Below are 114680 nucleotides of genomic sequence, written 5' to 3' on the forward strand. Positions count from 1 at the left end.
AGCTCAATGCCGAGGAACAGCGCAGCCAGGTGGTTCGCGTTCGCCAGCAGAATGCCGCCCAGTGCGGCAATCAGAACCAGCAGGTAAAACTCTTCTTTGTTGTCGTTGTAGCCTTCAAGCCACGGGTACGCAAAGGTACAGGTTGCCAGGCTCGCCAGCAGAACCAGACCGGTATACAGCATGGCGTAACCGTCAACGCGCATCAGCGGGGTGACGTCCATCGCCCCACCCTGGCCAACAAACCAGAGAGAGACTAACGCGGCGTTCAAGCCAATGACCGACAGCGTGGCATTCAGGAAGTGATTGCGTCGCCACGCAATGGAGAGCATCACAACCACCACCGTCAATCCGACGATCAGCAGCGGTAGCAGCGCGATCAGTTGTTGTGGAGTTATTGTCATGGCGAATTACGGCCTTGTAGTAGAAGCAGAATTAACAAACCACTGCTGGATGTTACCCATCGCGCTATGCGAGGTATCCAGAATCGGCTGCGGGAAGAAGCCCAGCAGCACCAGCAGTACGACCAGCAGCAGGATGATGAACAGCTCACGCAGCGACATCCCCGGCAGTTCTTGTGCAGCAATTTCGCTCTTCGCTTTTCCGAAGTAAGCGCGGTGCAGCATCGCCAGCGAGTACACGGAAGCGAACACCAGACCAAAGGTGGAGATCACGGTAATCACCGGTACCACTTTGAAGCTGCCGAACAGAATCATAAATTCGCCGACGAAGTTACCGGTGCCTGGCATCCCCAGGGTGGCCACTGCGAAGAACATGGACAGCGCTGGCAGCCATTTAATTTTGCTCCACAGGCCGCCCATCATACGCATGTCGCGGGTGTGCAGACGTTCGTACAGCTGGCCACACAGGATGAAGAGACCGGCTGCGGACAGGCCGTGCGCAATCATCTGGATCACCGCGCCCTGGTACGCCAGCTGGCTGCCGGTGTAGATAGCAATCAGCACGAAGCCCATGTGGGAGACGGAGGTGTAGGCAATCAGACGTTTGATGTCGTACTGCGTAAACGCCATCCAGGCACCGTAGAAGATACCGATCACACCCAGCCACATGGCAATCGGTGCGAACTCAGCGGAGGCGTTCGGGAACAGCGGCAGTGCGAAACGCAGCAGGCCGTAGGCCGCGGTTTTCAGCAAGATGCCCGCCAGGTCAACGGAACCCGCCGTTGGTGCCTGAGAGTGCGCGTCTGGCAGCCAGCCGTGCAGAGGAACCACCGGCATTTTCACCGCGAAGGCGATGAAGAAGCCCAGCATCAGCAGGTATTCCACGCCGTGCGACATCGGAGTCTTCAGCAGCTCTTCGTAGTTGAAGGTCCAGACACCGGTCGCATTGTGGTGCACAAACACCAGCGCCAGAATGGCAATCAGCATCACCAGACCACTCGCCTGGGTATAGATGAAGAACTTGGTGGCCGCCGTGATACGCGTTTTACCGTCGGACGCCTTATGGCCCCACAGCGCGATCAGGAAGTACATCGGCACCAGCATCATCTCCCAGAAGAAGAAGAACAGGAACATGTCGATGGCCAGGAACACGCCGATAACGCCGCCCAGAATCCACATCAGGTTCAGGTGGAAGAAGCCCTGGTATTTTTCGATTTCACGCCAGGAGCAGAGTACCGCCAGAACGCCGAGCAGACCGGTCAGCACCACCATCAGCAGCGACAGACCGTCAATCGCCAGGTGGATCGTAATGCCGAAACGTGGGATCCACGGCAGGATAAACTCAGACTGCCACTGCGGAATGCCCGCAGACTGGGTCAGAGAGTAGCCACCCTGCAACCAGAGTTGCAGACCAAGCGCGAGCGTCAATCCCATGGTGATCAGCGCGATCCAGCGCGGCATCTTCACGCCAAAGCGTTCAGTCTGCCAGCACAGGAAGCCGCCGATGAAGGGAATTAATATTAGCCAGGGTAGTAACATGGCGATTTACATTCCTTTTTAAGGCCCCCAGCAGGGGCCTGATTTTCAACGAATTCGAATAAAATTCACTTAACGATCAACGCAACACCATCAGCAGCGCCAGCACGACAACCGCACCGATGCTCATGGACGCCACATACCAGCGCAGGTAACCGTTCTCGCTGTACAGCAGGCCTTTACCTGCAAAGCGGGAGAGGATCGCCGGGATATTCATCAGGCTGTTCAGTGGGTCGCGCTTCAGCAGCCACGCAATGCCCAGGAACGGCTTCACGAAGATCATGTCGTACAGCCAGTCGAAGCCCCACGCGTTGTACCACCAGGTGCCCAGCAGACGGCCCGGCGCACTATTGGCAACGGCAGTCACCAGCGTACGTTTACCCAGCCACAGCCATGCAGCGATCAGGATGCCCGCGATAGCGACCACACCGGAGGTGATTTCAAGCGTCAGAACGCGACCATGCTCAAGCTCGGTGGTGTCTGGCAGTACGCCCTGCAGTGGCGGAACAATCATCGCGCCAACGAAGGTGGACAGGACCAGCAGCACAATCAGCGGCAGGTGATGGGTAATCCCCTTCCCTGCGTGAGCGTGAATTTGTTCTTTACCGTGGAATACGATGAAAATCATACGGAAGGTATACAGGGAAGTCATGAACGCACCGACCAGACCCGCAACCATCAGATTGATATGACCATTCGCCATGGCACCCGCAAGGATTTCGTCCTTACTGAAGAAGCCCGCGGTGATCAGCGGCAGTGCCGCCAGCGCCGCGCCGCCCACCAGGAAGCAGACATAAACCAGCGGGATGGACTTACGCAGTCCGCCCATCTTGAAGATGTTCTGCTCGTGATGGCAGGCCAGAATGACGGAACCGGATGAGAGGAACAGCAGCGCTTTAAAGAACGCGTGCGTCATCAGGTGGAAAATCGCCGCGTCCCACGCCTGAACGCCCAGCGCCAGGAACATGTAACCAATCTGGCTCATGGTGGAATAAGCAAGAACGCGTTTGATGTCGGTCTGCACCAGCGCGGCAAAGCCTGCCAGCACCAGCGTGACCGCACCGACGATACCCACCAGATGCAGAATTTCCGGAGTCATCAGGAACAGGCCATGGGTACGTGCAATCAGGTAGACACCGGCGGTGACCATGGTCGCAGCGTGGATCAGCGCGGAGACAGGGGTTGGACCCGCCATCGCGTCGGCCAGCCATGTCTGCAACGGCAGCTGTGCGGATTTACCCACAGCACCACCCAGCAGCATCAGCGTTGCCCACCACAGCATGTTGTTGCCTGCAGCGAAGTGCGCCGGCGCCAGTTCCACCATCTCGCGGAAGTTCAGCGTGCCCAGTTCGTTATAGAGAATGAACAGCGCGAACGCGAGGAAGACGTCACCCACACGGGTCACGACGAACGCTTTCATGGCCGCTGCGCCATTCTTCGGATCGGTGTAGTAGAAACCGATCAGCAGGTATGAGCACAGACCCACGCCTTCCCAGCCCAGATACATCAGCAGCAGGTTATCGGCCAGCACCAGAACCACCATGCTGGCGATAAACAGGTTGGTGTAGGCGAAGAAGCGGGAGTACCCCTCTTCACCGCGCATATACCAGGAGGCGAACATGTGGATCAGGAAGCCGACGCCGGTGACCACGGAGAGCATGGTCAGCGAGAGACCATCCAGCACCAGGTTGAAACCGATGTTGAAATCACCGACCGACATCCAGGTCCACAGCGGCACGCTGAAGGGCTGACGCCCGTTGTTAAAGAAGTCGATACCCGCATACGCTGTCACCAGCGCGGCCAGACCAACAGAGCCCATGCCGACGGTCGCAGACAGATTCTCAGACCAGCGGCCGCGAGAAAACGCCAGCAGCATGAAGCCAATCAGCGGAAAAATAATGGTTAAGGCAAGCATGTTCATCCACGCAACTCACTTACTGAATCGATGTTCAGATTCTGGCGGCGACGATGGAGCTGCAGTAACAGCGCCAGGCCAATACTCGCTTCAGCAGCCGCAAGGCTGATGGCGAGAATGTACATCACCTGACCATCGGTCTGGCCCCAGTAGCTTCCGGCGACCACGAAGGCCAGCGCAGAGGCGTTAATCATGATTTCCAGACCGATCAGCATAAACAGCAGATTGCGGCGGATAACCAGACCCGTCAGACCCAGAACGAATAAAATCGCAGCGAGGATCAGTCCATGTGTTAAGGGGATCATGCGCGCTCCTCCGTTTTTCTTTTCGCGCGGTCGTCAGTGCGGTTGCTCAGCACCTCGCCAGCACGCTCTTCGCGGCCAACGTGGAAGGCAACAACCAGACCTGCCAGCAGCAGCATGGAGGCCAGTTCAACCGCCAGAACGTATGGGCCAAAGAGCGTAATACCTACCTCTTTAGCGCCGATCGGCGTACCGTCGATGCCCTGATCGTTGACGCCGAGAATGGCGTAAACAATCACCACCAGCATGATGGCCGACAGAATTGCCGGGCCAATCCATACCTGCGGTTTTAACCACTGACGTTCCTGCTCGATTTCAGAGCCGCCCAGGTTCAGCATCATCACGACGAACACGAACAGCACCATGATGGCCCCGGCGTAGACGATGATTTCCAGCGCACCGGCGAAGTGCGCGCCCAACGCAAAGAACACCCCGGAAATGGCCAGCAGCGAAATGATTAAGTACAGCAGCGCATGCACCGGATTGGTGTGCGTAATCACTCGCAGCGTAGCCAGGATGGCGATAAGGCCACAGATATAAAAAGCGAATTCCATTGCCCTCTCCTTACGGTAACAGGCTCTTGACGTCGATAGGCTTAGCTTCGTTCTCTGCTTCGCCCTTATCTTTGCCGTCGATTGCCATACCCGCCATCCGGTAGAAGTTATATTCCGGGTATTTACCCGGACCGGAAATCAGCAGATCCTCTTTCTCGTACACCAGGTCCTGACGCTTATACTCACCCAGTTCAAAGTCTGGAGTCAGCTGAATCGCCGTGGTTGGGCACGCTTCTTCACACAGACCGCAGAAGATGCAGCGTGAGAAGTTGATGCGGAAGAACTCAGGGTACCAGCGGCCATCTACCGTCTCTGCTTTCTGCAGAGAGATACAGCCTACCGGACACGCTACCGCACACAGGTTACAGGCAACGCAGCGCTCGGAACCGTCCGGGTCGCGCGTCAGCACGATACGGCCACGGTAGCGCGGCGGCAGATATACCGGCTCTTCCGGGTACATCCGGGTTTCGCGTTTGGCAAACGCGTGCAGGCCGATCATCCAGATACTGCGTACCTGAGTGCCGAAGCCTACCAGTAATTCTTTTAAGGTCATGGTCTATAGCCCCTTATGGCTGCTGCCAGAGAATGACAGCCGCCGTTACCAACAAGTTGACGAGCGTCAGCGGCAGGCACACTTTCCAGCCGAAGGACATTACCTGGTCATAACGCGGACGCGGTAACGCTGCGCGAATCAAAATGAACATCATCATGAAGAACGCGGTTTTCAGCGCGAACCAGATGAACGGCGGTAAGAACGGGCCATGCCAGCCACCAAAGAACAGCGTTACCATCAACGCGGAAATGGTGACGATACCGATGTATTCGCCCACGAAGAACAGACCGAATTTCATACCGGAATATTCAATGTGGTAACCGTCGGCCAGTTCCTGTTCGGCTTCTGGCTGGTCAAACGGGTGACGGTGACACACCGCCACGCCCGCGATAGCAAAGGTAATAAACCCAAAGAACTGCGGGATAACGTTCCAGATGTCGGCCTGGTTGTTGACGATGTCGGTCATGTTGAATGAACCGGCCTGCGCCACCACGCCCATCAGGGAGAGACCCAGGAACACTTCGTAGCTCAGCGTCTGCGCAGACGCACGCATCGCACCCAGCAGCGAGTATTTGTTGTTACTGGACCAGCCTGCGAACAGCACCGCGTAAACCGCGAGGCCTGCCATCATCAGGAAGAACAGAATACCGATGTTCAGGTCAGCCACCACCCAGGTCGGGCTGACCGGAACGATAGCAAACGCCAGCAGCAGCGAGGTGAAGGCGATCATCGGTGCCAGAGTAAAGATCACGCGGTCCGAGAAGCGCGGGATCCAGTCCTCTTTAAAGAACATCTTGATCATGTCCGCGACCAGCTGGAGTGAACCACCCCAGCCCACGCGGTTTGGTCCATAACGGTTCTGGAACAGACCGAGCAGACGACGTTCACCAAAGCTCATGAACGCGCCGCAGGTGACCACCACCAGCAGGATAACAATCGCTTTCAGAATGCTCAGCAGGATGTCGATAAGATCCGGCGTTAACCAACTCATGCTTTTGCCTCCTGCAGATTATCAAGACGCGCACCCGCCAGAACCGGCGCGATGCCAGGCATACCCATCGGCAGACCCACCTGCCCTGCTGTCAGACTTTCAGAGATAATCAGCGGCAGGCTGATGGTCTGGCCGTCGTAGCTAAAGGCAATGTTCGCACCCGCGTTGACGCCAAGCTTCGCGGCGTCCGCCGGGTTGAGCTTGATGTACGGCTGCGGCATACGGGTCTGGAAGACCGGTGAACGCTGGGACAGCTCGTCACTACCAAACAGATGGTAGTAAGGCGCGATACGCCAGCTACCGTCCTGCGCCTGGAAGCTCGCCGGCACGGTGGTGAAGTAGTCCAGACCGGTTTCAGAGGCTTCAATCAGACGCACGCCCGGGTCACCGTGGCGCAGCGAACCGCCCACTTCAGCCTGGAACTTGTTCCATGCCTGCGGGGAGTTCCAGCCCGGCGCCCATGCGAATGGGATCTGTGAACGCGGCGCAGACGGCTGGTTGTTCCCTTCCATTGAGAAGGCGAACATGGTGTCTTTATCCTGCGGCTGACGCGGTTCGTGTACGCTGATATTGGCACGCATTGCGGTACGACCGCTGTAACGGTGCGGTTCACGCGCCAGTTTCTGACCGCGAATACGGAAGCTTGCTTCAGGTGCAGCATCCTTAATGCCTGCCAGCTGAGGCAGTTTTTCCACCACCGCGTCGATAACGTGGTCAAGCTGCGTCCAGTCCACTTCACGGCTCTGCACGGTGCTGTGCAGCGAGTGCAGCCAGCGCCAGCTTTCCAGCATCACGGTGTTGCTGTCGTAATATGCCGGGTCGTAAACCTGGAAGAAACGCTGCGCGCGGCCTTCGTTGTTGATAACGGTACCGTCGCTTTCTGCGAAGCTTGCCGCAGAGAGCACCAGGTGCGCTTTATCCATAATCGCGGTGCGCTGATGGTCGATAACCATCACCAGTGGCGCTTTGGAGAGCGCGGCGTCTACGCGTGCGGCAGAAGCGTGGCGATGCAGATCGTTTTCCAGCACCACAACGGCGTCAGCGGCACCGGATTCCAGTTCGCTTAACGCTTCTTCCAGCGAGCCGCCGCCAATCATACCCAGACCGATGCTGTTTACCGCACGGGCAATCATGGTTACGCCAACGTCGGCACCGCGGCCTTTCAGGGCTTTGGCAACGTTCGCTGCAGCCTGAATAATCTCGGCGCTTCCGGCGTTAGTCCCGGAAATAATCAGAGGTTTCTTCGCACCCGCCAGCGCCTGAACAATCACGTCGACCTTGTTTTGCAGGTCACGATCCAGTTCAACGGCTGGGGAGTTGCTGTCCAGCGCGTGGGCAATGGCAAAGCCAAGACGCGCCTGATCTTCAACCGGTGCGCAGTAGGTCCACGCCGCGATATCGTCCAGACGGGTATTGTCAACGTTCGTCACAAACAGAGGATGCTTCGCGCGCTGGCCGATGTTGAGAATTGCCGCAATCTGCCAGTCAGCCACTTTCTGTGCCGCTGCCATTTCACGCGCTTTACCTTTCACCGCCTGACGAACCGCCAGAGCCGCACGAGCGCCGGTCTGCGTCAGATCTTCACCCAGCACCAGGACCGCATCATAGGATTCGATTTCACGCAGCGCAGGGGTATGAATACCGCCTTCACGCAGCACTTTCAGTACCAGCTGCAGACGTTCCTGCTCGCCCTGGGCGATACCGGTATAGAAGTTTTCCGCACCCACCAGCTCGCGCAGCGCGAAGTTGCTTTCGATGCTGGCGCGCGGGGAGCCGATACCGATCACTTTCTTCGACTGGCGCAGAATGTCTGCCGCGCCCTGCATTGCCTGTTCAGCGTTCAGGGTAATGAAGTCATCGCCACGGCGCTGAACCGGCTGACGCGGACGGTCTTTCAGGTTCACATAGCCATAGCCGAAACGACCGCGGTCGCACAGGAAGTAGTGGTTAACGGTACCGTTGTAACGGTTTTCGATACGACGCAGCTCGCCGTAGCGCTCACCCGGGCTGGTGTTACAGCCCAAAGAACACTGCTGGCAGATGCTTGGCGCAAACTGCATGTCCCATTTACGGTTGTAACGCTCGGAGTGGGTTTTGTCGGTGAACACGCCGGTCGGGCAGATTTCCACCAGGTTACCGGAGAATTCGCTCTCAAGCACCCCGTCCTCCGGACGACCGAAGTAAACGTTGTCATGCGCACCATAGACGCCCAGATCCTGACCGTCTGCGTAGTCTTTGTAGTAACGCACGCAGCGGTAGCAGGCGATGCAGCGGTTCATTTCGTGAGAGATGAACGGCCCCAGATCCTGGTTACGGTGGGTACGCTTGGTAAAGCGATAGCGACGGAAGCTGTGACCGGTCATTACGGTCATATCCTGAAGGTGGCAGTTACCGCCCTCTTCACAGACCGGACAGTCGTGCGGGTGGTTGGTCATCAACCATTCCACAACGCTTTCGCGGAACTGTTTGGCTTCTTCGTCATCAATCGAAATAAAGGTGCCTTCGGTGGCTGGCGTCATACAGGACATCACCAGGCGACCACGCGTGTCTTCCGCGTTTTGATATTGCTTCACCGCACACTGGCGGCAAGCACCGACGCTGCCCAGCGCCGGATGCCAGCAAAAATACGGAATATCAAGGCCGAGCGACAGACAAGCTTCCAGCAGGTTGTCCGCCCCGTTGACCTCATATTCTTTGCCGTCTACATGAATCGTAGCCATTAGCATGCTTCCAGTTGGCTCAGTCGAAACCGAGCGTTAATCAAAATTCTTGTCGTTACCAGCGCGCTTTCAGCAGGTTCGGCTGAATCCCATTAATCGCATGGGTATTGCTGAACGGCTGCTTGATGCCTGCTTCGAATTCGTCGCGGAAATATTTAATCGCGCTCTGCAGCGGTTCGACAGCACCTGGTGCGTGGGCACAGAAGGTTTTACCCGGACCTAAGAATCGACACAGTTGCTCAAGTGTCTCGATATCGCCAGGCTGGCCTTCGCCACGTTCGATTGCACGCAGGATCTTCACGCTCCACGGCAGACCGTCACGGCAAGGTGTACACCAGCCGCAGGACTCACGGGCGAAGAACTCTTCCAGGTTGCGCACCAGCGATACCATGCCGATCTCGTGGTCGACGGCCATCGCCAGCGCCGTACCCAGACGGCTGCCTGCTTTACCAATGCTTTCGAATTCCATCGGCAGGTCAAGGTGAGCTTCGGTCAGGAAGTCTGTCCCTGCCCCACCCGGCTGCCAGGCTTTGAATTTCAGTCCATCGCGCATACCGCCGGCGTAGTCTTCAAGAATTTCACGTGCGGTGGTACCGAACGGCAGCTCCCAGACGCCAGGATTTTTCACGCGACCGGAGAAGCCCATCAGCTTGGTACCAGCATCTTTGCTTGAGGAGATGCCCTGATACCACTCCACGCCGTTGGCGAGGATTGCCGGAACGTTACACAGGGTTTCGACGTTGTTTACGCAGGTCGGCTTACCCCACACGCCGGAGCTTGCCGGGAATGGCGGCTTGGAACGCGGGTTCGCACGGCGGCCTTCCAGGGAGTTAATCAGCGCGGTCTCTTCACCGCAGATATAACGCCCGGCACCGGTGTGCACGAACAGCTCGAAGTCAAAACCAGTGCCCAGAATGTTTTTGCCAAGCAGGCCCGCTTCAGTGGCTTCCGCAATCGCGCGACGCAGGTTTTCTGCTGCTTCGATGTACTCACCGCGCAGGAAGATGTAACCACGGTACGCTTTCAGCGCAAACGCCGAGATCAGCATGCCTTCCACCAGCAGGTGCGGCAGCTGCTCCATCAGCAGGCGGTCTTTATAGGTGCCCGGCTCCATTTCATCGGCGTTACACAGCAGGTAACGGATGTTCATGGATTCGTCTTTCGGCATCAGGCTCCACTTCAGCCCGGTGGAGAAGCCCGCGCCGCCGCGGCCTTTCAGACCCGACTCTTTCACCGCGTTAACGATGTCGTCCGGCGCCATGCCGCCGAGGGCTTTACGCGCACCGGCATAGCCGTTTTTGCTCTGGTATTCGTCGAGCCATACCGGCTGTTTGTCATCGCGCAGACGCCAGGTCAGCGGATGGGTTTCAGCAGTACGAATTACAGTTTTCATTTGTACTGCTCCAGCAGGTCAGGAATCGCTTCCGGCGTCAGATGGCTGTGAGTGTCCTCATCAATCATCATGGTCGGCCCCTTGTCGCAGTTACCCAGGCAGCAGGTTGGCAGCAGAGTAAAGCGACCATCAAAGGTGGTCTGGCCCGGCTTGATATTGAGTTTCTTCTCAATGGCAGCCTGAATGCCCTGATAACCGGTAATGTGACAGACAACGCTGTCGCAGTAGCGGATCACATGGCGGCCTACCGGCTGACGGAAGATCTGGCTGTAGAACGTGGCTACGCCTTCTACGTCACTTGCCGGAATACCCAGCACTTCTGCGATCGCATAGATCGCCCCATCCGGCACCCAACCACGCTGTTTCTGTACGATTTTCAGCGCTTCAATGGACGCCGCACGCGGGTCTTCGTAGTGGTGCATCTCGTGCTCGATGGCGGCACGCTCTGCTTCACTCAGCTCAAAAGCCTCGGTTTGTGGTTGTTGATTCTCGTGCATAATTAGCGGTCCACATCTGACATAACAAAATCGATACTACCCAGATACACAATCAGGTCGGAGACCAGACTGCCGCGAATGGCGGACGGGATCTGCTGCAGGTGCGCGAAGCTTGGTGTACGCACACGGGTACGGTAGCTCATGGTGCTGCCGTCGCTGGTCAGGTAGTAACTGTTAATACCCTTGGTCGCTTCAATCATCTGGAAGGATTCTTGCGCCGGCATGACCGGACCCCAGGAAACCTGCAGGAAGTGGGTGATCAGGGTTTCGATATGTTGCAGCGTGCGCTCTTTCGGTGGCGGCGTGGTCAGCGGGTGATCCGCTTTGAACGGGCCTTCCGGCATGTTGTTGAGGCACTGCTCAAGGATGCGCAGACTCTGACGCAGCTCTTCCACTTTCAGCATCACGCGGGTGTAGCAGTCGGAAACACCGCCGCCCACCGGGACTTCAAAGTCGAAGTTCTCGTAGCCAGAGTAAGGACGCGCTTTACGCACGTCGAAATTAATACCGGTCGCACGCAGACCTGCACCCGTTGTCCCCCACTCCAGCGCTTCTTTCGCGCCGTAGGCCGCAACGCCCTGGGAACGCCCTTTCAGGATGGTGTTACGCAGCGCGGCTTTCTCATAGGAGGCCAGACGTTTTGGCATCCAGTCGAGGAACTCACGCAGCAGTCGATCCCAACCACGCGGCAGATCGTGTGCCACACCGCCGATACGGAACCAGGCAGGGTGCATACGGAAACCGGTAATCGCTTCCACCAGATCGTAGATTTTCTGACGGTCGGTAAAGGCGAAGAAGACCGGGGTCATCGCGCCGACGTCCTGAATGAAGGTGGAGATATACAGCAGGTGGCTGTTAATGCGGAACAGTTCTGACAGCATCACGCGGATGACGTTAACGCGATCCGGAACAGTAATACCTGCCAGTTTCTCAACGGCCAGCACGTATGGCATCTCGTTTACGCAGCCGCCGAGGTACTCGATACGGTCGGTATACGGAATGTAGCTGTGCCAGGATTGACGCTCGCCCATCTTCTCAGCACCACGGTGGTGGTAGCCAATGTCAGGAACACAGTCGACAATCTCTTCGCCATCAAGCTGAAGAATGATACGGAAGGCACCGTGCGCAGACGGGTGGTTCGGACCGAGGTTGAGGAACATGAAGTCCTCGTTGTCGGTACCGCGCTTCATGCCCCAGTCTTCTGGCTTGAAGGTCAGGGCTTCCATCTCCAGATCCTGCTTGGCTTTGGTCAGCTCAAACGGGTCGAATTCAGTAGCACGTGCCGGGTAGTCTTTACGCAGCGGGTGGCCGGTCCAGGTCTGCGGCATCATGATGCGCGTCAGATGCGGGTGGCCGTCAAAGGTCATGCCGAACATTTCCCAGGTTTCACGCTCATACCAGTTGGCGTTCGGGAAAAGTTTGGTGAGCGTCGGCAGATGCATGTCGTTTTCAGACAATGCCACCTTGAGCATGATATCCGTATTACGGTCTATTGAGATCAGGTGGTAGAAAACGGAAAAATCCGCAGCAGGGAGACCCTGGCGGTGGGTACGCAGACGTTCATCCATGCCGTGTAAGTCAAACAGCATGACGTACGGTTTTGGCAATTTCTTGAGGAAATCGACAACTTCCAGCAATTGCTCACGCTTCACCCAAACAACGGGTACCCCGGTGCGGGTAGCCTGAACAGTAAAGGCATCCGGCCCAAAACGGTTGCGCAGTTCGCCAATGACTGGGTCATCCAGATGATCCCGTGTCTGCCAGGCGGCTTCTTGCGCGGTTAAGTCGGTCATATTGTTCACCATTGCAAATGGTCCGTGGTGACTGTTGAGCCTGGCTTCGCGCTATTTGAGTAGTGATATGCGAAGGTGTTCTCCAGGCCTACAGGCGCAAATTAAATTTCGTCAGGCGTACGCAGATTGGTGACGGCAATACGTTCACCACGTTTACGCTCGCGCTCAGACTGCATGTTCGCGCGATACACACCCTGATCGCCAACAACCCACGACAGTGGGCGACGTTCTTTACCGATAGACTCCTGCAGCAGCATCAGCGCCTGCATGTAAGCTTCCGGACGTGGCGGACAACCCGGGATGTAGACATCCACTGGGATAAACTTATCTACGCCCTGCACGACGGAATAGATGTCGTACATACCGCCAGAGTTTGCACATGCGCCCATGGAGATAACCCATTTTGGCTCCAGCATCTGGTCATAAAGACGCTGAATAACAGGTGCCATCTTGGTAAAGCAGGTACCGGCGACCACCATCAGGTCAGCCTGACGTGGGGAAGCACGCAGTACCTCTGCCCCAAAACGCGCAACGTCATGCACCGCAGTGAATGACGTCACCATTTCAACGTAGCAGCAAGAAAGGCCAAAGTTGTAAGGCCAGATGGAGTTCTTACGACCCCAGTTGACCATATCGTGCATGGCATGCTCGAGTTTGCCCATGTACACGCTTTTATTGACTTCTTGCTCCAGGGGGTCGGTTACGATCTCCTGTTTTTGCAGGGGGTAACGGTCATTCTCACCGTTAGGATCTATGCGGGTGAGCGTATAATCCATCTTATTGCCTCGCTGTTACTGCTGACGATTAGAGATACTGTTTTCCGGGTTGATATGTTCACGACGTGAACGCGCAGGCGTCCAGTCAAGCGCGCCAATACGCACCAGATAAACCAGACCGGCCAGTAGCACTAAAATGAAAATTGCGGCCTCGACAAAGCCCACCCAACCACTTTCGCGGATGGAGGTTGACCATGCGAAAAGGTAAAGCGCTTCCACGTCGAAGATGACGAAGAACATGGCTACCAGATAGAACTTGGCAGACAGGCGTAAGCGAGCGGAACCGACCGAATCAATACCTGATTCGAAAGGTGTGTTTTTGTGCCTTGCGCGGGCGCGACCGCCCAGGAACCAGCCGCCGACTAACATCAGGCAGCACAGGCCAATGGCTACAATAAGAAAGATTGCGAATGCCCAGTGATGAGCGATGACTTCTGTGGATGTTGACATACTCATTGCTTACTCATCAAAAGTGATACCAACGACACTGCTCTTGCTGGCAGATGGGTATCACATCGATTCATGGGGAGGAACAAATAACCTTACACTAACTGTCAGAAATGAGACGTAGACAGCAAAATGATGGGGTTTTTTACTCCTTTCTATAACCTATTGTCAACTTTAACAAAGGTTTCTTCACATTAAATTACATCGAGCGATTCTCATTAACATTTGGTGCCCTTTAACCCTGGTGGGTACATGACTTTCCGTCAAATGTATGTTGTTGAATCGTGTCCGTTTCGGAAGTAAAAAAAATAACCCTCCTATTTTGACAGGATTTGCCAACGATTCCTCCCCCCAAATAGGAGTATTTTCTTGATCTGAGACACGCTTTTGTTAATTCAACCTGGAAAACGGCAACATCTTTCCTGTTTTATTAACATAGGTGACATAAGGATGAAGTGAGAACAGAAAATGGATAAGTTTTGAGCAAAATGATTTATATTATTGATATGTAATATGAATTTTTAAAACCCGCGCTTCCGAAGCGGGTATTATTGCGAAAAAAAAGCCACTGCATGCAAAATTCACACGAGTGGCTTTTTTTTACACTTACATTTTGTTACCAGAATTTTGAGCCAGCGATCACTCAAAGTCCCCTTCAACAATCAGAGAATCATCCCCTCCTTCGGAGGTAATGCGCTCGAACTGCCATGGGTTATGGTAGTTTTCCATCGCCTCGAACACCACGCTTGCCAGTTCATTATGACTGGACGCGTTGTGGCAGAGCAGATACTCCGTATCAGGCAGCACGGGAAGTCCATCAGATTTACCCAGCACGCGCAGATCCGGGCTCATCATCTCCACCGGGCGCGCCGTTACGCCAAGCCCGGCTTTCACTGCAGCACGAACCGCGGGTAACGTGGATGCCACATATGCCAGGCGCCACGGGATGTTGGCTTCATTCAGCGCTGTCAGCACCATATCGCGGAACGGGCTCGGGTCATCCAGGAGCACCAGTGGCACCGGCTCCCCTTTTTGCAGCACGTATTCGGCTGCGCAATACCAGTGCGTTGGGGATGTACGCAACGTCAGGCAATCAAACTGCCCGGGACGGTGCGTCGTCACCACCAGGTCGACTTTATTTTCCTTTAACATCTCAACCATAAAGGCATTACGTTTCACGCTGACATCCAGCGCAAGCTTCGGATAAACCGAACTAATGCGATTGAGAAGAAACGGCAATATGGTGTCCGCTGACTCATCAGATGCGCCTAACGTTAGCACGCCTTGAAGGTTGCTAAACATTAATGACATACATGCTTCATCATTAAAGCGAAGAATTTTCCTGGCATAACCCAGTAGCTGAATACCGTGTTCCGTTAAGAGCTTATTGCGCCCATGACGGGCAAAAAGCTCTTTACCAACCAGTTGCTCCAGCCGCTGCATTTGCTGACTCACGGCAGACTGGGTTCGGCAAACGGCGGCAGCAGCAGCTGCAAAAGTGTTGAGATCGGCGACCGCAACAAACGTTCTCAGCAGATCGAGGTCGAGATTCATTATCGGACGATTTGCATTTATCATATCTATTCACTTTCAGGTTGCTCGTGCGGAGCTGCCCGGGTTGAAGCTGTGTGTGTAACAGTTAAGCAATTCCCTCTGAAGGTTTTCCCTCGCATCCCGGCCCGGCAGACTGCCTGACAGATAGTTATTGTGCTGCTTAATATCAACAGTCAGAAAGCACGTTTCATGACGTTATTTTTATTCTCTTAAACGTTCAGGATATTTAGATGTTCGCAGGATTATGTAAATTACATTAAAGGTGTAACACCTTTTCTGCCATCTTTATCGCAGCGCTGTCAACGTAGCAGGAGATCTTTAAACCCTTCCCGCCAGAGATAACTCCAACAATAACAATCAATTAAACAGGAATAACAGTTCCAGACAGACAAAAAACATGTCTCTGGCATCTGCTTTCCTGAAAGACATCTTAACCCAAATCCATTTTATTTATAAGTCTTATTGCAATATTGAGGATTAAAGAAGACTGTTAAGCATCTAAACAAATTTTATTAAAATTAACTAAAGTTGCATTTTATAGGTTAATAATAAATAAATTTTAATTTTGATTAAGAGCATCCATTAATGCCACTTAACATTAATTTCACATGAGTAACTTTTAACCATACTGCGCTATTAAAGCAAGACGACGCTAACATTCAGATTTTACGAAAAGTCACGCAGGGTGATTGCCCCCTCATCTGGCTCACCACATATTTTTCACCAGCACAATATACAGTAATTCAGCAAATGAATAGCAGAATAAACCTAATCTTTTGCCATGCATGCAACTTTACGGCAGCAAAAGGGGCACCTGCAGCGTAAAAGATTTACCAATAATTTGCTGTCGGTACAAAATCTTCTCCTGCACACCCTTCAAAACGAAGCGAGGGGGGAGTACATTATTCCGTGCTGACTTCCACGGCAGGGAGCGGCAATAATAGCGAAAAGGTTAAAGGTTCATGTCCCCTATCGAAAAATCCAGCAAGCTAGATAACGTCTGTTATGACATCCGCGGCCCGGTTCTGAAAGAGGCGAAACGCCTTGAAGAAGAAGGCAATAAGGTTCTGAAACTCAACATTGGTAACCCTGCGCCATTTGGTTTTGAAGCGCCGGATGAAATTCTGGTTGATGTGATCCGCAACCTTCCTACTGCTCAAGGCTATTGTGATTCAAAAGGACTGTACTCCGCACGTAAAGCCATCATGCAGCACTACCAGGCACGCGGTATGCGTGATGTTACCGTTGAAGATATCTATATCGGCAACGGCGTCTCCGAACTGATTGTGCAGGCGATGCAGGCGCTGCTGAACAGCGGTGACGAAATGCTGGTTCCCGCCCCGGACTACCCGCTGTGGACGGCGGCCGTGTCACTCTCCAGCGGCAAAGCGGTACACTATCTGTGTGATGAATCTTCTGACTGGTTCCCGGATCTCGACGATATTCGCGCGAAGATCACCCCACGTACGCGCGGCATCGTGATCATTAACCCGAACAACCCAACGGGCGCGGTTTATTCAAAAGAACTGCTGATGGAGATCGTGGAGATCGCTCGTCAGCACAACCTGATCATCTTCGCGGACGAGATTTACGACAAGATCCTCTACGATGCAGCGCAGCACCACTCCATCGCCGCGCTGGCTCCGGATCTGCTGACCGTGACCTTTAACGGCCTGTCTAAAACCTACCGTGTGGCCGGTTTCCGTCAGGGCTGGATGGTATTAAACGGTCCGAAAAAACACGCCAAAGGCTATATTGAAGGGCTGGAGATGCTGGCTTCCATGCGTTTATGTGCCAACGTTCCGGCCCAACACGCAATCCAGACGGCGCTCGGCGGCTATCAGAGCATTAGCGAATTTATCGTTCCCGGTGGTCGTCTTTACGAACAGCGTAACCGCGCGTGGGAGCTGATCAACGATATTCCGGGCGTCTCCTGCGTGAAGCCAAATGGGGCGCTGTATATGTTCCCGAAAATCGACGCGAAGCGCTTCAACATTCACGACGATCAGAAAATGGTGCTCGACTTCCTGCTTCAGGAAAAAGTGCTGCTGGTTCAGGGCACGGCATTTAACTGGCCATGGCCGGACCACGTACGTATCGTCACGCTGCCGCGCGAAGATGACCTTGAAATGGCCATTAGCCGCTTCGGGCGTTTCCTCTCCGGTTATCATCAGTAGCACTCTCTTTCTGCCGGGTGGCGCAGCGCTTACCCGGCCTGCAAATTTGCATCTTCCCTCCCCACCCCGCACAATGAAGTCCTGTCGCAGTGAAGACAAAAGGTAACCTATGAGTCAGAGTCATTTCTTTGCCCATCTCTCCCGCCTGAAACTCATCAACCGCTGGCCGCTGATGCGCAATGTCCGCACTGAGAATGTGTCAGAGCACAGCCTTCAGGTGGCGATGGTCGCTCACGCGCTGGCCGCCATTAAAAACCGCAAATTCAACGGTCAGGTTAATGCTGAGCGCATTGCCCTGCTGGCGATGTATCACGATGCGTCAGAGGTGTTAACCGGAGATCTGCCGACGCCGGTGAAATATTTCAACTCGCAGATTGCGCAGGAATATAAGGCCATCGAGAAAATTGCCCAGCAGAAGCTGATTGACATGGTGCCGGACGAGTTACGCGATATCTTTGAGCCGCTTATTGATGAACAGCAGTACACAGAGGAAGAGAAGTCGCTGGTAAAACAGGCCGACGCGCTATGTGCCTATCTGAAGTGTCTCGAAGAGTTATCCGCAGGGAATAACGAATTTTTACTGGCAAAAACGCGTCTGGAAAAAACGCTTGAATCCCGCCGCAGCGAAGAGATGGATTACTTTATGCAGGTGTTTGTACCGAGCTTCCATTTATCGTTGGACGAGATTAGCCAGGATTCTCCGTTGTAATTTTTCGCCGGGTGGCGGCTTCGCCTTACCCGGCCTACGTTTCTGCGCTCATGCTAAAACGGGAATAAAACCGGTATCAACACCACGCATACCAGCATCACCAGCACGGTGAACGGCACGCCCAGCTTCACAAAATCGCTGAACCGGTAGTTCCCCGGCCCCAGAACCAGCGTGTTCACCGGTGACGACACCGGCGTCATAAATGCCGCGGAAGCGGCCATCGCCACCATCATCGCAAACGGATACGGTGACACGCCCATGGATTTCGCCATCGCCAGCGCGATGGGCGCCATCAGCACCGCCGTAGCGGTATTGGAGATAAACAGTCCGATCGTGGCGCACATGATAAACAGGCATACCAGCATCATGTACGGCCCGTATCCGCCGCCAACGTCCATCAGACCTTTGACGACTAAATCCACACCGCCGGTTTTTTGCAGAGCAAGGGCGAACGGCATCATCCCCACAATCAGAATGATGCTTGGCCAGTGAATCGCCTTATAGGCGCTCTCGGCATCAATACAGCGAAACTTGCCCATTAACAGACAGGCAATAATGGCCGCGACCGGATTGGGGATCTCGTCGGTCAGCATCAACGCCACCATCAATACCAGGCAAAAAATCGCATGTGGCGCCTGGCTGTGCGCCGGTGAGGCATCGCTCTCTTCAACAGGCATGTTGAGCACCACAAAATCGCGGCCCTTTTGCCCGAGCTGACTTATCAGCTTCCAGTTACCGACGACGAGAAAGATATCACCCAGCAGGATCGGCTCATCCACCACCGCCCCTTCCATCGCCACGCCATCACGCTTCAGCCCCACGACATTCAGACCATAACGGGTACGGAACCCCATTTCCCGCACGGTTTTACCCAACAGTTCCGATTCCGGGATCAGCGACACTTCGGCCATGCCAACATCCAGCGCCTGGTCTGAGAAATACTCCCCGCGTAGCACCATCGGTTCCAGCAGCTGTTCACTACAAAACTCACGCAGATCCACCTCCGCAGTGGACATATCAATCAGCAGGACATCCCGCGCGCGGAATTCCGACACCCCGTTGACGTTGACGATGACCCGGCGAAAACGACGCCAGCGCTCAACACCAATCACATTCGCGCCGTAGCGCTCACGCAGTTTCAGATCGTCAAGCCGCTGGCCCACCATTGGCGAACCGGGGCGAATGGCCAGGCGGCGCGCCCGCCCGGTGAGGCGGTATTCTTTAATCAGATCGCGGAAGGTGCGTCGTTTCCACCCTTCTTTGCTTTTGTCCTGTTTTTCGCCTTTCAGGGCAAAACGGGTCAGCAGCATGTAGACCACGCCCATCACCAGAACGACCAGTCCAAGCGGAGTCACGCTGAAAAAACTGAAGCCCTGAAAGCCTTCCCGGATCAGCTCACTGTTGACGACCAGGTTCGGCGGCGTGGCCACCAGCGTCATCATGCCGCTGATCAAACCGGCAAAACTCAGGGGCATCATCAGGCGCGACGGCGAGCTCTGCATCCGCATGGAGACGCTCAGCACCACCGGGATAAAGATAGCGACCACCCCCGTTGAACTCATAAACGCCCCCAGCCCGGCGACCGTCAGCATCAGATAGACCAGCATTTTCGTTTCGCTGTTGCCAGCCACCTTCACCAGCCACGCGCCCATAATCGTTGCCACGCCGGTGCGCACGAGGCCATCACCGATAATAAACAGGGCGGCAATCAGAATAACGTTGGGATCGCTGAACCCGGAGAAGGCTTCCGGCAGCGTGAGCGTTCCGCTCAGCACAAAGGCGACGATGACAAACAAGGCGACGGCATCCATGCGTACCTTGCCCGTGGCAAAAAGGATAATGGCGATTAAAAGCAGGCTCAGGACCCAGATCAGTTCACCGTTCACAACATGTCCTTGTCAGTGGGAGATGAGAAATTTTGCCATAAAAAAGCCCCATCAGCGTGGGGCTATATCATGGGGTTACATTTTTAGCGAGACGGTTACAACACCGTCAGGTGCTTTTGACACAGCCAGTGCAGTGAGAGAATCCAGCACCAGGTCAGCCTCCTCCAGGCGGGGGGACCCCGCAGGAACGTTCACCGCAATAACGTGGCTTCCGGCGTTCAGCCCGGCCAGTACGCCAGCCGCCGCATCTTCTACCACCACACACTCTGCGGGAGCGAGGCCAAGCAGTTCAGCCCCCAGCAAAAAGGCGTCGGGTTCGGGTTTACCGCGCTTGACGCGCTCCGCAGTGATAAACACCTCCGGCTTCGGTAAACCTGCCGCCTTATGACGGGCGTGGGCGACGGGAATGGAGCCGGAGGTGACGATAGCCCACGGGATCTGCGCTTCGTTCAGATGCTCAAGCAGTTCGCGCGCGCCCGGTAAAGCGGTGATACCGTCCGTGTCCGTGGCTTCAATGTGTTCCAGGTATTTGAACTCCGCCTGAATATCGTCCTCAGAGCGTCCGGCCAGAAAGTGCCGTAACGAGGTAATGGCCTGTTTGCCATGGATAAAATTCAGCACCTCCTGATGGTCGATGCCATGTCTGTCAGCCCAATGGCACCATGAACGCTCCACAACCGGCAGCGAATCCACCAGCGTACCGTCCAGATCAAACAGAAAACCTCTACACTGCACACGCACCTCCGTCAGGCATTAATAATTTGTTGAATTTCGTTGCTGCTTAAATGGTACTGACGCGGGCAGGCGTGCCACGCGCTCAGCATACGCTGGTATTTATCCCACATTGGGGTCTGCGCGTTGAAACCGTGGGTGCCCGCGTCAAAGTGGGTATAACGCCCTTCGGTATTCACCATAAAGCGCACATAGCTCAGATAACGCGCTTCCGTTGCCGCATCAAAGCCTAAGAAGGTCACGCGGCGCTCGTCAATGGACTGCTGATCTTTGAGATTCGTCCAGGAGACGTGCAGGGCGTGATACATCTCCATAATGTCGATCACGATGCGACAGGTTTCTTCTTTCAGCTCGCCAAATTCGCGGTCGAGTTCACGCATCTGCAAACCAAAGCCGCGTTCGACAATGGTCTGCAGGCGGCTGTAGCGCGCAGCGTTATCGGGATCAAGCATAGTCATCATCTTGTACTGGTTAGACAAAATCAGACGTTGAGCATGGGTCATTTCCATCTTTCGACTCCTGTAGCGCATTGCACTTAAAAAAAAGACACGGTAACGGATTGTTACTGTGCCTTCTTTTCATCGTCGTTTCGATGATCAATCACAAGTCATCGAGGAATGTTTTATCCAACTGCTTAAAAGCGCGCTTTAACGTGTCCGCCAGCGCCTGGTAATCCGGCTTGCCTTCCACCGGGGCGAGCGCCTGCCCGGCCTCCTCCAGTTTTCCGCGGACTTCATAAAACCAGTGTAAAATAGAAGGTGGCAGTGGGGTGACAGAACGTTTTCCTAACCACCACAGGCCCTGCATTGGCAGGCTTAGCGCGAAGAGCGCCGTTGCGACAGCAGGACCAAGCTGTCCACCCAGCGCAATCTGCCAGCACAGCGTAAAAACAGCGACGGGTGGCATAAAGCGAATCGCATGGCGCGTGGCGCGGATGGTGCGATTCTCAATGAACATGGGCGCAAGGCGCTTTTCCATTGGCCACGTCTTTGCGTAATGCTGTCCCCGACGAAACAGACTGAAGAAATTTACGGACGGGTTCTCTGGTGTCGACATGGCTGTACCTCAACTTCACATATAAAAATTAAAATTTTCGTGCAAAACCACAACAAGCTATGACAACGTTCAAAATATTTTGTCATCTCTACCCCGTATCGGGTATCCTGTGCCAGCCTGATAGGGCCATAGACGAGAATCATTAACTCGTCAAATTATTGCACATTATGCCATTGGCTGAAAATTGTGCAAAATGGCATAAAATCATAGTTATTTCTTCCATCATGCCACAATGTTCGTTTGGCATGATGTTAATCATAAATGTCTGAGTCATCATGCGTTACGCTGTTAGACTCACTGACGTTTTTTTAGCCACGTATCAATAATAGGTACTTCCATGTCGAGTAAGTTAGTACTGGTTCTGAACTGCGGTAGCTCCTCACTGAAATTCGCCATCATCGATGCGCTCAACGGTGACGAATACCTCTCTGGTTTGGCCGAATGTTTCCATCTGCCTGAAGCACGTATCAAGTGGAAGATGGACGGCAGCAAACAAGAAGCGGCTTTAGGTGCAGGCGCCGCTCACAGTGAAGCGCTGAACTTTATCGTTAACACTATTCTGGCACAAAAACCAGAACTGTCTGCTCAGCTGACTGCGATTGGTCACCGTATCGTCCACGGCGGCGAAAAATACACCAGCTCCGTCGTGATCGACGAATCTGTTATTCAGGGCATCAAAGACTCTGCCTCTTTTGCACCGCTGCACAACCCGGCGCACCTGATCGGTATCGCTGAAGCGCTGAAATCCTTCCCGAATCTGAAAGACAAAAACGTGGCCGTCTTCGACACTGCGTTCCATCAGACCATGCCGGAAGAGTCTTACCTCTATGCCCTGCCTTACAGCCTGTACAAAGAACACGGCGTACGTCGTTATGGCGCACACGGCACCAGCCACTTCTATGTGACTCAGGAAGCCGCAAAAGTACTGAACAAGCCGGTTGAAGAACTGAACATCATCACCTGCCACCTGGGCAACGGTGGTTCTGTTTCTGCTATCCGCAACGGTAAATGTGTAGATACCTCCATGGGTCTGACCCCGCTGGAAGGTCTGGTGATGGGTACCCGTTCCGGTGACATCGACCCGGCGATCATCTTCCACCTGCACGACACCCTGGGCATGAGCGTTGATCAGATCAACAAAATGCTGACTAAAGAGTCTGGCCTGCTGGGTCTGACCGAAGTCACCAGCGACTGCCGTTACGTTGAAGACAACTACGCAGAGAAAGAAGACGCTAAACGTGCAATGGACGTTTACTGCCACCGTCTGGCGAAATACATCGGCTCTTACACTGCGCTGATGGACGGTCGTCTGGACGCGGTAGTCTTCACCGGTGGTATCGGTGAGAACGCGGCAATGGTGCGTGAACTGTCCCTGGGCAAACTGGGCGTTCTGGGCTTCGACGTTGATCACGAGCGTAACCTGGCTGCCCGCTTCGGCAAGTCTGGCTTCATCAACAAAGAAGGCACCCGCCCTGCTCTCGTTATCCCAACTAACGAAGAACTGGTCATCGCGCAAGACGCGCACCGCCTGACTGCCTGATTCCACACCGCCAGCAATGCTGGCGGTGCTGTTTTGTAACCCGCCACATTCAGGCGGTAACGAAAGAGGATAAACCGTGTCCCGTACTATTATGCTGATCCCTACCGGAACCAGCGTCGGCCTGACCAGCGTCAGCCTTGGCGTGATCCGTGCTATGGAACGCAAAGGCGTTCGTCTGAGCGTCTTTAAGCCAATCGCCCAGCCACGTGCCGGTGGCGATGCGCCAGACCAGACCACCACCATTGTTCGCAAGAACTCCAATCTGCCAGCGGCTGAACCGCTGAAGATGAACCACGTTGAATCTCTGCTGTCCAGCAACCAGAAAGACGTGCTGATGGAAGAGATCATCGCCAACTACCACGCCAATACAAAAGACGCGGAAGTGGTGCTGGTTGAAGGCCTGGTTCCAACCCGCAAACACCAGTTTGCTCAGTCTCTGAACTTCGAAATCGCGAAAACCCTGAACGCAGAGATCGTCTTCGTGATGTCTCAGGGCACAGATACCCCAGAGCAGCTGAACGAGCGTATCGAACTGACGCGCAGCAGCTTCGGCGGTGCGAAAAATACCAACATCACCGGCGTGATCGTCAACAAACTGAACGCGCCAGTGGATGAGCAGGGCCGTACGCGTCCTGACCTGTCTGAGATCTTTGACGACTCTTCCAAAGCGAAAGTCATCAAAGTTGACCCGGCGAAACTGCAGGAATCCAGCCCGCTGCCAGTACTGGGCGCGGTGCCATGGAGCTTCGATCTGATTGCCACCCGTGCAATCGATATGGCGCGTCACCTGAACGCCACCATCGTTAACGAAGGCGACATCAACACCCGCCGCGTGAAGTCCGTGACCTTCTGTGCGCGCAGCATTCCGCACATGCTGGAACACTTCCGCGCAGGCTCCCTGCTGGTGACCTCTGCAGACCGTCCTGACGTGCTGGTTGCAGCGTGTCTGGCCGCGATGAACGGCGTGGAAATCGGTGCTATTCTGCTGACCGGCGCTTACGAGATGGACCCACGCGTCAGCAAACTGTGCGAGCGCGCGTTCGCGACCGGCCTGCCGGTCTTCATGGTGAACACCAACACCTGGCAGACCTCCCTGAGCCTGCAGAGCTTCAACCTGGAAGTGCCGGTTGATGACCATGAGCGTATTGAGAAAGTTCAGGAATACGTTGCGGGCTACATCAACGCAGACTGGATCGAATCCCTGACTGCGACCTCCGAGCGCAGCCGCCGTCTGTCTCCTCCTGCATTCCGTTACCAGCTGACCGAGCTGGCGCGTAAAGCGGGCAAACGCGTTGTGCTGCCAGAAGGCGACGAACCGCGTACTGTTAAAGCGGCAGCTATCTGTGCAGAGCGCGGCATCGCGACCTGTGTGCTGCTGGGTAACCCGGATGAGATCAACCGCGTTGCGGCGTCTCAGGGCGTTGAGCTGGGCGCTGGCATCGAAATCGTTGACCCGGAAGTGGTTCGTGAAAGCTACGTTGCCCGTCTGGTTGAGCTGCGTAAGAGCAAGGGTATGACCGAAGCCGTTGCGCGCGAACAGCTGGAAGACAACGTGGTGCTGGGTACGCTGATGCTGGAGCAGGATGAAGTTGACGGTCTGGTTTCCGGTGCGGTTCACACCACCGCAAACACCATTCGTCCACCGCTGCAGCTGATCAAAACGGCACCGGGCAGCTCTCTGGTCTCTTCCGTGTTCTTCATGCTGCTGCCGGAACAGGTTTACGTTTACGGCGACTGCGCGATCAACCCGGATCCGACGGCAGAGCAGCTGGCAGAAATCGCAATCCAGTCTGCGGACTCCGCGATTGCCTTCGGTATCGAACCTCGCGTGGCGATGCTCTCTTACTCCACCGGTACCTCTGGTGCAGGTAGCGACGTAGAGAAAGTGCGTGAAGCGACCCGTCTGGCGCAGGAAAAACGTCCTGACCTGATGATCGACGGCCCGCTGCAGTACGATGCCGCCGTTATGGCTGACGTTGCGAAATCCAAAGCGCCGAACTCTCCGGTTGCAGGTCGCGCTACCGTGTTCATCTTCCCGGATCTGAACACCGGTAACACCACCTACAAAGCGGTACAGCGTTCTGCAGACCTGATCTCCATCGGGCCGATGCTGCAGGGTATGCGCAAACCTGTGAACGACCTGTCCCGTGGCGCACTGGTTGACGATATCGTCTACACCATCGCGCTGACGGCGATCCAGTCTTCACAGCAGCAGTAAGCCAAAAAGCCCGGTGGCGCTGACGCTTACCGGGCCTACGGTTTTGTAGGCCGGATAAGCGGAGCGCCATCCGGCAAGAAAGGCGACCACAAAGGGTCGCCTTTTTTATTACAGCAGCTCTCGCGCCGCCGACACTATGTCATGTGCCGTCAGGCCATACTCCTTCTGCAGGAACTCCTGCGTCCCCACCTGACCGTAACGCTCCTTCACCCCCACCCGCCGCATCGGCACCGGGCAGGTTTCCACCAGTACTTCCGCCACCGCCGATCCCAGCCCGTTGTGAATGCTGTGGTTTTCACAGGTCACAATCCGTCCGGTTTTCTCGGCGTAGTTTTTCACCAGCATCCGGTCGATGGGCTTCAGGGTAAACATGTCGATGACCGCCGCACTGACCCCCTCCTGCTCCAGCTGATGCGCCGCCTCAAGCGCTTCCGCCACCATAATGCCGTTGGCGATAAGCGTAATATCACTCCCCTCGCGCAGCACGTTGCCTTTGCCGATGGTGAAGGTGGAGCCCGGCGCATAAACGCTCGGCGCCTGCTTACGGATGGTGCGCACCCAGTAGAACCCTTCCAGGTCAATCAGCTGGCGCAGGACGTCTTCAAACATCACCGCGTCAGTCACCTCCAGCACCACCGAATGCGCCAGACCGCGCACGATCCCCATGTCCTCAAACGACATATGGGTCCCGCCGTTGTGACAGGCAGTTACCCCCGCATCCGAGGCAATCACCTTCACGTTGTTGCGCTGGTAGTCCAGAGACATAAACAGCTGGTCGAAGCAGCGACGGCTGGCAAACGCGGTGAAGGTGTGAACAAACGGCTTACGTCCGGTAAGCGCCAGCCCCGCCGCGGTGCCAATCACGTTGGCCTCCATAATGCCGCAGTTAATCACGTGCTGCGGATAATCGCGCGCTACGCCGTCCATCGCCATCGAGCTCATCAGGTCCGCTTCCAGCGCGATAATCTCACTGCCTGCCTCTATCTGTTTTGCCACAAAGCCCGCGTAAACCTTGCGCATCTCAACGGCATCTTTCTGTCGTGGCGGTGCAACCTTAATCATGTGAAGCCTCCAGTTGGCGAATCGTCTCGTTGAGGGCCGCTTTGCTCTCTGCGGTCAAGCGCAGGTGGTGCGAGTTGCTGAGCTGCTCCAGATATGGCACCCCCTGCCCCTTAATGCTGTCGAGGATCACCACCCGCGGGCGCGCATCCGCAGCTGGCACACGGGACGTCACCTCCAGCAGCCCTGGGATATCGTCACCTTTCACCGTCACCACGTCGAAACCAAAGGCGCGGAATTTCCCCTCCAGATCGAATGCGCTGATGATGTCATCCAGTTGGCCATCCAGCTGCTGCTTATTCCAGTCGACGAACACCGTCAGGTTATTCAGGCGATGGTGGGCAATAAACTGGAAGGCTTCCCAACACTGCCCCTCGTTCAGCTCACCGTCACCGACGATGCAAAAGACCCGGTTCGGCCTTCCTGCCAGCTTGTGCGACAGCGCCATGCCTCCGGCGATGGAGATCCCTTGCCCCAGCGAGCCGGTCGTGGCATCCACGCCGCGCGTTTTCAGCCGGTCCGGGTGGCTGGGCAGCCGCGTACCGTTCTGGTTCAGGGTGCTCAGCTCCTCAATAGGGAAATAGCCCTTAATCGCCAGCGTGCTGTAGAGCGCCGGGCCCGCATGGCCTTTCGACAGGACAAAATAGTCTCGCTCAGGCCAGTCCGGATCTGCCGGGTCAATCTTCATCACCGCGCCGTACAGCACGGCGAGCGTTTCAACCACCGACATACTGCCGCCGTAGTGGCCAAACCCCAGCTGCGTCAGCGATTTCAGGGTCTCAAGACGAATGTGACGCGCGAGTTCAGTTATCTCTTTCTCATTCATGATTTGGCTCCGCTGTTTTCCTGCGCGTTACCGCCCGCAGGTTTGTTTTTCGCGAACACGTTGTACACCACCAGCAGCGCGAACAGCGCCACAACCAGCCCGGTAATGGCAAGCGGTGACAGGAAGCGCGCCAGGTTGCCGAGCACAATCCCGACAGCGCCAAAATCCGCGTCCGAGAAGGTGGTGTTGGCAAAGCCAATGGCGCCCAGCACCGGCAGCAGCAGGACAGGCAGGAAGGTGATCAGCAGACCGTTGGCAAAAGCGCCAATCATGGCCCCGCGACGTCCACCAGTGGCGTTACCGAACACGCCCGCCGTTGCGCCAGTGAAGAAGTGCGGCACTACGCCCGGGAGGATCAGCACCCAGCTGAACTGCCCGCAGATGAACAGCCCGACAATTCCCCCGAGGAAGCTGAACAGGAAGCCAATCAGCACCGCGTTTGGCGCATACGGGTAGACCACCGGGCAGTCCAGAGCTGGACGCGCATTGGGTACCAGCTTTTCCGAGAAGCCGGTGAAGGCCGGGACGATTTCCGCCAGAATCAGACGCACGCCCTGCAGGATGATGAACACGCCCGCCGCAAAGGTGATCGCCATAATGATGGCGTAAACGAGGTAGTTCTGACCGCCGCTGAAGGTGGCCTCGACGTACTCACGTCCGGCGCTCACCGCCATGATCAGGTAGATAATCATCATGGTCAGGGAGATAGAAATGGAGCTGTCGCGCAGGAAGCTCAGGTTTTTCGGCAGGTTCATCTCTTCGGTTGAGCGCGAGCCTTTACCCACCTTGCTGCCAATCCAGCCGGAGAGCACGTAGCCCAGCGTGCCGAAGTGGCCGAAGGCAATCTCGTCGTTGCCGGTAATACGCTTCATATAGCGCTGCGCAATGGCCGGGAAGAAGGCCATAATCAGGCCAAGGATCAGCGATCCGGTAAAGACCAGCCCTACCCCCTCAAAACCCGCCACCGTCAGGATCACGCCAATCATGCACGCCATGTAGAAGGTGTGATGCCCGGTCAGGAAGATATACTTCAGGCGGGTAAAGCGGGCGACGATAATATTTGCCACCATCCCGAAGGCCATAATCAACGCGGTTGAGGCGCCGTATTTCTCAAGCGCAATGGACACAATCGCTTCATTATTTGGAATAATTCCCTGGATATTAAAGGCATGTTCAAACATGCCGCCTAAAGGATTTAACGACCCAACCAGTACCGTGGCACCGCCGCCCAAAACAATAAAGCCAAGAATGGTTTTAATGGTCCCTTTCACCACATCAGAAAAGGCTTTTTTCTGCGCGACCAGACCAATTAATGCAATTAACCCCACCAGCACCGAAGGGACTTTTAATATATCAACAACGAAATTCAGCGTTTCAAGGATAAACATATCCACCTCGCCTTATCAGGTTTAACGTTTGTCGAACCAGCTGCGCAGTTGCGCTTCCAGTTCATTGATATCAATGATGTTGTTGATCACCACCAGCTGGCTTTCCGGCACGCTGGCGCTGGCCGCAATGTCTTTTGCCATCACGAACAGATCGGCCGCGCCCGGCGTGGCCGAGGAGAGATCGGAGTGTTCAACGTCAGCCTCAATCTCCAGCTTTTTGAGCACCTTTTTAATGTTCATTTCAACCATAAAACTGCTGCCCAGGCCGGAACCGCAAATAGCCATGATTTTCATTGTTGTCCCCTTATTTTGAGTAGAGTACGCCCCACCACGCTGACGCGTAATGTTGTGAAAAAGCGGGTTAAAAAAAGTAAATCAGAAGCGGTTAATAATCGTTTTTATCTCCTCCAGCGTATTCGCCTGATGCAGTTCGGCCATATCGGCCTCGCTGGAAAATAACTCAGCCAGCGCCGAGATCATCTCGATATGGCTATTTTTGTCCGGTGCCGCGAGCATAATAATCACATCCACAGGGTCGAACTCACCGGCACCAAAAGAGACGCCCTGCTTGAGTTTTAATAATGACAATCCCAGTCCTTTGGCGCCTTCCTCCGGCCGCGCATGCGGCATAGCCAGCCCTGGTGCCAGCACATAATAAGGTCCTAACGTATGGTGTTGCTCAATGATTGCCGTCACGTATTCTGGCGCTATCGTCTTAAGCTCCAGCAGCGGTTTCGCGCAGATCTCAAGGGCCTGCGGCCAGCTTTCAACGCTATCCTGCAGCGTGATGGTTGTATCATATATCCATTTTTTCAGCACTTTTCACTCCCGCCAGACTGCAAAAGATGAGCAAACTTTATTCAACACATTCATTATTAACCGTGATGATTATCACAAAGATAGCGCTACCAAGATCTAACATTCAGAAGTGTGATAGCGCTATCAAATTCCTATCCTGGCGTGAAATCACAGCAAAAAAAGGGATTTAAGGCGTATACTGCGTGTCACGTGAAATGAAGGAAAACGAACGCGTCTGGTCAGCAGGAAGGTGTATGTCTCTAACCCGAAAACGGCGCAGTACTGGTAAAGTGACACTCGCCGATGTCGCACAGCTTGCCGGTGTGGGCACGATGACCGTGTCCCGTGCACTCCGCACGCCTGAACAGGTTTCCGATAAACTACGAGAAAAAATTGAAGCCGCGGTGCAGGAACTGGGTTATATGCCCAATCTTGCCGCCAGCGCGCTGGCCTCGGCCTCCTCATGGACCATAGCCATGGTGGTGCCTAACCTCTCCGAAGCAGGCTGCTCGGAGATGTTCGCCGGGCTACAGCAGGTGCTGCAGCCCGCCGGATATCAAATCATGCTGGCTGAATCCCAGCACCGCCTTGAGCAGGAAGAGAAGTTGCTGGAGACGCTGCTGGCGTCAAATATCGCCGCCGCTATCCTGCTCAGCGTTGAACATACCGACACCGTTCGTCACTGGCTGAAGAATGCCTCTATTCCGGTGATGGAGATGGGGGCCATGCGCGCCGACCCGATCGATATGAACATCGGGATTGATAACGTGGCGGCCATGTATGAACTCACGGAAATGGTCATTAAGCGCGGCTATCAGAATATTGGCCTGCTGTGCGCCAACCAGGAACAGTGGATTTTCCAGCAGCATCTGCAGGGCTGGTACAAAGCCATGCTGCGCCACCACATGTCGCCAAACCGGGTCATTAACGCGGCCATGTCGCCGAGTTTCTCGACCGGTGCGGCGCAACTGCCTGAATTCCTGCTGGCCTGGCCGGAGCTGGATGCGCTGGTGTGCGTTTCTGACGAACTGGCCTGCGGGGCGCTGTACGAATGCCAGCGCAGGCGCATCAAAGTACCGGACGATCTGGCGATAGTGGGTTTTGGAGATAGCGACGTCAGCCGGGTCTGTCAGCCGCCGCTGACCACCATGGCGGTACCGCATCGTAAGATTGGGATTGAAGCCGGAAAAGCGTTACTGGAGCGTCTGAATGGCGGAGACTGGCGCGACCAAAAACCCATCGCGTCCAGTCTGTGTCTGAGGGAGAGTTGCTAGCGCTTACTCGGCCTCTTCCTCTTTCTCGGATTTAGTCGATTCGTTATTGGCGTTACGGCTCATCCAGAGCGCCAGCGCTTTTAACGAATCCGGCGTAAACTCGTCGCAACGCGCGGTAATCTCTTCCGGCGTCATCCAGTTTACTTCGCTGACTTCTTCTTCCTGCAGGGCGAACGGGCCATGAGAAACGCAGCTGAACAGCCCGCCCCAGACGCGGCAATGTTCATCCTCAAAGTAGAACTGACCATGTTCGGCAAACGGCACACCGGCAATACCTAACTCTTCTTCCGCTTCACGACGCGCGGAATCCAGCAGCACCTCATCCGCCTGGACAACGCCGCCTGCAGTGGCATCCAGCATACCCGGGAGAAAATCTTTGGTGTCCGTGCGGCGCTGAACCAGAATTTTACCCATACCGTCATGGACAACGATATATGTCGCACGGTGACGCAAGCGCTCCGCACGCATTTGTTCGCGGCTGGCCTGCGCGATCACTTCATTCTCTTCGTTGACAATGTCAACCCACTCTGTACTTGCCAAATGACTCTGCTCCACCATCGGGAAACCTTCTCGTCTAAGCGCTCTGTCGGCGCGTTTGCAGTTGAGGTGTAACTTACGGATTAATCGTTACCTGCGCAATAACTTGCTGATCATTAAGTGCGATAACGCTCAGGGTATTACTCTCCAGCATGCCATAACTCGCAGGATATCCGCCTTTCGGTATGCTGACCGACCCCGGATTAAAGTGATAAGTATCACCGCGTTTTTCAGCAACCGGAATATGAGTATGACCGTAAACCAGGACATCGCCAGCCGCGAGCGCCGGGAGATTATCCGGGCCAAAAAGATGGCCATGCGTCAGAAACAGTCGGCTGTGTTCCAGCAGCACCTGCTGCCACGGCGCGGTGAGGGGAAAATGCAGCAGCATCTGGTCCACTTCGCTGTCGCAGTTGCCGCGAACGGCGATAATACGCGAGGCATACGCGTTCAGTTTTTCAGCCACCTGCGCAGGGGCGTAGCCTTCCGGCAGCGCATTGCGCGGGCCGTGATTAAGCACATCGCCCAGAATGATCAGCCACTGCGCGCCGCTTTGTGCAAACAGGGAGAGGACACGCTCGGTCGCGGGCAGCGATCCATGGATATCCGACGCAAACATCAGTTTCATCAGTCACTCCTCGGGAAAACAGACTGCCCCCATCATACCTGAAGCGTCAGGGCTTATCAGCCCGCATGCTTAGCGGAGAGTGCCACATAGCGCTGCACGGAGGCTCGCTGCCACTGAAACGCGGCATAATCGACCAGCAGCTGCGGTACCGCATCACCGTTGAGGATCAAACGGTTTAGCATTAACGCCAGATCGGCGTCAGCAATACACCACTCACCGAACAGGTTCGGGTTGCCATGAGCGAGCAGTAAGGTGGCGGTATCAATCAGTTTTTGGGCACTTTCCTGGCCTTCTGCGCTCAGGGCGGGCTTTTTTACCCCGGCAAACACGACATCCGTCGGGCGTTCCACGCGAATCGGCACCAGATCGCTGCGCAGCCACGCCTGAATCTGCCGCGCCCGGGCGCGCTTTTGCAGATCGTGAGGATAGATCCGCTCCCACTCTGGCGGCGAAAACCGATCTTCCAGATATTCATCGATCGCCGACGATTCGCTCAGGGCAAAACCCTCTATTTCCAGCACCGGCACGCGTCGGGTCAGGTCGTATCCCTGCCACTGCGGTTTAAGATGTTCACCACCGTCAAGATCAACGGTCTTCAGCGTAAAAGTGAGTCCTTTTTCGGCCAGCGCAACGTATACGCTCATGACATAGGGAGAAAAGAAATTCGCATCGGACCACAACGTGATTACGGGCTGGTTCATAACATCCTCATTGGCTGATCGGGTTTTGACTCAACATATAATCTCTTTGCCTCGCTGTCACTTGATGAAAACTCACGATTTACAACAACCACCTATACTCATTTGATATGGCACCACTCTTCGCATGGACAGGAGTTGAGAATGATCGACCTTTATTATGCCCCTACCCCAAACGGCCACAAGATCACCCTTTTTCTCGAGGAGGCCGAACTGGATTACAGGATCATTCGCGTGGATATCAGCAAAGGCGATCAGTTCAGCCCTCTCTTTCTGGCTATTTCGCCGAACAATAAAATTCCGGCCATTATTGATAACCAGCCGACGGACGGGGGCAGGCCGTTGAGCCTGTTTGAATCCGGTGAAATTCTGCTCTACCTGGCGGAGAAAACCGGCAAGCTGCTGAGCGGGGAGTTACGCGAGCGTCATCACACCCTGCAGTGGCTCTTCTGGCAAGCCAGCGGGCTGGGGCCCATGCTTGGGCAAAATCACCATTTTACCGCCTACGCCCCGCAGCCCATTCCTTATGCGATAGAGCGCTATCAGGTTGAAACTCAGCGGCTCTATGGCGTTCTGAACCGTCGGCTGGAGAAGACGCCGTGGCTCGGGGGCGATCATTACAGTATTGCCGACATCGCCTGCTGGCCGTGGGTGAATACGCATGAAAAACACCGGATTGACTTAGGCGCTTACCCGGCGGTAAACAACTGGTTCGAGCGCATACGTACCCGCCCGGCGACCGAACGCGCGATGCAAAAAATCCAGCAAATTTAACCCGGTATGAGGCTGGGTGCCTGTGAGCCTCTCATGTATGATGAGCGGGAAATACTGACACGGAGAAGACCTGCAATGTCACAGCCAGACGCCATTATTCGTATAAAAAATTTACGCTTGCGTACCTTCATCGGTATCAAAGAGGAAGAGATCGCCAACCGTCAGGATATTGTCATTAACGTGGTGATTCACTATCCCGCAGACAAAGCGCGGGCCAGTGAAGACATCAATGATGCGCTGAACTACCGCACCATCACCAAAAATATCATCCAGTACGTGGAGAATAACCGCTTCTCTCTGCTGGAAAAATTAACTCAGGATGTGCTCGATATCGCACGCGAACATCACTGGGTCACTTATGCTGAAGTTGAGATCGATAAACTTCACGCCCTGCGTTACGCCGACTCCGTCTCTATGACGCTAAGCTGGAAACGCCAGGCGTAAACCTGGAGGTTGTATGAAGATTTTGCTGACCGGCGGTACAGGCCTCATTGGTCGTCACCTTATTGCGCGTCTGCAGGCCTTGCATCACGACATTACCGTGGTCACGCGCAGCCCTGAGAAAGCACGCCAGGTGCTGGGTGCTGGTGTCGACATCTGGAAAAATCTCGCCGATCAGCAAAATCTCGACGGCTTCGACGCCGTCATTAACCTCGCGGGTGAACCCATCGCCGATAAGCGCTGGACGGAAGAGCAAAAACAGCTGTTGTGCAGCAGCCGGTGGAACATCACCGAAAAGCTGGTCGAGCTTATCCGCAACAGCCACACCCCGCCTTCGGTGCTGATTTCAGGCTCCGCTGTGGGCTACTACGGCGATCTCGGCGAGGTGGTGGTCACCGAGGAAGAGCCGCCCCATAACGAGTTCACCCATAAACTCTGCGCCCAGTGGGAGCGTATTGCCTGCGCGGCGCAGAGCGATCGGACCCGCGTCTGCCTGCTGCGGACCGGCGTTGTCCTGGCACCGAAAGGCGGCATTCTGGCGAAAATGCTTCCCCCTTTCCGGCTTGGACTTGGCGGGCCCATCGGTAATGGGCGTCAGTATCTGGCCTGGATCCATATCGACGATATGGTCAACGGTATTCTCTGGCTGCTGGATAACGATCTACGCGGGCCGTTTAACATGGTTGCGCCGTATCCGGTGCGTAATGAGCAGTTTGCCCATGCGCTGGGACATGCCCTGCACCGTCCGGCGATTTTGCGGGTGCCCGCTACGGTGATCCGCCTGATGATGGGTGAAGCCGCGGTGCTGGTATTAGGCGGGCAACGGGCGCTGCCCAAACGGCTGGAAGCGGCCGGGTTCGCGTTCCGCTGGTATGACCTTGAGGAAGCGCTGGGGGATGTGGTGCGGTGAATATGCTACAGTCGTACGCCATGTTCCGATGAAATGGCGTAACAATGGCAACTCTCACTACCCCCCGGCTTCATCTCACTCCCTTCAAACCCACTGACTGGGCCTTCTTTCGCTCGCTGCGCGAAGATCGCAGCATCATGCGCTATATGGCCGCCATCGCCCCGGAAAAAGAGACCCGACGCGTGTTTGCCGCGCGGCTTACGGCTGCACATGTTTTTGTGATCCGCTTTCGTAATGATGACACCCCCCTTGGCGACATCGGCCTGCAAATCAGCCCTGAGAATCATGATGAGGCCGATATCGGCTATACGGTCGTGCCTGCCGCACAGGGAAAAGGCATCGCCAGCGAGGCGCTGTGCGCGGTGTGTGAATACGCCTTTAACCAGACCGGCGTGAAGGCGATTAACGCCTACGTGCTGGCGGACAACGGCGGGTCGGTGCGGGTGCTGGAGAAAGCCGGATTTGTGCGTACCCAGGTGCTGGAAAAGGCGTATGAGATTGACGGCGTGCGCTATGACGACTGGGTGTATCGGCTGGAGTGCGGTGCGCTCTGAATGCCGGGCGGCACGGCGTTGCCCGGCCTACGGTTTTTGTAGGCCCGGTAAGCGAAGCGCCACCGGGCGATTGAGCTGCACCGCGGCCTGATGCCCTCACTCTGGCCCTCTCCCACAGGGAGAGGGAGAAAGGCAAAACCTACTTCAAAGAACCCTTCAGGAACTGCTGCAAACGCGGGCTTTGCGGGTTCGCCAGCACCTCATCCGGGTGCCCCTGCTCTTCAATTTTCCCCTGATGCAGGAAAATTACGTGGTTCGAGACGTTACGGGCGAAGCCCATCTCGTGCGTCACCACCACCATCGTTTTGCCCTCTTCGGCCAGCTTCTGCATGATGCGCAGCACTTCGCCAACGAGTTCCGGGTCCAGCGCTGAGGTCGGTTCGTCAAACAGCAGTACCTCAGGTTCCATTGCCAGGGCGCGGGCGATAGAGACACGCTGCTGCTGGCCGCCGGAGAGGTGCACCGGGTATTTCATCTGCTGGCGCTCGTCGATACCCACCTTTGCAAGGTATTTCACCGCCCGCTCGCGGGCTTCATGCTTGCTCAGGCCCAGCACCTGCACCGGCGCTTCCATGACGTTCTCCAGCACCGTCATATGGCTCCAGAGGTTAAAGTGCTGGAACACCATCGTCAGACGCGTACGCAGCAGGCGCAGCTGGTTCTTGTCGGCCACCTTTAGCTGGCCGTCTTTGTCACGCACCAGGTTAATATTCTGCCCGCTCACCACAATTGAGCCTTCGCTCGGCTTTTCGAGGAAGTTGATGCAGCGCAGGAAGGTACTTTTACCCGAGCCGGATGAGCCGATGATACTGATCACGTCGCCCGCATTCGCCTGCAGCGACACCCCTTTCAGCACTTCATGTTCGCCGTAGCGTTTGTGCAAATCAATTACGTTTAATTTGTTCTCAGCCATCATCTTTCTCAGTGCGTCGAAGAAGGTTTTATATGCTGCAACCAGCGTTTTTCAGCCTTACGGAACAGGCTAATCAATACATAAGAGATAATTAAATAGAGCACCGCCGCAATGCCAAACGCGGTAAACGGCTGATAGGTCGCGGAGTTAATATCACGCGCAATTTTGAGCAGGTCCGGTACCGTCGCGGTAAAGGCGAGCGCGGTGGAGTGCAGCATCAAAATCACTTCGTTACTGTATGCCGGTAACGCAATACGCAGCGCCGACGGCAGGATAATGCAACGGTAGAGTTTCACAGAAGAAAAACCGTACGCACGCGCCGCTTCAATTTCACCGTAAGGGACAGAGCGAATGGCCCCCGCAAAAATCTCGGTGGTATAGGCGCAAGTGTTGAGCGTCAACGCCAGTACCGTACAGTTCAGACCGCTACGGAAGAACGCATTCAGCATCTCTGTGCCTTTGACGATCTCAAGCGTGTACATCCCCGAATAGAAGACCAGCAGCTGCACGTAGAGCGGCGTACCGCGAAACACATAGGTAAACAGCCAGATTGGGAACTGGATAAATTTATTGTTCGACACGCGGCCAATGGCAAGAAACACCGCCAGAATGCCGCCCATCACCACCGAGGAGATCAACAGCCAGAGCGTGATCGCCACGCCGGTAAAGCGGTAGCCATCTGTCCACAGCAGCGATTTCCAGTATTCCTGAATAATCTCAATCACAGGTCAGCCCTCTTCACACCCACGGAATAGCGACGCTCAAGCAGAAGCAGCACCCCGTTGGAGACAGTCGTAAAGACCAGATAGATAACGCCACAGACCACCGCAAAGTAGAACGGCTCCCAGGTGCTTTTGCCTGCCAGCTGCGTGGCTTTCACCACGTCTTCCAGGCCCAGCAGCGAGACCAGCGCGGTGGCTTTGAGGATGACCTGCCAGTTATTACCGATGCCAGGCAGCGCATAGCGCATCATGGCGGGGAACATAATCCGACGAAACGTTTGTGAAGAGGTAAAACCAAATGCGGTTGCCGCCTCAATGTGACCTTTCGGCACGGCCATGTAAGCCCCGCGGAAAGTTTCAGTGAAGTAGGCACCGTAGATAAAACCGAGGGTAATAATACCGGCCACCATCGGGTCGATATCAATTTGTCCCATACCCATCGCGTCTGTTATGCCGTTAAGCGCAATCTGCAGACCGTAAAAGATCAGCAGCATCAGCACCAGATCGGGAACGCCGCGAATGAGTGTGGTATAGCCTTCAAAGATCAGCGCCAGCGGTTTGTTAGCCGAAAGCTTCGCCCCTGCGCCTGCCAGACCTATCAGCACCGCCAGCACCACGGAGCTGATAGCCAGCTCAAGGGTGACAAGCGCGCCCTGTAAAATAACGCCAGAAAATCCGTACAGCATACCGCGAGCCCTGTCGTATCGTGAGTGGTGGAACCGTGTCTTTTCCCCTCCCGCAGCGGGAGGGGCCGCACGTTATATGACGGGGCGATTAGCCGCCGTAAACATTAAAATCGAAGTATTTTTTCGCCAGTTTGTCGTACGTTCCGTCCGCGCGCATTTCAGCAAACGCCTTGTTCAGCGCTTCACGCAATTCGTTGTCTTCCTTGCGCAGGCCCATACCGGTCCCTACACCAAACAACTTCACATCCTTAATGGACGGGCCGCCAAACTTGTAATCTTTACCCACCGGCGTTTTCAGGAAGCCTTCGCTCGCGGCGACTTCATCCTGGAAAGCGGCATCAATTCGGCCTGCCGTCAGGTCAGCGTAGATATTTTCCTGGCCCTGATAGGAGACGATTTCAATCCCCTTCGGCGCCCAGTGCTCGTTGCCGTAGGTTTCCTGCGTGGTGCCCTGCAGTACGCCGACGCGTTTGCCTTTCAGGGATTCCAGCGTTGGCTGAATGTCGGAAGCTTTAGCCACCACCAGACGAGAATCGGCCGCGTAGAGTTTGTCGGTGAAGGCAATCTCCTGCTGGCGTTTTTCGGTAATGGAGAGCGAGGACATAATCACGTCGATTTTTTTCGCTTTCAGAGACGGGATCAGCGCATCCAGCGGGTTCTCAACGTACGTACACTGTGCTTTGATGCGTTTGCACAGCTCATTGGCCAGATCGATGTCAAAACCGACCAGTTCACCCTTTGAATTCTTTGATTCGAACGGTGCATAGGTTGGATCGGTACCAATCCGAATTTTCTGCGGAATGGCTGCGAATGCCGCGGTGGCGCTGGAAAAGGCCAGCACCAGAGATAATGACAACACGAGCTTTTTCATATTTATCCTCAACAAACTGTCTTCATACGGGATTTTTACGACGACGGGGTGGTGCTAATGTGCCATTAATCCCCTTAGTCAGGCAAAGATTAATGCCTTTCAGCCGGGAATTTTTGCATTTTAAATGCGTAAGTATGCACACAGCGATCCAATACAGTGCAACAAATGCACTGCATTGGGTCAATCCCACCCGTAACGCACCTTTGCGGTGCGTTATCGTCAGGTCTTAGTCACCGTAGACGTTGAAGTCGAAGTATTTCTTCGCCAGTTTGTCGTAAGTACCGTCTTTACGCAGCTCAGCAAAGGCTTTGTCGAAGGCGGCTTTCAGCTCGGTATCATCCTTACGCAGGCCAATACCGGTGCCGTCACCAAAGTATTTTTTGTCTTTCACAGACGGGCCTGCAAAGGCGAACTCTTTACCCGCAGGCTGTTTCAGGAAGCCTTCGCTTGCCGCGACTTCATCCTGGAATGCCGCATCCAGACGGCCTGCCGCCAGATCAGAGTAAATCAGATCCTGGTTCTGATAAGCCACCACGTCTACGCCTTTCTCACGCCAGTTAGCATTGGCATAGCCTTCCTGCGTCGACCCCTGCAGCACACCCACATGCTTGCCTTTCAGCGAGTCGATGGTGGGCTGAATCGGGGAACCCTTTGGCGCAATCAGGCGAGAATCCGCGGCGTAGAGCTTGTCTGAGAAGGCAATCTCCTGCTGACGTTTTTCGGTGATGGAGAGAGAAGAGATAATGGCGTCGATTTTCTTGGCTTTCAGCGACGGGATTAACGCGTCAAAGTCGCTGCCCACCCATGTGCATTTCACCGCAATGCGTTTGCACATTTCATTACCCAGATCGATATCAAACCCCACGAAATCGCCTTTCGCATCCTTGGAAGAGAATGGCGCGTAGGTTGCGTCTGTACCGATACGAACTGTCTGTGGAAGCGCTGCGTAGCTACCTGCTGCCGCACTTAACCCCACCAGCAAAGACAGAGCCAGAACCGTCTTCTTCATACATTTACCCTCAAGTACCGTGATTTTATTATGTATTGTGTTGTGTGTTGTGTTGCAGGCTTCATCTTGCAGGTCTTATGCCACATTGCCGTCTGGTTAAAACTTCGACGTTAAATATGTTAATAAAACGTTGCGATACTGCCTTAATGGTGAAAGATAGCAGGTCTGCCGAACGAACCGGAGAGAGAAAAAGGGAAAAAACGAATTAAATGTCGAGGATATGATCGCCGTTGCATAATTGCCCTGAAACAGGGCAACGTCTTTTTTCATGCACACTGTTTGTGCACAAATTCAGGCTCCCTGCCAGCGGGTGAAGAGATCGGCCGGCAGGTCAATGTCGAACTGATCGAGCACGCGGTTAACGGTCTGGTTAATCACGTCATCCAGCGAGGTCGGGCGATGATAAAACGCCGGGACCGGGGGCATGATCACCGCGCCGAGTTCGGCGGCCTGGGTCATTAAACGCAAATGGCCCAGGTGCAGCGGCGTTTCCCGCACGCAGAGCACCAGAGGACGACGCTCCTTCAGCACCACATCCGCCGCGCGGGTGACCAGGGTGTCGGTATAGCTGTGCACAATGCCGGAGAGGGTTTTAATCGAACAGGGAAGGATAACCATGCCAGCCGTTTTAAACGAGCCGGAAGAGATACTGGCAGCGATATCCCGGGCATCGTGAACGACATCCGCCAGAGCCTGCACATCGCGCAGGGAGAGATCGGTCTCCAGAGAGAGGGTCTGTCGCGCCGCCTGGCTCATGACCAGATGGGTCTCGACGTCCGCCACGTCACGCAGAACCTGTAACAGACGTACGCCGTAAATCGCGCCACTGGCGCCGCTGAGCCCAACAATGAGTCGTTTCATGATTTTCGCCCTTACTGATTTCAGGGCAGACTGTGCAGGATTTTGCGGGGAGTTGCAAGTGAGGGCGAACGCCCTCACCTGCCGAAGATCACCCTTCGTTGTGCATCTCTAAACTTTCGAGATCGTTTTGCAGCTGAACGGCTTTTGCGTCGTCATTGCGCAGCGAATCCAGATAGTCGAGGTACTGCTGGTCAACGTCTTTGGTGACATATACCCCGTTGAACACGGAGCATTCAAACTGCTGAATATCCGGGTTCTCGGCGCGCACCGCGTCGATGAGATCGTTCAGATCCTGGAAAATCAGGCCATCGGCACCGATGATCTGGCGAATTTCATCCACTTCGCGACCGTGAGCAATCAGCTCGTTGGCGGTTGGCATATCGATCCCGTACACGTTCGGGAAACGAATCTCTGGAGCCGCAGAAGCCAGGTAGACTTTCTTCGCCCCGGCTTCGCGCGCCATCTCGATAATCTGCTCTGAGGTGGTGCCGCGGACGATGGAGTCATCCACCAGTAGCACGTTCTTGTCGCGGAACTCCGCGCGGTTGGCGTTCAGCTTGCGGCGCACGGATTTACGGCGCAGCTGCTGGCCAGGCATGATAAAGGTACGGCCAACGTAGCGGTTCTTCACGAAGCCCTGACGGTATGGCTTATCGAGAATACGGGCGATTTCCAGCGCGATATCGCAGGAGGTTTCCGGGATAGGAATCACGACGTCGATATCGAGATCGTCCCACTCGCGGGCAATCTTCTCGCCAAGCTTGGTACCCATGTTCACGCGCGCGCTGTAGACGGAAATCTTGTCGATGAAGGAGTCCGGGCGGGCGAAGTAAACGTATTCAAACAGGCACGGGTTGCTGACCGGGTTATCGGCACACTGGCGGGTAAACAGCTGGCCTTTCTCGGTGATGTACACCGCTTCGCCCGGCGCCACGTCACGCAGGAACTCAAAGCCCAGGGTGTCCAGCGCCACGCTCTCAGAGGCAACCATATATTCGGTACGACCATCGCCGAGGTCGCGCTTGCCGAGCACCAGCGGACGAATGCCGTTTGGATCGCGGAAGGCCACCATACCGTGACCGATGATCATCGCTACACAGGCGTAAGCACCGCGGATCTGGCGATTTGTCGCGGCAATCGCAGCAAAGATGTTGTCTGCTTCCAGCGGATAGTGGCGGAAGTTATCCAGCTCGCTGGCGAACACATTGAGCAGGATTTCAGAATCAGAGGTGGTGTTAATGTGGCGACGTTTCTCTTCGAACAGCTTTTTACGCAACTCGTGTGCGTTGGTCAGGTTACCGTTATGCGCCAGGGTAATGCCATACGGTGAGTTGACGTAGAAAGGCTGAGCCTCAGAGGCGCTGGAACTGCCAGCAGTAGGATAACGAACGTGACCGATCCCCATATTACCTTGCAGACGCTGCATATGGCGGGCTTCAAACACATCATTTACCAGGCCATTCGCCTTGCGTAAACGGAAGCAGTTGTTTGCATCAATGGTGATGATACCCGCAGCATCCTGCCCACGGTGCTGAAGCACCGTTAACGCGTCATAAATCGACTGGTTTACCGGCATGAAACCGGCGATACCGACAATACCGCACATTCGTCTTTTCCTCGTTAAGCCACATCTCAGAACGGATTACGCTCTGGGCAAAAAACTCGACGAGCTTTGCAGATAGTCAAAGAACCATCTGATGATGAAGCTGAACTCCGGAATGAGCTGCGATTTCTGCCAGTCTTCACTTTTGGAGAACCCGGTGAAGGTATCCAGGAAGAACAGGATCGCGGCCACAATCAGCACGCCTCGTAATGCCCCGAAACAGATCCCGAGTACCCTGTCCGTTCCTGACAGACCGGTTTTCTCGACCAGCTGACCTATCACATAATTCACGATAGCGCCGACAATCAGCGTCGCGATAAACAGCACCGCGATGGCGATTCCATTTCGGACCAGTTCATCTTCAAAGCCCGTGAACCAGACAGACAGGTAAGTGTAGTAATGACTGGCGACAAAGAAAGCACAACCCCAGGTCACCAGCGATAACGCTTCACGAACAAAGCCACGGATCAGGCTAACCAGACAGGAAAAACCAATCACCGCAATGATGGCGTAATCAATCCAGACCATATATGTCCCACGATTTAACGCCCTGTCATCCAGTTCGGGGCGAATTCTAACAGAAAAAGAAAACGTTTGCGTAGGGATTTCCTTCCCGCGCGTAAATAAAAAAGGCGCTGAAAAAATGTTCAACGCCGTGGCTTATCGCCTCTCTCTTTAAGGAGCAGGTCGTACTTAGTTCGCGCTGTAGCTCATCACGACGCCGCTCAGACCGGAGATCTGCTTCAGCTCGCCGAGCGAACCTTTCAGTTTGTCTTTAGACGCTTCTGGCCCCACGAGGATACGGGTAATTTTACCCTGCACCGGCGTGGAAGGTGAAGTATAAACACGGTATCCCGCACTGCGCAGTTTACCCACCACCTCATTGACCTTGTCCGCATTTTTCAGCGCGCCAAGCTGCACAACGTAAGCTTTACCCGTTGGGGCCGCCGCGTCCTGCTGAGCCGGTTTTGCTGGCGGAGGCGTCTCTGACGCCGCGGCAAGCTGTTCTGCCGTTTTATCCCGCTGCGGTTTCGGCTGTGGTTTATCGACCGGCTTCGGTTTTTCAACCGGTTTAGGCTGCTCTACCGGCACAGGATCGATATCGTTGTTGCTCGCGGCCGCCAGACGAGACGGATCGAGTGACGGTGCTGCGGCATCGCCCGCCCGTACCTCTTCCGCCGCACCTTCCGGTGGCTGAGCGGGAAGCGCCTGCGTTGCCGCGGGCAGCATATCCGGCTCATCCCGGTCGCCCGGTTTAGGGACCAGCGGAATAGCGGCAAACTCATCCTGGTAATGCTTTTTCTGCCCGTCGAGCAACCCCGGAAGAATAATCACCCCGAGCGCGACCAGCACAATGGTTCCTGTTAAACGGTTCTGAAACTTACTCGCCACCGGTTCTCCCCGCGTCCATCACTTCCATGACATGTGCCACCGTGTGGAATGAACCACACACCAGCACGGTATCTTCTGGTTTAGCATCAGCCATCGCGGCATGCCAGGCCTGCGCCACGCTAGTGTAGATTGCGCCTTTGCCGAGATGTTCCATCAGTTGCTCAGCCGTCGCGCCGCGTGGCCCCTCCAGAGGAGCACAATACCAGCTATCGACCACACTCTCCATGCAGGCCAGCGTCCCGCCGATATCTTTATCATGAAGCATACCGATAACCGCCAGCACGCGCCCGGTTTTTGGTAACGATTTGAGACGTCCCGCGAGATACGCCGCCGCATGCGGGTTGTGCGCCACATCCAGAATCAGGCGTGGTGACTCGCTGACAATCTGGAACCGCCCGGGCAGAATCGCCTGCTGTATACCGTCGCGGATCGCCTGCTCGCTCACCGCCAGCCCGCTGGCGCGAAGTGCTGCCAGAGCCGTTGCCGCGTTCGGCTGCGGCACCTGCGGCAGTGGCAGGTGCTCAAGCGTGCCCTGTGCATCGCTAAAGCGCCAGCCGTTGTCCTGAACTTCATACTGCCAGTCCACGCCGCGGCGCAGCAGACGCGCGCCCTTCTCGTTTGCGACATCCGCAATGGTGTGCGGCATATCCGGCTCGCCGACAACCGCCGGCTTATTCGCCCGGAAAATGCCGGCCTTCTCGCGGCCAATGCTTTCACGATCCGGCCCCAGCCAGTCGACATGGTCCAGCGCAATGCTGGTGACCACCGCCACATCCGCATCGACCATATTGGTGGCATCAAGACGTCCGCCGAGGCCGACCTCCAGGATTACCACATCCAGTTGTGCCTGTTTGAACAGCCACAGCGCCGACAGGGTGCCGTATTCAAAATAGGTTAATGAAATCTCACCGCGTGCGGCTTCAATTTCCGCGAACGACGCGGTATGCGCCGATTCCGGCAGTTCGCTGTTCTGCACGCGAACGCGCTCGGTGTAGCGTACCAGGTGTGGAGAGCTGTAAACACCAACCCTGTAACCCGCAGCCATCAGAACAGATTCCAGCGTACGGCAGGTGGTGCCTTTGCCGTTGGTGCCTGCGACGGTGAATACGAAAGGCGCCGGTTTTAGCACATCAAGTCGCGCAGCAACCTGGCTTACGCGCTCAAGGCCCATATCGATGGTTTTACTGTGCAGGTTTTCCAGATAAGAAAGCCACGCGGCCAGGGGCGACGTGGCTTGGGGAATGCTTTTATTTTCCATAATGCCCGGTTGTCATTAACAGATTAGAAAGCAAAAGGGCAGCGCCAGCTGGCCCTGCCCTTTTCAGTTATCAGGCCTCGGGTTCCTGATCCGGTACCACCACGCCTTCGCGCGGCTCATCCGGGTTCGGCGCTGGCAGATTCATCAGCTTCGCCAGGATGCGCGCCAGCTTCAGGCGCATTTCCGGACGGCGGACGATCATGTCGATGGCACCTTTCTCGATGAGGAACTCACTGCGCTGGAAGCCAGGCGGCAGTTTTTCACGAACGGTCTGTTCGATAACGCGAGGACCCGCAAAGCCGATCAGCGCTTTTGGCTCAGCGATGTTCAGATCGCCCAGCATCGCGAAGCTTGCAGAAACGCCGCCCATGGTTGGGTCGGTCAGCACGGAGATATACGGCAGACCGCGCTCCTGCATTTTCGCCAGCGCAGCTGAGGTTTTCGCCATCTGCATCAGAGACATCAGGGCTTCCTGCATACGCGCCCCTCCGGAGGCAGAGAAGCAGATCAGCGGACAGTTATCTTCCAGCGCTTGCTCAACGGCACGCACAAAGCGCGCACCAACCACGGAGCCCATTGAGCCGCCCATAAAGGAGAACTCAAACGCAGCGGCAACAACCGGCATCTCATGCAAGGTGCCTTTCATCACCACCAGCGCGTCTTTCTCGCCGGTCTCTTTCTGTGCAGAGGCCAGACGATCTTTATATTTTTTGGAGTCGCGGAACTTCAGCACGTCTTTTGGCTCAAGCTCGCTGCCCAGTTCTACCAGAGAACCTTCGTCCAGCAGGCTATGCAGGCGGTTGCGCGCCGACATACGCATATGGTGGTCACACTTCGGACACACCTCAAGGTTGCGTTCCAGCTCTGCGCGATACAGAACCTGGCCGCAGCTATCACACTTCGTCCATACCCCTTCAGGAATGCTCGCTTTGCGCGTTGGGGTAATGTTGCTTTTAATTCGTTCAATCCAGCTCATTGATAACCTTTCTGCCTGAACCTGGTCGTATGCCAGTTTTGCTATAAGAGGCGAATAATGCCATTTTTGCCTCCAACAGACCATGAATGTTGCACATTAAAACATAACAGCCCGAAACTTTGGATAAAAAAGTGGTCGAACCGCCAGTGTGCATTTACTTCGCTTGTTTTGCCGCCGCACGTTTGTGACGAATAATTTCGATAACGCCCGGCAGGACGGAAAGCACAATAATCGCTACAATCAGTAACTTAAGATTTTCCTGAACCACCGGGAGATCGCCAAACAGATAGCCTGCATAGGTAAACAGCAGTACCCACAGCAGCGCGCCCACCACGTTATAAGCCGCAAAATGACGATAGGACATATGCCCCATTCCCGCCACAAACGGTGCGAATGTACGCACAATAGGCACGAAACGCGCAAGGATAATGGTTTTTCCACCATGGCGTTCATAAAACGCATGGGTTTTGTCCAGATAGCTGCGACGGAAAATTTTCGAATCCGGATTGCTGAACAGCCGCTCACCGAACACGCGACCAATGGTGTAGTTGACCGCGTCACCGACAATCGCGGCAATCACCATCAGTATCACCATAAGGTGCACGTTCAGATCGTTGGTGGGTAACGCCGACAATGCCCCGGCGACAAACAGCAGTGAATCGCCTGGCAGGAAGGGGGTAACGACCAGACCGGTTTCACAAAACAGAATGAGGAACAGAATGGCATAAACCCAGACGCCATACTGCGCGACCAGCTCTGCCAGGTGAACATCAATATGCAGGATGAAATCAATCAAAAAACGAATTACGTCCATATTGTCTAAGCCTTAATTGCACCTTTGTTTAGTCCGCTAAAAAGAGCGGCCCCATTGGCGGTTTCGGCAGGTCAAATCGATCCGGATAGTCTACTGAGACCAGATACAACCCTTCCGCTTTCGCCGTGGCTGCCGCAAGCGTTCTGTCCTTCGCTGCCAGCAGGTCTGCAATCCAGCTCTCCGGCTGGTGTCCGGCACCCACTTCCATCAGGCTGCCCACAATATTCCGCACCATATGATGTACAAAGGCATTGGCTTTGATATCCACCACCACATACGCGCCAAAACGGCTGACGTTTATGTGCATGACGTTACGCCACGGCGTGCGGGACTGACACTGCACCGCACGAAATGAGGTAAAGTCATTTTCACCAATCAGACACTGCGCCGCACGATGCATGCGTTCCGCATCGAGCGGTTCATAAAAATGCGTCACGCCCTGGCTTAACACCGCCGGACGCAGGCGCTGGTTGTAGATGACATAACGGTAACGACGCGCCGTGGCGCTGAAGCGCGCATGAAAATCATCCGGTACAGCTTTCACCCAGCGCACAGCAATGTCACCAGGTAAATTCGCATTTACACCCAGCGTCCAGGCGGCATCTTTACGCACCGCGGTGGTTTCAAAGTGCACCACCTGCCCCGTCCCGTGGACACCGGCGTCAGTGCGCCCCGCGCACAGGACGTTGATCGGCTCGTTTGCCACCTGAGAAAGCGCTTTCTCCAGCTTTTCCTGGACGCTACGCACCTCATTCTGACGCTGCCAGCCATAATATTTACTGCCGTCGTACTCGATACCGAGGGCAATTTTATGAACCGGCTTTTGATCCACTGCGGACATCAGTACAGGTACTCCTGCACCAGTTTTTCAGCGATCTTCACCGCCATCAGCGCGCCGCCAAAGCGGACGTTATCGGCAACAGACCAGAACTGAACCTGCTCCGGCATACCGTAATCGTTACGCACGCAGCCGACAGAGAGGTGCGCGCTTCCGGTAGCGTCACCCACCTGGGTCGGGAACTCGCGCTCTTCGGAAAGCACAATATCTTCACCGCGGCCAAATGCATCACGCGCCTCTTCCGCCGCCAGCGGGCGTAGCGCCTCAAAACTCACCATCTGCGCGTGACCGTAAAAGACCGGGGACTGCACAACGTTTGCGGAGATCATCAGGCCATCGTCCTGCAGAATTTTACGCGCTTCGTCCACGATACGGCGCTCTTCGCGCACGGAGCCCTGATTATCTGGCAGCATCGGCAGCATGTTGAACGCCAGCTGGCGACCAAAGAAATCATCTTCGTCAATCGGGATGCCGTTCAGCAGCTTCGCGCTCTGCCCTGCCAGCGCATCGACGGCCTTTTTGCCGTTCGCGGACACGGAAAGCAGGCTGGTGACGGCAATGCGCGACAGGCCACCGTCGTCGATCAGCGGTTTCAGGGCCGTCAGCAGCTGACTGGTCAGGCTGTCAGGTACCGCGATGATGTTGCGGTTACGGTAGTCGGCCAGCACGAACGGGTTCACGTCCGGCACCACCAACGGCACGTCCGGCTCCAGAGCGAACAGGCCGCTCAGGTCGATCACCAGGCAGCCGGCGTTGGTCGCCTCTTCAATGTACGCCGCCGTGGCTTCAGCGCCCGCGGCGAAAAACGCCAGCTGCGCCTGCGTCCAGTCGAACGCGGCGGCATCCTGGACCATGACGGATTTACTGTTAAAACGCAGATGCTCACCCGCGCTGTCGGTACGCGCCAGCGCATAGATATCGCCCACCGGGAACTGACGCTCAGCAAGGGTTTCGAGCAGGGCTTCGCCCACGGCACCCGTGGCACCTAAAATGGCAATATTCCAGCCTTCAGACATGGTGGTTTACTCCAGAAATAAAAAAGCGTCCCTGTCGGAGTATCCGACAGGGAGCATTAAGAAGACATTAATGCGCCGGGTGATGAACGGCGTTAAAACCCAGCTTGTGCAGCAGCGTCGCCGCCGGGGCGTCATCGCACATCACATACAGGGAAGACCACTCGCGGCGCTCAACGTAGTGCTTGCGCAGCTTATCAAACTCACCCGGGATCCCCGCCACTTTACGCAGCAGCGCATCATCGCGGCGCACATCATACACCAAATGCACCAGCCTTTTCAGCGTTGCCTGATCGAGCGGACCGTGCAGGGTAATACGGCCAAATTCAGGTGCGGGGAGTAAGGTATCCAGCGCCACCTGCTGCGGGTGGCCAATAAAGGCGCTGTAGGCCTCGAAGACCTGCGTCGTACCGCGCGCTTTCCCCTCAAGCGTATAACCCGCGATATGTGCGGTCGCAACGTCCACCCTGTTCAGCAGCGCAACGTTGAGTTCCGGCTCTGGTTCCCAGACGTCCAGCACCACGCTGAGATCCTGTCCCGCTTCCAGACATTTCAGCAGCGCGGCGTTATCCACCACCGGACCACGGCAGGCATTTATCAGAATAGTGCCAGCCTTCAGACGGCGGATCAGCGCCTCGTCAGCCATATGCAAAGTCTTATACGGCCCCTCTTTAAACAGCGGTGTGTGGAACGTCAGGACATCGCACTGTTCAACCAGCTCATCCAGCGAGCGGAAATCCCCCTCCTCGCCGTTGTCTTTGCGCGGCGGATCGCACAGCAGCGTGCGGATCCCTAACGCTTCCAGACGCTTTTGCAGGCGTCCGCCAACGTTGCCCACGCCGACAATCCCCACCGTGCGGTCTTTAAGCGCAAAACCGTCGCGCTCGGCCAGCATCAGCAGCGAGGAGAAAACATATTCCACGACGGCAATGGCGTTACAGCCCGGCGCGGCGGAAAAACCGATCCCGGCCTGCGCAAGCCATTTATCATCCACATGATCGGTCCCTGCCGTTGCGGTCCCGACGAACTTGATCCCTTTACCGGCGAGCAGTGCCTCATTTACTTTGGTCACCGAGCGCACCATCAGCGCGTCTGCGTCATCCAGTTCGTTGACCGGGATCGGACGACCAGGGACAGCCTTCACGTTACCCAGGCGGCTAAACAGCTCACGGGCATAAGGCATATTTTCATCAACGAGGATTTTCACGTCTGAGTACCTGTTTGAGAGGAAGAAAACCTGCCAAGTGTGCCATAATCTGGCCGCCAGGCATATACGTATGCCAGGTTTACGCTGAGTTTTGACTTTAAGGATTTTTGACGATGCAGCCCATTTCAGGTACGCCGCCGCGCCCTCCGGGTGAAGGCCCTGTCACGCAAAACGTTGCCGGTGAACAACCGCTATCCACGCAACAGCGCACCGTGCTGGAGCGCCTGATCACGCGCCTGATTGCGCTGACTTCGCAGCAAAATGCGGAAGTCTGGGCCGGGGTAAAGCATGACCTGGGTATGAGAAACGACGCGCCGCTCCAGTCGCGCCACTTCCCTGCCGCTGAGCAAAACCTGAACCAGCGTATTACCACCGCGCAGCAGAACCACACCACGCGCCAGATTGTCGCGCAGCTGACGGAGCTGTTGGGCCAGGGGAATAACCGCCAGGCGGTAAGTGATTTTATTCGCCAGCAGTATGGTCAGACCGCTCTGGGTCAGCTGACGCCGGAGCAGCTTAAAACGGTGCTGACGCTGCTGCAGAACAATGAACTCTCTATTCCACAGCCTCAGGTGCGTCCGTCGACCGAACGCTCGCTGCTGCCTGCCGAGCACAACACGCTTAAGCAGATGGTGACCAAGCTTGCCGCGGCCACCGGCGAACCGACGAAGCTTATCTGGCAATCCATGCTGGAGTTGTCCGGCGTGAAGGCGGGCGAGCTGATCCCCGCAAAACAGTTTACCCATCTGGTAACCTGGCTGCAGGCGCGCCAGACGCTCAGCACCCAGAGCGCCCCTACCCTGCATACCGTTCAGGCTGCGCTTAAACAGCCGCTGGAACCGCATGAGTTTGAGATGATTCGGGACTATGCCCAGCAAAACTGGCAGGCCACCCCGCAAACGGTTCTGACCACCGCGCAGGTGCAGGATGTGCTCAATCAGATCTTCGTTCGCCGCGCCGAGCGCGAAGGCGGCGTACCGGAGGTGAGAGATATTCAGCCGATCTACAGCCCGCTGTTTGCGCCGGTTGTGGAGACGTTCAGAACCCTCTCTGCGCGTCCGGGATTGCTGTTTATTGCGTTACTGATTGCACTGGCGATTTTCTGGCTGGTTGCCTGAGGATTTGCCCGGTGGCGCTACGCTTACCGGGCCTACAACGCCCCGAACCGTAGGCCGGGTAAGGCGCAGCCGCCACCCGGCAACAACGGCTCACGTTCTACGAAACGCCACCAGCGTCACCACAATCCCCACCACTGCGGAAACCGCACCGGCCAGGAAGACGGACGGATAGCCAAACGACGTCGCTAACAGCCCGGCCAGCGGCCCGGTTACGCCGTATGAGATATCCTGAAACGCCGCATAACCGCCGAGCGCCGTACCGCGCACCTGCGGGGCCACGCGCTTCACCACTTCCACACCAAGTGCCGGGAAAATCAGAGAACAGCCGCAGCCGGTCAGCGCCGCGCCAAGCAGCGCAACGGATGCCACGGGTGCATTCCACAACAGCAGAAGACCGATAGTTTCAATGACCAGCGACGCCACCGCCACCTTCACACCGCCAAAGCGATCCGGCATCCAGCCGAAGAATACGCGCATCAGCACAAACGCACCGCCAAACGCGGTGAGCGTAAAGCCGGCCATCGCCCAGCCACGGCTCATAAAATAGAGCGAGACGAAAGTACCAATTACCGCAAAGCCCACGCCCTGCAGCGCCAGGCCAAGACCCGGCTGCCAGATTTGGCCGACCACGCTCCACAGGGAAGGACGCTCACCTTTGTGCGCGGGCACTTTACGCACCGAGCCGTTAAAGGCCCACGCCAGCAGCGGCAGCAGCATGGTGGTGGCCGCAAGCGTCGCAAACCCAAACTGGCTATTGATGAGCAGCCCAAGCGGCGCACCGGCGGCCAGGGCGCCATAGATAGCCATGCCGTTCCAGGACATCACCTTGCCGGAACGGGCGGGCCCCACCAGCCCCATTCCCCAGGTCAGGGTGCCGGTCAGCAACTGGCTTTCACCAAAACCGAGGATTAAACGGCCCAGCACCAGCAGAGCAAATTTATACGCCGCGTCTACCGGCAGGAGCGCGGCCAGTAGCCATGCGCCGCCCGCCAGCCCGCAGGCAAACATTCCCTGGAGCGCTGAACGTTTCGCACCGTGCTGATCCGCCAGTCGCCCGGCGTAGCCGCGGGTTAATACCGTGGCTAAAAACTGAATGCCTACAGCGATGCCAACCATGGTGTTGCCATACCCGAGCTCCTGATGAACGAACAGCGGGATCACCGGCAGCGGCAGGCCAACGGTCATATAGGTCAGGAATACCGCAAAAGCGATACGGAACAGCGAGACATTCGCTGAAGAGGTTGTTTCTGTTTGAGTGACTGCAGTCATGCTTTACTCCGAAATGAAGAGTAAGGCGGGGAAATGCCACGCCCCCTCTACCTGTTTACCAGGATTAAGGTGCGTTGGTTGACGTTAAACGCTTACGCATTATCGTGAGGATAATGTTGAGGTGTGAAGTTTGCCTGTGCAATCAGCCGCTTGTCAATGCATAAAAAAAGGGAGCCTTATGGCTCCCCTTTCGAATCAAACATAAAACTTATGCTTTGTACTTACGCATCACCAGCGTGGCGTTAGTACCACCAAAACCGAAGCTGTTGGACATGACAGTGGTCAGTGTCGCTTCCGTTGGTTTGGTCACGATGTTCAGGCCAGCCGCCTGCTCATCCATCTCTTCAATGTTGATGCTTGGAGCAATAAAGCCATTTTCCAGCATCAGCAGAGAGTAGATCGCTTCCTGCACGCCCGCCGCACCCAGAGAGTGACCGGTCATGGCTTTGGTCGCGGAGATCGCCGGGCTGTTGTCGCCGAACACTTCGCGGATCGCACCCAACTCTTTCACGTCGCCTACAGGCGTAGAGGTACCGTGGGAGTTCAGGTAGTCGATTGGGGTATCAACGCCGTGCATCGCCATCTTCATGCAACGTACCGCGCCTTCGCCGGATGGCGCAACCATGTCGGCGCCGTCAGATGTAGCACCGTAACCCACGATCTCAGCGTAGATGTGCGCGCCACGTGCCAGCGCGTGCTCCAGCTCTTCAACCACAACCATACCGCCGCCGCCTGCGATAACGAAACCGTCACGGTGTGCGTCATAGGTACGGGAGGCTTTATCTGGCGTTTCGTTGTATTTGGTGGACAGTGCGCCCATGGCGTCGAATTCACAGGCCATTTCCCAGCCCAGCTCCTCGCCGCCGCCAGCAAATACGATGTCCTGTTTACCCAGCTGGATCTGCTCAACCGCATTACCGATGCAGTGCGCGGAAGTCGCACACGCGGAGCTGATGGAGTAGTTCACACCGTGAATTTTGAACGGGGTCGCCAGGCACGCGGAAACCGCAGAACCCATGGCTTTCGTCACCACGTACGGACCTACCGCTTTCAGACCACGCGGGCTACGCATTGCGTCAGCACCGAATACCTGCGCTTTTGAGGAGCCGCCGGAGCCGGCGATCAGACCCACGCGCGGGTTGTTCTGATAAACCTCTTCACTCAGGCCGGAATCTTTGATCGCTTCCTGCATGGAGAGATAAGCATAAATAGAGGCATCGTTCATGAAACGAACCACTTTGCGGTCAATCAAACCGGTGGTGTCCAGTTTGACGTTACCCCATACGTGGCTACGCATACCTGAATCTTTAAACTCTTCAGAGAAAGTGATCCCGGAGCGTCCTTCACGCAGAGATGCCAGGACTTCCTGCTGGTTATTACCGATGCTGGAAACAATGCCCAGGCCAGTAATCACTGCACGTTTCATTCAATACCTCTGTAAATCGCACTATAGTAAGTTTCGAGTCGCACAATAGCGTACACTTGTACGCCGAACAAGTCCGATCAGACATTTTCTGCGGAAATTTGCACCGATGGACTCACATCGTTAAGATCGTGCCACTGCCTGTCAGACGAGTAACTTACGTGAAACAAAACGCTATACAACCCGCCAACCTCGAATTCAACGCTGAGGGTACACCTGTTTCCCGAGATTTTGATGACGTCTATTTTTCTAATGATAACGGACTGGAAGAAACCCGTTATGTTTTCCTCGACGGAAACCAGCTCAATACCCGCTTCCCGGCCCATCCGCGGAGCCTGTTTGTGGTGGCGGAGAGCGGGTTCGGCACCGGGCTGAATTTTTTAACCCTCTGGCAGGCGTTCGATCGGTTTCACGCTGCACATCCTGAGGCTACGCTACAAAGATTACATTTCATCAGTTTTGAAAAATTCCCGCTCACCGCGCACGACCTGCGTCTTGCCCATCAGCGCTGGCCGGAGCTTGCAACCTGGGCAGAGCAGCTTCAGGCGCAGTGGCCGCCCCACATCGGCGGCTGCCATCGCCTGATCCTGGATGGTGGACGCGTCACGCTGGACCTCTGGCTGGGCGACATCAACGATCTGACCGACAAGCTTGATGATTCGATGAATCAGAAGGTGGACGCATGGTTCCTTGACGGTTTTGCTCCCGCCAAAAACCCGGATATGTGGAGCCAGCATCTGTTTAACGCGATGGCGCGACTGGCGCGCCCTGGCGCGACGCTCGCCACCTTCACCTCGGCAGGCTTTGTCCGCCGCGGGTTGCAGGAGGCAGGCTTTACCATGCAGAAGACCAAAGGTTTCGGCCGCAAGCGCGACATGCTGGTCGGCAGAATGGAGCACTCGTTGGATATCCCGGCCAGCACGCCCTGGTTTGCACGCCGTGCCAGCGCATCCCGTGAGGTTGCCATCATTGGCGGGGGGATTGCCAGTGCCCTGCTCTCGCTCGCGCTTATCCACCGTGACTGGAAGGTCACGCTCTACTGTGCTGACGACGCGCCTGCAAACGGCGCCTCCGGCAACCGCCAGGGCGCGCTCTATCCACTTTTAATCGCGCATGACCCGGCGTTGTTCCAGTTTTTCCCGGCGGCGTTTACCTTCGCCCGTCGCCTGTATGACGCCCTTCCGGTGGCATTCGACCACGACTGGTGCGGCGTCACGCAGCTCGCCTGGGATGAGAAGAGCCAGCAAAAAATCACCCAAATGCTGTCGCTGGGCCTGCCTGACGAGATTGCCCGCCCGGTGAGCGCACCGCAGGTGGCAGAAAGCGCTGGCGTAGAGACGCACTGCGGCGGCATTCAGTACCCCCTCGGCGGCTGGCTGTGCCCGGCAGAACTGACCACCGCGGTCATTGCCCTGGCGCAGTCGCGCGGACTGACGGTGCACTATGCCCACAACGTGGAATCACTCAGCCGGACAGAACAGTGGGATCTGCATTTTGCCGATGGCAACACGGCGCACCATGCCAGCGTCGTTCTCGCCAACGGGCACCACATCAGCCAGTTTATCCAGACAGAGACATTGCCGGTGTATCCGGTCGGCGGTCAGGTGAGCCATATTCCTTCGACGCCTGAACTGGGCAAACTGCGCCAGGTGCTGTGCTATGACGGCTACCTGACGCCGCAGAATCCGTCTAACGGTCACCACTGTATCGGGGCCAGCTATCATCGCGGCGAAACGGATATGCGCTACAGTGAGGCGGATCAGGCGCAAAACCGTCAGCGCCTGGTTGACTGTTTCCCGGGTGCAGCGTGGGCGAAAGCGGTTGACGTCAGTGCCGGAGATGCGCGCTGCGGCGTGCGCTGTGCCACCCGCGATCATCTGCCGATGGCGGGAAACGTGCCGGACTACGACGCCACGCTTGCGGTCTATTCGGATCTGGCTGAACATCAGGAAACGGCGGTGACTTCACCGGTCTACCCGGAACTGTTTATGCTGGGCGGGCTGGGTTCGCGCGGGCTCTGTTCTGCACCGCTGCTGGCTGAAGTATTAGCCGCGCAAATGAGCGACGAGCCGATTCCGCTGGACAGGGTTACGCTTGCGGGACTGAATCCGAATCGCTTGTGGGTGCGGAAGCTGCTGAAGGGGAAAATGGTTAAGTAAAGTGCGGTCAAATCCCCTCACCGTAACCCTCTCCCCAAAGGGGAGAGGGAAGAGAAGGCGCTTAGCGTTTAGCCTGCTGGAACAGGTTATCCCACATGCCCAGCACCAGAGACTGGTCGCGCGGAGAGAGTTCTCCTGCCTGAATAGCTTTCTCCAGACTACGGGTGACTTCATCGTGAACGGCCTCGGCAGAGTGATCGTCCCCGGCCTCCAGCTCAGCAATAGCCAGCGTCAGGTGACCACGCAGATAACCGCTGGCGAACAGCTCATCATCGCTGGCGTGTTCCACCATGTCATCAATTAACGCCAGAATGCGTGATTCAAATTCTGCGATCATCTTCTTTCCTCTGTTAAAGATCTTCCGGCCAAGGGAAGCATTCCGCCGTGATCTCCGGCGTGTGGTAATAATTCTGTAACGCCTTGATTAAGCGTGCCGGACGTTCCGGAATGCCGTTCTCAAGATATGTCATCACCTGCGCGTGTACGCGGCGCTGGAAAACAATACGGTCCGGCTCGAAGTCGCCTTCAAGGTTGTCGCAGCTGACGTTGAACGGGAAACCCGCCGCCACGCAGAACAGCCACTCCAGCGCCTGCGGTTTCACTTCCACATCTTCAAACAGCCCCTGCGTAGCGGCGTCACGTCCGTCCGGGCAGTACCAGTAACCGAAATCCACCAGTTCGCGACGCGCTTTCCCTGCGATGCACCAGTGCGAAATCTCGTGCAGACCGCTGGCGTAGAAGCCGTGCGCGAACACGATACGGTGATACGGAACCTCGGCATCAGCAGGAAGATAGATCGGTTCGTCGTCGCCTTTAATCAGACGGGTATTAAAATCTTCAGCAAAACAGCCATCAAAAATCTCAATCAACTGTTCGTATTTATGCGTACTGTTCATTAGTTCACCCCCAACCAGGTGAGGATCTCCTGTCCATGGCTGTCATAAAGCAGTTTGGCGCTCATTACCCCCGAGACGATAACGATCATCGGGCGAATCAGTTTTTGTCCTTTGCTTAACACCAGACGCGAGCCTGCACGCGCCCCGAGGAACTGCCCTGCCATCATCACAAAGCCGGTTGCCCAGATGACCTTGCCGCCAATGATAAACAGCAGCAGGCCTCCGACGTTCGAGGTGGCGTTGAGCACTTTGGCATGGGCGGTAGATTTGGCGAGGTTAAACCCGGCCAGCGTCACAAACGCCAGCGCGTAAAACGAGCCTGCGCCCGGGCCAAAGAAACCGTCGTAGAACCCCACGCAGCCACCGGCAATCAGGGCAAAGGGCAAACCGTGCAGACGACGCTGACGATCTTCTTCCCCGAGCTTTGGCATCAGCAAGAAGTAAAGGCCGATGCAGATGACCAGAACCGGCAGGATCTGGCGCAGAATATCGGACTGCACGTGCTGAACCAGCAGCGCGCCCGACGTCGAGCCGATAAAGGTCATCAGAATATTGAGCTTCTGGTCGGCAAGATTGACGACCTTGCGGCGAATAAAATAGAGCGACGCGGAAAGCGAGCCGCCACAGGCCTGGAGCTTGTTGGTCGCCAGCGCCTGCGCCGGACTCATGCCCGCCGCCAGCAGCGCGGGTACGGTTAACAACCCGCCCCCGCCCGCAAGAGCATCAATGAAACCGGCCAGCATAGCCACAAAGAACAGCACCACCAGCAGCAGCGGTGACACCATAAACAGATCGACGAAATTATCCATTAAAGTACATGCTCATCCAGTAGCGCCTGGCAGGAAGGCGGCAACGGAGGCGGTGTCTTCTTCTCAGGCTTAGAGGTTCCAGGTTTTGCCGGTTCAAACCAGCTTTGCAGTTCCGCACCACAGCCATCGCCTGGCGGAGGCAACGGCTGATCTTCACATTCCAGGCTGTTTGCCGGGCAACGCAGACGAACGTGCATGTGCGCGCGATGCTGGAACCACGGGCGCACTTTGCGCAACCAGTCGCGATCGGTTCCCTCATCGAGGCACAGCTGTTGCTTGATAGCCGGGTTGACGAAGATCCGCGTAACGTCGTTATCTTTTGCCGCCAGCTTAATCAGGCTGAAGATATCCGGCGTCCACAGTGAGGGCACAACGCGCTTACCGTCGCTCGACACCAGATCCAGCGCCTGCGGTTTCAGCAACTGGGCTGAACTCCAGCGCGCTTTCGGCAGCTGCAGGAAGATATCGACATCCAGTCCGGTCTGGTGACTGGCGTGTCCACCGTTAAAACGACCGCCGGCAGGCATCCCCATATCGCCAATCAGCATCGTGCCCAGCCCCAGATTATGCACCTGATTTCCCAGACGCTGGATGAATAGCACCAGGTCCGGGTGGCCGAAATAGCGTCGCTGATCGGTGCGCATCACCTGGTAGGTATCGGACTGCAGAGGCAGCTCCTGAGCACCGACGATACATCCGTTCGAAAAAGCGCCAATAGACTGGGCGCTCCCCGCCACCGGGTGGGTGATTTTTTGCCATGGCGTCGCGGCCAGACTGGCTCCACTGGTCAGCAGCGCCAGCAGAGCAATTGCGGTTTTTTTCATGTTTACCAGCGTGGAATGGTGGTCGTCACATCCGCGTTCTGCGCGCGCTGGCGCAGGAAGTGATCCATCAGCACGATCGCCAGCATCGCTTCTGCGATCGGTACCGCGCGGATCCCCACGCACGGATCGTGACGTCCTTTGGTGATCATCTCAACTTCTTCGCCATCGCGGTTAATCGTGTGGCCCGGCACGGTAATGCTGGAGGTTGGCTTCAGCGCGATATTGGCAATAATCTGCTGCCCGCTGCTGATCCCGCCCAGAATGCCGCCCGCGTGGTTGCTCTGGAAGCCCTGTGCAGTAATTTCATCGCGGTTCTGGCTGCCGCGCAGGGAGACCACGTCAAAACCGTCGCCAATCTCAACGCCCTTCACCGCGTTGATGCTCATCAGCGCGTGAGCGATGTCGGCGTCGAGGCGGTCAAATACCGGCTCGCCCCAGCCCGCCGGGACGCCATCGGCCACCACGGTCACTTTCGCGCCAATGGAGTCGCCCTCTTTCTTCAGCCCGCGCATCAGTTCATCCAGCGCTTCAAGCTTGTCGGCGTCAGCACAGAAGAACGGGTTTTGCTCGACCTGATCCCAGTCTTTGATCGCCAGCGGAATGTCGCCCATCTGGGTCAGACAGCCGCGAATAACGATGCCGAATTTCTGCTGCAGGTATTTCTTGGCAATGGCCCCTGCCGCCACGCGCATCGCGGTTTCGCGTGCCGATGAGCGTCCGCCGCCGCGATAGTCGCGAAAGCCGTATTTTTGTTCGTAGGTGTAATCAGCGTGGCCTGGACGGAAGACGTCTTTGATGGCGCCGTAGTCCTGGGAGCGCTGATCGGTATTTTCGATCAGCAGACCAATGCTGGTGCCGGTGGTGCGGCCTTCAAAAACGCCGGAGAGAATTTTGACCTGGTCCGGCTCGCGACGCTGCGTGGTGTAGCGAGAGGTGCCCGGACGACGACGGTCAAGGTCGTGCTGTAAATCTGCTTCGGTCAGTTCTATACCTGGCGGTACGCCATCAACGATACAGCCCAGTGCCAGCCCGTGCGACTCACCAAACGTGGTCACCCGGAATACCTGTCCAATACTGTTTCCTGCCATCACGGCTCCGATGTTGTTGTTTGTGTTTGAGCGTTGTGAAACGGGCCGAAGCCCGCTGGATTAATCTTTATAGATGCTGAAGTGTTCGCGCGCGTCGAGCAGTTGCGCTTTGGTCAGCATAAAGACGCCGTCACCGCCGTTGTCGAACTCAAGCCAGGTGAACGGCACATCCGGGTACTGCTCTATCAGATGTACCATGCTGTTGCCCACTTCACAAATCAGAACGCCGTCGTCGGTGAGATAATCCGGCGCGCAGGCCAGAATGCGGCGGGTCAGCTTCAGGCCGTCAGAGCCTGACGCCAGGCCCAGCTCCGGCTCGTGACGATATTCGTTCGGCAGATCGGACATATCTTCCGCATCAACGTACGGCGGGTTGGTGACGATCAGATCGTACTGCAGCGTCGGCAGGTCGCGGAACAGGTCAGAGCGAATTGGCGTAACGTGATGGATCAGGCCGTGCTCTTCAATGTTGTGCTCGGTCACGGCCAGCGCATCGGTGGAGATATCGACGGCGTCGACTTCCGCTTCCGGGAAGGCATAAGCGCAGGCAATGGCAATACAGCCGCTGCCGGTACACATATCCAGAATGTGCTGCGGCTGATGGCCGATCAGGCCTTCAAAGTGGTTGTTGATCAGCTCGCCAATCGGCGAGCGCGGCACCAGCACGCGTTCATCGACATAGAACTCGTGGCCGCAGAACCAGGCTTTGTTGGTCAGGTAGGCGACCGGAATACGCTCGTTTACGCGGCGGATCACGCGCTCAACGATACGGTGTTTTTCGCTGGAGGTCAGACGCGCGGTGCGCATGTCTTCCGGAATATCCAGCGGCAGGTAGAGAGATGGCAGCACCAGCTGCACGGCCTCATCCCACGGGTTATCGGTACCGTGACCGTACCAGATATTGGCAGCGCTGAAGCGGCTAACCGACCAGCGCAACATGTCCTGTATGGTATGCAGCTCGTTTACTGCTTCATCGACAAATATTTTATCCACTCTTTCCTCCAGGGCATGCTCGCATAATTTTCGGCGGCTAGTTTGCCATGAAGACGGCGATAAATCAGCAATGACGCGTCGCGCTTGAGGTTAAAAAATGCGTTTAGTCGGGTACACTATTGGAAATATGAGATGAGAATGACGAATGAAAAAGAAAACATCGCTCAGCGAGGAGGATCAGGCGCTCTTCCGCCAGCTGATGACCGGAACGCGCCAAATCAAGCAGGACACCCTCGTCCACCGTCCGATGCGCAAGAAAATCTCCGAGGTGCCGGTCAAAAGACTGTTGCAGGAGCAGGCCGATAACAGCCACTATTTTTCAGATGAATTTCAGCCACTGCTCAACACGCAAGGGGCTGTGAAGTATGTACGTGAAGACGTCAGCCATTTTGAGCTGAAAAAATTACGCCGTGGGGATTATTCGCCTGAGCTGTTTCTCGATCTGCACGGATTAACGCAGATGCAGGCCAAACAGGAGCTGGGCGCACTGATCGCAGCCTGTCGCCGCGAACATGTGTTTTGCGCCTGCGTGATGCATGGCCACGGTAAACATATTCTGAAGCAACAGACACCGCTGTGGCTGGCTCAGCATCCACACGTGATGGCATTTCATCAGGCACCCAAAGAGTACGGCGGTGATGCCGCATTACTGGTGTTGATTGAAGTGGAAGAGTGGCAACCGCCAGAATTACCCTGACAGGACGGCGGGAGGCAGATTTTGCGCCCCCGCGCTATCGCACGTCACGTCAGATGGCTTTTGCCATCTTCAGGTTGCACGGACTCATTTGCCAGTTGAAGACACCTTTACCCGTTTCGTCGAGAGAAACATTGGCAATGGCAGATGTCGTGAACATCGGCGGGGTTTCGCCCGGGCACAGTTCAGATACCAGATAGCCAACCAGTGGCAGGTGGGAAATGACCAGCGCGGAGGCGACACCTTCATTGCACAGCGCCTGAAGATAAGCGCTGACAAGGCCGACATCGCCACATGGGGTGAGTTCAGGAAGAACATCCACACTGGCTGGCAGGTTCATACACTCCCCTACCACTTCCAGCGTCTGTTCTGCACGCAGGAACGGACTCACCAGAACGCGTTCGATGTCCACTTTTTGACCTTTAAGCCAGGTCGCCATCAGACGAGATTCGTCGCAGCCACAGACGGTCAAAGGACGTACTGAGTCACTGGCGGCATCGAGTGCCGCGTCGCCGTGACGCATGATAAAAACTTGCATATTGCACCGCTTTTGTTAACCAGAATCACCGGCGTTAACTACCCGCGATAAATGCTGAGAGGTAGAAAACCCGATGGCCGGGCATTGTGCCTGATCCATTCGGTGAATGAAACGCTGTTTTTTACCTCAATGGCGTAAGTATAGTCAATCTCTGTTTACAAAATCGCCAGAACAGGTTCATTCACTTCAGGATTTACCCTTCTTTGACCTCAGTTTACGAGGTCAGTTTCCCTTGCGGACCAAAATGTCTGGCCCCGCTCCGCCATCTGCAATAATTCGTCACACGGTGTAAACCGGGGGCCATATTGCGAAGCCAGACGTTGCAGGATTGCAACCACTTCACCCGCGCCGAGCGTATCCATGTAACGGAACGGGCCGCCAAGGAACGGCGGGAAACCTATGCCAAATACCGCGCCGATGTCGCCATCGCGCGCGCTCTTGATCACCTGCTCACCGAAGCAGCGCGCCGCTTCATTGAGCATCATCATCACGCAACGTTCAGCACACTGAACGGCGGACAATTTTCCCTGACCGGTGGTCGAAATAAGCCCATAAACCGAAGGGTCGACCTGTTTTCTGCTTTTACGCCCTTTCGCACCGTAAAGATAGAAACCGCGTTCATTTTTTCTGCCTTTGCGATCGTCCTTCAAAATTGCAGAAACAATGTTTGCAGGTGGGCTAAAACGATCTCCATAGGCCGCTTCCAGCACAGGTATAATTTTAGTGCCGGTGTCTATTCCCACCTCATCCAAAAGTTGGATTGGGCCAACGGGGAAACCAAACTTCACCAGCGCCTCGTCGACATGCTCGATTTTCTCGCCTTCCGTCAGCAGCCGCATCGCTTCATTAATATAGGGTGCCAGAATGCGGTTGACGTAAAAACCGGCTTTGTCTGCGACGACAATCGGCGTCTTACCCTGCATTTTGGCCAGTTTCACGACGGTGGCGATGGTTTGCGGGCTGGTTGCGGCATGCGGGATCACCTCTACCAGCGGCATTTTTTCTACCGGGCTGAAAAAGTGCAGGCCTATCACCTGCTCCGGACGCCCGGCCTTTGCCGCAATATCGCCAATCGGTAAAGACGACGTGTTTGAGGCAAAAATGGTATGCGGCGCGCAATGTTGCTCAACGTCAGCGACCATTTGCTGCTTAAGCGCCAGGTCTTCAAACACGGCTTCAATCACGACATCGCGGTGGGCAAAACCGCGGTAATCCGTCGTGCCGGAGATCAACGCCAGGATTTTATCACGCTCGCTGGCTCTGATATGGCGACGTTTTACCTTTTGATCAAGGTTCTGCCAGCTGTACTGCAGCGCGTGGTTGATCCCTTTCGCAGAGATGTCTTTGATCCTTACAGGCAATTTGCCTTTGCTTGCGGTAACAAAAGAGATACCGCCGCCCATAAGGCCGCCGCCCAGCACGCCAATGGCGTGCAGCGGCGCGGGTTGCGCCTCGCTGCCGGGATCTTTTTTCACATCGGTGCTGGCGAAGAAGATGCTGCGCAATGCCTGTGACTGTGGCGTCATCGCCAGTTCGCCAAAGGCTTTGGCCTCAGCGGCATAGCCGCTACTGGTTCCCTGGGACAGCCCGGTTTCAATAACCTCCAGGATCCGCTTTGCCGCCGGATAGTTACCTTTGGTTTTCTGTTCGGTCTTTTTGCCCACCATCCTGAACAGCAGCGTTCTCCCCAGTGGCCCGGCGAGCACGCGCTCGCGTACCGGCAGAGGACGTTTTGCCTGACGCCCTTTCAGCGCAAGCTCAACGGCGGCCTCCAGCAAAATGGCGTGCGGCACGACGTCATCCACCAGACCGGCTTTTAGCGCCTGGCGAGCACGTAACTGCTTACCGGTTAAGATCATCTCCAGCGCCGTGCTGACGCCCACCAGGCGCGGCAGACGCTGCGTTCCGCCAGAGCCAGGCAGCAGGCCAAGCTGCACTTCAGGAAGGCCTAAAACAGTTTTCGCATCGTCGGTACAGATGCGGCTATGGCAGGCCAGCGCCAGCTCCAGCCCACCGCCCAGACACGCCCCGTGGATCGCAGCAATAACCGGGATTGGCAGGCTGTTGATCTCCGCCATCACCTGCTGGCCCTGACGCGCCAGCTCTTCAGCATCCAGCGCGCTTTGCGCCCGGGCGATCATGTTAATGTCGGCCCCGGCAATAAAGTTGTCCGGCTTGGCAGAGATAAATACCAGACCGCGAATGGCCTTGTTTTCGCGGATCTGCTTTAGCATCGCGCGCACCTGAGTGCCAAACTCGGCCTTCAGGGTATTCATCTTTTCATCAGGGACATCAATGGTTATCACAGCGACGTTATCGAGGCGAACCGTCAGGTTAAATGCAGATGTCATTTCCATTATTCAGCCTCCAGAACCATTGCTGCACCCAGCCCGCCCGCCGCACAGGCGGTGACGAGACCAAAACCGCCGCCACGACGGCGTAACTCATGGAGTGTTTGGGTGATCATCCTCGCCCCGGTCGCCGCAAACGGATGACCGTAGGCAATGGAGCCCCCCAGCACGTTGAATTTACTCTGGTCCACTTCACCGGTGGCGTGCGCGCGGCCCAGCACGTCGCGCGCAAAACGCTCGCTTGCCAGCAGCTGTACGTTAGCCAGGGTTTGCGCGGCAAACGCTTCATGCATATCAATCAGGGTTAAATCCGCCAGCGTCAGCCCCGCGCGATCCAGCGCCAGCGGCGTGGACCATGCCGGACCCAGCAGCATGTCCTGCCAGACATCAATGGCGGTGAAAGCATAGCTGCGTAAATAGCCCAGAGGCGTGATCCCCAGCTCTTTCGCGCGGGATTCGGTCATCAGGATCACGGCCGCAGCGCCGTCCGTCAGTGGCGTACTGTTAGCCGCCGTTACCGTACCGTGTTTACGGTCAAACGCTGGGCGCAGTTTTGCGTAATCCGCCAGCGTCGAGGTGCCGCGAATATTGTTATCTTCCGCGAGCGGTTCACGGAAAGGGGGAATATAGGCGGTCATCACCTCGTCGGTGAGTTTGCCTTCCGACCAGGCTTTTGCCGCAAGCTGATGTGAACGATGCGCCAGGGCATCCTGCTGTTCGCGGGTAATGCCGTACGTTTTGGCCATCTGCTCGGCGGTATCGCCCATACGCAGGCCGGTGGAGTATTCCGCGACGGCAGGTGGCACAGGCAGGAGATCGCGCAGGCGTAAACGCGAGAAAAGTTTCAGTTTCTGCCCGGTCGTGCGGGCTTTGTTGGCATCCACCAGGATGCGCGCCAGTTTTTTGCTGACCCCAATCGGCAGTACCGAAGAGGAGTCCGCCCCACCTGCAATCCCGGCGCGAATAGTGCCCGCCATCAGGCTTTCTGCGACGTTAGCCACGGCCTGAAAACTGGTTGCACAGGCGCGGCTGACGCTGTAGGCATCGGTATGAACGTTCATCCCGGTCCCGAGAACAATTTCTCGTGCAATATTGGGGGCTTCCGGCATCTGCACTACCTGGCCGAAAACCAGTTGTTCGATGACCTCAGGCGGAATTTCGCTGCGAGCCAGCATCTCCCCCACTACCATTTTCCCCAGGTCAACAGCCGGTATGCCGTGAAACGCCGTAGCCTGACGAGCAAATGGCGTGCGCAACCCACTGACGATGGCAATACGGTCGCCCTGACGGGTAATAAGCGGTAATGCCTGACTCATAACACTCCCCTGTAAAAAATTTTCGCAAACGTTAAGTGGTCTGACCTGATAATAGTCTTAACCATTTTTTTACATTCAGCCAATCGGGGAAACGAAAAAGTGCGAGCTAAAACACAGAGAAGAAAAAGAAAATGCCCCTGCATGGCAGGGGCATTTGTGCAATGTTTGCGCCCTCTCCCACGGGAGAGGGTCGGGGTGAGGGCATCAGGCCGCAGAAATTAACGCAGACCCAGCTGGAAGATCAGCGTTTCGGCTTCGCAGGCGAAGACAAAATCAATATCCAGCTTCACGCCGCCGTCTACTTCAGTGAAGGTAGACTTGATTTCACACGGATCGGATTCAACGTCGCGGGCACGCTTGCTCAGCGCGGCCAGAGTCTCTTCCGCTTCGGCACGATTGGTGAATACACGGCTGTAAGAGGCGGTGCAATCGGAGTTGTCCATGATGGTGCCAACATCCATACAGCAGCAAACCGGGGTTTCATCAGCACTGCATTTACTCATAGCTCAATTTCCTCTGTATTCGCGCAGCGCGCGAGATAAACACGATGCTGATATTTTACGCCCCGGCGCGGGCGCTCTCCAGCCGTTAATGGCGTAAAAGCGGATAAGTGACCAATATCACACTAAAAAATGATCTAAAACAAAAACCACCCTTTTGGGTGAGTTGTGATGGTCACAATTTTGCCAACCAGATCTCGTTTCGTGAAACATGTTTGAAAATATTAATAAACAAACTTGCAACATTCATGCTGGTCGGACCTATACTCACGCCACTGGTCTGATTTGTCTGTCATACCTCAGACCCTACACTTCGCGCTCCTGTTACGGTATGTAACAATTATTGAATAAAAATAACTCAATGAGGTTATGGTCATGAGCCAGAAAACCCTGTTCAACAAAACTGCGCTGGCAGTTGCAGTGGCAATCGTCTCTACTTCCGCCTGGTCAGCGGGCTTTCAGTTAAACGAATTTTCTTCCTCTGGCCTTGGCCGCGCGTATTCAGGGGAAGGTGCTATTGCTGATGATGCGGGCAACGCGAGTCGTAACCCGGCATTGATCATGATGTTTGATCGTCCAACCTTCTCTGCCGGGGCGATTTTCGTTGACCCGGGCGTTGATATTACGGGCCGTTCACCTACCGGTGCCAGCCTGAATTCAGATAACATCGCGCCAACGGCGTGGGTGCCAAACCTGCATTTCGTGGCACCTATAAATGACCAGTTTGGCTGGGGTGCCTCCGTGACCTCTAACTACGGTTTAGCGACCGAGTTTGGTGATAACTACGCAGCAGGTGCCTACGGTGGTAAAACTGACCTTGAAACCCTGAACCTGAACCTGAGTGGCGCTTACCGTCTGGACAGCCACTGGAGCTTCGGCGTGGGCTTTGATGCGGTGTACGCCAAAGCGAAAATCGAGCGCTATGCAGGTGATCTGGGCAAAATCGTCGCGGGTTCAGGCGCACTGCCACCACCACTGGCGCAGCAAGTCGCGGGAATCCCGGCAGACACCCAGATTGCCTATCTGAAGGGTGACGAATGGGGCTTCGGCTGGAACGCCGGTATCCTGTACGAACTCGATAAGAACAACCGTTACGGCTTTACCTACCGTTCCGAAGTAAAAATCGACTTTGATGGCGATTACAAGAGCAGCCTGCCTTCCGCCTATAACCAGATCCTCGGCAACTTCGGCCTGCCGTTGGGTACCAACGGCAGTACCACGGGTGGTTCTCTGAGCCTGCACCTGCCGGAAATGTGGGAGCTGTCCGGTTATAACCGCGTGGCACCGCAGTGGGCGATCCACTATAGCCTGACCTACACCAGCTGGAGCCAGTTCCAGGAGCTGAAGGCGACCAACAGCAAGGGCGACACACTCTTCTATAAAGATGAAAGCTTCCGCGACGCTTACCGCATCGCGCTGGGGACCACCTATTATATGGATGATAACTGGACGTTCCGTACCGGTATTGCCTTCGATGATAGCCCGGTTCCTGCCGACAAGCGCTCGATCTCTATTCCGGATCAGGACCGTTTCTGGCTGAGCGCAGGTGCGACCTATGCCTTCAATAAGGATGCCTCAATTGACGCCGGTATCTCTTATATGCACGGTCAAAAAGTTTCCTTCAAAGAAGGTCCGTATGAGTTCTCTTCTGAAGGTAAAGCCTGGCTGTATGGTATGAACTTCAACTACGCGTTCTAATCGCGCAGGAATTGAAAAAGGTGAGCATCGCTCACCTTTTTTATTTACTCCGAATCGATATCTTTTAGTTCGTTCTCGATCGCCTTCGCGTTTGGATTCTCTTCCGGTTTCAGCTTACCGCCGTTTGCAATAAAGTCATGATTCTGGAAGTACGCTTCACGCACCATGATGTACGGGTCAGAAGACTGACGCAGCAGACCGTCGGAGTCGAGCAGTTGCGCGCGGGTTTCAATCCCTTCCACCGTCCATTTACCCACCGACAGCGGCCAGGTCAGCCACGACAGGACCGGATACAGCGTATCCACCATATCGCCGCCATCATCACGGAGAGTAAAGCTGCCGTAGAACGGTAATTGCACGTAGGGACCATACCCGACGCCATAATGTCCCAGCGTGCTGCCGAAACGGTGCGGCTGTTCACGCTGCAGTTTCGGGTTAGCCATGCCGGCAACATCGATAAAGCCACCCATCCCCAATATGGAGTTCAGGAAGAAGCGGGTAAAGTGGACCATCCCCTGATACGGGTCACCCTGCAGGAAGTAGTTCACCATGACCGCAGGTTCTTCGAGGTTGCTGGTAAAGTTACTTAACCCATTACGCGCAGGTTGTGGAACATAATCGCGCCATGCTACAGCCACCGGACGAACCACATACGGGTCCAGCACGTTGTAGTTGAAGTTATACATGGAGCGGTTAAATCCTTCGAGAGGATCGGAGCGTCCCGTTTGCTCCCCGGAGCTGGCGCAGCCCACAAGCATCGTCGCGCCCAGCGCAAGCGCCGACAGCCGAAGTTTCATAAAAATCTCCCTGTTCAGTATGGCTATCATTGATTGCCATCCGTAACGGAGCCGTTGACGCTCCGTCTGTAAACGTGCAAGCGATTGTAACAGCACGTTCACCGATGTCTATGAGCACAATTACGGGCAGTAACCACCGTGACTCTGATCTCAGCATAGCCTGGCTTTTGGAATTCGTTTCGCTGGCAATTTTATAATGTCTTTGAAAGAGATGTATCACCTTTGTTGTCATTGCCACCAATTTAAGACCATCCCCACAGGCATCCGGATAAAAGCCGCTACGCTTTAAAGAAAGATCAACCTCCGGGAGCAGATATGAAAGAAGTGGGTGAAGAAAAAATTGGCGAGAGTAATGAGGAGATTGAAATTGAAAGCGAGGAGAAAGCGCGCGGCGAGAAGATAGAAATTGATGAGGATCGCCTCCCTTCCCGCGCGATGGCCATCCACGAACATATACGCCAGGATGGCGAAAAAGAGATGGAGCGCGATGCTATGGCCCTCTTCTGGTCGGCTATCGCTGCGGGTCTGTCAATGGGGGCGTCCCTGCTCGCAAAAGGGATATTTCATGTTCAGCTGGAAGGTGTGCCCGGAGGCTTTTTACTGGAGAACCTCGGCTATACCTTTGGTTTTATTATCGTCATTATGGCTCGCCAGCAGCTGTTTACCGAAAACACTGTCACCGCCGTTCTGCCGGTGATGCAAAACCCTACCCTCGGCAATTTCGGTCTGTTAATGCGTCTGTGGAGCGTGGTGCTGCTGGGCAACATCATCGGTACCGGCATCGCGGCCTGGGCGTTTGAATATATGCCCATTTTTGATGAACCCACCCGGGACGCATTTGTGAAAATCGGCATGGACGTGATGAAAAACACGCCCGTCGAAATGTTCTCTAACGCCATCATCTCCGGCTGGATTATCGCCACGATGGTCTGGATGTTTCCTTCTGCCGGTAGCGCAAAAATTGTGGTGATCATCCTGATGACCTGGCTGATCGCGCTGGCCGACACCACGCACATTGTGGTCGGTACCGTGGAGATCCTCTATCTGGTCTTTAACGGTACGCTGCACTGGAGCGATTTTTTCTGGCCGTTCGCCCTGCCGACGCTGGCGGGAAATATCTGCGGTGGGACGTTTATCTTCGCGCTGTTAAGCCATGCTCAAATCCGTAACGACATGTCTAACAAACGCAAAGCTGAGCTTAAGGCGCGGGAAAACGATAATAAATCGACAAAAAAATCGACCTGAATGGTGACTCTTTGAGCAGTCAGGCGGCGATGCGCTTAACGCAAAGTGTAAATAACGCTATACTCGTGCCGCCTCGTCCCCTTAGTTAAATGGATATAACGAGCCCCTCCTAAGGGCTAGTTGCAGGTTCGATTCCTGCAGGGGACACCATCTTTTCCGCACAACGATAAACCGGCACGCGCCGTGTCGTTCCGGTCAGATTGTCAAATACCTCTGTTTCAGCCGTTGCAATCCTCATCCCCGACTTTCTCAGACGCGACACCTCGGCGGCAATCCTCTGAATGCCAAACCAGAAAAGCGCATCCAGGGCGGTCACGTCCAGCCCGCTCAACAGCGCCCGCTTCAGACGTTCGACGGGAGACTTAATCTCTTTCGCAATAAGTAAAAAAGGTTCCGCGGTCTGCCGGGCCGCCCCCAGTCGCCGGATACGGGTAGACAGACGGTACTGAAAACTTTCCGGAACATCGCTCAGATCGGTTTTCACGCTCCAGACACAGCCGAAGCGTTTCCCGTTAAACAGGACATTTTTCTGGCTGAGCTGGAGCTCATGACGCAGTCCAGCAATTAACTGGGGCGTGCGAACAAGCAGCAAGCGGAATGGCAGCTCAAAGCTGGTCACGTAATCGACATTGAGCAAAGCAATACGCAAGCGCTCCTCTGCCCCGGCTTTACTCTCCCTGCACTCGCGCAAAACATCACTCCACTGCTCTGTAAGGCGAGGGGATTCATTTACTTCCGTAAAACTGTACTTTTCAATCTGATAATCGATCCGCTCAGTCACCCGGTTATTCCTGTCAGTTACGTTGTCGTCCTGAAACAGACTTTACCAGCCTCTATTGTTACGCTCCAGAGCTGACACAAGACAATGTTGAGAACGATAAAAACTGCAAAATCAAGCACCTTTCATTCTGCCGCTTTTTTAATCAAAAACGAGTAATAGCACATATCGTATAACGGTGCTACATTACGCCGCCCACCCAAATCAGCAGTGGCCAGGTAACGCCGTAAAGTTCGGTAAAGCCTGCAACCATCACCTTGAAGAACGGTCTTATCGGCACGTCGTATCGCAAACTCTGCGCTACCTTTACAGGCTTCATATAGGTTTCACTATTTTGTCTCAATCCAAATTTCAACGTGCGTTCTTACACCCGCGTTACTGGTTTACCTGGTTTGGTCTTGGCGTTCTCTGGCTGCTGGTTCAGCTTCCCTACCCCGTTCTGCGTTTGCTGGGGTCGAAGCTGGGCAGCGCATCCCGCTATTTCCTGAAACGTCGCGAATCCATCGCGCGTAAAAATATTGAGCTTTGCTTTCCACAGTACAATGCCGAGGAACGCGAGAAGCTCATCGCTGAAAACTTCAAGTCTATCGGCATGGCGCTGCTTGAAACCGGTATGGCCTGGTTCTGGCCGGATGAACGTGTCCGTAAATGGTTTGACGTGGAAGGGCTGGATAACCTTAAACACGCGCAGATGCAAAAACGCGGCGTAATGGTTGTTGGCGTTCATTTTATGTCGCTGGAGCTGGGTGGCCGCGTGATGGGACTTTGTCAGCCCATGATGGCCACTTATCGTCCTCACAACAGTCCGCTGATGGAGTGGGTACAGACGCGTGGCCGCATGCGTTCCAATAAGGCGATGATCAGCCGTAACAACCTGCGCGGTATGGTCGGAGCGCTGAAGAAAGGTGAGGCTGTCTGGTTCGCCCCCGATCAGGATTATGGGCGCAAGGGCAGCAGCTTCGCACCGTTCTTTGCGGTTAAAGACGTTGCGACGACCAACGGCACCTTTGTGATTTCGCGTCTGTCGGGTGCCTCCATGCTGACCGTGACCATGGTGAGAAAAGCGGATAATTCAGGCTACCGTCTGCACATCTCTCCTGAAATGGCTAACTATCCACAAAACGAGTGCGAAGCCGCGGCGTTTATCAATAAAGTCATTGAAACTGAAATCATGCGTGCGCCAGAGCAGTATCTCTGGATGCATCGTCGATTCAAAACGCGTCCTCTTGGCGAAGCCTCGCTCTATATTTGATCGCTTTATAAAGGTTAGTTTCGCTAAGAAACTAACCTTTTCAAACACCTGTCATCACACCGCACTCCCCGCGTTCATTGCGTCGCTCAAAGTGGTTTTATTGCGCGGCGAAATCAAACTGTCGCCGTTCCACGACACCCGTAACTATCGGAATTTATTTAAAAAAATCCCTCTTGCCACCCCCCATTTTTAGGCGTACATTAGCGCCGTCTGGCATCAGGAAAGCACAGAATTCTGAACTGGAGTTGGCGGCGTAACGGGAAAATTCTCATTTCCGTTTTGACCGGATTTCAGTTCTCTATAATCAGGTGGACTCTGTTTTTAAATGCGTACCACAAGATACGCGGAGCGATGAAACGTGAAATATTTCTTTATGGGCATTTCGGTGATTGTTTTAGTCTGGGCCGGAACCTTCGCCCTGATGATCTAGTGAAGAACATGCTGTCAAAAAAAACAGGAGCCATGGGCTCCTGTTTTTTTATGTCATGACGACGCGGGGGTTTCAGCAACGCTCTTTGAGGAGAGTAGACCGTCGGCGCGGAACATACTCTTGATGCCCCTTACCGCCTGACGAATACGGTCGCTGTTTTCAATCAGGGCAAATCGCACATGGGTATCGCCATAATCACCAAAGCCAATGCCCGGTGACACACAAACCTTCGCATCCTGGAGCAGTTTTTTGGCGAACTCCAGTGACCCCATCGCCGCATACGGCTCCGGAATTTTAGCCCAGACGTACATGGACGCTTTCGGCATTTCTACCATCCAGCCCGCTTCATGTAACCCTTTGACCAGCACGTCGCGACGGCGCTTATACTGGGCAGCAATATCATGAACACATTGCTGATCGCCTTCCAGGGCAGCGATAGCCGCAACCTGTAGCGGCGTGAAGGTGCCGTAGTCGTGGTAACTCTTAATACGCGCCAGTGCACTCACCAGCGTTTTGTTACCCACCATAAAGCCAATACGCCAGCCCGCCATGTTGTAGCTTTTCGACAGGGTGAAGAACTCTACCGCCACGTCACGCGCGCCCGGGACCTGCATAATGGATGGCGCTTTCCAGCCATCATAGACGATGTCAGCATAGGCTAAATCGTGCACAACCAGCACGTCATAACGCTTCGCCAGCGCAACCACTTTCTCGAAGAAATCGAGCTCCACGCACTGAGCCGTTGGGTTCGACGGGAAACCAAGGATCATCATCTTGGGTTTCGGATAGCTTTCGCGAATCGCACGTTCCAGTTCGTTAAAGAAATCGACACCTTCCACCAGCGGCACCGAACGGACCTGCGCCCCGGCAATCACCGCGCCGTAGATGTGGATTGGGTAGCTGGGATTCGGTACCAGCACCGTATCGCCATGATCCAGGGTAGCCAGCATCAGGTGTGCCAGCCCCTCTTTCGAGCCGATGGTCACAATGGCTTCACTTTCAGGATCGATATCAACCTGATAGCGATCCTGATACCAGCGCGAGATCGCGCGACGTAACCGAGGAATACCGCGAGACGTGGAATACCCATGTGTATCCGGACGCTGCGCTACCGTGCAGAGTTTCTCTACAATGTGCGCTGGCGTTGGGCCGTCAGGGTTACCCATACTGAAATCGATAATATCTTCGCCGCGCCGGCGTGCAGCCATCTTCAGTTCAGCGGTGATATTGAAAACATAAGGGGGGAGACGATCGATACGCGTAAAACGGCGTTCAGGACTGAATTCAGCCATAGATTCCTCAGATTAACGTTAGCGCCCGGACCGTCCGAGCGACGCTGCCACTGATGTGGCGTGTTTAGAAAATAACCTGAAAAAATTCATGCTGTCGAGAGGGAAATGAAAAAAAAGCGTTCGCACAAAAACCGGAACATTGCTGTGGCTAAAAGCGGAAACCTTTGTTTCAGGGCTGTCGTTCTGATAGCTGTTATTTAACACAATGATATCAAAACAGTTACCTGACGCCGGTCCAACAATCGCAAATCAGGAGGCGTCAATCCTCACCCGATAATCCCCTTTGAAAATTATGGTTTTTCCTCATTTGATAAACCTGACGGATAGCTGGTCAATACGCGCCAGGTTTTTTATCATGGTTCTTTCCCGTTTTCCCAGGTCTGCTCGTGCACGAAATATTCACTATGCTGCTGGCGGTATTTGACCGTGCGGCATTAATGCTGATTTGCCTGTTCTTCCTTATTCGCATTCGCCTGTTCCGCGAGCTGTTGCACAAGTCTGCACACTCGCCTAAGGAGCTGCTGGCCGTTACCGCCATCTTTTCGCTGTTCGCCCTGTTCAGCACCTGGTCCGGCGTGCCGGTAGAGGGCTCGCTGGTTAACGTGCGCATTATCGCCGTGATGTCAGGCGGAATTTTGTTTGGCCCGTGGGTGGGCGTTATCACCGGTCTGATTGCCGGGACCCATCGCTACCTGATTGATATCGGTGGCGTAACGGCGGTGCCGTGCTTTATCACCAGCATTATCGCCGGGATACTGTCCGGCTGGATCAGCCGCAAAATCCCGAAAAAACAGCGCTGGCGCGCCGGGATTGTCGCGGGCATGGTGTGTGAAACGCTGACCATGATCCTGGTGGTCATCTGGGCCCCCACCACCGCGCTGGGGCTGGATATCGTCTCGAAAATCGGTATTCCTATGATCCTCGGCAGCGTCTGCATCGGTTTTATCGTGCTGCTGGTGCAGAGCGTTGAAGGGGAAAAAGAGGCCAGTGCCGCGCGTCAGGCTAAACTGGCGCTGGATATTGCCAACAAAACGCTGCCGCTTTTCCGCCACGTTAATGCCCAATCGCTGCGTCAGGTCTGTGAGATTATCCGCCACGACATACATGCCGATGCCGTCGCCATCACCAATACCGACCATGTGCTGGCCTACGTCGGCGTGGGGGAGCACAACTATCGCGATAATGATGACACCATCAGCCCCACCACCAGGCAGGCGATCAACTACGGTAAAATCATCATTAAAAACAATGATGAAGCCCACCGAACGCCGGAAATACACTCCATGCTGGTGATCCCGCTGTGGGAGAAAGGTGTCGTAACGGGCACGCTGAAAATTTATTACTGTCACGCGCATCAGATCACCTCCTCTCTGCAGGAGATGGCCATTGGCCTGTCGCAGATTATCTCCACCCAACTTGAGGTCTCGCGGGCAGAACAACTGCGTGAAATGGCAAATAAGGCAGAGCTGCGCGCGTTGCAGAGCAAAATCAATCCTCATTTCCTGTTTAACGCCCTGAATGCCATCTCCTCTTCCATACGTCTTAATCCGGACACTGCCCGCCAGCTGATTTTCAATCTGTCGCGCTACCTGCGCTACAACATCGAGTTGAAAGATGACGAGCAGATCGACATCAAAAAAGAGCTATATCAGATCAAAGACTACATCGCGATTGAGCAGGCACGCTTTGGCGACAAACTCACGGTTATTTACGATATTGATGAAGAGGTCAACTGCGTGATCCCAAGCCTGCTTATTCAGCCGCTGGTCGAGAATGCGATTGTTCACGGTATTCAGCCCTGTAAAGGCAAAGGCGTTGTGACCATCAGCGTCACCGAAAGCGGTAACCGCGTGCGCATTGCCGTGCGCGATACCGGCCACGGGATTGATCCAAAGGTCATTGAGCGCGTGGAGTCTAACGAGATGCCCGGAAATAAAATCGGCCTGCTGAATGTGCACCACCGGGTGAAACTGCTTTATGGCGATGGATTGCATATTCACCGTCTTGAACCGGGCACCGAAATTGCTTTTTACGTCCCGAATGAACGCACTCACGTTCATACATCAACATCACTGTTACCGTTGGGTGAGTAATATGAAAGTCATCATCGTAGAAGATGAAATTCTGGCTCAACAGGAGCTGAGCTGGCTTATCAAAACTCACAGCCGAATGGAGATTGTGGGCACCTTTGATGATGGTCTGGACGTGCTGAAGTTTCTGCAGCATAACCGTGTCGACGCCATTTTCCTGGATATCAATATCCCGTCGCTGGACGGCGTATTGCTGGCGCAGAACATCAATCAGTTTGCCCATAAGCCGTTTATTGTTTTCGTCACCGCCTGGAAAGAGCACGCCGTGGAGGCCTTCGAGCTGGAGGCGTTTGACTATATCCTCAAGCCTTACCAGGAGTCGCGGATAGTCACCATGCTGCAAAAACTGGAAGCCGCATGGCAGCAGCAGAGCGCCCCCGCCACCGCCAGCCCAACGGTGCGGGAAAACGACACCATCAACCTGGTGAAAGACGAGCGCATCATCGTGACGCCGGTCAACGATATCTATTACGCTGAAGCCCATGAAAAAATGACGTTTGTCTATACGCGGCGGGAATCGTACGTGATGGCGATGAACATCACCGAGTTTTGCAGCAAGCTGCCGACGGCACACTTTTTCCGCTGTCACCGGTCGTTCTGTGTGAATTTAAACAAGATCCGCGAGATCGAACCGTGGTTTAACAACACCTATATTTTGCGCTTAAAGGATCTGGATTTTCAGGTGCCGGTGAGCCGCAGCAAGGTGAAAGAGTTCCGTCAGCTGATGCATCTGTAAAAGCCCCTCTCCCGGGGGAGAGGGCTGTGTCGTCAGAGGATTTGACCGAGAACCTGACGCAGGTGGGCACCCGCGCCAAGCAGGCCTGGGTTGTCATGCACAATAAGATAAACAGGAATGTCCTGTACGTAACTTCTGAAACGCCCTTTATCTTCAAACCCGCCGCGGAAGCCGGATGCTTTGAAGAACTCCAGGAAGCGCGGCACGATGCCGCCGGCAATGTAGACGCCACCAAAGGTGCCCAGCGTCAGCGCCAGGTTGCCGCCGAACCGCCCCATGATCACACAGAACAGCGACAGCGCGCGACGGCAGTCAATGCAGCTGTCCGCCAGCGCACGTTCGGTAACGTCTTTCGGCTGCAGATTTTCCGGCAGACGGCCGTCCGATTTCACGATCGCCCGGTACAGGTTCACCAGCCCCGGACCGGAGAGGACGCGCTCAGCAGAAACGTGGCCGATCTCCGCACGTAACTCTTCGAGGATAATCCCCTCTTCTTCACTGTTTGGCGCAAAGTCCACGTGGCCGCCTTCACCCGGCAGGCTCACCCAGCGCTGAGCCACATGCACCAGATGCGAAACGCCCAGACCCGTACCAGCCCCGTAAACCGCAATCGGCTTGCCTTCGACCGGTTCGGCGCCGCCAAACTGGATCAGATGCTCAGGCTTCAGCATCGGGATCGCCATGGAGACCGCGGTGAAGTCGTTGATGATTTCAAGATGCGCAAAACCGAGGTTTTTTTTCATCTCAGCGATGGAGAATGCCCAGGTATGGTTGGTCATGGCGACCCAGTCACCGGTTATCGGGCAGGCAATCGCGATGCAGCCATCTTCGACGCTGGCCTGATGCTCTTCCAGATAGACGCGGACAACGGCCTCAAGGGAGGGATAGTCCAGCCCCGAGTAGGTTTTCGCCCGGGAAATTTCACCGCTACTTACATCGCACAATGCGAGGCGTGCGTTCGTGCCGCCCACATCACCTACCAAAGCATACTTTGTCATTCTTCTACTGCTCCGCTAAAGTCAGAATAAATCTTTTGGGACACTGTAAATTCAAGGCGTGATAACAACAACGACCGGAAGGTGAATGCCCGTGGATTATCGATCTTCGTCACAGAATAACTTTACCGTTTCAGCACCTTTTGCACTATTGCCATAAGGCTTAATGTGCAAAGTAACGTCATTGCGTTTTGTACAAGGAAATCATCATGCTCCACCCGCGAGCCAGAACCATGCTGTTGCTGGCCATTCCGGCGTTAATCATTGGCGTGGTCTCAAGTCTGGTGCTCATTGTCGTGATGAAAGTCGCGTCGGTGCTGCAAACCATGTTATGGACGGCGCTTCCAGTAAAACTGGGGGTCGCCGCTGATTCGCCTGCGTGGATCGTCATCATGCTAACGCTGACCGGTATTGCGGTAGGCCTGGTGATCCGTTTCAGCCCCGGGCATGCCGGGCCTGACCCGGCGCAGGAGCCTCTGATTGGTGCCCCGGTGCCCCCTTCAGCACTACCAGGGCTTATTATTGCGTTGATTATGGGTCTGGCAGGCGGCGTCAGCCTGGGCCCTGAGCATCCCATCATGGCGGTGAATATTGGGATGGCGGTGTTCCTCGGTTCACGCATTTTGCCCCGCGTAAGCGCGCTGGACTGGACCATTCTCGCCTCCGCAGGCACCATCGGGGCGCTTTTCGGCACGCCTGTTGCCGCTGCGCTGATCTTTTCTCAGACGCTCAGCAGCAATAATGATGTTCCGCTCTGGGACAAACTCTTCGCCCCGCTGATGGCCGCCGCCGCCGGGGCGTTGACGACCAGCCTGTTTTTCCATCCCCATTTTTCACTCTCCCTGCCCCACTATGGCCAGATGCAGATCGCCGATATTTTCAGCGGCGCCATCGTGGTCGCCATTGCCATCGCACTGGGAATGGTGGCGGTATGGTGCCTTCCACGCCTGCACCGTCTGGTGCATAAGCTCAAACACCCGGTGTTGATTCTGGGAACTGGCGGTTTGATTCTCGGTATTTTAGGTGCCATCGGCGGGACGGTAACGCTGTTTAAAGGTCTGGATGAAATGCAGCAGCTGGCTTTCAGCCAGGTGTTTAGCGTATCCGATTATCTGCTGTTTGCGCTGATAAAACTCGCCGCGCTGGTGGTGGCTGCTGCCTGTGGTTTCCGCGGTGGACGCATCTTCCCTGCGGTGTTTATCGGCGTTGCGCTGGGGCTGATGCTGCATGAACATGTCGATGCCGTACCGGCGGCGATTACCGTCTCCTGTTCGATTCTGGGGCTGGTGCTGGTGGTGACGCGCGATGCCTGGCTGAGTCTGTTTATGGCCGCCGTGGTGGTGCCGGATACTACCCTTATCCCGTTACTGTGCATCGTGATGTTGCCCGCCTGGCTCCTACTGGCGGGCAAACCGATGATGATGGCCTGGCGAAACGACAGGTAATCAGGCGCTATTGCGCGCCTCCAGCGCCCTGGTAATCGCCCCCAGCAGCGGCGGGATGTCCGCTTTCGGCAGCATCACTTCAACCAGCGAGAGCCGCTCGTGGTGCGCCACTTTTTCGAGGACGTCCGCCAGTTCCTCCGCTTCACTGACCCGCCAGCACTGGGCCTGAGGATCGAGGCTCAGTGCCTGCGGAATTTGCGTCCAGTTCCAGAGCGCAATGTCGTTATACCGCTGCTCAGGTCCGTGGATCGCCCTTTCCACCGTGTACCCTTCGTTGTTAAGCACCAGAATGATGGGGTGCTGTTTATCCCGCAGCATCGAGCCGAGCTCCTGAATGGTGAGCTGCGCCGCGCCGTCCCCGGTCAGCACGATTACGCGCCGGTTCGGGCAGGCCGTTTGCGCACCAAATGCCGCCGCCAGCGTGTAGCCAATCGACCCCCACAGCGGCTGAACGATAAAATTCACGTCGGCCGGAAGGCGAAGATCGATCGCGCCGAAGGCCGACGTCCCCTGATCGGCAAGAATGATGTCCCCCGGTCGAATAAACGTCTGTAGCGTTCTCCAGAAATTCTCCTGCGTCAGCGAGCCGTCCGGCTGCGGGTAGGCCATCGCGCTTTGAGACGACGGTGCAGGCGTGCCGTGTACGTGCTGCTTGCACAGGTCCACCAGCGTCTCAATCGCCTGATGCATTGAAATGCCGGTAAACCAGATATCACCAACGCGGGCGGCATGAGGCTGGACTTCAATGGTTTGCGCCGGGGTTAACTGGTGGGTGAAGCCGGCGGTCAGGGTATCGGTAAATCGCGTCCCGATGCACAGCACCGTGTCCGCCCCTTCAATGGCCTCTTTCACCGCGCCGGCGCTCGCCGAACCGCTGTACGTACCGTAAAAACCCGCGTGACGCTCGTCAAAAATGCCCTTACCCATCAGCATGGTGGCGTGCGCCATCGGCACGTCTTTGACCCACTTCTGCAGGGCATGTTTCAGGCCATGGCGCAGGACAAGGAAATCAGCCAGCAGCGCGGTACGCTTGCTCATGGCCAGCTTGTTCTCAGCGGCATCGCGGAACGCCTTCAGGCAGGCACTATCGGCATGCGCATGTCTGAGAGTGAGAGCGTTTACAGGCGGGGTGGCAGCCTTTTTAGCCACATCAGCAGGCAGCATCAGGTAGCCTGGGCGGCGCTCCCGGAGCATGGTGGTCAGTACCCGGTCTATCTCATAACAGGCGTTTTGTTCGGTCAGGATCGCCTGGGCGGCAGTGATCGGCTCGCTCATATGGTAAAAGTGACGGAACTCGCCATCACCCAGCGTATGGTGCAGCAGTTCCCCTCGTTGCTGCGACGCCGTCCCCGGCGCGCCCACAATATGTAATACCGGAACGTGCTCAGCATAGCTGCCAGCGATGCCGTTCATGGCGCTTAACTCTCCGACGCCGAACGTCGTCAGCAGCGCGGCGAAGCCCTTACATCGGGCATAGCCGTCAGCGGCATAAGAGGCGTTTAATTCATTGGCACAGCCCACCCAACAGATATCCGGGCTGTCTATAACGTGGTCGAGAAACTGCAGGTTGTAGTCGCCTGGCACGCCAAACAGATGATCGGCTCCACACTCTGTAAGACGGTCCAGCAGGTAATCGGCGACGCAGTATGGGGTACGCATGAACAGGTATCCTTCTAATGTTGACCTCACTTTGAGTATTAAAGAAGCGTGATGACTGTCCAGAATCGGCAGTAAGAAGAGCATGGAAAGAATGCTTTACAAAAAAGGCTGCGCTATGCTGTTTTTTTTCAGGTACATGTAAACGCATACACTGATTCTTCTCTCCAGCGCCAGAGGTCACCAGAATGGGTTATCAGCCGGACCAAAATCGTTATCAGACAATGGAATATCGCCGCTGCGGACGAAGCGGGCTTTCGTTGCCCGCCATCTCGCTCGGGCTGTGGCATAATTTTGGCGATGCCACGCTGTTGGAAAACAGCCGTCAACTTTTACAGCGTGCGTTCGATCTGGGCATTACGCATTTCGACCTTGCCAACAACTATGGTCCGCCACCCGGATCCGCCGAACGTAATTTCGGCCGTATTTTGCAGGAAGATTTCCTGCCCTGGCGCGATGAGCTCATTATCTCAACCAAAGCAGGTTATACGATGTGGGAAGGCCCTTACGGCGACTGGGGGTCACGTAAATATCTGCTGGCAAGCCTCGATCAAAGTCTGAAGCGCATGGGGCTGGAGTATGTGGATATCTTCTATCACCACCGTCCAGACCCCCAAACGCCGCTGCAGGAAACCATGAAAGCGCTTGACCATGTGGTGCGTCAGGGAAAAGCCCTGTATGTCGGGTTATCCAACTATCCGGCTGTTCTGGCTCGCAAGGCGATTGATATCCTCAACGATCTCGGTACGCCCTGTCTTATCCACCAGCCAAAATACTCCATGTTTGAACGTGCGCCGGAAGCGGGGCTGCTGGAGGTGCTGCAGGAAAAAGGGGTCGGCTGCATTCCCTTCTCGCCGCTCGCCGGCGGGCAACTGACCAACCGCTATCTGAACGGTATTCCCGCAGACTCACGCGCGGCAAGCGACAGTAAGTTCCTTAACCCTGAGCAGATCACCGAAGAGAAACTGGAAACGGTAAGAAAGCTCAATGCCATGGCGGAAGGCCGTGGTCAGAAGCTCTCGCAGATGGCGCTGGCCTGGATATTACGCCACGACGCGGTCACGTCTGTTCTGATTGGTGCCAGTAAAACCACACAGATAGAGGATGCGGTGGGCATGCTCGTGAATCGCCATTTCAGCGCAGAAGAGCTGGCCACCATTGACGGGATCCTGAACGGCTCAAAATAGATACACTTTTAGCAAAAAGTGCTATCCCTTTTGAATTCGGAGTTGAGGCGATGAAACGAGACTTTACCAACTCGTAAAATTGCGTTAACAGGCCCCACAAGGCCCCGATCGTGAAGGAGAAAGAGTATGTTCAGGTCACTGATTCTTGCAGCGGTATTACTGGCTTCGGCCCCGCTGGTCGCCACTGCTGGCGAAATCACCCTGTTGCCATCAGTAAAATTACAAATTGGCGATCGTGACGACTACGGCAGATACTGGGACGGTGGCTACTGGCGCGACCGTGATTACTGGCATCGTCACTATGAGTGGCGCGGCGATCGCTGGTGGAAACATGATAATGGTTTGCATCGCGGCTGGTATAAAAACAACGCCTATGAGCGCGGTTATCGCGAAGGCTGGAACGACCGTGATGACCGCCGTGGCGGCTGGGATCGCGGCGGTAAAGGTCACGGTCATGGCCACGGTCATGGCCGTCACTAATCTAAAAAGGAGCCTCCCGGCTCCTTTTTTTATAACCCTAGTGCCGTCCCTATCAACAACCACAGGTTCAGCGCAACGACCACAACCACAATGGCCCACCCGGTCCTTTTCACCAGCGTTGAGTTAACCAGCTCACCCATCAGGGTTTTGTTGCTGGTAAAGATCAGCAGCGGCACCAGCGCCAGCGCAATCCCAAAACTCAACAGCACCTGGCTCATCACCAGAATTCGCGTGGGATCGAGCCCCATCAGAATTACGATAAATGACGGCAGCATGGTGACGGTACGACGCACCCACAACGGAATATGGAACCGGACAAACCCCTGCATGACCACCTGGCCTGCCAGGGTGCCCACAACGGTGGAAGAGAGACCGGCAGCCACCAGGCTCAGTCCAAATATCGTCGCGGCAGCATGGCTCAGTAACGGCTCCAGGGTGAGATAAGCCTGGTCGAGATCGGCAATGCCGGTATGGCCGTTAAAGTGGAAAGCGGCAGCGGCGGTCGCCATCATCGCCAGATTCACAAACCCGGCGATGGTCATGGCGATGGCCACATCCCATTTTGTCGCGGAGTAACGCTCTTTCCGCGTCCCGCCGTGCAGATGCTGCGTTAATGAGGAGTGAAGGTAAATCACATGCGGCATAATGGTCGCACCCAGCACCCCGGCGGCGAGGAACACCGCTTCCGAGGTTGGCAAATCTGGGATCAACATCCCTTTACCGAGCTGCGCCAGATTTGGCTGGGAGAAAATCAGCTCGACAATATACGCCGCCGCGACAAACAACAGCAGACCGCCGATGACCTTCTCCAGCGGTTTTTGACCACGACGCTGCAGCATCAGGATCAGGAACGTGGCGATCCCGGTCAGCACCGCCCCCTGTAGCAGCGACACGCCCAGAATCAGTTTGAACCCGATCGCCGCGCCGATAAATTCAGCGAGGTCCGTTGCCATGGCGATGATTTCTGCCTGCACCCAGTAAAGCCAGACGGCCGGACGCGGGTAGTGGTCGCGAATTTGCTCCGCCAGGTTTTTACCGGTGGCAATGCCCAGTTTTGCGGAGAGCATCTGAATCAGCATCGCCATCAGGTTCGCCCAGACGACCACCCACAGCAGCTTATAGCCGAAGCTGGCCCCGGCCTGAATATTGGTCGCAAAGTTACCTGGATCGATATAGCCAATGGCAGCAATGAACGCAGGTCCCATTAATGCGAACCGCAACTTGCGCGCTGCTCTGCCACTGCTACCCTCTACGCGACTGTTTGTCATGTCTGCCTCTGAAATATAGCCTTTGCTATGTTTAATGCTACCAAAATGAGAATGATTATCAAGATCATTTATAACGTTTACAGTGATTTCTCTGATAGCTTTGAACGATAGACGGGCGGGTAATCGGGGGCGATCTAACAGAAACTGAAATCGCGCGCTCTTTTGTGAAGACTAGCACACAAACTTAACTTTTCACTCATTTACCTAACATAACGAAAATGTATTGTGGATCACTATTTTTGAGACTCGTCACAGGATGTAACTATAGTGTGCCCTTGATCTCGTTTTCTTTTCCCTTGTTACATAGAATGTGCACGAAAATTAAACCTGCCTCATATTTGGAGCAAATATGGACCGCGTCCTTCATTTTGTCCTGGCACTTGTTGTCGTTACTGCACTCGCATTGCTGGTCAGCACAGACCGCAAAAAAATTCGTATTCGTTATGTTGTCCAACTGCTGGTCATTGAAGTTTTACTTGCGTGGTTCTTCCTGAACTCCAACGTAGGCCTTGGCTTCGTGAAAGGCTTCTCCGAAATGTTCGAAAAACTGCTCGGATTCGCCAATGAAGGAACGAACTTTGTCTTCGGTAAGATGAACGATGAAGGTCTGGCATTCTTCTTCCTGAAGGTGCTGTGCCCTATCGTCTTCATCTCTGCGCTGATCGGTATTCTGCAGCACATCCGCGTTCTGCCGTTTGTGATTCGTGGCATTGGTTTCCTGTTATCCAAAGTCAACGGCATGGGTAAGCTGGAATCCTTCAACGCCGTGAGCTCCCTGATCCTCGGTCAGTCTGAAAACTTCATCGCGTATAAAGATATTCTCGGCAAGATGTCCCGCAACCGCATGTACACCATGGCGGCCACCGCAATGTCTACCGTATCCATGTCTATCGTGGGCGCGTATATGACCATGCTGGAGCCAAAATACGTGGTTGCTGCGCTGGTTCTGAACATGTTCAGCACATTTATTGTGCTGTCGCTGATCAACCCGTACCGCGTTGACGCCAGCGAAGAGAACATCCAGATGTCAAACCTGCACGAAGGTCAGAGCTTCTTCGAAATGCTGGGTGAATATATTCTGGCTGGTTTCAAAGTGGCAATTATCGTTGCCGCCATGCTGATCGGTTTTATTGCGCTGATTTCTGCGCTGAACGCCCTGTTCGCCGCGGTGCTGGGTATCTCCTTCCAGGGCATTCTGGGCTACATCTTCTACCCGGTTGCATGGGTGATGGGTGTTCCTGCTCACGAAGCGCTGCAGGTGGGCAGTATCATGGCGACCAAACTGGTTTCTAACGAATTCGTTGCGATGATGGATTTGCAGAAAATTGCCAGCACGCTTTCTCCACGCGCGGAAGGCATCCTGTCCGTGTTCCTGGTCTCCTTCGCGAACTTCTCGTCTATCGGTATCATCGCCGGTGCGATTAAAGGTCTGAACGAAGAACAGGGTAACGTGGTTTCTCGCTTCGGCCTGAAACTGGTTTACGGCTCTACCCTGGTGAGCGTTCTGTCTGCGTCTATCGCAGCACTGGTACTGTAACCTTTACTGTTAAACAAAAAACCGGGAGCCTGCTCCCGGTTTTTTTATGCCTGTAACTCTTCCAGTGGTCTGGGTTTGCCGATCAGATAGCCCTGCAGGTAATCCACACCGCAGCGAAGCAGCATCTCCCGCTGCGCCGGTGTTTCGACGTATTCCGCGACGACGCATAGTGATTTGGTCTTCGCCAGATTACACATTGACTGCACGATCATCGCATCCATGTCATCTGTACAAATGTCTTTCACAAAACAGCCGTCAATTTTAATGATGTCCGCCTGCAGACGTCGCAGACGCTCATAGTTAGCATAGCCGGTACCAAAATCATCAATCGCAATCCGGAAACCGTAATCCCGCAGTTGCTGAATATTGTTAATGCTGCTGCCTGAATTTGAGAAAGCCTGTTCCTCCGTAATTTCAATAACGACAGCCTGCGGCGCGACGCCATACCGTTCAAAGAGCGCACAAATCTCGCCAGCGACCTCTTTTTGCATCAGCGTCAGCGGCATCAGATTGACCGAGAAGCGGGCACCGGCCTGCGTTTCAGGATTGGCGCGCAGCCACATCAGTAGCTTTTCCATAATGCACATATCGAACCGATGACTCAGGTTAAACTGGGCAATTAATGGAATAAAGCGATCGGGGGTAATGATCTCCCCTTCACTTTCCATGCGCGCCAGGATCTCGTTGTACCCGCTACCGTCCGCCTTCTGGATGGGCTGCGCGTATAAATGGAACTGCCCTGCATCCAGCGCATGCTTAATCCGCGCGAGCATGAGTACGCGTTCGGTCGTTTGCCCTGATGCCGCTTCCAGGCTGTTAGTGAGCGCAAGCACGTTGTGCGCGCCGCAGGCCTGTTCTGCCAGCCAGCTCAGCTGGCCCAGCGTGTGATGCAGCTTTTCGCCGTTTTCGACCATTCCCCAGGATGCGCCAAATTCAATATCCAGCCCGGTTTTGTTCCAGAAAATCTTACTGCTGTTGAGCCGGTCGACCATAGTCTGAAGGCGTTCAGCAATGTCTGACCCGAGCAATACCAGCACCAGCTCGCTTCCGGGCAACTGGAAGATCATCTCATCCTTCTGCAAAAGCGGCTGAAGCGACGTGGCAATCGTTCGTTTGCAATGCACCCGCATGAGGATCCCGTAGTGGCGGCTCAAAAACTCCAGATTGTCCATGCGCAGAATGCACACTTTGGCAGCCGGGTGGATCTCAAGATAATCCTCCAGCGCACGAATATTGGGCAAACCGGTTAACGGATCGGTGAGCGCCCTTCCCTGCCAGCCCCGCTTCAGCCACTCGCTGCGCTGGTAAATGCGCGACATATACAGCAGACAGATGGCGAAAGAGATCAGCACGGAGAGGATGAAGGAGAGCGAATGGCCCGATTCCACCCCGTTAAGGAAGTTGTAGTTGTAGTTCAACAGCAGGAGCGCTGATGTGGCCCAAAGCAGAGAGATAAGCGCGTAGGTCAGGCGACTTATCGCTAGCGTAAAAAGAATAAAAATCAGCGGCATTAAATAGCCCGCAATGACGGGAGATTCAAAAGGCCCACATAAAATGACGAGAATGAAACTTAACAGTATTAGCCAGACGAAAATATATAATGAATTCTTGTGTAAAAACACCGGCTTCACGCTTCGCCGCCAGAAGGTCACGGCATAACGAGGATTAATTATCATTCTTAATGGGTAATAGAACATCATGGTAAAAATCAGCGCTGCGCATATCAGGCTTTGGATGTCCACTACGTTATAAATTACCGTGCCTTCGCCGAAAAAGGTTGAAATAGTCAGCGGGAAATCAAATAAATAGCCTGCCATATACATCGACAGCTTAATGCCTACCGGCACGATAAAACCGAGCCAGAAGATACGTAATCCGATATGCTTGTTAGGGATGCAGTAGCGCCAGCGCTTACCCAGCATAAGACGCAGCACGCCGCACGCTGTGAACAACGCAAAGGTCTGACAGAACAGTAATACTGAATATTGTAGCGGTGCTAAATTAACGTAAAATAAATTAGTGACAGTAAAACCTAACAATATGGGAAGTATGGCCCTGCGCCCAAATAGCAAAATAATCGCCAGCATAACGCTTAGCGGTAACCATGCTAAATAAACGTCGTGACCATTAACCATTGCGCGGGGAGAAAGATAACGGGAGACAGGTACCGCAATCAGGCATAGCGCCAGGGCAATTATAAATATCTTTACGTTATTGTAAGTTTTTCTATTCATTAAGCAGGGACGTATATTATCCGTTCGTATCATTGACCGGGTGGATAATATGTTTATTAATTGCGCGAATCAAGTTCAAGTCTATTTATGGACTGGTTTATTGATGTCGATTGAGGTGAGAGACAGAAATATCTCTATTTGATAACAAAAGAGGGTAATGGACATAACAAACAGATAAAAAAAACCCTCGTCATTTGACGAGGGTTTACAATTTTGGTGGAGCTAAGCGGGATCGAACCGCTGACCTCTTGCATGCCATGCAAGCGCTCTCCCAGCTGAGCTATAGCCCCACATGTGACTTTACTAACCGTACTCTGTTGGGTTCAGAGTTTGGTGGAGCTAAGCGGGATCGAACCGCTGACCTCTTGCATGCCATGCAAGCGCTCTCCCAGCTGAGCTATAGCCCCATCGTAAAGCTGTCATGTTGACGGGCGGCATAATATGAATTCCGCTGCGGAGTGTCAACGGCAAAATCAATACCCGCCGTTCAATCGCCGAAAAATCATGCAAATGAATCACTTTGCGAGCCTGCTCGCAGTCATGAGTTAAGCCTGTCACGTTTTCGTCTAAAACGGTGCTATAAAATGAACCGTTAATTGACCCCACAAATATTCAGGAAATTGCATGATCAAGGAACGAATGACGCCAGAAGAGTTAGCCCTCCTCACTGGCTATAGCCGCCAGACCATCAATAAATGGGTACGCAAAGAGGGTTGGATTACATCGCCAAAACCGGGAGTCCAGGGCGGGAAAGCGCGTCTGGTGCATGTGAACGAAAAAGTGCGTGACTTTATTCGCAGTGCACGACGGGCAACCGAAACGCCCGAGCTGCCCGAAGGCGCCAGCCACGACAGTTCGCTTCATACCCTGCTCCTGACGCTGGCCAACGAAATGACGCCGGAAGAACAGAAACAGATGACATCACTGTTACTGCGGGAAGGGATTACCGGATTGCTGCAACGTTTAGGGATTCGCGATCGGAATGAATATTAAAAATTTACCTGGCAAAATGACCACGGAAGAACTGGCGCTAATTTTGGGGGTTGCCAGGCAGACGGTTAATCGCTGGATACGCCAGCAGGCGTGGAAAACCGAAGGGCTCAACGGTGTGAAAGGCGGTCGGGCGAGGCTTATTCATGTTGATGCACGCGTGAAAGACTATATTAAGCGCCTCCCGGCGATCCGGAGCCGTCAGGCGGTTTACCATCTCGCTGAGGCCACCACCGCATATCATAGCTCCCCTACAAGCCTGCGCCCGGGCATTATTGAGACGCTGGAGAATATGACTGAGCTGGAGCAGAAGCGTCTGGAAGACTTTTTGAAGCGCGAAGGGATACGCGGCTTTCTTACGCGCCTGGATATTGCTGAACAAAATGCATAAAAAAAAACGGCAGGTTACCCTGCCGTTCTTCTTTTCGGGGAGGTCATTACTGCTGGTTTTCACGCTCGGCGATAAAATCCAGCGCCTTGTTAATGCGCGCCACGCTGCGTGACTTGCCGATAGCATGGACAGTCACATCCAGCGCCGGAGACTGGCCTGCACCGGTCACCGCAACGCGCAGTGGCATACCCACTTTACCCATGCCCACTTCCAGCTCGTCTGCCGTCGCCTGAATGGCATGATGCACATTCTCAGCGGTCCACTCGGTGAGTGCAGCAAGCTTGTCACGTACCACCTCCAGCGGCTGACGCGCAACAGGGCGGAGATGTTTCTTCGCGGCGTCCGCGTCAAACTCATCAAACTCTTCATAGAAGTAGCGGCAGCTTTCAGCAATCTCTTTCAGCGTCTTGCAGCGCTCGCCGAGCAGTCTCACCAGATCCGCCAGTTCAGGGCCGGTGCGGGTATCAATATTTGCCTGCTCAATGTGCCACTGCAGGTACGTCGCCACATATTCTGGCTGCATGGTATTGATGTAATGGTGGTTCAGCCACAGCAGTTTGTCGGTGTTGAACGCGCTCGCCGATTTACTCACAGAACTCAGAGAGAACAGTTCGATCATCTCTTCGCGGCTGAAGATCTCCTGGTCACCATGAGCCCAGCCCAGACGCACCAGATAGTTCAGCAGTGCTTCCGGCAGGTAGCCGTCGTCGCGGTACTGCATAACGCTTACCGCACCGTGACGTTTAGACAGTTTTTTCCCGTCGTCGCCGTTGATCATCGAAACGTGCGCATAAACAGGCACAGGTGCGTTCAGTGCTTTCAGGATGTTGATCTGACGTGGCGTGTTGTTGATATGGTCTTCACCACGAACAACGTGGGTAATTTCCATATCCCAGTCGTCAACCACAACGCAGAAGTTATACGTTGGAGAACCGTCGGTACGGCGGATGATCAGGTCATCCAGCTCCTGGTTGCTGAATTCGATCGGACCACGGATCTGGTCGTCGAAGATCACAGAGCCCTCTTGCGGGTTAGCAAAACGCACCACGCAAGGCTCATCAGCGGCATGTTCGCTGTGGTCGTGACGGCAACGGCCGTCATAGCGTGGCTTTTCACCGTTTGCCATCTGCTCTTCACGCAGCGCATCCAGACGCTCTTTGGAGCAGTAGCATTTATACGCTGTGCCCGCGACCAGCATCTCATCAATGACAGCGTTATAGCGGTCAAAGCGTTTAGTCTGGAAGTAAGGACCTTCATCCCACTCCAGATTCAGCCAGTTCATCCCATCCATAATGGCTTCAATTGCTTCTGGCGTGGAGCGCTCAAGATCGGTGTCTTCAATACGCAGCACGAACTCACCTTTGTTATGGCGTGCAAAGAGCCAGGAATAGAGAGCAGTACGAGCACCACCGACGTGCAGATAGCCTGTCGGGCTCGGCGCGAAGCGAGTTTTGATTTTCATGAAATGGCCTTACGTTATAAAGATGCCGGTAATCGGCAAATCCCGGGGAAAAAACGATGGGCAATATTCTATCACTGTGGGGGGATTCCTCAATGTTGATCCCTTTATCGTGAAGGAGTTTGCGATTTTTGTTTAGAAATCATGCGCCACTGCCCGTTTCGCGATCGTTTTGTCTAATTTTACGACGAACGAATAAAAACTTTAGAAAATGCGTTGACTCATTTTCAACTCTCCCTATAATGCGACTCCACACAGCGGGGGTGATTAGCTCAGTTGGTAGAGCATCTCCTTTACACGGAGGGGGTCGGCGGTTCGAGCCCGTCATCACCCACCATCTACTTCACGTAGACTCGCAGTGTAGATAAGCATTGAGATTGGGCGATTAGCTCAGTTGGTAGAGCATCTCCTTTACACGGAGGGGGTCGGCGGTTCGAGCCCGTCATCGCCCACCATTCTCATCTTATCGAAGTAGTTCCGAAATGGGCGATTAGCTCAGTTGGTAGAGCATCTCCTTTACACGGAGGGGGTCGGCGGTTCGAGCCCGTCATCGCCCACCATTTCGGGTCGTTAGCTCAGTTGGTAGAGCAGTTGACTTTTAATCAATTGGTCGCAGGTTCGAATCCTGCACGACCCACCAATGTAAAAAAGCGCCCTAAAGGCGCTTTTTTGCTTTCTGGGATATATATGATTCGAACCTGTTGCAGGTTCGAGCCGAACGTAGTGAGGCACAGGAGCCGTTTTCGGCGACGGCCCGAAGGGCGAGGCGAAGCCGAGTCATCCTGCACGACCCACCAATGTAAAAAAGCGCCCTAAAGGCGCTTTTTTGCTTTCTGCGATATATACGATTCGAACCTGTTGCAGGTTCGAGCCGAACGTAGTGAGGCACAGGAGCCGTTTTCGGCGACGGCCCGAAGGGCGAGCGGAAAACCGTATTCCTTTAAAAATTATGCGTTTTTCTCGTCTGGCAGACGTCTTAATTAAATGAAGGATAAGATATAACATTTCGGTCTGGAAAAGACGCAAAAAAGGCAATATAAAATAACGATTTAGGTGAAAAAACAATGAAACTCAGCGAACGTGCCAGACGCTTTGCAACCCAGGCTCATCGTAAAGCCGGTCAAAAACGTAAGTTCACAGGCGAACCTTATATTGTCCACCCTGCATCCGTCGTCAAATTACTACAAAGCATAAATCCAACCGAAGAAATGATCGCAGCGGCATGGCTCCATGATGTCGTTGAGGATACGGGAGTTACACTGGAAACCATCGATTCGTTGTTCGGCGTGGAGGTCGGACAATATGTTGAAATGCTGACGGATGTCAGGCCCAGGCGAACGGGAGGCTCTCGTATTGACCGCAAGAATGCCAATCTCATTCACAGCGCGCGGGCAAATGCCGGAGCACAAACGATAAAGTTATGCGATCTTATAGATAATGCAAGAGATGTTGTGGCGCGCGACCCGATTTTTGCCTGCGAATATATTTTAGAGATGAAAAGGTTGCTCAGTGTCCTCACATCCGGAGATCAAATCCTGTATGCACAAGCCCGCGCGCTATGCGATGAAGGACTTGCCCTGCTGTGTCAGCAGCAGGGAAGCGATGCATGGTTCGTAGAGAGCTGGGCGCAGTATGAACAGCACACGCCACTCAGCTCGGTGACAACGTGGTCAGAAAAAGAATTGCCGGAATCGTTACCGCAGCCAGTACCGTCTGAACAGAAATAATGCCTGCTGAGAGGCGGTAATCTCCACCAAGCAGTTTGGACATGATGTAGGCAGAGGGAGTACAAGGAAGAGCGTTGAAGAGTACGACAGTTGCCAGTACAGGACCACTTATTCCTGACCATATACCAATGAGTAGTGTCACCAGAGGAACAAAAAGAAGCTTAACGATTGTCGACTGCAACACGGCACCGTGAGAAGCACGGGCCGCTTTCAGATCCAGCCCGGCACCTACAGCCAGTAGCCCCAGAGGCAGAGAAGCACCTCCCAGAATATGCAAAATGTCGGATACAATCTGCGGTAAATGCAAACTCGCGACATTAAAAAGCAGCCCAGCAAGCACCGAAATTATGACAGGGTTACGTACCAGCGCCCTGATGATTTGTGCCTGCGCGGGTTTCGAACCCTGACCGTAATACATCAGTACAATAATGGATGCCACATTCAAAAGAGGAATCGCTACAGCGATACTAATCGACGTGACTGCCAACCCGGTAGTGCCATAGGTTGCTGCCGCTGCCGCCACCCCAATATAGGTATTCGGCCGTAATGCTCCCTGAATGACAGAGGAAAATACAGGACCTGACTGTCTGCTTAATCCCCGCCAGATCCAAAGAGACAGTGCTGCCAGCAGCACTGCCCCAAGGATAGACCATGCGATAGGCTTGACCGGAAATTCCCCCAGGTCAGCCGAGGCAACCTGGGAGAACATTAGCGCAGGGAACAGCCAAAAGTAATTGAGCTTCTCACAGGGCAACCAAAATTGCATATCAATAAAATTGCGCGAGCGCAGCATATAGCCCAGGGCAATCAGAAACATGACAGGAATAAGAGCGAGCAGAGTCGTAATCATGGTCGTCAGATATATCCCTTCGTTAGCACCAGAATGCCATATACCGCAATAAAGGCTGTCAGCAGACCTTCATATACGGATGGGCTAGCGCGACGGAAAAGTACGTTCCCTACTCCCCAGTAAACAAATAGTGCAAATGGTGCGGCCATAAAGCCGGAGAGACTCAGAGAATGTGGTTTCAGGATAGTAAGCGTAAGCAATTGTATTATGCCAAACATCAGATAATAGCGTGAGACTTCTGCGCGTATGGCTGTCTTTTCGTTTTGAATGGTTGAGGCATAGAGAGCCAATAATGCCCCACCCATATTTGTTACCCCATGCAAAGCCCCCATCACTAGCACATAAAGGCGCTGATATTTAATAAGTCTGGCACTGATAAACTGTCTAAAATTTGTACTCAATCTCACTACTGCAGAAAATATGAGTACCAGACCAATAATGAAGTCAAAATTAAACTTTCCACCTGAAGTAATAATGACACTCAGAAAGATAATCACAGCAGCCGCACACAAGGCCATATTTAAAATTTCTTTCCTGTCTACACGCCATCCATGACCAGTATATAACTGAGTCAATGAAATCAGGACCGATGAAGGCAAAAGCAGGCCCAGGACAGACGAAAAATCATACCCTAGCAGGAGAAGTGCTGGTGTCCCAAAGACCAGAATACCCATGCCAAAGATAGATTGAACCACTGAAAACAGCATAATAACAGGCAAGAAGAGATATTCGTGTTCCATTTATGCCACCTCTGCTTCATTGCGTTTTATCAACTGATGCTGAAGCCAGGCTTTTACATTAAGAGTGTGAATTACATTTCCATTAAGGCTATTACTGTCCTGTTGAGCAGAGATAATCACGACATAATCATCTTCAAGAAGATATCCACTATGGGTTAATTTTCTCAAAAGTTGATCTTCGCCCTGTAGTGATATTTCATCCTCGTTTTTAATATACACGCTGGTCACATTCGGAAGTAGATTCCAGCTACGTGTCAATTCTGGATGTGTTCCTATGGCTAATACAGGCAATCCGGCATCAGACATAGCAGCAATGCGCACGGCGTAACCCGTACGGGAAAGGACGACCAGGCGAGTCAGCGGTAAAGCCTTTGCAAGCGCACGAATGGTATGTCTGAGATCGCTGTCTGTTGGCTCTTTGACGGTATGATAAGGTGAGTGGCGCCCCGTAGCCGCGAGTGTCGCAATACGACTGATCCGATCAACAGCCTCAACCGGATAGCGACCCACAGCCGTTTCACCGGAAAGCATAACAGCTGAAGCGCCATCCAATATAGCATTAGTGATATCGCTGACTTCCGCTTTTGTTGGTAAAGGATTTTCAATCATGCTGTGGAGCATTTCAGTCGCAACAATGGTGGGCTTACCTGCGCGAGCCGCTTCACGGAGGATTTTTTTCTGATAAAGGGCCACATGATCAATGGATGTTTCAACGGCAAGATCGCCACGGTCAATCATAATCACATCTGCCGAATCTACAATTTCAGCAAGATGAGTAATCCCCCCACGGTTTTCTACTTTTGCCACGATACGCGGAACGGGTGCAGCAATCAGATCACGAATGGCTTCAATATGCTCCCGGCTTTCAACAAAACTGATTCCGATATAATCAACACCGATTGATTTAGCAAATTCAATCATTGCTCGATCTTTATCTGTTACCAAAGACTGCCCAAGGTCGATACCAGGAACATTTATTCCCTTACGACTCCTTAATTTGCCATCCATATTAGCCCGCAAATAAATATCTCTTCCCTGAATGTTGTCAACAACAAATGAAAGCGTTCCGTCATCTGCGAAAACGCCGTCGCCGACGGATAATTTCTCATGAAGCCGATCAAATCCGACGGGAACTTTTTCTGTACCGTCATGGCGGGTATCTGTTGTCAGTATTATTGTATCGCCACTTTTGAACGAAGGTTCATGAGCCAACTGGAGTGTCCGAATTTTCCTTCCAGGAATATCCAGCAGTACAGGAACATCAGGAACGGTGTTACGCAGAAGCTTAACCGTTTCTGCATGCCATTCGGAGGTATTATGAGAACCATTTAATCGAGCAACGGACATGCCTGCTTTGCGTAATTTGAGTAACGTGTCAGTATTGTCTGAAGCCGGGCCGATAGTAGCGATAACGCGTGAACCTGTCATAAATAACTCCTTGTATAAGAAAAGCTCTTTATGACAGTTTTATGACAATTCAGTTAATGATATTAAACTATTTAATATGCCTAATAATTATTACAGCAATTTTATGATGATCCGAACCTGTAATTTCAACATTTCCATAATTAGGGATTTCTTATACATATTTTCAATAAGAAGATAAAAAGCGTTTTATCCCCTCAGCCAGCCGTCAACGTCGCAATCAACGTCTTCACCGCAGGCGTCGCCTGCTTCTCGTCATACACCACATACAAATCGGCCGGTATACGCTCCTTCATCAGCGGCGAAAACCCGGCCTGCTGGCAGACGCGATGTAAAAATGCCCAATCAGAATGCGCAGAAGGCATCGTGACAAAATACTCGTCCTGCAATGCTGAGAGCGCAATTGCTGATTCGCTCACCAGACGGTGATCTTCCGGCATCGCCACCAGAAAAGCGGCGTCATACAACCGCACGCTGGTTAACCCCGCGGTGGGTTCGGTTGCCATTCGCCAGATGCCCACGTCCAGCTCCCGCCGCTCAAGCAGCGCCATCTGCATGACCGGGGATTTTTCACGAAACACGACATCTACATTCGGATGCGCTTTTAAAAAAGCGTGTATTACCGTGCGCACCTCGCTCCACATCGCAGTGCCGAAAATCCCCAGCTCAATGCGCCCAAACTCCCCCCGGCCAATTTGCTCGACGCGAGCCAACGCCTGGTTTGCGCTGGCGAGCAACCGGCGCGACTCTTCCATCAGCACTTTACCGGCATGTGTCAGGGCGACACTTCGCGAGTGGCGAATGAACAGTAACGTGCCCAGCTGGCTTTCCAGTTCTTTAATATGCAAGCTGAGCGGCGGCTGAGACATATTGAGACGGGCCGCAGCCCGTCCAAAATGTAGTTCCTCCGCCACGGCCAGAAAGTAGCGCAGCAACTTGAGATCGGTACGATAGACGCGTTCCATCAAAACATATCCTGGCGATAACATTGATGCGCCTGCCTTAAGGCCTTTCACCCTCCACAGGGGAAATTGAGTGCGCAACTGTACGCATCTCGCTATTTTTACAGGTATGGCGATAGTTAAAACTGAAATAAAACACCACCGCGAGCGCCAGCGCGTAGGTTGCAAACACCAGCCAGATCGTCTGCCACTCTTTCACCCCGTCCACCGAGAAATAATCTACGGTTATACCGCTCAATACCGAACCGACATACGCAATGTAACTCCCTGCCAGATATGGCAGTTTTCCTCAAGCTAATCCCGTCGGTGCCGATACCTCTGTTTTATAACGCGAGGAAAAAGTATGACGACCATTCAGGCTTCAACCCAACCTATTCAGACCAGCGGCGGGAGCGGTACTTCCAGCAGTAACGATATCGCCGCGCAAATCAGCCGCATTCTCGATAAGATCAAAAAGCTGACTCAGCAGTTAAAAGAGCTGGCGAACAGCCCCGGCAGCGCGGATGAGAAGAAAAAGCAGCAGGAACTGATTCAGACCCAGATCAAAGTGCTGCAGGCGCAACTCGCCGCGCTGCAGCGCCAGCAGGCGGAAGAGGCGCAGAAGAAGCAGGATCAAAAACTCGGCAAAGTGGAAGGTGTTAACAGCCCGTCAGACACGCATCAGATCGATATCTACATCTAATCTTCTGATGCGTTAAACAGTGGGTCGCGTATGCGGGCCTCGGTTAATCGCTGTGCCTGGATACGCACCACTTCCCAGATGGCCTGGGCGGCACCCGAGAGGGAACGATTTTTTCGCCGAACCAGCATCAGCTTTCTCTCCACAACGGGCGTGAGTCGCTTCACGGCCAGCCGGCTTCCCTGCGGCAGGGGAAGCGCCAGAGCCGGCAACACGCTGATCCCGATTCCGGCTTCCACCATCGGAAACAGCGTCGCCGGGTGACCAATTTCCTGTACGATCGTTGCCGTTACGCCCTGATTCACCAGCGCGGAGTCAATCAACGGACGGCTGCCCGAGGCATAGTCCTGTAATACCAGATTTGCGCCCTGCAGGCGCTGCCAACTGACCTCCGGCAAGATTGCCAGCGGATCGTCGTCCCGACAGAGCAGTAAAAAAGGCTCTGAAAGCACGCTCTCACACGTCAGATCGCTCACCTGGCCGGGATCGATAACAATACCGAAATCCACATCTCCCTGGCGGATGCTTTCCAGCACCCACTGCTGCGGCCTGTCATGCAACACAAAATCGATATCCGGATAACGCTGGTTGCCCTCTGCGATACATTGCGGGATAAGGTGTGCAGAAATTGTCTGGCTGGCTGCGACCCGCACCGTACCCGAAAGCTGCTGCCCCAGTCTCCCGACGTCTCTGAGCGTGCTGTTCAGTTCATCCAGCAGCCGTTCGAGGCGCAAAGCCAGCTGTTGCCCCGCTTCGGTCAGGACAACCTCGCGCGTGGTACGGTCAAGCAGCCTCACGCCGGTCTGATTCTCCAGCTCTTTCACACTGTGGCTGACCGCCGACTGGCTCAGGCCAATCATCTCCCCTGCCCGACTAAAGCTGCGGGCATGCGCGACGGTAACGAAAATACGAAGCTGGCGTAAGGAGTAATTCATCTGTTTCGTTCATGAATGGATGCAATAAATCAATTTTATTTCTCAAATGGAAAAAAGCACAATAGCGACATCTGTTTTCAGGAGTCATTATGAAACTATTTCGTATTGTTGATCCGTTTACGCTTACCCTGGTCATTACCGTTTTACTGGCCTCTTTCTTTCCCGCTCGCGGGGGATTCGTCCCGTTCTTTGAAGGGCTAACCACAGCCGCCATCGCCCTGCTGTTCTTTATGCACGGGGCGAAACTCTCCCGCGAAGCCATTATCGCCGGCGGTAGCCACTGGCGACTGCATCTGTGGGTGATGTGCAGCACCTTTATTCTTTTCCCGATCCTCGGCGTGCTGTTTGCCTGGTGGGCGCCGGTTAACGTCGACCCGGCGCTCTACACCGGTTTCCTGTATCTGTGTATTTTGCCGGCCACCGTGCAGTCCGCCATTGCGTTTACCTCTCTGGCGGGAGGGAACGTAGCGGCCGCCGTCTGCTCGGCATCGGCATCCAGTCTGCTGGGGATTTTCGTCTCCCCGCTGCTGGTCGGCCTGCTGATGAACATGCACGGCGCGGAAGGTAACCTTGAGCAGGTGGGCAAAATCTGCCTGCAACTGCTGCTGCCGTTTGTGCTGGGCCATCTCTCCCGACCGTGGACCGGCGCGTTTGTGGCAAAGCACAAGAAATGGATTTCAAAAACCGATCAGTCGTCGATTCTGCTGGTGGTCTATTCCGCCTTCAGTGAAGCGGTCGTGAACGGGATCTGGCACAAGGTGGGCGCAGGCTCGCTGCTGTTTATCGTGGTGGTCAGCCTCATCCTGCTGGCGATTGTGATTGCCGTGAACGTCTTTGTGGCACGCAAGTGCGGATTCAACAAAGCGGATGAGATCACCATTGTCTTCTGCGGTTCGAAGAAGAGCCTGGCAAACGGTATCCCGATGGCCAACATTCTGTTCCCGACCTCGGTGATTGGGATGATGGTGCTACCGCTGATGATTTTCCATCAGATCCAGCTGATGGTCTGCGCGGTGCTGGCGCGTCGCTATAAGCGCCAGACGGAAAAACTGGCGCAGGAAGAGACCCGCGCCGCGAAGGCTTAAGGACGTTTCAGGGGCTGGACCAGTTGGGTCAGCCCCTCCGTTTTGATCAGTAACGTGATAGCTATCAGCTCGCCCAGTCGCCCGGCCGGAAACTCATCCTTGCGGGCAAACCACAGCAGATACTCCTCCGGCAGGTCAATCAGCCTGCGGCCCTTATATTTACCGAACGGCATCTCCGTATTAGCGATCTCGACGAGCTGCTCTTTCTCCACCTTACTCTCCTAACAGACGCATCATTTCCGCTTCGTCGATAACCTCAATCCCCAGCTCCTGGGCTTTCGCCAGCTTGGAACCGGCGGCTTCCCCGGCGATCACCAGGTCGGTTTTCTTTGACACGCTACCCGCCACTTTAGCTCCCAGTGCGACCAGACGTGCTTTTGCATCATCACGGGATAGCTGGCTCAGGCTACCGGTCAGCACCACTGTTTTACCGGCGAACGGGCTGTCGATCTCTTCGGCATTGACGACGACCGGCGCAGGCCATTTGATGCCCTCGGCCAGCAGCTTGCCGATGACCTCGCGGTTGCTCTCTTCAGCAAAGAAGTTAAAGACATGCGTGGCGACGACGATGCCGACATCCGGAACTTTCTGCAGTTCGTCGATGCTCGCGTTTTCCAGCGCCTCCAGCGTACCAAAATACGCCGCCAGCCCTGCTGCCGTCGCTTCACCCACTTCACGAATGCCGAGCGCATAAAGGAAACGGGCGAAGGTGGTCTCTTTAGCCGCTTCCAGGGCGTTAACCACATTTTGGGCCGACTTTGGCCCCATGCGGTCAAGACCTGTCAGCTTGCCCGCGGTCAGTTTGAAGAGATCCGCGGGGGTATGGACATACTCTTTCTCAACCAGCTGGTCGATAATCTTGTCGCCCATGCCGTCGACGTCCATCGCCCGACGGGAGACAAAGTGCTTCAGTGACTCTTTACGCTGCGCGCCACAGATTAAACCGCCCGTGCAGCGCGCCACCGCTTCACCTTCCACACGCTCAACGTCAGAGCCACACACCGGGCAATGGGTCGGGAAGACAACCTCGCGCGTATCGTCAGGACGTTCTGACTCAACGACGTTAACCACCTGCGGGATGACATCGCCCGCGCGGCGGATCACCACTTTGTCACCGATACGCAGACCAAGGCGTTCGATCTCATCGGCATTATGCAGCGTGGCGTTACTCACCAGCACACCCGCAACCTGCACGGGCTCCAGACGCGCGACAGGGGTGATGGCGCCCGTCCGTCCTACCTGGAACTCCACGTCGCGCACAAAGGTCATCTGCTCCTGGGCCGGGAACTTAAACGCCACCGCCCAGCGCGGCGCACGCGCCACAAAGCCCAGCTGCTCCTGCAGCGCCAGCGAGTTTACCTTAATGACCACACCATCAATGTCGAAACCGAGTGTCGGACGGTCCTCTTCAACCTTGTGATAGAACGCAAGCACCGCCTCCGGTGAGTCGCAAAGCTGGACGCGGTTGCTTACCGGCAGCCCCCATGCCTTAAACTGCAGCAGACGGCCGAGATGCGTATCCGGCAGCTCGCCGCCTTCCAGAATACCGACACCGTAGCAGAAGAAAGTAAGCGGTCGCTTCGCGGTGATGCGCGGATCCAGCTGACGCAGAGAGCCTGCCGCCGCATTACGCGGGTTTGCAAATACCTTCCCGCCAGTGCGGCGCGCTTCCTCGTTGATTTTCTCGAAGCCCGCCTGCGGGAGGAACACTTCGCCACGCACTTCCAGACGCGCTGGAATGTTGTCACCCTGCAGCTTCAGCGGGATCGCGCGAATGGTGCGCACGTTGGTGGTAATGTCTTCCCCCGTGGTGCCATCCCCTCGGGTCGCGGCACGCACCAGTACGCCGTTTTCGTAGAGAAGGCTGACTGCCAGGCCATCCAGCTTTAGCTCGCAGCACCAGGTCAGAGAGTCGTTGCTTTTCAGGCGATCCTGCACGCGCTTGTTAAACGCCAGGAAGCTCTCTTCATCGAAGACGTTATCCAGCGACAGCATCGGTACTTCATGACGTACCTGGCTGAATGCCCCCAGCGGCTCGGCGCCAACGCGCTGGGTGGGGGAATCAGGGGTGATAAGTTCCGGGTGTTGCGCCTCTAATTCACGCAGCTCGCGCATCAGGCGGTCGTACTCGGCATCCGGGACTTCCGGCGCGTCCATAACATGATAGAGATATTCATGATGGCGAAGCGTGGTTCGCAGTTCAGTGAGTTGTTGTTCGATTGAGTCCATATCACACCATCAATGAGAAAAAACCCCCGACATGCGGGGGTTGAGGAGGAGTTGAAGTAAACGCGACGATTACGCGTTGGCTTCCTTCACTTCGCGGATGCGGTCCTGATACTCGCGCAGTTTCTGCGGCGTCATCATGCGACGCTGGTCGTCGAGTACCACACCACCGACTTCGTCGGCGATATGCTGAGCGGACTGCAGCATCAGCTTAAAGTTTTGCAGTTCATCACCGTAGGACGGCACCTGCATAAAGATAGTGACGCCCGGGGTCACGAAATCACCGGTCATTTCCGGATCAAACGTGCCAGGGTTGACCATATTGGCCAGGCTGAACAGCGCCGGGCCACTACCGTCAGGACTCAGATGGCGATGGAAAATATTCATATCACCAAACTTGAAACCTGCCTGTTGAATACTGTTAAGCAGCACATCACCGTTGAGATGGCTGCCCTGATGTGCGGCCACGTTCATGATGATCACCGCTTCTTTACGCTGCGGTTTTTCAACAACCGGTTCAGGCGCTGCAACGGGCTCAGGCTCAACGTGCGGGGCCGGGGCAGGTTGCGGCGCAGGCTGCACATGAACAGGCTGCTGCGGCTGTTGTACCGGCTGTGCAGGCTGTTGTTGCACGGGCTGCTGCACAGGCTGCTGTTGAACCGGCTGCGGTGCAGCTGGCTGCTGATGGACAGGCTGTTGCGGCGGCTGGCGCACCGGCTCTTCTACCGTCTGCGGCGCGTGCTGGCGCGGCTGAGCAGAAGCATACGGCGGTTGATACTGGTGCTGCGCTGGACGGGGGGCTTCATGCTCCCCATGAGCCGCGCCGGGCGCAGTATTGACCCGATGAACACGAACTTCACCCACGCCGTCGTCGTCGATGCCATCGATGTCATCTTCACTGTCATCGTCGTCACGACTGGACTTCATGCGCTTCAGTGGGCGATCGCGAAACATAGAGGAACGCTCTTTACGGCTGGTCCAGAAACCATGTACCAGTAAAGCGATTATGGCGATCGCGCCAACAATGATTAATATCAGACGCAAATCCTGCATCATTATATTCTCTGTTGTTCTAACACCTTGCCACCACGGCAAACATTTACTCACTAAGAGTATTTGCCGTTTACGTCAAGTGCAAGTGCGTGCAGAGCATTCGCAGCATAAAGATGAAGGAAATCGTGCTTTTTGCTGGTTTTTCGAACATTTCCGAACTGGTCATTGGTCCGTAAGTGGATAATATAGGCGGGCAATTCCACTGGTTGTGAAAAAAGGAGTACAGCCTGGTTATGGTTTCAACATCTTCTTCTCCCCCGCGCAGCGGTGTCTGGTATTTTTCTCAGGGCTGGAAACTGGTCTCCCTGCCGGGTATTCGACGCTTCGTCATTCTGCCGCTGCTGATCAACATTATTCTGATGGGCGGCGCGTTCTGGTGGCTGTTCACAAAGCTGGAGAGCTGGATCCCGTCGCTGATGAGCCATGTGCCAGACTGGCTGCAGTGGCTTAACTACCTGCTCTGGCCGGTGGCGGTGATCTCCGTGCTGCTGGTGTTTGGGTACTTCTTCTCAACGATTGCGAACTGGATAGCTGCCCCGTTTAACGGCCTGCTGGCGGAACAGCTGGAAGCACGCCTGACCGGAGCGACGCCACCGGATACCGGCATACTGGGGATCATGAAAGATCTTCCCCGTATCATGAAGCGCGAGTGGCAGAAATTTGTCTGGTACCTGCCACGGGCGATTGTGCTGCTCATCCTCTATTTTGTGCCCGGCATTGGCCAGACGGTGGCGCCGGTGCTGTGGTTCCTCTTCAGCGCCTGGATGCTGGCTATTCAGTACTGCGATTACCCGTTCGATAACCACAAAGTACCGTTTAAAGAGATGCGCACCGCCCTGCGCACCCAGAAGGTCGCCAATATGCAGTTCGGCGCCCTCACCAGCCTGTTCACGATGATCCCCTTCCTCAATTTGTTCATTATGCCGGTGGCGGTATGTGGCGCGACGGCGATGTGGGTGGACTGCTACCGTGCTAAGCACGCGTTATGGAAATAATGCAAAAATGTGTAAAGCAGGGGTGGCTTATGCCGCCCCTTATTCCATACTGATCCCCATTATTTCCTTGCAGTATATAGATATGCGAATTCCTTACTTCCCCCTACCTGCTCAACAGGTATGCTGGGTCGGTATCCCAATTTCATACAGTTAAGGACAGGCCATGAGTAAGATTTATGAAGACAACTCGCTGACTATCGGTCATACGCCCCTGGTTCGACTGAACCGTATCGGTAATGGACGCATTCTGGCGAAGGTCGAATCACGTAACCCGAGCTTTAGCGTAAAATGCCGTATCGGTGCAAACATGATTTGGGATGCTGAAAAACGTGGCGTACTGAAGCCTGGCGTTGAGCTGGTAGAACCGACCAGCGGCAACACCGGTATCGCACTGGCCTATGTGGCGGCGGCGCGTGGCTATAAGCTGACGCTGACCATGCCAGAAACCATGAGCATTGAACGCCGCAAGCTGCTCAAAGCGCTGGGCGCGAACCTGGTCCTGACCGAAGGCGCGAAAGGCATGAAAGGTGCCATTCAGAAAGCCGAAGAGATCGTGGCCAGCGATCCGGCGAAATACCTGCTGCTTCAGCAGTTCAGCAACCCGGCTAACCCGGAAATTCACGAAAAGACTACCGGCCCGGAAATCTGGGAAGATACGGACGGCCAGGTTGATGTCTTTATCTCCGGCGTGGGTACCGGCGGTACGCTGACCGGCGTGTCGCGCTACATTAAAGGCACAAAAGGTAAAAAAGACCTGATCACCGTTGCGGTTGAACCCACTGACTCCCCGGTTATCACCCAGGCGCTGGCGGGCGAAGAGCTTAAACCAGGCCCGCACAAAATCCAGGGTATTGGCGCAGGCTTCATTCCGGGAAACCTGGATCTGAAGCTTATTGATAAAGTGGTGACCATCACTAACGAAGAAGCCATCTCTACTGCGCGTCGCCTGATGGATGAAGAAGGCATTCTGGCGGGTATCTCTTCCGGTGCGGCCGTTGCGGCAGCGCTCAAACTTCAGGAAGACGAAGCCTTTACCAACAAGAATATTGTGGTTATCCTTCCTTCTTCGGGTGAGCGTTACTTGAGCACCGCACTGTTTGCCGATCTCTTCACGGAAAAAGAGCTGCAACAGTAATGCCAGCATGTTAATAACGCGTAAAAAAGCACCTTTTCAGGTGCTTTTTTGTGGCCTGCTTCAAACTTTTACCCCTCCTGGCATTGCTTCACCCCGTAGGGTCTGGTATTTAAACCAGCAATTATTTTGATGCGTGAAATTAATCAGTGAACGAAATAGCCTTGCTGAATCGATTTTATGATTTGGTTCAAGTCTTGCTTTCGCTGCATAATGTTTAATGACGATCGAAACGTCAGCGCTAACAATACAGGCTAAAGTTCAGTCGCCAGGCTAGACTTTAGTTCCACAACACTAAACCTATAAGTTGGGGAAATACAATGTTCCAGCAAGAAGTTACCATTACCGCTCCGAACGGTCTGCACACCCGCCCTGCCGCTCAGTTTGTTAAAGAAGCGAAAGGCTTCACTTCTGAAATCACTGTGACTTCCAACGGCAAAAGCGCCAGCGCAAAAAGCCTGTTCAAACTGCAGACTCTGGGCCTGACTCAGGGCACCGTAGTCACCATCTCTGCGGAAGGTGAAGACGAGCAGAAAGCAGTTGAGCATCTGGTAAAACTGATGGCTGAGCTCGAGTAAGTTTCCGGGTTCTTTTAAATATCAGTCACAAGTAAGGTAGGGTTATGATTTCAGGCATTTTAGCATCCCCGGGTATCGCTTTCGGCAAAGCACTGCTGCTGAAAGAAGACGAGATCGTCATCGACCGGAAAAAAATTTCTGCCGACAAGGTTGATCAGGAAGTTGAACGTTTTCTGAGCGGTCGTGCCAAGGCATCTGCGCAACTGGAAGCAATCAAAACTAAAGCTGGCGAAACTTTCGGTGAAGAAAAAGAAGCCATCTTCGAAGGGCACATCATGCTGCTCGAAGATGAGGAGCTGGAGCAGGAAATCATAGCCCTGATTAAAGATAAAGGCATGACGGCCGACGCGGCTGCCCATGAAGTTATCGAAGGTCAGGCAACTGCCCTGGAAGAACTGGATGATGAATACCTGAAAGAGCGTGCGGCTGACGTACGTGACATCGGTAAGCGCCTGCTGCGCAACATCCTGGGCCTGGCCATTATCGACCTGAGCGCGATTCAGGATGAAGTGATCCTGGTTGCCGCTGACCTCACCCCGTCTGAAACCGCACAGCTGAACCTGAAAAAGGTCCTCGGTTTCATCACCGATGCGGGCGGCCGTACCTCCCACACCTCTATCATGGCACGTTCTCTTGAACTGCCTGCTATCGTGGGTACCGGTAGCGTCACCTCTCAGGTGAAAAACGGTGACTATCTGATTCTGGATGCCGTAAACAATCTGGTTTACGTCAACCCAACTAACGAAGAGATCGAGAAACTGCGCGCAGTTCAGGAGCAGGTTGCGACTGAAAAAGCGGAACTCGCTAAGCTGAAAGACCTGCCAGCCATTACCCTGGACGGCCATCAGGTAGAAGTGTGCGCAAACATCGGTACCGTCCGCGACGTTGATGGCGCTGAGCGTAACGGTGCGGAAGGCGTAGGTCTCTATCGTACTGAATTCCTGTTCATGGACCGTGACGCCCTGCCGACTGAAGAAGAGCAGTTCGCAGCGTACAAAGCGGTGGCTGAAGCCTGTGGCTCTCAGGCCGTTATCGTCCGTACCATGGACATCGGTGGCGACAAAGAGCTGCCGTACATGAACTTCCCGAAAGAAGAGAACCCGTTCCTGGGCTGGCGTGCAGTACGTATCGCCATGGATCGTAAAGAGATCCTTCGCGATCAGGTTCGTGCGATCCTGCGTGCCTCCGCTTTCGGTAAGCTGCGCATTATGTTCCCGATGATCATCTCTGTTGAAGAAGTGCGTGCACTGAAGAAAGAGATCGAAATCTACAAACAGGAACTGCGTGACGAAGGTAAAGCGTTTGACGAGTCAATTGAGATCGGCGTGATGGTGGAAACACCAGCGGCGGCAACGATTGCGCGTCATTTAGCCAAAGAAGTTGATTTCTTTAGTATCGGCACCAATGATTTAACGCAGTACACCCTGGCAGTTGACCGTGGTAATGATATGATTTCACATCTCTACCAGCCAATGTCACCGTCCGTACTGAACTTGATCAAGCAAGTTATTGATGCTTCTCATGCAGAAGGTAAATGGACTGGCATGTGTGGTGAGCTTGCAGGCGACGAACGTGCTACACTTCTGTTGCTGGGTATGGGTCTGGACGAATTCTCTATGAGCGCCATTTCCATCCCGCGCATTAAGAAGATTATCCGTAACACGAACTTCGAAGATGCGAAGGTGTTAGCAGAGCAGGCTCTTGCTCAACCGACAACGGACGAGTTAATGACGCTGGTTAACAAGTTCATTGAAGAAAAAACAATCTGCTAATCCACGAGATGCGGCCCAAATTACTGCTTAGGAGAAGATCATGGGTTTGTTCGATAAACTGAAATCTCTGGTTTCTGATGATAAGAAAGACTCCGGAACTATTGAGATTGTTGCTCCGCTCTCCGGCGAGATCGTCAACATCGAAGACGTGCCGGATGTAGTGTTTGCTGAGAAAATCGTTGGTGATGGCATTGCTATCAAACCAACTGGCAACAAAATGGTTGCTCCAGTTGACGGCACCATCGGTAAAATTTTTGAAACCAACCATGCGTTCTCTATCGAATCTGATAGCGGTATCGAACTGTTCGTTCACTTCGGTATCGACACCGTTGAACTGAAAGGCGAAGGCTTCAAACGTATCGCGGAAGAAGGTCAGCGTGTTAAAGTTGGCGACCCGGTCATTGAATTCGATCTGCCACTGCTGGAAGAAAAAGCCAAGTCTACCCTGACGCCGGTTGTTATCTCCAACATGGACGAAATCAAAGAACTGATCAAACTGTCTGGCAGCGTCACCGTGGGTGAAACCCCGGTTATCCGCATCAAGAAGTAATTCTTGCCGCACAGTAAAATGGCGCCTTCGGGCGCCATTTTTGTTTATGCGGGGAGGATTAGCTCATCATACCCTTTCGACTGCGTATACAGCATCACGTCAGTCACCCGATCGCCGGCCATACGGATGGCATCGGCAACGGTTTTCCCCTCAACAATGCCGCTCACCAGTTCCGAGCAGAACAGATCGCCCGTTCCTTTCAGATCGGTTTCCACGCGCGGATGCGCACTGACGGTAACCCCCTCACGCGTGACCAGCACCACGTGGATGTTTTGCGGATCGTCAGCCACCGGCGCGCTGGTGATGGCCACCCATTTCAGGGTGTCTGAGAGCAATCCCTGCGCTGCTGCAATCGCGCTTTCCGGCGTACGACACGGTTTGCCGCTTAAGACTTCCAGTTCGTAGACGTTTGGCGTAATCCCTTGCGCCAGCGGCAGCAGGTGCTCCCGATACGCTTCGGGAATATCGGGCTTCACGTACATCCCGCTGTCGATATCGCCGATAACCGGGTCGACCAGCACCAGCAGGTCTGGATGCTGTGCTTTAACCGCCTTCAGCCACTGCGCCAGCAGGGCAATCTGGCTGGCGCTGCCCATATAGCCGGTAGTAACCGCTTTAAGCTCGCGCAGGATCTCGCGCTCTTCCAGCGCCTTCAGATAGCCGCTGAACCACTCGTCGGGGATCACCCCGCCGTAGAAGGTGTCATAGTGCGGTGTGTTGCTAAACAGCACCGTCGGTACGGCGGTGACGTTCAGCCTGTGGGTACGAATATTCGGTACCGCGATACTGTTCCCGACACTGCCGTAAACCACCTGCGACTGCACCGCGACAATGTCGGTTTGCTGCGCCCGGGTGTTATCCCGGAATAGAATCATCTCCATGACGTTTAAATTCCCGCCCCCTGCGAATAACTCTCTTCACCAAAAACGCCGGTCGACAGATAGCGATCGCCGCGGTCGCAGATAATCGCCACCACAACGGCACCGGGATTCTCCTGCGCTACCCGAATCGCGCCTGCCACCGCGCCCCCCGAACTGACCCCACAGAAGATACCTTCACGCACGGCCAGTTCACGCATGGTATTCTCCGCCTCGCGCTGATGAATATCCAGCACCTGATCCACCAGCTGCGCATTAAAAATGCCCGGCATATATTCCGCAGGCCAGCGGCGAATGCCCGGAATGCTGCTCCCCTCTTCCGGCTGCAGCCCAACGATGGTAACGACTTTCGCCTGCTCGCGCAGAAAACGCGACACGCCGGTAATGGTGCCGGTGGTACCCATGCTGGAGACAAAATGGGTGATCCGTCCGTCGGTCTGCTGCCAGATTTCCGGGCCGGTGGTGGTGTAGTGGGCGTAAGGGTTGTCCGGGTTATTGAACTGATCGAGCAGTTTACCCTCGCCGCGCTCGGCCATGGCTAATGCTAAATCGCGCGCGCCTTCCATTCCCTGCTCTTTGGTCACCAGAATCAGTTCGGCCCCGTACGCACGCATCGCGGCGCGTCGCTCCTGGCTCATGTTGTCCGGCATCAGCAGCTTCATACGGTAGCCTTTCAGCGCCGCAATCATCGCCAGAGCGATACCGGTGTTGCCGCTGGTGGCTTCGATCAGCACATCGCCGGGTTTGATTTCACCGCGCTTTTCGGCCTGGACAATCATCGACAACGCTGCACGGTCTTTCACCGACCCGGCCGGGTTATTGCCTTCGAGCTTGACCCAGATTTCGCTGCCGTTAGCCGGCCCCATGCGCTGAAGTTTGACCAGAGGGGTATTGCCGATGGTGTGTTCGAGTGTATTCACGATTTTTACTCAATAAAAAAGCCGGGTGGCGCGCAGCGATCCCGGCCTACAAGACGCAGTTTTAGCTGTAGGCCCGGTCAGCGCAGCGCCACCGGGCGATAAACATCCTAATAACCTATCAGGCTGACTCCGCCAGAGCAATATCCTCGCGCGTCTCGATGCGCTCATTCCCGTGATAAATACGGGCATGCTGCAGACCGACAAACAGGCGCTCTCCGCGGTGCGGCGGGACGTCGTCGCGCATCACGACGGTCAGCGGCTCGGTATACCAGCCCAGCGGTTGTACCACCAGTTGGGTGTAGTGTCCTTTAGGGCTCGCTTCCAGCACCTGCACCGGCAGCGGTGAATCCAGGCTGGTACGGCGGCTTACGTCCACTTCCCAGGGACGCAGGAACAGATCGACCGGGCCCTGGTGCGCGGAGGTATAGCCCAGCGGCCAGCGGTGCGCCCCGACATGGAATTGACCACCGCGAATGGTGCCCTGCAGACGGTTGACCTCGCCCATAAATTCCAGCACGAAACGGGTCGCCGGTTCACGCCACAGCTGTTCTGGCTCGTCAACCTGTTCAATGTTGCCCTGGCTCATGACCACCACGCGATCCGCGACTTCCATCGCCTCTTCCTGATCGTGGGTCACGAACACGCTGGTAAACTTCAGCTCTTCATGGAGCTGACGCAGCCAGCGACGCAGCTCTTTACGCACCTGCGCATCCAGCGCGCCGAAGGGTTCATCCAGCAGCAGAATTTGCGGTTCAACAGCCAACGCACGCGCCAGCGCCACGCGCTGTTTCTGCCCGCCGGACAGCTGCGCCGGGAAACGATCCGCCAGATGAGCCAGCTGCACCATCTCAAGCAGTTTGGTCACTTTCGCCTTAATGGTTGCCGCATCCGGGCGTTCACGACGCGGCAGCACGGTCAGGCCAAAGGCGATATTGTTAAACACGGTCATGTGGCGGAACAGCGCGTAATGCTGGAACACAAACCCCACCTTACGGTCGCGGGCATGCAGACGGCTCACGTCGGTGCCGTGGAAGCGGATATGCCCGCTGGTCTGATGCTCAAGCCCGGCGATAATGCGCAGCAGCGTGGTCTTACCCGAGCCAGACGGCCCCAGCAGCGCCACCATTTGTCCGGAAGGGATATCCAGCGAGATATCATTCAGCACCTGGGTGCGACCAAAAGACTTCTTAATATTGGCAATCTCAATGCTCATGATTTCCCTCCTGATGCTGACGTTTTTCCTGATTTTCTAAACGCCACTGCACCACACTCTTCAAAAACAGGGTCAAAATGGCCATCAGCGTCAGCAACGCTGCGGCAGTAAAGGCGCCGATGGTGTTGTAATCCTGCTGCAGCAACTCAATCTGCAGCGGCAGCGACAGGGTTTCACCGCGAATGGAGCCGGAGACGACGGAAACGGCACCGAACTCACCAATTGCGCGGGCGTTGGTCAACACCACACCGTAAAGCAGCGCCCAGCGGATATTCGGCAGCGTCACGCGGCGGAACATCTGCCAGCCTGACGCGCCCAGCAGCACCGCCGCTTCATCTTCGTTGCTCCCCTGGCTTAACATCACCGGTACCAGCTCACGCACCACAAATGGACAGGTGACGAAGATGGTGACCAGCACCATGCCTGGCCAGGCAAACATGATCTGCAGGTTATGCGCATCCAGCCAGCCGCCCAGCGGACCGTTGGAGCCGTAAAAGAGCAGATACACCAGACCCGCCACCACCGGCGAGACAGCAAAAGGAATATCCAGCAGGGTGAGAAGCAACTGACGTCCCGGGAAGTTAAAGCGCGTCACCAGCCACGCCAGCAGAGTACCGAACACCAGGTTCACCGGCACGGTGATCAATGCAATCAGCACGGTCAGCCAGATGGCGTGCAGCATATCCGGGTTCGCCAGGTTTTCCAGCGCAGGCATCAGCCCCTTGCTGAACGCCTGAACGAAGATATAAATCGTCGGCACGACGAGAATGAGGGCGGACACCAGCACGCCCGCCCCAATCAGAAACCATTTACCCCAGTTAATACGGGGCACATCGTATCGCTTCAATTGCGTAACTTCCGCCATCAGTGACCTACCACACGTCGACCAAAGCGACTTTGCAGAGTGTTAATCGAGTACAGCAGCAGCAGCGAGGCCGCCAGGATCACCGAAGCGATCGCGCTCGCCGCCGGATAATCAAACTCCTGCAGACGGATGAAAATCATCAGCGAGGTCACTTCCGTTTTCCAGGCAATGTTCCCGGCGATAAAAATCACTGCGCCGAACTCACCGAGGCTGCGGGTAAACGACAGCGCAATACCCGCCATCAGCGCCGGGGAGAGCTCCGGCAGAACCACCTTGCGAAAACTTTGCCAGCGCGTGGCGCCGAGCGTTTCCGCCGCTTCTTCATATTCCGGCCCCAACTCTTCCAGCACCGGCTGCACGGTACGCACCACAAACGGAATACTGGTAAAGGCCATCGCTACTGCGATACCGAGCCAGGTATAGGTCACCTTGATGTCAAACTTCGCCAGCCACTCACCGTACAACCCGTTCACGGAGAAGAGCGACGCGAGGGTTAAGCCAGCAACCGCCGTTGGCAGCGCAAACGGCAGATCCATCAGTGCGTCAAGCAGCGTACGGCCCGGGAAGCGATAGCGGGTTAAGATCCACGCCATCAGCAGGCCAAACACGCCGTTAAAAATGGAGGCGACAAACGCTGACAGCAGCGTCACCTTATAGGCCGCCACCACCTGCGGGTTGGTGATGACCTCCCAGTACTGCGCCCAGCTCATCTGAGCGAGCTGCATCACCAGCGCGCTGAGCGGCAACAACAGGATCAGGCAGACGAACAGCAGGCTGGTCCCAAGGCTTAAGGTGAAGCCCGGCAGCACGCGTTTAGTCGATACTGCAAACATTACTTACGCCCCGCCGCCAGCAATTTGTCTAACTCACCGCCGCTGGCAAAGTGCGTTTTCATTACATCAGGCCAGGAGCCGAAATGGTCTTCCACGCGGAACAGCGCGGTCTGCGGGAATTTATCTTTCAGTTTGTTCATTACGTCCGGGTTATTCACGCGGTAGTAGTAATCGGTAATGATGGTCTGCGCCTGCGGGCTGTACAGGTAGTTGAGATAGGCTTTTGCCGCTTTCTCGGTGCCGTTTGCCTGTACGTTTTTATCCACCCACGCCACCGGGAACTCGGCCAGGATGTTGGTTTTTGGGATAATCACCTCAAAGCCCTGCGCCTCATACTGTTTACGGATGTTGTTCACTTCCGATTCAAAGCTAATTAGCACGTCGCCCAGACCGCGCTCTGCAAAGGTTGTAGTTGCGCCGCGTCCGCCGGTATCAAACACTTCGACGTTTTTCAGGAACTGGGTCATGAACTGCTCGGTTTTGGCTTTATCGTTACCGTCAGCCTTGTCCGCCGCGCCCCACGCCGCTAAATAGGTGTAACGCGCGTTACCGGAGGTTTTTGGGTTTGGGAAAATCAGCTTCACGTCGGAACGCACCAGGTCGCTCCAGTCGTGGATATTCTTCGGGTTGCCCTTGCGCACCAGGAAGCCCATGGTGGAGTAGAACGGCGAGCTGTTGTTCGGCAGACGGCTCTGCCAGTCCGCCGGGATCAGCTTGCCTTTATCGTGCAGGATCTGCACATCAGTGACCTGGTTGTAGGTCACCACGTCCGCTTTCAGCCCCTGGAGGATTGCCAGCGCCTGCTTGGACGAACCGGCATGGGACTGCTTGATGGTCAGCTTATCGCCGTTATTGTCTTTTGCCCACTGCTGCTCAAACGGGGGATTAAGGGCGGCGAACAGCTCGCGGGAGACATCGTATGAACTGTTCAGCAGCTCAGTCGCCTGCGCCTGTGCCACCAGCAGTAAACCTGCCAGCGCCAGAGTTCCTTTTTTCAGTACAGTAACGGCCATTGCGCACCCTTATAAATGTGATGACTATCTTATAGTCATAATATTTATAACGGGGATGAAAGGAGTAACGGTTTTATATACCGTTTGGTGATTTACAAGCAGAAAAGGGAATAAGGGTGCGGGGAAAATTGCCGGGTGGCGCTAACGCTTACCCGGCTTACGTATGGAGAGCGGTTTTACAGCGCCAGCAGACGCTCCACGGACGGCGCGAAGTAGTAGCCACCGGTCACGGGTTTGGTGAAGCGCAGCATGGCGTCACGCTTGCCGTCGGTATCGCCGAACATGCTCAGCAGCTGCTGCTCAATGTTGTGCAGGCGCGCGCAGTAGGCGCAGAAGTAAAGGCCGTGCGTGCCGCTTGCTGTGCCGTACGGCAGGCTCTGGCGGACAATCTTCAGCCCTTTGCCGTCTTCCTTGAGGTCAACGCGGCTCAGGTGCGAGGTGACCGGACGCTCATCGCCGTCGATCTCTTCGTTGGCTTCTTTGGTACGGCCAATCATCATCTCCTGGTCATGCACGCTCATGCGGTTAAGCTGCTTGAGGTTGTGCTCCCAGCGCTGCACGAACACATAGCTGCCGCCCGCGTCCACGCCGTCTTTGATCACCGCCACTTCACGACGCGTCTCTTCACCCGCCGGGTTTTCGGTTCCGTCGACAAAGCCGCTCAGATCGCGCTCTTCGATCCAGCGAAAACCGTGCACTTCTTCCTGCACATCGATGCTGTCGCCAAAGGCCGCTATCGCCGCCTGCGCAACGGAGAAGTTTACGTCGTGACGCAGAGAGAGGATGTGGATCAGCACGTCGTACTGCGTCGCGGGCGCAAGGCCTTTGCCGTAGGGAATGAAGTCTTTCAGCTCTTCCGCCCCTTCGCCACCGCTCAGCTGACGCCAGACGTTATTGCCAAAGGCGACAACGGCGCCGAGGTGGGCTTCCGGGAACGTAGCCTGGAAGGTCGCCAGCTTATCAATGAACGCTTTACTGGCCGCACGCAGGGCATCCACGTCCCCTTTTACATTGGCTTCAATCCAAATCGCCGCGCGGCAATGTTCTGGCAAAATGCCACTCTGAACCTGAGACATCGCTCCTCCTGAAATAAAGATGCCACGTCAGCGTGGCATGGATGGCGGGTATTATACCCGGATTTCAGCGAGGCGGTTTGTTCCGGCGCAAATTACTGCTGCCAGATAATTTTGCTCACTTTCCAGTTCTTCAGCGTGTCGTCCGACGGCATCAATCCTTCCGGACCGCTCCAGGTGCCGGTAAAGACATAGCTGATGTGCTGGCTGCCTTGCGCCTTACAGGCCACCGCCACACCGTCGTCAGAAGGGGCGCTGGCGCAGTTGCCAAAGGCCTGCTTATAGAGATCGCTAAACGGCGTTCCTATCTTCACGCCGCTGGCAGTCGGAATGGCTTCATCCAGCACCGTAACGCGGTTTACCGTGCCTTTGTCACCGTTGATCACCAGCGCCAGCTTGTCGCCCTTCAGCGCTTCGTAATAGCGAACAATGTTACCATTCTCGGTTTTCATGCCGCTGCGCAGGCGATAATCACTGCTCAGGGCGTCCTGAATAGCATCCTGATCCAGCGCTGTCGCGGCGGTAATGTTCCCCACGCCCTGCTCGGTCACTTCCGTTGATGAGCCAAACCAGTTCCACGGATACGCAGCGGACCAGTTAATGGAGGAGAGCGTGGAACAGCCTGTCAGGGCCAGCGGGAGAGCGCATAAAAGTAAACGCAGCGATTTCATTGAAACGTCCTTACGTGTTAAATCAACGCTTGTTGGAGTGCGACTTCTGCAAAAAGTGCCGTATTAATCATCCTGATGGGAGAAACAGGCGCGAAGACGCGGATTGGTCAGCAGCCACAGCAGCGCCACAATATCCGCCACCACCAGCGCAATGCCAATGCCCGTAAGCGGCTCACCGTACCACCAGAGTACCGGCTGCCAGAAGAGCAGCGCAATCTGAGCGAGGATCAGCAGCCAGCGCAGCGCCCGCCACAAACGAGGGATCGCCTGGCGTCGGCCGCTGCACAAAAAAGCCATCACCGCCGGTACGCCCGGCAGTAAGCCGAGCCAGAACGCATCGTGATCGGGATAGAAGAGATTCAGCAGCGTATCACCCTGCCCGCGCGACGCGGCAGCCATCACAAACAGTACCCAGGTTCGTGCCTGAAGCAGCAGAACGCACCAGAATAAAAAGGGCAACCTGACCCGCCCCTGCGCGTCATAATCTGCCGGATGGATCTCAGTACTCTTCATCTTCGATCAGACGCTTACCTAAACTCAGCACGTCAGAATGTTCATAGCCCAGACGCTCGTACATGCCCAGCACCACGTCGTTATCTTCCCGTACCATGATCTGGATTTTCGGACAGCCACGGGCGATCAGCTTCTTCTCGAGACGATTGAGCAGCGCGTTGGCAATGCCGCGCCCCCGGTATTCCGGATGAACGCCCAGATAATAGGCCGAGCCGCGATGACCGTCATAACCGCCCATTACCGTGCCTACGACTTCG

At 54.9% G+C, this 114680-nt stretch carries 112 protein-coding genes, 7 tRNA genes, 1 other RNA gene and 1 pseudogene (2 of these 121 only partly in view); 38 read left to right on the forward strand and 83 right to left on the reverse strand.

Going from position 1 to position 114680, the window contains the following annotated elements; all coding sequences use genetic code 11:
• The 14 genes from nuoN to lrhA all read right to left on the reverse strand — a co-directional run.
• A protein-coding gene (gene nuoN, locus C1N69_RS15645; RefSeq protein ID WP_023312531.1) for an NADH-quinone oxidoreductase subunit NuoN crosses the window boundary here: on the reverse strand, positions 1-401 show its 5' end (the start). It extends 1057 nt beyond the left edge of the window; the window shows 401 of its 1458 coding nt (coding positions 1-401); its start codon is at positions 399-401; its stop codon lies beyond the left edge, outside the window.
• Between the two features lie 6 nt (positions 402-407).
• Positions 408-1937, reverse strand: coding sequence for an NADH-quinone oxidoreductase subunit M (nuoM, locus tag C1N69_RS15650; protein WP_025757186.1), 1530 nt, complete (start codon positions 1935-1937; stop codon positions 408-410).
• Positions 1938-2013: 76 nt separating this feature from the next.
• On the reverse strand, positions 2014-3855 hold the full coding sequence (gene nuoL / locus C1N69_RS15655; protein ID WP_095451879.1) for an NADH-quinone oxidoreductase subunit L: 1842 nt from the start codon (positions 3853-3855) through the stop codon (positions 2014-2016).
• Positions 3852-4154 (reverse strand): NADH-quinone oxidoreductase subunit NuoK, encoded by a 303-nt coding sequence (nuoK, locus tag C1N69_RS15660; protein WP_003861496.1) that lies wholly within the window; start codon positions 4152-4154, stop codon positions 3852-3854. The genes nuoL and nuoK overlap by 4 nt, the downstream gene beginning before the upstream one ends.
• Complete coding sequence (gene nuoJ / locus C1N69_RS15665; protein ID WP_008500212.1) at positions 4151-4705, reverse strand: NADH-quinone oxidoreductase subunit J; 555 nt, start codon at positions 4703-4705, stop codon at positions 4151-4153. The genes nuoK and nuoJ overlap by 4 nt, the downstream gene beginning before the upstream one ends.
• 10 nt (positions 4706-4715) lie before the next feature.
• Positions 4716-5258 carry an NADH-quinone oxidoreductase subunit NuoI gene (nuoI, locus tag C1N69_RS15670; RefSeq protein WP_003861491.1) on the reverse strand — a complete coding sequence of 181 codons (543 nt, stop codon included), beginning with the start codon at positions 5256-5258 and terminating at the stop codon, positions 4716-4718.
• A 13-nt stretch (positions 5259-5271) separates the two neighbouring features.
• Complete coding sequence (gene nuoH, locus C1N69_RS15675) at positions 5272-6249, reverse strand: NADH-quinone oxidoreductase subunit NuoH (protein ID WP_008500211.1); 978 nt, start codon at positions 6247-6249, stop codon at positions 5272-5274.
• Positions 6246-8969, reverse strand: a complete 2724-nt coding sequence (nuoG, locus tag C1N69_RS15680) for an NADH-quinone oxidoreductase subunit NuoG (RefSeq protein WP_059385208.1) — start codon at positions 8967-8969, stop codon at positions 6246-6248. The genes nuoH and nuoG overlap by 4 nt, the downstream gene beginning before the upstream one ends.
• A gap of 55 nt (positions 8970-9024) precedes the next feature.
• A complete protein-coding gene (gene nuoF, locus C1N69_RS15685) occupies positions 9025-10362 on the reverse strand; it encodes an NADH-quinone oxidoreductase subunit NuoF (RefSeq protein ID WP_008500209.1) in 1338 nt (445 codons plus the stop codon).
• Positions 10359-10859: an NADH-quinone oxidoreductase subunit NuoE gene (nuoE, locus tag C1N69_RS15690; RefSeq protein WP_003861486.1), complete on the reverse strand. Its 501-nt coding sequence runs from the start codon at positions 10857-10859 to the stop codon at positions 10359-10361. The genes nuoF and nuoE overlap by 4 nt, the downstream gene beginning before the upstream one ends.
• 2 nt (positions 10860-10861) lie before the next feature.
• Entirely contained in the window at positions 10862-12664 is a 1803-nt protein-coding gene (nuoC, locus tag C1N69_RS15695) for an NADH-quinone oxidoreductase subunit C/D (RefSeq protein WP_025757183.1), read from the reverse strand.
• A gap of 89 nt (positions 12665-12753) precedes the next feature.
• Positions 12754-13428 (reverse strand): NADH-quinone oxidoreductase subunit NuoB, encoded by a 675-nt coding sequence (nuoB, locus tag C1N69_RS15700; RefSeq protein ID WP_003861482.1) that lies wholly within the window; start codon positions 13426-13428, stop codon positions 12754-12756.
• Between the two features lie 15 nt (positions 13429-13443).
• Positions 13444-13884: an NADH-quinone oxidoreductase subunit NuoA gene (nuoA, locus tag C1N69_RS15705; protein ID WP_014171000.1), complete on the reverse strand. Its 441-nt coding sequence runs from the start codon at positions 13882-13884 to the stop codon at positions 13444-13446.
• A gap of 630 nt (positions 13885-14514) precedes the next feature.
• On the reverse strand, positions 14515-15453 hold the full coding sequence (gene lrhA / locus C1N69_RS15710; RefSeq protein ID WP_045286090.1) for a transcriptional regulator LrhA: 939 nt from the start codon (positions 15451-15453) through the stop codon (positions 14515-14517).
• Positions 15454-16391: 938 nt separating this feature from the next.
• On the opposite strand from lrhA, the gene alaA reads away from it, so the two are divergent.
• Positions 16392-17606 (forward strand): alanine transaminase AlaA, encoded by a 1215-nt coding sequence (alaA, locus tag C1N69_RS15715; RefSeq protein ID WP_003861471.1) that lies wholly within the window; start codon positions 16392-16394, stop codon positions 17604-17606.
• Positions 17607-17715: 109 nt separating this feature from the next.
• Complete coding sequence (yfbR, locus tag C1N69_RS15720) at positions 17716-18315, forward strand: 5'-deoxynucleotidase (RefSeq protein WP_045285782.1); 600 nt, start codon at positions 17716-17718, stop codon at positions 18313-18315.
• Positions 18316-18368: 53 nt separating this feature from the next.
• On the opposite strand, the gene C1N69_RS15725 is transcribed toward yfbR, so the two are convergent.
• The 4 genes from C1N69_RS15725 to yfbV all read right to left on the reverse strand — a co-directional run bounded on the left by C1N69_RS15725 (position 18369) and on the right by yfbV (position 21989).
• On the reverse strand, positions 18369-20201 hold the full coding sequence (locus tag C1N69_RS15725; protein ID WP_025757180.1) for an SLC13 family permease: 1833 nt from the start codon (positions 20199-20201) through the stop codon (positions 18369-18371).
• Positions 20202-20276: 75 nt separating this feature from the next.
• The gene (locus C1N69_RS15730) at positions 20277-20936 is read right to left on the reverse strand and encodes a sugar phosphatase (RefSeq protein ID WP_059385205.1); all 660 of its coding nucleotides are present in this window, start codon (positions 20934-20936) and stop codon (positions 20277-20279) included.
• Between the two features lie 11 nt (positions 20937-20947).
• Positions 20948-21442: a YfbU family protein gene (locus tag C1N69_RS15735; RefSeq protein WP_008502874.1), complete on the reverse strand. Its 495-nt coding sequence runs from the start codon at positions 21440-21442 to the stop codon at positions 20948-20950.
• 91 nt (positions 21443-21533) lie between these two features.
• Positions 21534-21989: a terminus macrodomain insulation protein YfbV gene (gene yfbV, locus C1N69_RS15740; protein ID WP_045285783.1), complete on the reverse strand. Its 456-nt coding sequence runs from the start codon at positions 21987-21989 to the stop codon at positions 21534-21536.
• Between the two features lie 337 nt (positions 21990-22326).
• Here yfbV and ackA point away from each other — a divergent pair, with 337 nt between their 5' ends.
• Both ackA and pta read left to right on the forward strand, forming a co-directional pair.
• Complete coding sequence (ackA, locus tag C1N69_RS15745; RefSeq protein ID WP_025757177.1) at positions 22327-23529, forward strand: acetate kinase; 1203 nt, start codon at positions 22327-22329, stop codon at positions 23527-23529.
• A gap of 76 nt (positions 23530-23605) precedes the next feature.
• A complete protein-coding gene (gene pta, locus C1N69_RS15750; protein ID WP_025757176.1) occupies positions 23606-25747 on the forward strand; it encodes a phosphate acetyltransferase in 2142 nt (713 codons plus the stop codon).
• A 108-nt stretch (positions 25748-25855) separates the two neighbouring features.
• Here pta and C1N69_RS15755 read toward each other — a convergent pair whose 3' ends face one another.
• The 5 genes from C1N69_RS15755 to C1N69_RS15775 form a co-directional block, all read right to left on the reverse strand.
• Positions 25856-26809 (reverse strand): transketolase family protein, encoded by a 954-nt coding sequence (locus C1N69_RS15755; RefSeq protein ID WP_025757175.1) that lies wholly within the window; start codon positions 26807-26809, stop codon positions 25856-25858.
• Positions 26802-27632, reverse strand: a complete 831-nt coding sequence (locus tag C1N69_RS15760) for a transketolase (RefSeq protein ID WP_155031509.1) — start codon at positions 27630-27632, stop codon at positions 26802-26804. The genes C1N69_RS15755 and C1N69_RS15760 overlap by 8 nt, the downstream gene beginning before the upstream one ends.
• Complete coding sequence (locus tag C1N69_RS15765) at positions 27629-29020, reverse strand: PTS ascorbate transporter subunit IIC (protein ID WP_025757173.1); 1392 nt, start codon at positions 29018-29020, stop codon at positions 27629-27631. The genes C1N69_RS15760 and C1N69_RS15765 overlap by 4 nt, the downstream gene beginning before the upstream one ends.
• A gap of 21 nt (positions 29021-29041) precedes the next feature.
• Positions 29042-29314, reverse strand: coding sequence for a PTS sugar transporter subunit IIB (locus C1N69_RS15770; protein ID WP_045285786.1), 273 nt, complete (start codon positions 29312-29314; stop codon positions 29042-29044).
• 81 nt (positions 29315-29395) lie between these two features.
• Positions 29396-29839, reverse strand: a complete 444-nt coding sequence (locus C1N69_RS15775; protein ID WP_155031510.1) for a PTS sugar transporter subunit IIA — start codon at positions 29837-29839, stop codon at positions 29396-29398.
• A gap of 233 nt (positions 29840-30072) precedes the next feature.
• Here C1N69_RS15775 and C1N69_RS15780 point away from each other — a divergent pair, with 233 nt between their 5' ends.
• On the forward strand, positions 30073-31092 hold the full coding sequence (locus C1N69_RS15780; RefSeq protein ID WP_045285787.1) for a LacI family DNA-binding transcriptional regulator: 1020 nt from the start codon (positions 30073-30075) through the stop codon (positions 31090-31092).
• Between the two features lie 3 nt (positions 31093-31095).
• Here C1N69_RS15780 and yfcD read toward each other — a convergent pair whose 3' ends face one another.
• Genes yfcD through yfcF form a run of 3 tightly spaced genes read right to left on the reverse strand, consistent with a single transcriptional unit; the run spans position 31096 to position 32958 of the window.
• Positions 31096-31650, reverse strand: a complete 555-nt coding sequence (yfcD, locus tag C1N69_RS15785; RefSeq protein ID WP_025757169.1) for an NUDIX hydrolase YfcD — start codon at positions 31648-31650, stop codon at positions 31096-31098.
• A 55-nt stretch (positions 31651-31705) separates the two neighbouring features.
• Entirely contained in the window at positions 31706-32257 is a 552-nt protein-coding gene (gene yfcE, locus C1N69_RS15790; protein WP_059385202.1) for a phosphodiesterase, read from the reverse strand.
• Between the two features lie 56 nt (positions 32258-32313).
• Positions 32314-32958 carry a glutathione transferase gene (yfcF, locus tag C1N69_RS15795; protein ID WP_025757167.1) on the reverse strand — a complete coding sequence of 215 codons (645 nt, stop codon included), beginning with the start codon at positions 32956-32958 and terminating at the stop codon, positions 32314-32316.
• A gap of 141 nt (positions 32959-33099) precedes the next feature.
• Between yfcF and yfcG the strand changes: the two genes are divergently transcribed.
• From yfcG to C1N69_RS15815, 4 genes are all read left to right on the forward strand, one after another.
• Positions 33100-33729, forward strand: a complete 630-nt coding sequence (gene yfcG, locus C1N69_RS15800) for a GSH-dependent disulfide bond oxidoreductase (RefSeq protein ID WP_047959154.1) — start codon at positions 33100-33102, stop codon at positions 33727-33729.
• 75 nt (positions 33730-33804) lie between these two features.
• A complete protein-coding gene (folX, locus tag C1N69_RS15805) occupies positions 33805-34173 on the forward strand; it encodes a dihydroneopterin triphosphate 2'-epimerase (RefSeq protein ID WP_025757165.1) in 369 nt (122 codons plus the stop codon).
• 13 nt (positions 34174-34186) lie between these two features.
• Entirely contained in the window at positions 34187-35080 is an 894-nt protein-coding gene (locus tag C1N69_RS15810) for a TIGR01777 family oxidoreductase (protein ID WP_032672455.1), read from the forward strand.
• A gap of 44 nt (positions 35081-35124) precedes the next feature.
• Positions 35125-35634, forward strand: coding sequence for a GNAT family N-acetyltransferase (locus C1N69_RS15815; RefSeq protein WP_155031511.1), 510 nt, complete (start codon positions 35125-35127; stop codon positions 35632-35634).
• Between the two features lie 139 nt (positions 35635-35773).
• Here C1N69_RS15815 and hisP read toward each other — a convergent pair whose 3' ends face one another.
• The 15 genes from hisP to pdxB form a co-directional block, all read right to left on the reverse strand.
• Positions 35774-36547 carry a histidine ABC transporter ATP-binding protein HisP gene (hisP, locus tag C1N69_RS15820; RefSeq protein ID WP_014832781.1) on the reverse strand — a complete coding sequence of 258 codons (774 nt, stop codon included), beginning with the start codon at positions 36545-36547 and terminating at the stop codon, positions 35774-35776.
• An 8-nt stretch (positions 36548-36555) separates the two neighbouring features.
• Positions 36556-37272: an ABC transporter permease gene (locus C1N69_RS15825; protein ID WP_008502590.1), complete on the reverse strand. Its 717-nt coding sequence runs from the start codon at positions 37270-37272 to the stop codon at positions 36556-36558.
• Entirely contained in the window at positions 37269-37955 is a 687-nt protein-coding gene (locus C1N69_RS15830) for a histidine ABC transporter permease HisQ (protein ID WP_008502591.1), read from the reverse strand. Before C1N69_RS15830 ends, C1N69_RS15825 begins: the two co-directional genes overlap by 4 nt.
• 88 nt (positions 37956-38043) lie before the next feature.
• Positions 38044-38826 carry a histidine ABC transporter substrate-binding protein HisJ gene (gene hisJ, locus C1N69_RS15835; protein WP_023336423.1) on the reverse strand — a complete coding sequence of 261 codons (783 nt, stop codon included), beginning with the start codon at positions 38824-38826 and terminating at the stop codon, positions 38044-38046.
• Between the two features lie 226 nt (positions 38827-39052).
• A complete protein-coding gene (gene argT, locus C1N69_RS15840) occupies positions 39053-39835 on the reverse strand; it encodes a lysine/arginine/ornithine ABC transporter substrate-binding protein ArgT (protein WP_025757162.1) in 783 nt (260 codons plus the stop codon).
• Positions 39836-40126: 291 nt separating this feature from the next.
• Positions 40127-40696 (reverse strand): UbiX family flavin prenyltransferase, encoded by a 570-nt coding sequence (locus C1N69_RS15845; protein ID WP_025757161.1) that lies wholly within the window; start codon positions 40694-40696, stop codon positions 40127-40129.
• A gap of 88 nt (positions 40697-40784) precedes the next feature.
• Positions 40785-42302 (reverse strand): amidophosphoribosyltransferase, encoded by a 1518-nt coding sequence (gene purF / locus C1N69_RS15850; protein ID WP_045285794.1) that lies wholly within the window; start codon positions 42300-42302, stop codon positions 40785-40787.
• A gap of 36 nt (positions 42303-42338) precedes the next feature.
• Positions 42339-42827: a colicin V production protein gene (cvpA, locus tag C1N69_RS15855; RefSeq protein WP_000262116.1), complete on the reverse strand. Its 489-nt coding sequence runs from the start codon at positions 42825-42827 to the stop codon at positions 42339-42341.
• A 165-nt stretch (positions 42828-42992) separates the two neighbouring features.
• Positions 42993-43691, reverse strand: a complete 699-nt coding sequence (gene dedD, locus C1N69_RS15860) for a cell division protein DedD (RefSeq protein ID WP_025757159.1) — start codon at positions 43689-43691, stop codon at positions 42993-42995.
• The gene (folC, locus tag C1N69_RS15865) at positions 43681-44949 is read right to left on the reverse strand and encodes a bifunctional tetrahydrofolate synthase/dihydrofolate synthase (RefSeq protein WP_047959158.1); all 1269 of its coding nucleotides are present in this window, start codon (positions 44947-44949) and stop codon (positions 43681-43683) included. The genes dedD and folC overlap by 11 nt, the downstream gene beginning before the upstream one ends.
• 70 nt (positions 44950-45019) lie before the next feature.
• Complete coding sequence (gene accD / locus C1N69_RS15870) at positions 45020-45925, reverse strand: acetyl-CoA carboxylase, carboxyltransferase subunit beta (RefSeq protein ID WP_025757157.1); 906 nt, start codon at positions 45923-45925, stop codon at positions 45020-45022.
• A 154-nt stretch (positions 45926-46079) separates the two neighbouring features.
• Positions 46080-46739, reverse strand: coding sequence for a DedA family protein (locus C1N69_RS15875; protein ID WP_045402676.1), 660 nt, complete (start codon positions 46737-46739; stop codon positions 46080-46082).
• Between the two features lie 28 nt (positions 46740-46767).
• Positions 46768-47580: a tRNA pseudouridine(38-40) synthase TruA gene (truA, locus tag C1N69_RS15880; protein WP_025757155.1), complete on the reverse strand. Its 813-nt coding sequence runs from the start codon at positions 47578-47580 to the stop codon at positions 46768-46770.
• A complete protein-coding gene (locus tag C1N69_RS15885; RefSeq protein ID WP_025757154.1) occupies positions 47580-48593 on the reverse strand; it encodes an aspartate-semialdehyde dehydrogenase in 1014 nt (337 codons plus the stop codon). The genes truA and C1N69_RS15885 overlap by 1 nt, the downstream gene beginning before the upstream one ends.
• Positions 48594-48660: 67 nt before the next feature.
• Positions 48661-49797, reverse strand: a complete 1137-nt coding sequence (gene pdxB / locus C1N69_RS15890; RefSeq protein ID WP_155031512.1) for a 4-phosphoerythronate dehydrogenase PdxB — start codon at positions 49795-49797, stop codon at positions 48661-48663.
• Positions 49798-49910: 113 nt separating this feature from the next.
• Between pdxB and flk the strand changes: the two genes are divergently transcribed.
• A complete protein-coding gene (gene flk, locus C1N69_RS15895) occupies positions 49911-50915 on the forward strand; it encodes a flagella biosynthesis regulator Flk (RefSeq protein ID WP_045285799.1) in 1005 nt (334 codons plus the stop codon).
• 90 nt (positions 50916-51005) lie between these two features.
• Here the strand turns inward: flk and C1N69_RS15905 are convergent, their stop codons facing one another.
• A complete protein-coding gene (locus tag C1N69_RS15905; RefSeq protein ID WP_025757151.1) occupies positions 51006-52184 on the reverse strand; it encodes an MFS transporter in 1179 nt (392 codons plus the stop codon).
• A gap of 208 nt (positions 52185-52392) precedes the next feature.
• On the reverse strand, positions 52393-53610 hold the full coding sequence (gene fabB, locus C1N69_RS15910) for a beta-ketoacyl-ACP synthase I (RefSeq protein ID WP_025757150.1): 1218 nt from the start codon (positions 53608-53610) through the stop codon (positions 52393-52395).
• A 158-nt stretch (positions 53611-53768) separates the two neighbouring features.
• On the opposite strand from fabB, the gene mnmC reads away from it, so the two are divergent.
• Complete coding sequence (gene mnmC / locus C1N69_RS15915) at positions 53769-55766, forward strand: bifunctional tRNA (5-methylaminomethyl-2-thiouridine)(34)-methyltransferase MnmC2/FAD-dependent 5-carboxymethylaminomethyl-2-thiouridine(34) oxidoreductase MnmC1 (protein WP_155031513.1); 1998 nt, start codon at positions 53769-53771, stop codon at positions 55764-55766.
• Between the two features lie 61 nt (positions 55767-55827).
• Here the strand turns inward: mnmC and C1N69_RS15920 are convergent, their stop codons facing one another.
• The 6 genes from C1N69_RS15920 to prmB are packed head-to-tail and all read right to left on the reverse strand — an operon-like array spanning position 55828 to position 60376.
• Positions 55828-56103, reverse strand: coding sequence for a YfcL family protein (locus C1N69_RS15920; protein WP_025757148.1), 276 nt, complete (start codon positions 56101-56103; stop codon positions 55828-55830).
• Positions 56104-56116: 13 nt separating this feature from the next.
• Positions 56117-56662: an elongation factor P hydroxylase gene (locus C1N69_RS15925; RefSeq protein ID WP_155031514.1), complete on the reverse strand. Its 546-nt coding sequence runs from the start codon at positions 56660-56662 to the stop codon at positions 56117-56119.
• On the reverse strand, positions 56662-57471 hold the full coding sequence (locus tag C1N69_RS15930; protein ID WP_155031515.1) for a sulfite exporter TauE/SafE family protein: 810 nt from the start codon (positions 57469-57471) through the stop codon (positions 56662-56664). Before C1N69_RS15930 ends, C1N69_RS15925 begins: the two co-directional genes overlap by 1 nt.
• On the reverse strand, positions 57471-58295 hold the full coding sequence (mepA, locus tag C1N69_RS15935; RefSeq protein ID WP_095441555.1) for a penicillin-insensitive murein endopeptidase: 825 nt from the start codon (positions 58293-58295) through the stop codon (positions 57471-57473). Before mepA ends, C1N69_RS15930 begins: the two co-directional genes overlap by 1 nt.
• 2 nt (positions 58296-58297) lie before the next feature.
• Complete coding sequence (gene aroC / locus C1N69_RS15940; protein WP_025757144.1) at positions 58298-59383, reverse strand: chorismate synthase; 1086 nt, start codon at positions 59381-59383, stop codon at positions 58298-58300.
• A gap of 60 nt (positions 59384-59443) precedes the next feature.
• Positions 59444-60376: a 50S ribosomal protein L3 N(5)-glutamine methyltransferase gene (gene prmB / locus C1N69_RS15945; RefSeq protein WP_008502612.1), complete on the reverse strand. Its 933-nt coding sequence runs from the start codon at positions 60374-60376 to the stop codon at positions 59444-59446.
• 145 nt (positions 60377-60521) lie between these two features.
• On the opposite strand from prmB, the gene smrB reads away from it, so the two are divergent.
• Positions 60522-61073 carry an endonuclease SmrB gene (gene smrB, locus C1N69_RS15950; protein WP_045285802.1) on the forward strand — a complete coding sequence of 184 codons (552 nt, stop codon included), beginning with the start codon at positions 60522-60524 and terminating at the stop codon, positions 61071-61073.
• A gap of 49 nt (positions 61074-61122) precedes the next feature.
• On the opposite strand, the gene sixA is transcribed toward smrB, so the two are convergent.
• The 4 genes from sixA to C1N69_RS15970 all read right to left on the reverse strand — a co-directional run bounded on the left by sixA (position 61123) and on the right by C1N69_RS15970 (position 65778).
• Positions 61123-61608 (reverse strand): phosphohistidine phosphatase SixA, encoded by a 486-nt coding sequence (gene sixA, locus C1N69_RS15955; protein ID WP_025757141.1) that lies wholly within the window; start codon positions 61606-61608, stop codon positions 61123-61125.
• A gap of 209 nt (positions 61609-61817) precedes the next feature.
• Entirely contained in the window at positions 61818-63965 is a 2148-nt protein-coding gene (gene fadJ / locus C1N69_RS15960) for a fatty acid oxidation complex subunit alpha FadJ (protein WP_059386326.1), read from the reverse strand.
• Positions 63965-65275 (reverse strand): acetyl-CoA C-acyltransferase FadI, encoded by a 1311-nt coding sequence (gene fadI / locus C1N69_RS15965; RefSeq protein WP_025757139.1) that lies wholly within the window; start codon positions 65273-65275, stop codon positions 63965-63967. The genes fadJ and fadI overlap by 1 nt, the downstream gene beginning before the upstream one ends.
• 218 nt (positions 65276-65493) lie before the next feature.
• Positions 65494-65778, reverse strand: a complete 285-nt coding sequence (locus tag C1N69_RS15970) for a YfcZ/YiiS family protein (protein ID WP_014832805.1) — start codon at positions 65776-65778, stop codon at positions 65494-65496.
• A gap of 372 nt (positions 65779-66150) precedes the next feature.
• Between C1N69_RS15970 and fadL the strand changes: the two genes are divergently transcribed.
• A complete protein-coding gene (gene fadL / locus C1N69_RS15975) occupies positions 66151-67473 on the forward strand; it encodes a long-chain fatty acid transporter FadL (protein ID WP_032672454.1) in 1323 nt (440 codons plus the stop codon).
• A gap of 44 nt (positions 67474-67517) precedes the next feature.
• Here the strand turns inward: fadL and mlaA are convergent, their stop codons facing one another.
• Positions 67518-68270 carry a phospholipid-binding lipoprotein MlaA gene (mlaA, locus tag C1N69_RS15980; RefSeq protein ID WP_025757137.1) on the reverse strand — a complete coding sequence of 251 codons (753 nt, stop codon included), beginning with the start codon at positions 68268-68270 and terminating at the stop codon, positions 67518-67520.
• Between the two features lie 315 nt (positions 68271-68585).
• Here mlaA and C1N69_RS15985 point away from each other — a divergent pair, with 315 nt between their 5' ends.
• Together C1N69_RS15985 and C1N69_RS15990 are read left to right on the forward strand one after the other, a co-directional pair.
• Positions 68586-69515: a formate/nitrite transporter family protein gene (locus tag C1N69_RS15985; protein ID WP_155031516.1), complete on the forward strand. Its 930-nt coding sequence runs from the start codon at positions 68586-68588 to the stop codon at positions 69513-69515.
• Positions 69516-69590: 75 nt separating this feature from the next.
• Positions 69591-69665, forward strand: a tRNA-Arg gene (locus C1N69_RS15990).
• On the opposite strand, the gene C1N69_RS15995 is transcribed toward C1N69_RS15990, so the two are convergent.
• Both C1N69_RS15995 and C1N69_RS22745 read right to left on the reverse strand, forming a co-directional pair.
• Positions 69625-70296: an ECs1377 family protein gene (locus C1N69_RS15995; RefSeq protein ID WP_071994035.1), complete on the reverse strand. Its 672-nt coding sequence runs from the start codon at positions 70294-70296 to the stop codon at positions 69625-69627. The genes C1N69_RS15990 and C1N69_RS15995 overlap by 41 nt on opposite strands.
• A gap of 178 nt (positions 70297-70474) precedes the next feature.
• A complete protein-coding gene (locus tag C1N69_RS22745) occupies positions 70475-70612 on the reverse strand; it encodes a hypothetical protein (RefSeq protein ID WP_154219997.1) in 138 nt (45 codons plus the stop codon).
• A 12-nt stretch (positions 70613-70624) separates the two neighbouring features.
• On the opposite strand from C1N69_RS22745, the gene lpxP reads away from it, so the two are divergent.
• Together lpxP and ypdK are read left to right on the forward strand one after the other, a co-directional pair.
• On the forward strand, positions 70625-71545 hold the full coding sequence (lpxP, locus tag C1N69_RS16000; RefSeq protein WP_025757136.1) for a kdo(2)-lipid IV(A) palmitoleoyltransferase: 921 nt from the start codon (positions 70625-70627) through the stop codon (positions 71543-71545).
• A 358-nt stretch (positions 71546-71903) separates the two neighbouring features.
• The gene (gene ypdK / locus C1N69_RS16005) at positions 71904-71975 is read left to right on the forward strand and encodes a membrane protein YpdK (RefSeq protein WP_099458937.1); all 72 of its coding nucleotides are present in this window, start codon (positions 71904-71906) and stop codon (positions 71973-71975) included.
• 53 nt (positions 71976-72028) lie between these two features.
• Here the strand turns inward: ypdK and alaC are convergent, their stop codons facing one another.
• A complete protein-coding gene (gene alaC / locus C1N69_RS16010; RefSeq protein ID WP_025757135.1) occupies positions 72029-73267 on the reverse strand; it encodes an alanine transaminase in 1239 nt (412 codons plus the stop codon).
• A gap of 386 nt (positions 73268-73653) precedes the next feature.
• Here alaC and C1N69_RS16015 point away from each other — a divergent pair, with 386 nt between their 5' ends.
• Both C1N69_RS16015 and C1N69_RS16020 read left to right on the forward strand, forming a co-directional pair.
• Positions 73654-75360 carry a sensor histidine kinase gene (locus C1N69_RS16015; RefSeq protein ID WP_155031517.1) on the forward strand — a complete coding sequence of 569 codons (1707 nt, stop codon included), beginning with the start codon at positions 73654-73656 and terminating at the stop codon, positions 75358-75360.
• Position 75361: 1 nt separating this feature from the next.
• The gene (locus C1N69_RS16020; RefSeq protein ID WP_095441542.1) at positions 75362-76093 is read left to right on the forward strand and encodes a LytR/AlgR family response regulator transcription factor; all 732 of its coding nucleotides are present in this window, start codon (positions 75362-75364) and stop codon (positions 76091-76093) included.
• A gap of 32 nt (positions 76094-76125) precedes the next feature.
• On the opposite strand, the gene glk is transcribed toward C1N69_RS16020, so the two are convergent.
• Positions 76126-77091 carry a glucokinase gene (gene glk, locus C1N69_RS16025; RefSeq protein WP_155031518.1) on the reverse strand — a complete coding sequence of 322 codons (966 nt, stop codon included), beginning with the start codon at positions 77089-77091 and terminating at the stop codon, positions 76126-76128.
• Between the two features lie 206 nt (positions 77092-77297).
• Between glk and C1N69_RS16030 the strand changes: the two genes are divergently transcribed.
• The gene (locus tag C1N69_RS16030; protein WP_155031519.1) at positions 77298-78533 is read left to right on the forward strand and encodes an ion channel protein; all 1236 of its coding nucleotides are present in this window, start codon (positions 77298-77300) and stop codon (positions 78531-78533) included.
• Here C1N69_RS16030 and ipdC read toward each other — a convergent pair whose 3' ends face one another.
• Positions 78534-80192, reverse strand: a complete 1659-nt coding sequence (gene ipdC, locus C1N69_RS16035; protein WP_047959169.1) for an indolepyruvate decarboxylase — start codon at positions 80190-80192, stop codon at positions 78534-78536.
• 185 nt (positions 80193-80377) lie between these two features.
• On the opposite strand from ipdC, the gene mgrA reads away from it, so the two are divergent.
• The gene (mgrA, locus tag C1N69_RS16040) at positions 80378-81376 is read left to right on the forward strand and encodes an L-glyceraldehyde 3-phosphate reductase (protein ID WP_047959170.1); all 999 of its coding nucleotides are present in this window, start codon (positions 80378-80380) and stop codon (positions 81374-81376) included.
• A gap of 126 nt (positions 81377-81502) precedes the next feature.
• Entirely contained in the window at positions 81503-81856 is a 354-nt protein-coding gene (locus C1N69_RS16045; protein ID WP_045285811.1) for a DUF2502 domain-containing protein, read from the forward strand.
• A gap of 29 nt (positions 81857-81885) precedes the next feature.
• Here the strand turns inward: C1N69_RS16045 and C1N69_RS16050 are convergent, their stop codons facing one another.
• A complete protein-coding gene (locus C1N69_RS16050) occupies positions 81886-83124 on the reverse strand; it encodes an Nramp family divalent metal transporter (RefSeq protein WP_025758760.1) in 1239 nt (412 codons plus the stop codon).
• Between the two features lie 349 nt (positions 83125-83473).
• On the opposite strand from C1N69_RS16050, the gene C1N69_RS16055 reads away from it, so the two are divergent.
• The gene (locus tag C1N69_RS16055; protein WP_008501591.1) at positions 83474-84661 is read left to right on the forward strand and encodes a NupC/NupG family nucleoside CNT transporter; all 1188 of its coding nucleotides are present in this window, start codon (positions 83474-83476) and stop codon (positions 84659-84661) included.
• A gap of 44 nt (positions 84662-84705) precedes the next feature.
• On the opposite strand, the gene C1N69_RS16060 is transcribed toward C1N69_RS16055, so the two are convergent.
• The 3 genes from C1N69_RS16060 to C1N69_RS16070 all read right to left on the reverse strand — a co-directional run bounded on the left by C1N69_RS16060 (position 84706) and on the right by C1N69_RS16070 (position 87302).
• Positions 84706-86895: a sensor domain-containing phosphodiesterase gene (locus tag C1N69_RS16060; protein ID WP_155031520.1), complete on the reverse strand. Its 2190-nt coding sequence runs from the start codon at positions 86893-86895 to the stop codon at positions 84706-84708.
• Between the two features lie 214 nt (positions 86896-87109).
• A tRNA-Ala gene (locus C1N69_RS16065) sits at positions 87110-87185 on the reverse strand.
• 41 nt (positions 87186-87226) lie between these two features.
• Positions 87227-87302 (reverse strand) — tRNA-Ala (locus C1N69_RS16070).
• 217 nt (positions 87303-87519) lie between these two features.
• On the opposite strand from C1N69_RS16070, the gene C1N69_RS16075 reads away from it, so the two are divergent.
• Together C1N69_RS16075 and C1N69_RS16080 are read left to right on the forward strand one after the other, a co-directional pair.
• Complete coding sequence (locus tag C1N69_RS16075) at positions 87520-87888, forward strand: YfeC-like transcriptional regulator (protein WP_045285814.1); 369 nt, start codon at positions 87520-87522, stop codon at positions 87886-87888.
• A complete protein-coding gene (locus C1N69_RS16080; protein WP_202911315.1) occupies positions 87884-88276 on the forward strand; it encodes a YfeC-like transcriptional regulator in 393 nt (130 codons plus the stop codon). Before C1N69_RS16075 ends, C1N69_RS16080 begins: the two co-directional genes overlap by 5 nt.
• 46 nt (positions 88277-88322) lie before the next feature.
• Here the strand turns inward: C1N69_RS16080 and gltX are convergent, their stop codons facing one another.
• Positions 88323-89738: a glutamate--tRNA ligase gene (gltX, locus tag C1N69_RS16085; RefSeq protein WP_088244323.1), complete on the reverse strand. Its 1416-nt coding sequence runs from the start codon at positions 89736-89738 to the stop codon at positions 88323-88325.
• A gap of 258 nt (positions 89739-89996) precedes the next feature.
• Here gltX and C1N69_RS16090 point away from each other — a divergent pair.
• From C1N69_RS16090 to C1N69_RS16115, 6 genes are all read left to right on the forward strand, one after another.
• Positions 89997-90072 (forward strand) — tRNA-Val (locus C1N69_RS16090).
• Positions 90073-90114: 42 nt separating this feature from the next.
• Positions 90115-90190: transfer RNA gene (locus C1N69_RS16095), tRNA-Val, on the forward strand.
• A 29-nt stretch (positions 90191-90219) separates the two neighbouring features.
• A tRNA-Val gene (locus C1N69_RS16100) sits at positions 90220-90295 on the forward strand.
• Positions 90296-90299: 4 nt separating this feature from the next.
• Positions 90300-90375, forward strand: a tRNA-Lys gene (locus tag C1N69_RS16105).
• A 29-nt stretch (positions 90376-90404) separates the two neighbouring features.
• A non-coding RNA gene (locus C1N69_RS16110) (RtT sRNA) lies at positions 90405-90532 on the forward strand.
• A gap of 267 nt (positions 90533-90799) precedes the next feature.
• Positions 90800-91462 (forward strand): HD domain-containing protein, encoded by a 663-nt coding sequence (locus C1N69_RS16115; RefSeq protein ID WP_155031521.1) that lies wholly within the window; start codon positions 90800-90802, stop codon positions 91460-91462.
• Here C1N69_RS16115 and C1N69_RS16120 read toward each other — a convergent pair.
• The 5 genes and pseudogenes from C1N69_RS16120 to C1N69_RS16140 all read right to left on the reverse strand — a co-directional run.
• Positions 91386-92312: an AEC family transporter gene (locus C1N69_RS16120; RefSeq protein WP_045406126.1), complete on the reverse strand. Its 927-nt coding sequence runs from the start codon at positions 92310-92312 to the stop codon at positions 91386-91388. The genes C1N69_RS16115 and C1N69_RS16120 overlap by 77 nt on opposite strands.
• Positions 92313-92317: 5 nt before the next feature.
• Positions 92318-93052, reverse strand: a complete 735-nt coding sequence (locus C1N69_RS16125; protein ID WP_155031522.1) for a TSUP family transporter — start codon at positions 93050-93052, stop codon at positions 92318-92320.
• Positions 93053-94480: a pyruvate kinase gene (gene pyk, locus C1N69_RS16130; RefSeq protein ID WP_155031523.1), complete on the reverse strand. Its 1428-nt coding sequence runs from the start codon at positions 94478-94480 to the stop codon at positions 93053-93055.
• 194 nt (positions 94481-94674) lie between these two features.
• Positions 94675-95442: a LysR family transcriptional regulator gene (locus tag C1N69_RS16135; RefSeq protein WP_047959178.1), complete on the reverse strand. Its 768-nt coding sequence runs from the start codon at positions 95440-95442 to the stop codon at positions 94675-94677.
• Positions 95443-95479: 37 nt separating this feature from the next.
• Positions 95480-95695, reverse strand: a pseudogene (locus C1N69_RS16140) (hypothetical protein); the annotation flags it as partial.
• Positions 95696-95782: 87 nt separating this feature from the next.
• Here C1N69_RS16140 and C1N69_RS16145 point away from each other — a divergent pair.
• Complete coding sequence (locus C1N69_RS16145) at positions 95783-96121, forward strand: FlxA-like family protein (RefSeq protein WP_045406118.1); 339 nt, start codon at positions 95783-95785, stop codon at positions 96119-96121.
• On the opposite strand, the gene C1N69_RS16150 is transcribed toward C1N69_RS16145, so the two are convergent.
• Positions 96118-97053, reverse strand: coding sequence for a LysR family transcriptional regulator (locus tag C1N69_RS16150; protein ID WP_095451902.1), 936 nt, complete (start codon positions 97051-97053; stop codon positions 96118-96120). The genes C1N69_RS16145 and C1N69_RS16150 overlap by 4 nt on opposite strands.
• Positions 97054-97142: 89 nt before the next feature.
• Between C1N69_RS16150 and C1N69_RS16155 the strand changes: the two genes are divergently transcribed.
• Positions 97143-98138 (forward strand): bile acid:sodium symporter family protein, encoded by a 996-nt coding sequence (locus tag C1N69_RS16155; RefSeq protein WP_095441530.1) that lies wholly within the window; start codon positions 97143-97145, stop codon positions 98136-98138.
• Here C1N69_RS16155 and C1N69_RS16160 read toward each other — a convergent pair.
• From C1N69_RS16160 to zipA, 3 genes are all read right to left on the reverse strand, one after another.
• Positions 98135-98350: a DUF3820 family protein gene (locus C1N69_RS16160; RefSeq protein WP_155031524.1), complete on the reverse strand. Its 216-nt coding sequence runs from the start codon at positions 98348-98350 to the stop codon at positions 98135-98137. The genes C1N69_RS16155 and C1N69_RS16160 overlap by 4 nt on opposite strands.
• Position 98351: 1 nt before the next feature.
• Positions 98352-100367, reverse strand: a complete 2016-nt coding sequence (ligA, locus tag C1N69_RS16165) for an NAD-dependent DNA ligase LigA (RefSeq protein ID WP_047959181.1) — start codon at positions 100365-100367, stop codon at positions 98352-98354.
• 69 nt (positions 100368-100436) lie between these two features.
• A complete protein-coding gene (gene zipA, locus C1N69_RS16170) occupies positions 100437-101420 on the reverse strand; it encodes a cell division protein ZipA (protein ID WP_155031525.1) in 984 nt (327 codons plus the stop codon).
• 230 nt (positions 101421-101650) lie between these two features.
• Between zipA and cysZ the strand changes: the two genes are divergently transcribed.
• The 5 genes from cysZ to crr all read left to right on the forward strand — a co-directional run bounded on the left by cysZ (position 101651) and on the right by crr (position 106444).
• Complete coding sequence (gene cysZ, locus C1N69_RS16175) at positions 101651-102412, forward strand: sulfate transporter CysZ (protein WP_095451904.1); 762 nt, start codon at positions 101651-101653, stop codon at positions 102410-102412.
• 163 nt (positions 102413-102575) lie between these two features.
• Positions 102576-103547, forward strand: coding sequence for a cysteine synthase A (gene cysK, locus C1N69_RS16180; protein WP_014884739.1), 972 nt, complete (start codon positions 102576-102578; stop codon positions 103545-103547).
• Between the two features lie 317 nt (positions 103548-103864).
• The gene (gene ptsH, locus C1N69_RS16190) at positions 103865-104122 is read left to right on the forward strand and encodes a phosphocarrier protein Hpr (RefSeq protein WP_000487600.1); all 258 of its coding nucleotides are present in this window, start codon (positions 103865-103867) and stop codon (positions 104120-104122) included.
• A 44-nt stretch (positions 104123-104166) separates the two neighbouring features.
• Positions 104167-105894 carry a phosphoenolpyruvate-protein phosphotransferase PtsI gene (ptsI, locus tag C1N69_RS16195; RefSeq protein ID WP_008501604.1) on the forward strand — a complete coding sequence of 576 codons (1728 nt, stop codon included), beginning with the start codon at positions 104167-104169 and terminating at the stop codon, positions 105892-105894.
• A 40-nt stretch (positions 105895-105934) separates the two neighbouring features.
• Entirely contained in the window at positions 105935-106444 is a 510-nt protein-coding gene (gene crr, locus C1N69_RS16200; protein ID WP_003861316.1) for a PTS glucose transporter subunit IIA, read from the forward strand.
• 44 nt (positions 106445-106488) lie between these two features.
• On the opposite strand, the gene pdxK is transcribed toward crr, so the two are convergent.
• The 10 genes from pdxK to C1N69_RS16250 all read right to left on the reverse strand — a co-directional run.
• The gene (gene pdxK / locus C1N69_RS16205; RefSeq protein ID WP_025758776.1) at positions 106489-107325 is read right to left on the reverse strand and encodes a pyridoxine/pyridoxal/pyridoxamine kinase; all 837 of its coding nucleotides are present in this window, start codon (positions 107323-107325) and stop codon (positions 106489-106491) included.
• Positions 107326-107330: 5 nt separating this feature from the next.
• On the reverse strand, positions 107331-108242 hold the full coding sequence (gene cysM, locus C1N69_RS16210) for a cysteine synthase CysM (protein WP_155031526.1): 912 nt from the start codon (positions 108240-108242) through the stop codon (positions 107331-107333).
• A gap of 118 nt (positions 108243-108360) precedes the next feature.
• The gene (gene cysA / locus C1N69_RS16215; RefSeq protein WP_155031527.1) at positions 108361-109455 is read right to left on the reverse strand and encodes a sulfate/thiosulfate ABC transporter ATP-binding protein CysA; all 1095 of its coding nucleotides are present in this window, start codon (positions 109453-109455) and stop codon (positions 108361-108363) included.
• Positions 109445-110320, reverse strand: coding sequence for a sulfate/thiosulfate ABC transporter permease CysW (gene cysW / locus C1N69_RS16220; protein WP_025758780.1), 876 nt, complete (start codon positions 110318-110320; stop codon positions 109445-109447). The genes cysA and cysW overlap by 11 nt, the downstream gene beginning before the upstream one ends.
• Positions 110320-111153, reverse strand: coding sequence for a sulfate/thiosulfate ABC transporter permease CysT (gene cysT / locus C1N69_RS16225; RefSeq protein WP_045286558.1), 834 nt, complete (start codon positions 111151-111153; stop codon positions 110320-110322). The genes cysW and cysT overlap by 1 nt, the downstream gene beginning before the upstream one ends.
• Complete coding sequence (locus tag C1N69_RS16230) at positions 111153-112166, reverse strand: sulfate ABC transporter substrate-binding protein (RefSeq protein WP_155031528.1); 1014 nt, start codon at positions 112164-112166, stop codon at positions 111153-111155. Before C1N69_RS16230 ends, cysT begins: the two co-directional genes overlap by 1 nt.
• Positions 112167-112342: 176 nt before the next feature.
• The gene (locus tag C1N69_RS16235; protein ID WP_155031529.1) at positions 112343-113242 is read right to left on the reverse strand and encodes a Dyp-type peroxidase; all 900 of its coding nucleotides are present in this window, start codon (positions 113240-113242) and stop codon (positions 112343-112345) included.
• 92 nt (positions 113243-113334) lie between these two features.
• Positions 113335-113910 carry an RpoE-regulated lipoprotein gene (locus tag C1N69_RS16240; protein WP_155031530.1) on the reverse strand — a complete coding sequence of 192 codons (576 nt, stop codon included), beginning with the start codon at positions 113908-113910 and terminating at the stop codon, positions 113335-113337.
• Between the two features lie 63 nt (positions 113911-113973).
• Positions 113974-114423: a DUF2919 domain-containing protein gene (locus C1N69_RS16245; RefSeq protein ID WP_155031531.1), complete on the reverse strand. Its 450-nt coding sequence runs from the start codon at positions 114421-114423 to the stop codon at positions 113974-113976.
• Positions 114410-114680: the 3' portion of a GNAT family acetyltransferase gene (locus C1N69_RS16250; RefSeq protein ID WP_023308738.1), read on the reverse strand. The gene runs 155 nt beyond the window's last position; the window shows 271 of its 426 coding nt (coding positions 156-426); its start codon lies off the right edge, out of view — the gene reads right to left on this strand; the stop codon is at positions 114410-114412. The genes C1N69_RS16245 and C1N69_RS16250 overlap by 14 nt, the downstream gene beginning before the upstream one ends.

Source organism: Enterobacter sichuanensis (assembly GCF_009036245.1).
Lineage (GTDB): Bacteria > Pseudomonadota > Gammaproteobacteria > Enterobacterales > Enterobacteriaceae > Enterobacter > Enterobacter sichuanensis.

Coding starts and splice junctions, on each gene's coding strand:
- nuoM (WP_025757186.1), bottom strand. CDS start 1,937: ATGTTACTACCCTGGCTAATATTAATTCCCTTCATCGGCGGCTTCCTG.
- nuoL (WP_095451879.1), bottom strand. CDS start 3,855: ATGAACATGCTTGCCTTAACCATTATTTTTCCGCTGATTGGCTTCATG.
- nuoK (WP_003861496.1), bottom strand. CDS start 4,154: ATGATCCCCTTAACACATGGACTGATCCTCGCTGCGATTTTATTCGTT.
- nuoJ (WP_008500212.1), bottom strand. CDS start 4,705: ATGGAATTCGCTTTTTATATCTGTGGCCTTATCGCCATCCTGGCTACG.
- nuoI (WP_003861491.1), bottom strand. CDS start 5,258: ATGACCTTAAAAGAATTACTGGTAGGCTTCGGCACTCAGGTACGCAGT.
- nuoH (WP_008500211.1), bottom strand. CDS start 6,249: ATGAGTTGGTTAACGCCGGATCTTATCGACATCCTGCTGAGCATTCTG.
- nuoG (WP_059385208.1), bottom strand. CDS start 8,969: ATGGCTACGATTCATGTAGACGGCAAAGAATATGAGGTCAACGGGGCG.
- nuoF (WP_008500209.1), bottom strand. CDS start 10,362: ATGAAAACTGTAATTCGTACTGCTGAAACCCATCCGCTGACCTGGCGT.
- nuoE (WP_003861486.1), bottom strand. CDS start 10,859: ATGCACGAGAATCAACAACCACAAACCGAGGCTTTTGAGCTGAGTGAA.
- nuoC (WP_025757183.1), bottom strand. CDS start 12,664: ATGGTGAACAATATGACCGACTTAACCGCGCAAGAAGCCGCCTGGCAG.
- nuoB (WP_003861482.1), bottom strand. CDS start 13,428: ATGGATTATACGCTCACCCGCATAGATCCTAACGGTGAGAATGACCGT.
- nuoA (WP_014171000.1), bottom strand. CDS start 13,884: ATGAGTATGTCAACATCCACAGAAGTCATCGCTCATCACTGGGCATTC.
- lrhA (WP_045286090.1), bottom strand. CDS start 15,453: ATGATAAATGCAAATCGTCCGATAATGAATCTCGACCTCGATCTGCTG.
- alaA (WP_003861471.1), top strand. CDS start 16,392: ATGTCCCCTATCGAAAAATCCAGCAAGCTAGATAACGTCTGTTATGAC.
- yfbR (WP_045285782.1), top strand. CDS start 17,716: ATGAGTCAGAGTCATTTCTTTGCCCATCTCTCCCGCCTGAAACTCATC.
- C1N69_RS15735 (WP_008502874.1), bottom strand. CDS start 21,442: ATGGAAATGACCCATGCTCAACGTCTGATTTTGTCTAACCAGTACAAG.
- yfbV (WP_045285783.1), bottom strand. CDS start 21,989: ATGTCGACACCAGAGAACCCGTCCGTAAATTTCTTCAGTCTGTTTCGT.
- ackA (WP_025757177.1), top strand. CDS start 22,327: ATGTCGAGTAAGTTAGTACTGGTTCTGAACTGCGGTAGCTCCTCACTG.
- C1N69_RS15755 (WP_025757175.1), bottom strand. CDS start 26,809: ATGATTAAGGTTGCACCGCCACGACAGAAAGATGCCGTTGAGATGCGC.
- C1N69_RS15760 (WP_155031509.1), bottom strand. CDS start 27,632: ATGAATGAGAAAGAGATAACTGAACTCGCGCGTCACATTCGTCTTGAG.
- C1N69_RS15765 (WP_025757173.1), bottom strand. CDS start 29,020: ATGTTTATCCTTGAAACGCTGAATTTCGTTGTTGATATATTAAAAGTC.
- C1N69_RS15770 (WP_045285786.1), bottom strand. CDS start 29,314: ATGAAAATCATGGCTATTTGCGGTTCCGGCCTGGGCAGCAGTTTTATG.
- C1N69_RS15780 (WP_045285787.1), top strand. CDS start 30,073: ATGTCTCTAACCCGAAAACGGCGCAGTACTGGTAAAGTGACACTCGCC.
- yfcD (WP_025757169.1), bottom strand. CDS start 31,650: ATGGTGGAGCAGAGTCATTTGGCAAGTACAGAGTGGGTTGACATTGTC.
- yfcE (WP_059385202.1), bottom strand. CDS start 32,257: ATGAAACTGATGTTTGCGTCGGATATCCATGGATCGCTGCCCGCGACC.
- yfcF (WP_025757167.1), bottom strand. CDS start 32,958: ATGAACCAGCCCGTAATCACGTTGTGGTCCGATGCGAATTTCTTTTCT.
- yfcG (WP_047959154.1), top strand. CDS start 33,100: ATGATCGACCTTTATTATGCCCCTACCCCAAACGGCCACAAGATCACC.
- folX (WP_025757165.1), top strand. CDS start 33,805: ATGTCACAGCCAGACGCCATTATTCGTATAAAAAATTTACGCTTGCGT.
- C1N69_RS15810 (WP_032672455.1), top strand. CDS start 34,187: ATGAAGATTTTGCTGACCGGCGGTACAGGCCTCATTGGTCGTCACCTT.
- C1N69_RS15815 (WP_155031511.1), top strand. CDS start 35,125: ATGGCAACTCTCACTACCCCCCGGCTTCATCTCACTCCCTTCAAACCC.
- hisP (WP_014832781.1), bottom strand. CDS start 36,547: ATGGCTGAGAACAAATTAAACGTAATTGATTTGCACAAACGCTACGGC.
- C1N69_RS15830 (WP_008502591.1), bottom strand. CDS start 37,955: ATGCTGTACGGATTTTCTGGCGTTATTTTACAGGGCGCGCTTGTCACC.
- hisJ (WP_023336423.1), bottom strand. CDS start 38,826: ATGAAAAAGCTCGTGTTGTCATTATCTCTGGTGCTGGCCTTTTCCAGC.
- argT (WP_025757162.1), bottom strand. CDS start 39,835: ATGAAGAAGACGGTTCTGGCTCTGTCTTTGCTGGTGGGGTTAAGTGCG.
- C1N69_RS15845 (WP_025757161.1), bottom strand. CDS start 40,696: ATGAAACGACTCATTGTTGGGCTCAGCGGCGCCAGTGGCGCGATTTAC.
- purF (WP_045285794.1), bottom strand. CDS start 42,302: ATGTGCGGTATTGTCGGTATCGCCGGTTTCATGCCGGTAAACCAGTCG.
- cvpA (WP_000262116.1), bottom strand. CDS start 42,827: ATGGTCTGGATTGATTACGCCATCATTGCGGTGATTGGTTTTTCCTGT.
- folC (WP_047959158.1), bottom strand. CDS start 44,949: ATGGAAAATAAAAGCATTCCCCAAGCCACGTCGCCCCTGGCCGCGTGG.
- accD (WP_025757157.1), bottom strand. CDS start 45,925: ATGAGCTGGATTGAACGAATTAAAAGCAACATTACCCCAACGCGCAAA.
- C1N69_RS15875 (WP_045402676.1), bottom strand. CDS start 46,739: ATGGACGTAATTCGTTTTTTGATTGATTTCATCCTGCATATTGATGTT.
- truA (WP_025757155.1), bottom strand. CDS start 47,580: ATGTCCGCAGTGGATCAAAAGCCGGTTCATAAAATTGCCCTCGGTATC.
- C1N69_RS15885 (WP_025757154.1), bottom strand. CDS start 48,593: ATGTCTGAAGGCTGGAATATTGCCATTTTAGGTGCCACGGGTGCCGTG.
- flk (WP_045285799.1), top strand. CDS start 49,911: ATGCAGCCCATTTCAGGTACGCCGCCGCGCCCTCCGGGTGAAGGCCCT.
- C1N69_RS15905 (WP_025757151.1), bottom strand. CDS start 52,184: ATGACTGCAGTCACTCAAACAGAAACAACCTCTTCAGCGAATGTCTCG.
- fabB (WP_025757150.1), bottom strand. CDS start 53,610: ATGAAACGTGCAGTGATTACTGGCCTGGGCATTGTTTCCAGCATCGGT.
- C1N69_RS15920 (WP_025757148.1), bottom strand. CDS start 56,103: ATGATCGCAGAATTTGAATCACGCATTCTGGCGTTAATTGATGACATG.
- C1N69_RS15925 (WP_155031514.1), bottom strand. CDS start 56,662: ATGAACAGTACGCATAAATACGAACAGTTGATTGAGATTTTTGATGGC.
- C1N69_RS15930 (WP_155031515.1), bottom strand. CDS start 57,471: ATGGATAATTTCGTCGATCTGTTTATGGTGTCACCGCTGCTGCTGGTG.
- mepA (WP_095441555.1), bottom strand. CDS start 58,295: ATGAAAAAAACCGCAATTGCTCTGCTGGCGCTGCTGACCAGTGGAGCC.
- aroC (WP_025757144.1), bottom strand. CDS start 59,383: ATGGCAGGAAACAGTATTGGACAGGTATTCCGGGTGACCACGTTTGGT.
- smrB (WP_045285802.1), top strand. CDS start 60,522: ATGAAAAAGAAAACATCGCTCAGCGAGGAGGATCAGGCGCTCTTCCGC.
- sixA (WP_025757141.1), bottom strand. CDS start 61,608: ATGCAAGTTTTTATCATGCGTCACGGCGACGCGGCACTCGATGCCGCC.
- fadJ (WP_059386326.1), bottom strand. CDS start 63,965: ATGGAAATGACATCTGCATTTAACCTGACGGTTCGCCTCGATAACGTC.
- fadI (WP_025757139.1), bottom strand. CDS start 65,275: ATGAGTCAGGCATTACCGCTTATTACCCGTCAGGGCGACCGTATTGCC.
- C1N69_RS15970 (WP_014832805.1), bottom strand. CDS start 65,778: ATGAGTAAATGCAGTGCTGATGAAACCCCGGTTTGCTGCTGTATGGAT.
- fadL (WP_032672454.1), top strand. CDS start 66,151: ATGAGCCAGAAAACCCTGTTCAACAAAACTGCGCTGGCAGTTGCAGTG.
- mlaA (WP_025757137.1), bottom strand. CDS start 68,270: ATGAAACTTCGGCTGTCGGCGCTTGCGCTGGGCGCGACGATGCTTGTG.
- C1N69_RS15985 (WP_155031516.1), top strand. CDS start 68,586: ATGAAAGAAGTGGGTGAAGAAAAAATTGGCGAGAGTAATGAGGAGATT.
- C1N69_RS22745 (WP_154219997.1), bottom strand. CDS start 70,612: ATGAAGCCTGTAAAGGTAGCGCAGAGTTTGCGATACGACGTGCCGATA.
- alaC (WP_025757135.1), bottom strand. CDS start 73,267: ATGGCTGAATTCAGTCCTGAACGCCGTTTTACGCGTATCGATCGTCTC.
- C1N69_RS16020 (WP_095441542.1), top strand. CDS start 75,362: ATGAAAGTCATCATCGTAGAAGATGAAATTCTGGCTCAACAGGAGCTG.
- glk (WP_155031518.1), bottom strand. CDS start 77,091: ATGACAAAGTATGCTTTGGTAGGTGATGTGGGCGGCACGAACGCACGC.
- C1N69_RS16030 (WP_155031519.1), top strand. CDS start 77,298: ATGCTCCACCCGCGAGCCAGAACCATGCTGTTGCTGGCCATTCCGGCG.
- ipdC (WP_047959169.1), bottom strand. CDS start 80,192: ATGCGTACCCCATACTGCGTCGCCGATTACCTGCTGGACCGTCTTACA.
- mgrA (WP_047959170.1), top strand. CDS start 80,378: ATGGGTTATCAGCCGGACCAAAATCGTTATCAGACAATGGAATATCGC.
- C1N69_RS16045 (WP_045285811.1), top strand. CDS start 81,503: ATGTTCAGGTCACTGATTCTTGCAGCGGTATTACTGGCTTCGGCCCCG.
- C1N69_RS16050 (WP_025758760.1), bottom strand. CDS start 83,124: ATGACAAACAGTCGCGTAGAGGGTAGCAGTGGCAGAGCAGCGCGCAAG.
- C1N69_RS16055 (WP_008501591.1), top strand. CDS start 83,474: ATGGACCGCGTCCTTCATTTTGTCCTGGCACTTGTTGTCGTTACTGCA.
- C1N69_RS16060 (WP_155031520.1), bottom strand. CDS start 86,895: ATGAATAGAAAAACTTACAATAACGTAAAGATATTTATAATTGCCCTG.
- C1N69_RS16075 (WP_045285814.1), top strand. CDS start 87,520: ATGATCAAGGAACGAATGACGCCAGAAGAGTTAGCCCTCCTCACTGGC.
- gltX (WP_088244323.1), bottom strand. CDS start 89,738: ATGAAAATCAAAACTCGCTTCGCGCCGAGCCCGACAGGCTATCTGCAC.
- C1N69_RS16115 (WP_155031521.1), top strand. CDS start 90,800: ATGAAACTCAGCGAACGTGCCAGACGCTTTGCAACCCAGGCTCATCGT.
- C1N69_RS16120 (WP_045406126.1), bottom strand. CDS start 92,312: ATGATTACGACTCTGCTCGCTCTTATTCCTGTCATGTTTCTGATTGCC.
- C1N69_RS16125 (WP_155031522.1), bottom strand. CDS start 93,052: ATGGAACACGAATATCTCTTCTTGCCTGTTATTATGCTGTTTTCAGTG.
- pyk (WP_155031523.1), bottom strand. CDS start 94,480: ATGACAGGTTCACGCGTTATCGCTACTATCGGCCCGGCTTCAGACAAT.
- C1N69_RS16135 (WP_047959178.1), bottom strand. CDS start 95,442: ATGGAACGCGTCTATCGTACCGATCTCAAGTTGCTGCGCTACTTTCTG.
- C1N69_RS16145 (WP_045406118.1), top strand. CDS start 95,783: ATGACGACCATTCAGGCTTCAACCCAACCTATTCAGACCAGCGGCGGG.
- C1N69_RS16150 (WP_095451902.1), bottom strand. CDS start 97,053: ATGAATTACTCCTTACGCCAGCTTCGTATTTTCGTTACCGTCGCGCAT.
- C1N69_RS16155 (WP_095441530.1), top strand. CDS start 97,143: ATGAAACTATTTCGTATTGTTGATCCGTTTACGCTTACCCTGGTCATT.
- ligA (WP_047959181.1), bottom strand. CDS start 100,367: ATGGACTCAATCGAACAACAACTCACTGAACTGCGAACCACGCTTCGC.
- zipA (WP_155031525.1), bottom strand. CDS start 101,420: ATGATGCAGGATTTGCGTCTGATATTAATCATTGTTGGCGCGATCGCC.
- cysZ (WP_095451904.1), top strand. CDS start 101,651: ATGGTTTCAACATCTTCTTCTCCCCCGCGCAGCGGTGTCTGGTATTTT.
- cysK (WP_014884739.1), top strand. CDS start 102,576: ATGAGTAAGATTTATGAAGACAACTCGCTGACTATCGGTCATACGCCC.
- ptsH (WP_000487600.1), top strand. CDS start 103,865: ATGTTCCAGCAAGAAGTTACCATTACCGCTCCGAACGGTCTGCACACC.
- ptsI (WP_008501604.1), top strand. CDS start 104,167: ATGATTTCAGGCATTTTAGCATCCCCGGGTATCGCTTTCGGCAAAGCA.
- crr (WP_003861316.1), top strand. CDS start 105,935: ATGGGTTTGTTCGATAAACTGAAATCTCTGGTTTCTGATGATAAGAAA.
- pdxK (WP_025758776.1), bottom strand. CDS start 107,325: ATGGAGATGATTCTATTCCGGGATAACACCCGGGCGCAGCAAACCGAC.
- cysA (WP_155031527.1), bottom strand. CDS start 109,455: ATGAGCATTGAGATTGCCAATATTAAGAAGTCTTTTGGTCGCACCCAG.
- cysW (WP_025758780.1), bottom strand. CDS start 110,320: ATGGCGGAAGTTACGCAATTGAAGCGATACGATGTGCCCCGTATTAAC.
- cysT (WP_045286558.1), bottom strand. CDS start 111,153: ATGTTTGCAGTATCGACTAAACGCGTGCTGCCGGGCTTCACCTTAAGC.
- C1N69_RS16230 (WP_155031528.1), bottom strand. CDS start 112,166: ATGGCCGTTACTGTACTGAAAAAAGGAACTCTGGCGCTGGCAGGTTTA.
- C1N69_RS16235 (WP_155031529.1), bottom strand. CDS start 113,242: ATGTCTCAGGTTCAGAGTGGCATTTTGCCAGAACATTGCCGCGCGGCG.
- C1N69_RS16240 (WP_155031530.1), bottom strand. CDS start 113,910: ATGAAATCGCTGCGTTTACTTTTATGCGCTCTCCCGCTGGCCCTGACA.
- C1N69_RS16245 (WP_155031531.1), bottom strand. CDS start 114,423: ATGAAGAGTACTGAGATCCATCCGGCAGATTATGACGCGCAGGGGCGG.